The organism is Microbacterium sp. AG238 (genome assembly GCF_003610405.1).
In the GTDB taxonomy this organism is placed as follows: Bacteria; Actinomycetota; Actinomycetes; order Actinomycetales; family Microbacteriaceae; genus Microbacterium.
In genome coordinates this window covers 2325096-2437485 of the sequence record NZ_RAQC01000001.1, presented here as the reverse complement: position 1 = coordinate 2437485, position 112390 = coordinate 2325096, and the positions used below count along the sequence as shown (strand labels likewise).

The 112390-nt window shown below is 70.2% G+C and carries 117 protein-coding genes (2 of these 117 only partly in view); 28 read left to right on the top strand and 89 right to left on the bottom strand.

Annotated elements, in window-relative coordinates; genetic code table 11:
- A protein-coding gene (locus tag DEU36_RS11505; RefSeq protein ID WP_120264249.1) for an LPXTG cell wall anchor domain-containing protein crosses the window boundary here: on the top strand, positions 1 to 410 show its 3' portion. The gene continues 145 nt to the left of window position 1, outside the view; only the last 410 of its 555 coding nucleotides appear in the window; the start codon falls outside the window, past its left edge; the stop codon is at positions 408 to 410.
- 74 nt (positions 411 to 484) lie between these two features.
- On the opposite strand, the gene DEU36_RS11500 is transcribed toward DEU36_RS11505, so the two are convergent.
- The 3 genes from DEU36_RS11500 to DEU36_RS11490 are packed head-to-tail and all read right to left on the bottom strand — an operon-like array spanning position 485 to position 2908.
- Positions 485 to 1153 carry an endonuclease/exonuclease/phosphatase family protein gene (locus tag DEU36_RS11500; protein WP_120264248.1) on the bottom strand — a complete coding sequence of 223 codons (669 nt, stop codon included), beginning with the start codon at positions 1151 to 1153 and terminating at the stop codon, positions 485 to 487.
- Between the two features lie 32 nt (positions 1154 to 1185).
- A complete protein-coding gene (gene truA / locus DEU36_RS11495) occupies positions 1186 to 2019 on the bottom strand; it encodes a tRNA pseudouridine(38-40) synthase TruA (protein ID WP_120264247.1) in 834 nt (277 codons plus the stop codon).
- A 4-nt stretch (positions 2020 to 2023) separates the two neighbouring features.
- Entirely contained in the window at positions 2024 to 2908 is an 885-nt protein-coding gene (locus tag DEU36_RS11490; protein ID WP_120264246.1) for a PfkB family carbohydrate kinase, read from the bottom strand.
- Between the two features lie 135 nt (positions 2909 to 3043).
- Between DEU36_RS11490 and DEU36_RS11485 the strand changes: the two genes are divergently transcribed.
- On the top strand, positions 3044 to 4924 hold the full coding sequence (locus DEU36_RS11485) for an acyltransferase family protein (protein ID WP_120264245.1): 1881 nt from the start codon (positions 3044 to 3046) through the stop codon (positions 4922 to 4924).
- Here the strand turns inward: DEU36_RS11485 and DEU36_RS11480 are convergent.
- From DEU36_RS11480 to DEU36_RS11285, 41 genes are all read right to left on the bottom strand, one after another.
- Positions 4918 to 5919 (bottom strand): GNAT family N-acetyltransferase, encoded by a 1002-nt coding sequence (locus tag DEU36_RS11480; protein WP_259455319.1) that lies wholly within the window; start codon positions 5917 to 5919, stop codon positions 4918 to 4920. The genes DEU36_RS11485 and DEU36_RS11480 overlap by 7 nt on opposite strands.
- 103 nt (positions 5920 to 6022) lie before the next feature.
- Positions 6023 to 6592 (bottom strand): 50S ribosomal protein L17, encoded by a 570-nt coding sequence (rplQ, locus tag DEU36_RS11475; RefSeq protein ID WP_120264243.1) that lies wholly within the window; start codon positions 6590 to 6592, stop codon positions 6023 to 6025.
- Between the two features lie 29 nt (positions 6593 to 6621).
- Positions 6622 to 7611: a DNA-directed RNA polymerase subunit alpha gene (locus DEU36_RS11470; protein WP_023954080.1), complete on the bottom strand. Its 990-nt coding sequence runs from the start codon at positions 7609 to 7611 to the stop codon at positions 6622 to 6624.
- Positions 7612 to 7733: 122 nt separating this feature from the next.
- Positions 7734 to 8132, bottom strand: coding sequence for a 30S ribosomal protein S11 (gene rpsK, locus DEU36_RS11465; protein WP_023954078.1), 399 nt, complete (start codon positions 8130 to 8132; stop codon positions 7734 to 7736).
- Between the two features lie 34 nt (positions 8133 to 8166).
- Positions 8167 to 8541, bottom strand: a complete 375-nt coding sequence (gene rpsM, locus DEU36_RS11460; RefSeq protein WP_056371363.1) for a 30S ribosomal protein S13 — start codon at positions 8539 to 8541, stop codon at positions 8167 to 8169.
- Positions 8542 to 8697: 156 nt separating this feature from the next.
- Entirely contained in the window at positions 8698 to 8814 is a 117-nt protein-coding gene (rpmJ, locus tag DEU36_RS11455; protein ID WP_005050492.1) for a 50S ribosomal protein L36, read from the bottom strand.
- A 76-nt stretch (positions 8815 to 8890) separates the two neighbouring features.
- The gene (gene infA / locus DEU36_RS11450; protein WP_017201569.1) at positions 8891 to 9112 is read right to left on the bottom strand and encodes a translation initiation factor IF-1; all 222 of its coding nucleotides are present in this window, start codon (positions 9110 to 9112) and stop codon (positions 8891 to 8893) included.
- Between the two features lie 156 nt (positions 9113 to 9268).
- Positions 9269 to 9955: a thioredoxin domain-containing protein gene (locus DEU36_RS11445; RefSeq protein WP_120264242.1), complete on the bottom strand. Its 687-nt coding sequence runs from the start codon at positions 9953 to 9955 to the stop codon at positions 9269 to 9271.
- An 11-nt stretch (positions 9956 to 9966) separates the two neighbouring features.
- On the bottom strand, positions 9967 to 10800 hold the full coding sequence (map, locus tag DEU36_RS11440; protein ID WP_183045354.1) for a type I methionyl aminopeptidase: 834 nt from the start codon (positions 10798 to 10800) through the stop codon (positions 9967 to 9969).
- Complete coding sequence (locus DEU36_RS11435; protein ID WP_120264241.1) at positions 10797 to 11384, bottom strand: adenylate kinase; 588 nt, start codon at positions 11382 to 11384, stop codon at positions 10797 to 10799. The genes map and DEU36_RS11435 overlap by 4 nt, the downstream gene beginning before the upstream one ends.
- Positions 11381 to 12706 (bottom strand): preprotein translocase subunit SecY, encoded by a 1326-nt coding sequence (secY, locus tag DEU36_RS11430; RefSeq protein ID WP_120264240.1) that lies wholly within the window; start codon positions 12704 to 12706, stop codon positions 11381 to 11383. Before secY ends, DEU36_RS11435 begins: the two co-directional genes overlap by 4 nt.
- Before the next feature lie 131 nt (positions 12707 to 12837).
- A complete protein-coding gene (gene rplO, locus DEU36_RS11425; protein WP_183045353.1) occupies positions 12838 to 13329 on the bottom strand; it encodes a 50S ribosomal protein L15 in 492 nt (163 codons plus the stop codon).
- On the bottom strand, positions 13329 to 13514 hold the full coding sequence (gene rpmD, locus DEU36_RS16140) for a 50S ribosomal protein L30 (protein WP_023954062.1): 186 nt from the start codon (positions 13512 to 13514) through the stop codon (positions 13329 to 13331). Before rpmD ends, rplO begins: the two co-directional genes overlap by 1 nt.
- Positions 13514 to 14212: a 30S ribosomal protein S5 gene (gene rpsE, locus DEU36_RS11420; RefSeq protein ID WP_370877338.1), complete on the bottom strand. Its 699-nt coding sequence runs from the start codon at positions 14210 to 14212 to the stop codon at positions 13514 to 13516. Before rpsE ends, rpmD begins: the two co-directional genes overlap by 1 nt.
- Positions 14209 to 14568: a 50S ribosomal protein L18 gene (gene rplR, locus DEU36_RS11415; RefSeq protein ID WP_120264239.1), complete on the bottom strand. Its 360-nt coding sequence runs from the start codon at positions 14566 to 14568 to the stop codon at positions 14209 to 14211. Before rplR ends, rpsE begins: the two co-directional genes overlap by 4 nt.
- A 2-nt stretch (positions 14569 to 14570) precedes the next feature.
- On the bottom strand, positions 14571 to 15107 hold the full coding sequence (gene rplF / locus DEU36_RS11410; protein ID WP_064955469.1) for a 50S ribosomal protein L6: 537 nt from the start codon (positions 15105 to 15107) through the stop codon (positions 14571 to 14573).
- Between the two features lie 4 nt (positions 15108 to 15111).
- Positions 15112 to 15510, bottom strand: coding sequence for a 30S ribosomal protein S8 (gene rpsH, locus DEU36_RS11405; RefSeq protein WP_120264238.1), 399 nt, complete (start codon positions 15508 to 15510; stop codon positions 15112 to 15114).
- A 133-nt stretch (positions 15511 to 15643) separates the two neighbouring features.
- Positions 15644 to 16234 (bottom strand): 50S ribosomal protein L5, encoded by a 591-nt coding sequence (gene rplE / locus DEU36_RS11400; protein WP_120264237.1) that lies wholly within the window; start codon positions 16232 to 16234, stop codon positions 15644 to 15646.
- A 2-nt stretch (positions 16235 to 16236) separates the two neighbouring features.
- Positions 16237 to 16596 (bottom strand): 50S ribosomal protein L24, encoded by a 360-nt coding sequence (gene rplX, locus DEU36_RS11395; RefSeq protein ID WP_120264236.1) that lies wholly within the window; start codon positions 16594 to 16596, stop codon positions 16237 to 16239.
- A gap of 2 nt (positions 16597 to 16598) precedes the next feature.
- Positions 16599 to 16967, bottom strand: coding sequence for a 50S ribosomal protein L14 (gene rplN / locus DEU36_RS11390; RefSeq protein ID WP_091500775.1), 369 nt, complete (start codon positions 16965 to 16967; stop codon positions 16599 to 16601).
- 4 nt (positions 16968 to 16971) lie between these two features.
- Positions 16972 to 17304 carry a 30S ribosomal protein S17 gene (rpsQ, locus tag DEU36_RS11385; protein WP_120264235.1) on the bottom strand — a complete coding sequence of 111 codons (333 nt, stop codon included), beginning with the start codon at positions 17302 to 17304 and terminating at the stop codon, positions 16972 to 16974.
- A complete protein-coding gene (gene rpmC / locus DEU36_RS11380) occupies positions 17304 to 17612 on the bottom strand; it encodes a 50S ribosomal protein L29 (protein WP_023954048.1) in 309 nt (102 codons plus the stop codon). The genes rpsQ and rpmC overlap by 1 nt, the downstream gene beginning before the upstream one ends.
- Entirely contained in the window at positions 17612 to 18031 is a 420-nt protein-coding gene (gene rplP, locus DEU36_RS11375) for a 50S ribosomal protein L16 (RefSeq protein WP_023954047.1), read from the bottom strand. Before rplP ends, rpmC begins: the two co-directional genes overlap by 1 nt.
- Positions 18031 to 18789 carry a 30S ribosomal protein S3 gene (rpsC, locus tag DEU36_RS11370; protein ID WP_023954045.1) on the bottom strand — a complete coding sequence of 253 codons (759 nt, stop codon included), beginning with the start codon at positions 18787 to 18789 and terminating at the stop codon, positions 18031 to 18033. Before rpsC ends, rplP begins: the two co-directional genes overlap by 1 nt.
- The gene (gene rplV / locus DEU36_RS11365; RefSeq protein ID WP_036304774.1) at positions 18789 to 19187 is read right to left on the bottom strand and encodes a 50S ribosomal protein L22; all 399 of its coding nucleotides are present in this window, start codon (positions 19185 to 19187) and stop codon (positions 18789 to 18791) included. The genes rpsC and rplV overlap by 1 nt, the downstream gene beginning before the upstream one ends.
- Positions 19188 to 19225: 38 nt before the next feature.
- Complete coding sequence (gene rpsS, locus DEU36_RS11360; protein WP_023954043.1) at positions 19226 to 19507, bottom strand: 30S ribosomal protein S19; 282 nt, start codon at positions 19505 to 19507, stop codon at positions 19226 to 19228.
- A gap of 12 nt (positions 19508 to 19519) precedes the next feature.
- Positions 19520 to 20359: a 50S ribosomal protein L2 gene (gene rplB / locus DEU36_RS11355; protein ID WP_023954042.1), complete on the bottom strand. Its 840-nt coding sequence runs from the start codon at positions 20357 to 20359 to the stop codon at positions 19520 to 19522.
- Between the two features lie 24 nt (positions 20360 to 20383).
- A complete protein-coding gene (rplW, locus tag DEU36_RS11350; protein WP_023954040.1) occupies positions 20384 to 20683 on the bottom strand; it encodes a 50S ribosomal protein L23 in 300 nt (99 codons plus the stop codon).
- Positions 20680 to 21342 carry a 50S ribosomal protein L4 gene (rplD, locus tag DEU36_RS11345; RefSeq protein ID WP_120264234.1) on the bottom strand — a complete coding sequence of 221 codons (663 nt, stop codon included), beginning with the start codon at positions 21340 to 21342 and terminating at the stop codon, positions 20680 to 20682. The genes rplW and rplD overlap by 4 nt, the downstream gene beginning before the upstream one ends.
- Positions 21343 to 21344: 2 nt before the next feature.
- A complete protein-coding gene (gene rplC / locus DEU36_RS11340; protein WP_023954036.1) occupies positions 21345 to 22004 on the bottom strand; it encodes a 50S ribosomal protein L3 in 660 nt (219 codons plus the stop codon).
- A gap of 8 nt (positions 22005 to 22012) precedes the next feature.
- The gene (rpsJ, locus tag DEU36_RS11335) at positions 22013 to 22321 is read right to left on the bottom strand and encodes a 30S ribosomal protein S10 (protein ID WP_017201594.1); all 309 of its coding nucleotides are present in this window, start codon (positions 22319 to 22321) and stop codon (positions 22013 to 22015) included.
- 507 nt (positions 22322 to 22828) lie between these two features.
- A complete protein-coding gene (locus tag DEU36_RS11330; protein ID WP_120264233.1) occupies positions 22829 to 23785 on the bottom strand; it encodes a type IV toxin-antitoxin system AbiEi family antitoxin domain-containing protein in 957 nt (318 codons plus the stop codon).
- 179 nt (positions 23786 to 23964) lie between these two features.
- The gene (locus DEU36_RS11325; protein WP_120264232.1) at positions 23965 to 24180 is read right to left on the bottom strand and encodes an Rv0909 family putative TA system antitoxin; all 216 of its coding nucleotides are present in this window, start codon (positions 24178 to 24180) and stop codon (positions 23965 to 23967) included.
- 129 nt (positions 24181 to 24309) lie between these two features.
- Positions 24310 to 25503: an elongation factor Tu gene (gene tuf / locus DEU36_RS11320; protein ID WP_023954029.1), complete on the bottom strand. Its 1194-nt coding sequence runs from the start codon at positions 25501 to 25503 to the stop codon at positions 24310 to 24312.
- A gap of 144 nt (positions 25504 to 25647) precedes the next feature.
- Positions 25648 to 27762: an elongation factor G gene (fusA, locus tag DEU36_RS11315; RefSeq protein ID WP_120264231.1), complete on the bottom strand. Its 2115-nt coding sequence runs from the start codon at positions 27760 to 27762 to the stop codon at positions 25648 to 25650.
- A 69-nt stretch (positions 27763 to 27831) separates the two neighbouring features.
- On the bottom strand, positions 27832 to 28302 hold the full coding sequence (rpsG, locus tag DEU36_RS11310) for a 30S ribosomal protein S7 (protein WP_023954027.1): 471 nt from the start codon (positions 28300 to 28302) through the stop codon (positions 27832 to 27834).
- A gap of 5 nt (positions 28303 to 28307) precedes the next feature.
- A complete protein-coding gene (gene rpsL / locus DEU36_RS11305) occupies positions 28308 to 28676 on the bottom strand; it encodes a 30S ribosomal protein S12 (protein ID WP_018187369.1) in 369 nt (122 codons plus the stop codon).
- 261 nt (positions 28677 to 28937) lie between these two features.
- Entirely contained in the window at positions 28938 to 30584 is a 1647-nt protein-coding gene (locus DEU36_RS11300) for an FHA domain-containing protein (protein WP_120264230.1), read from the bottom strand.
- A gap of 40 nt (positions 30585 to 30624) precedes the next feature.
- A complete protein-coding gene (locus DEU36_RS11295) occupies positions 30625 to 31287 on the bottom strand; it encodes a spermidine/putrescine ABC transporter substrate-binding protein (RefSeq protein ID WP_120264229.1) in 663 nt (220 codons plus the stop codon).
- 45 nt (positions 31288 to 31332) lie between these two features.
- Positions 31333 to 31806: a hypothetical protein gene (locus DEU36_RS11290; RefSeq protein ID WP_120264228.1), complete on the bottom strand. Its 474-nt coding sequence runs from the start codon at positions 31804 to 31806 to the stop codon at positions 31333 to 31335.
- Positions 31806 to 32906, bottom strand: a complete 1101-nt coding sequence (locus DEU36_RS11285) for an ABC transporter (protein WP_120264227.1) — start codon at positions 32904 to 32906, stop codon at positions 31806 to 31808. Before DEU36_RS11285 ends, DEU36_RS11290 begins: the two co-directional genes overlap by 1 nt.
- A 129-nt stretch (positions 32907 to 33035) precedes the next feature.
- Here DEU36_RS11285 and DEU36_RS11280 point away from each other — a divergent pair, with 129 nt between their 5' ends.
- Positions 33036 to 33683: a hypothetical protein gene (locus DEU36_RS11280; protein ID WP_120264510.1), complete on the top strand. Its 648-nt coding sequence runs from the start codon at positions 33036 to 33038 to the stop codon at positions 33681 to 33683.
- On the opposite strand, the gene DEU36_RS11275 is transcribed toward DEU36_RS11280, so the two are convergent.
- The 7 genes from DEU36_RS11275 to DEU36_RS11245 all read right to left on the bottom strand — a co-directional run bounded on the left by DEU36_RS11275 (position 33684) and on the right by DEU36_RS11245 (position 45993).
- A complete protein-coding gene (locus DEU36_RS11275; RefSeq protein ID WP_120264226.1) occupies positions 33684 to 34268 on the bottom strand; it encodes a hypothetical protein in 585 nt (194 codons plus the stop codon).
- A gap of 96 nt (positions 34269 to 34364) precedes the next feature.
- Complete coding sequence (locus DEU36_RS11270) at positions 34365 to 38237, bottom strand: DNA-directed RNA polymerase subunit beta' (RefSeq protein WP_120264225.1); 3873 nt, start codon at positions 38235 to 38237, stop codon at positions 34365 to 34367.
- 41 nt (positions 38238 to 38278) lie between these two features.
- Complete coding sequence (locus DEU36_RS11265; protein ID WP_120264224.1) at positions 38279 to 41773, bottom strand: DNA-directed RNA polymerase subunit beta; 3495 nt, start codon at positions 41771 to 41773, stop codon at positions 38279 to 38281.
- Between the two features lie 248 nt (positions 41774 to 42021).
- On the bottom strand, positions 42022 to 42627 hold the full coding sequence (locus DEU36_RS11260) for a hypothetical protein (protein ID WP_147374398.1): 606 nt from the start codon (positions 42625 to 42627) through the stop codon (positions 42022 to 42024).
- A 100-nt stretch (positions 42628 to 42727) separates the two neighbouring features.
- A complete protein-coding gene (locus tag DEU36_RS11255; protein ID WP_120264222.1) occupies positions 42728 to 43369 on the bottom strand; it encodes a hypothetical protein in 642 nt (213 codons plus the stop codon).
- Between the two features lie 70 nt (positions 43370 to 43439).
- A complete protein-coding gene (locus DEU36_RS11250) occupies positions 43440 to 45173 on the bottom strand; it encodes a carboxyltransferase domain-containing protein (protein ID WP_120264221.1) in 1734 nt (577 codons plus the stop codon).
- 73 nt (positions 45174 to 45246) lie between these two features.
- The gene (locus DEU36_RS11245; protein WP_120264220.1) at positions 45247 to 45993 is read right to left on the bottom strand and encodes a 5-oxoprolinase subunit PxpA; all 747 of its coding nucleotides are present in this window, start codon (positions 45991 to 45993) and stop codon (positions 45247 to 45249) included.
- Positions 45994 to 46474: 481 nt separating this feature from the next.
- On the opposite strand from DEU36_RS11245, the gene DEU36_RS11240 reads away from it, so the two are divergent.
- On the top strand, positions 46475 to 48166 hold the full coding sequence (locus tag DEU36_RS11240) for an ABC transporter ATP-binding protein (protein ID WP_120264219.1): 1692 nt from the start codon (positions 46475 to 46477) through the stop codon (positions 48164 to 48166).
- 19 nt (positions 48167 to 48185) lie between these two features.
- On the opposite strand, the gene DEU36_RS11235 is transcribed toward DEU36_RS11240, so the two are convergent.
- The 3 genes from DEU36_RS11235 to DEU36_RS11225 form a co-directional block, all read right to left on the bottom strand.
- On the bottom strand, positions 48186 to 49139 hold the full coding sequence (locus DEU36_RS11235) for an ABC transporter permease (protein ID WP_120264218.1): 954 nt from the start codon (positions 49137 to 49139) through the stop codon (positions 48186 to 48188).
- On the bottom strand, positions 49136 to 50140 hold the full coding sequence (locus tag DEU36_RS11230) for an ABC transporter permease (protein ID WP_120264217.1): 1005 nt from the start codon (positions 50138 to 50140) through the stop codon (positions 49136 to 49138). Before DEU36_RS11230 ends, DEU36_RS11235 begins: the two co-directional genes overlap by 4 nt.
- Before the next feature lie 81 nt (positions 50141 to 50221).
- Entirely contained in the window at positions 50222 to 51895 is a 1674-nt protein-coding gene (locus DEU36_RS11225; RefSeq protein ID WP_120264216.1) for an ABC transporter substrate-binding protein, read from the bottom strand.
- A gap of 173 nt (positions 51896 to 52068) precedes the next feature.
- Here DEU36_RS11225 and DEU36_RS11220 point away from each other — a divergent pair, with 173 nt between their 5' ends.
- The 3 genes from DEU36_RS11220 (at position 52069) to DEU36_RS11210 (ending at position 54071) form a co-directional block, all read left to right on the top strand.
- A complete protein-coding gene (locus tag DEU36_RS11220) occupies positions 52069 to 52932 on the top strand; it encodes a spermidine synthase (RefSeq protein WP_120264215.1) in 864 nt (287 codons plus the stop codon).
- Between the two features lie 79 nt (positions 52933 to 53011).
- Entirely contained in the window at positions 53012 to 53539 is a 528-nt protein-coding gene (locus DEU36_RS11215) for a hypothetical protein (RefSeq protein ID WP_120264509.1), read from the top strand.
- Positions 53540 to 53582: 43 nt separating this feature from the next.
- Positions 53583 to 54071: a SprT-like domain-containing protein gene (locus tag DEU36_RS11210; protein WP_120264214.1), complete on the top strand. Its 489-nt coding sequence runs from the start codon at positions 53583 to 53585 to the stop codon at positions 54069 to 54071.
- 57 nt (positions 54072 to 54128) lie between these two features.
- Here the strand turns inward: DEU36_RS11210 and DEU36_RS11205 are convergent, their stop codons facing one another.
- Entirely contained in the window at positions 54129 to 54776 is a 648-nt protein-coding gene (locus DEU36_RS11205) for a 2-phosphosulfolactate phosphatase (RefSeq protein ID WP_120264213.1), read from the bottom strand.
- A gap of 32 nt (positions 54777 to 54808) precedes the next feature.
- Here DEU36_RS11205 and DEU36_RS11200 point away from each other — a divergent pair, with 32 nt between their 5' ends.
- Positions 54809 to 55339: a hypothetical protein gene (locus tag DEU36_RS11200; protein ID WP_120264508.1), complete on the top strand. Its 531-nt coding sequence runs from the start codon at positions 54809 to 54811 to the stop codon at positions 55337 to 55339.
- Positions 55336 to 55881, top strand: coding sequence for a GNAT family N-acetyltransferase (locus tag DEU36_RS11195; protein ID WP_120264212.1), 546 nt, complete (start codon positions 55336 to 55338; stop codon positions 55879 to 55881). Before DEU36_RS11200 ends, DEU36_RS11195 begins: the two co-directional genes overlap by 4 nt.
- Before the next feature lie 34 nt (positions 55882 to 55915).
- Here DEU36_RS11195 and DEU36_RS11190 read toward each other — a convergent pair whose 3' ends face one another.
- The 5 genes from DEU36_RS11190 to DEU36_RS11170 all read right to left on the bottom strand — a co-directional run bounded on the left by DEU36_RS11190 (position 55916) and on the right by DEU36_RS11170 (position 61182).
- Complete coding sequence (locus tag DEU36_RS11190; RefSeq protein ID WP_120264211.1) at positions 55916 to 57406, bottom strand: ABC transporter permease; 1491 nt, start codon at positions 57404 to 57406, stop codon at positions 55916 to 55918.
- Positions 57403 to 58164 carry an ABC transporter ATP-binding protein gene (locus DEU36_RS11185; RefSeq protein WP_120264210.1) on the bottom strand — a complete coding sequence of 254 codons (762 nt, stop codon included), beginning with the start codon at positions 58162 to 58164 and terminating at the stop codon, positions 57403 to 57405. Before DEU36_RS11185 ends, DEU36_RS11190 begins: the two co-directional genes overlap by 4 nt.
- A gap of 94 nt (positions 58165 to 58258) precedes the next feature.
- A complete protein-coding gene (locus DEU36_RS11180; RefSeq protein ID WP_120264209.1) occupies positions 58259 to 58915 on the bottom strand; it encodes a response regulator transcription factor in 657 nt (218 codons plus the stop codon).
- A complete protein-coding gene (locus DEU36_RS11175) occupies positions 58912 to 60108 on the bottom strand; it encodes a histidine kinase (protein ID WP_120264208.1) in 1197 nt (398 codons plus the stop codon). Before DEU36_RS11175 ends, DEU36_RS11180 begins: the two co-directional genes overlap by 4 nt.
- 72 nt (positions 60109 to 60180) lie before the next feature.
- Positions 60181 to 61182 carry a diacylglycerol kinase family protein gene (locus DEU36_RS11170; RefSeq protein ID WP_120264207.1) on the bottom strand — a complete coding sequence of 334 codons (1002 nt, stop codon included), beginning with the start codon at positions 61180 to 61182 and terminating at the stop codon, positions 60181 to 60183.
- 189 nt (positions 61183 to 61371) lie between these two features.
- Between DEU36_RS11170 and soxR the strand changes: the two genes are divergently transcribed.
- Entirely contained in the window at positions 61372 to 61854 is a 483-nt protein-coding gene (soxR, locus tag DEU36_RS11165) for a redox-sensitive transcriptional activator SoxR (protein WP_120264206.1), read from the top strand.
- Here the strand turns inward: soxR and DEU36_RS11160 are convergent.
- The gene (locus DEU36_RS11160) at positions 61849 to 62721 is read right to left on the bottom strand and encodes a transketolase family protein (protein WP_120264205.1); all 873 of its coding nucleotides are present in this window, start codon (positions 62719 to 62721) and stop codon (positions 61849 to 61851) included. The two genes, soxR and DEU36_RS11160, sit on opposite strands and share 6 nt — an antisense overlap.
- Positions 62721 to 63416, bottom strand: a complete 696-nt coding sequence (locus DEU36_RS11155; RefSeq protein ID WP_120264204.1) for a transketolase — start codon at positions 63414 to 63416, stop codon at positions 62721 to 62723. The genes DEU36_RS11160 and DEU36_RS11155 overlap by 1 nt, the downstream gene beginning before the upstream one ends.
- Positions 63417 to 63566: 150 nt before the next feature.
- Between DEU36_RS11155 and DEU36_RS11145 the strand changes: the two genes are divergently transcribed.
- Positions 63567 to 65054: a DUF6421 family protein gene (locus tag DEU36_RS11145; RefSeq protein ID WP_120264202.1), complete on the top strand. Its 1488-nt coding sequence runs from the start codon at positions 63567 to 63569 to the stop codon at positions 65052 to 65054.
- 81 nt (positions 65055 to 65135) lie between these two features.
- A complete protein-coding gene (locus tag DEU36_RS11140; protein WP_120264201.1) occupies positions 65136 to 66203 on the top strand; it encodes a low specificity L-threonine aldolase in 1068 nt (355 codons plus the stop codon).
- Positions 66204 to 66277: 74 nt separating this feature from the next.
- On the opposite strand, the gene DEU36_RS11135 is transcribed toward DEU36_RS11140, so the two are convergent.
- The gene (locus DEU36_RS11135; protein ID WP_120264200.1) at positions 66278 to 66733 is read right to left on the bottom strand and encodes a VOC family protein; all 456 of its coding nucleotides are present in this window, start codon (positions 66731 to 66733) and stop codon (positions 66278 to 66280) included.
- A gap of 99 nt (positions 66734 to 66832) precedes the next feature.
- Between DEU36_RS11135 and DEU36_RS11130 the strand changes: the two genes are divergently transcribed.
- Positions 66833 to 67807 (top strand): YafY family protein, encoded by a 975-nt coding sequence (locus DEU36_RS11130; RefSeq protein ID WP_120264199.1) that lies wholly within the window; start codon positions 66833 to 66835, stop codon positions 67805 to 67807.
- Between the two features lie 17 nt (positions 67808 to 67824).
- On the opposite strand, the gene DEU36_RS11125 is transcribed toward DEU36_RS11130, so the two are convergent.
- Both DEU36_RS11125 and DEU36_RS11120 read right to left on the bottom strand, forming a co-directional pair.
- Positions 67825 to 69744: a M3 family metallopeptidase gene (locus DEU36_RS11125; protein WP_120264198.1), complete on the bottom strand. Its 1920-nt coding sequence runs from the start codon at positions 69742 to 69744 to the stop codon at positions 67825 to 67827.
- 26 nt (positions 69745 to 69770) lie between these two features.
- Positions 69771 to 70382, bottom strand: a complete 612-nt coding sequence (locus DEU36_RS11120) for an NUDIX hydrolase family protein (protein ID WP_094260535.1) — start codon at positions 70380 to 70382, stop codon at positions 69771 to 69773.
- Between the two features lie 57 nt (positions 70383 to 70439).
- On the opposite strand from DEU36_RS11120, the gene DEU36_RS11115 reads away from it, so the two are divergent.
- The 4 genes from DEU36_RS11115 (at position 70440) to DEU36_RS11100 (ending at position 78803) form a co-directional block, all read left to right on the top strand.
- Positions 70440 to 71093, top strand: coding sequence for an alpha/beta hydrolase (locus DEU36_RS11115; protein ID WP_120264197.1), 654 nt, complete (start codon positions 70440 to 70442; stop codon positions 71091 to 71093).
- A 215-nt stretch (positions 71094 to 71308) separates the two neighbouring features.
- Entirely contained in the window at positions 71309 to 72976 is a 1668-nt protein-coding gene (locus tag DEU36_RS11110) for an ATP-binding cassette domain-containing protein (RefSeq protein ID WP_120264196.1), read from the top strand.
- Positions 72977 to 73219: 243 nt separating this feature from the next.
- Positions 73220 to 78037, top strand: a complete 4818-nt coding sequence (locus DEU36_RS11105; RefSeq protein WP_120264195.1) for a DEAD/DEAH box helicase — start codon at positions 73220 to 73222, stop codon at positions 78035 to 78037.
- Positions 78030 to 78803, top strand: coding sequence for a DNA-formamidopyrimidine glycosylase family protein (locus DEU36_RS11100; protein WP_120264194.1), 774 nt, complete (start codon positions 78030 to 78032; stop codon positions 78801 to 78803). Before DEU36_RS11105 ends, DEU36_RS11100 begins: the two co-directional genes overlap by 8 nt.
- Positions 78804 to 78847: 44 nt before the next feature.
- On the opposite strand, the gene DEU36_RS11095 is transcribed toward DEU36_RS11100, so the two are convergent.
- Positions 78848 to 79495 (bottom strand): YitT family protein, encoded by a 648-nt coding sequence (locus DEU36_RS11095; protein ID WP_120264193.1) that lies wholly within the window; start codon positions 79493 to 79495, stop codon positions 78848 to 78850.
- A 230-nt stretch (positions 79496 to 79725) separates the two neighbouring features.
- Between DEU36_RS11095 and DEU36_RS11090 the strand changes: the two genes are divergently transcribed.
- Positions 79726 to 80133: a transferase gene (locus tag DEU36_RS11090; RefSeq protein ID WP_120264192.1), complete on the top strand. Its 408-nt coding sequence runs from the start codon at positions 79726 to 79728 to the stop codon at positions 80131 to 80133.
- A 75-nt stretch (positions 80134 to 80208) separates the two neighbouring features.
- Entirely contained in the window at positions 80209 to 80973 is a 765-nt protein-coding gene (locus tag DEU36_RS11085) for a LysR substrate-binding domain-containing protein (RefSeq protein WP_120264191.1), read from the top strand.
- A 52-nt stretch (positions 80974 to 81025) separates the two neighbouring features.
- Here the strand turns inward: DEU36_RS11085 and DEU36_RS11080 are convergent, their stop codons facing one another.
- A complete protein-coding gene (locus DEU36_RS11080; RefSeq protein WP_120264190.1) occupies positions 81026 to 81325 on the bottom strand; it encodes a hypothetical protein in 300 nt (99 codons plus the stop codon).
- Positions 81326 to 81400: 75 nt separating this feature from the next.
- On the opposite strand from DEU36_RS11080, the gene DEU36_RS11075 reads away from it, so the two are divergent.
- Both DEU36_RS11075 and DEU36_RS11070 read left to right on the top strand, forming a co-directional pair.
- The gene (locus DEU36_RS11075) at positions 81401 to 82126 is read left to right on the top strand and encodes a glutamine amidotransferase-related protein (RefSeq protein ID WP_120264189.1); all 726 of its coding nucleotides are present in this window, start codon (positions 81401 to 81403) and stop codon (positions 82124 to 82126) included.
- Positions 82127 to 82306: 180 nt separating this feature from the next.
- Positions 82307 to 82918, top strand: a complete 612-nt coding sequence (locus tag DEU36_RS11070) for a hypothetical protein (protein ID WP_120264188.1) — start codon at positions 82307 to 82309, stop codon at positions 82916 to 82918.
- A gap of 21 nt (positions 82919 to 82939) precedes the next feature.
- Here DEU36_RS11070 and DEU36_RS11065 read toward each other — a convergent pair whose 3' ends face one another.
- From DEU36_RS11065 to DEU36_RS11010, 12 genes are all read right to left on the bottom strand, one after another.
- Positions 82940 to 83791: a tryptophan-rich sensory protein gene (locus DEU36_RS11065; RefSeq protein ID WP_120264187.1), complete on the bottom strand. Its 852-nt coding sequence runs from the start codon at positions 83789 to 83791 to the stop codon at positions 82940 to 82942.
- Positions 83792 to 83822: 31 nt separating this feature from the next.
- Positions 83823 to 85559 (bottom strand): malto-oligosyltrehalose trehalohydrolase, encoded by a 1737-nt coding sequence (gene treZ, locus DEU36_RS11060; RefSeq protein WP_120264186.1) that lies wholly within the window; start codon positions 85557 to 85559, stop codon positions 83823 to 83825.
- Positions 85556 to 87991, bottom strand: a complete 2436-nt coding sequence (treY, locus tag DEU36_RS11055) for a malto-oligosyltrehalose synthase (RefSeq protein ID WP_120264185.1) — start codon at positions 87989 to 87991, stop codon at positions 85556 to 85558. Before treY ends, treZ begins: the two co-directional genes overlap by 4 nt.
- Positions 87988 to 90201: a glycogen debranching protein GlgX gene (glgX, locus tag DEU36_RS11050; protein WP_120264184.1), complete on the bottom strand. Its 2214-nt coding sequence runs from the start codon at positions 90199 to 90201 to the stop codon at positions 87988 to 87990. The genes treY and glgX overlap by 4 nt, the downstream gene beginning before the upstream one ends.
- 157 nt (positions 90202 to 90358) lie before the next feature.
- Positions 90359 to 90925: a hypothetical protein gene (locus tag DEU36_RS11045; protein ID WP_147374395.1), complete on the bottom strand. Its 567-nt coding sequence runs from the start codon at positions 90923 to 90925 to the stop codon at positions 90359 to 90361.
- A 163-nt stretch (positions 90926 to 91088) separates the two neighbouring features.
- Positions 91089 to 91376, bottom strand: coding sequence for a WXG100 family type VII secretion target (locus DEU36_RS11040; protein ID WP_112617469.1), 288 nt, complete (start codon positions 91374 to 91376; stop codon positions 91089 to 91091).
- 177 nt (positions 91377 to 91553) lie between these two features.
- On the bottom strand, positions 91554 to 92318 hold the full coding sequence (locus DEU36_RS11035; RefSeq protein WP_147374394.1) for a hypothetical protein: 765 nt from the start codon (positions 92316 to 92318) through the stop codon (positions 91554 to 91556).
- Positions 92315 to 92944 (bottom strand): hypothetical protein, encoded by a 630-nt coding sequence (locus tag DEU36_RS11030; protein WP_147374393.1) that lies wholly within the window; start codon positions 92942 to 92944, stop codon positions 92315 to 92317. The genes DEU36_RS11035 and DEU36_RS11030 overlap by 4 nt, the downstream gene beginning before the upstream one ends.
- Entirely contained in the window at positions 92941 to 93558 is a 618-nt protein-coding gene (locus DEU36_RS11025) for a hypothetical protein (protein ID WP_120264180.1), read from the bottom strand. Before DEU36_RS11025 ends, DEU36_RS11030 begins: the two co-directional genes overlap by 4 nt.
- A gap of 43 nt (positions 93559 to 93601) precedes the next feature.
- Complete coding sequence (locus DEU36_RS11020; protein ID WP_120264179.1) at positions 93602 to 94846, bottom strand: hypothetical protein; 1245 nt, start codon at positions 94844 to 94846, stop codon at positions 93602 to 93604.
- 9 nt (positions 94847 to 94855) lie between these two features.
- On the bottom strand, positions 94856 to 95164 hold the full coding sequence (locus DEU36_RS11015) for a flagellar protein FlgN (protein ID WP_120264178.1): 309 nt from the start codon (positions 95162 to 95164) through the stop codon (positions 94856 to 94858).
- 7 nt (positions 95165 to 95171) lie between these two features.
- Entirely contained in the window at positions 95172 to 95459 is a 288-nt protein-coding gene (locus tag DEU36_RS11010; RefSeq protein WP_112617469.1) for a WXG100 family type VII secretion target, read from the bottom strand.
- 214 nt (positions 95460 to 95673) lie between these two features.
- On the opposite strand from DEU36_RS11010, the gene DEU36_RS11005 reads away from it, so the two are divergent.
- From DEU36_RS11005 to DEU36_RS10985, 5 genes are all read left to right on the top strand, one after another.
- On the top strand, positions 95674 to 97179 hold the full coding sequence (locus DEU36_RS11005) for an HNH endonuclease signature motif containing protein (RefSeq protein WP_120264177.1): 1506 nt from the start codon (positions 95674 to 95676) through the stop codon (positions 97177 to 97179).
- Positions 97180 to 97641: 462 nt separating this feature from the next.
- Positions 97642 to 98475, top strand: a complete 834-nt coding sequence (locus tag DEU36_RS11000; protein WP_120264176.1) for a hypothetical protein — start codon at positions 97642 to 97644, stop codon at positions 98473 to 98475.
- Positions 98465 to 98881 carry a phage holin family protein gene (locus DEU36_RS10995; RefSeq protein ID WP_120264175.1) on the top strand — a complete coding sequence of 139 codons (417 nt, stop codon included), beginning with the start codon at positions 98465 to 98467 and terminating at the stop codon, positions 98879 to 98881. Before DEU36_RS11000 ends, DEU36_RS10995 begins: the two co-directional genes overlap by 11 nt.
- Positions 98878 to 99453, top strand: a complete 576-nt coding sequence (locus DEU36_RS10990) for a DUF3618 domain-containing protein (protein ID WP_120264174.1) — start codon at positions 98878 to 98880, stop codon at positions 99451 to 99453. Before DEU36_RS10995 ends, DEU36_RS10990 begins: the two co-directional genes overlap by 4 nt.
- 138 nt (positions 99454 to 99591) lie before the next feature.
- Positions 99592 to 100635, top strand: a complete 1044-nt coding sequence (locus DEU36_RS10985) for a YihY/virulence factor BrkB family protein (protein WP_120264173.1) — start codon at positions 99592 to 99594, stop codon at positions 100633 to 100635.
- A 34-nt stretch (positions 100636 to 100669) separates the two neighbouring features.
- On the opposite strand, the gene DEU36_RS10980 is transcribed toward DEU36_RS10985, so the two are convergent.
- From DEU36_RS10980 to DEU36_RS16135, 3 genes are read right to left on the bottom strand one after another with little or no spacing between them, the layout of a single operon-like run.
- Positions 100670 to 101155, bottom strand: coding sequence for a glutaminase (locus tag DEU36_RS10980; protein WP_259455318.1), 486 nt, complete (start codon positions 101153 to 101155; stop codon positions 100670 to 100672).
- Positions 101156 to 101164: 9 nt separating this feature from the next.
- A complete protein-coding gene (locus DEU36_RS10975; protein ID WP_120264171.1) occupies positions 101165 to 102049 on the bottom strand; it encodes a transposase in 885 nt (294 codons plus the stop codon).
- A gap of 10 nt (positions 102050 to 102059) precedes the next feature.
- On the bottom strand, positions 102060 to 102200 hold the full coding sequence (locus tag DEU36_RS16135; protein ID WP_183045352.1) for a hypothetical protein: 141 nt from the start codon (positions 102198 to 102200) through the stop codon (positions 102060 to 102062).
- Positions 102201 to 102289: 89 nt separating this feature from the next.
- Between DEU36_RS16135 and DEU36_RS10970 the strand changes: the two genes are divergently transcribed.
- On the top strand, positions 102290 to 102634 hold the full coding sequence (locus tag DEU36_RS10970) for a hypothetical protein (RefSeq protein ID WP_120264507.1): 345 nt from the start codon (positions 102290 to 102292) through the stop codon (positions 102632 to 102634).
- A gap of 31 nt (positions 102635 to 102665) precedes the next feature.
- Here DEU36_RS10970 and DEU36_RS10965 read toward each other — a convergent pair whose 3' ends face one another.
- From DEU36_RS10965 to DEU36_RS10940, 6 genes are all read right to left on the bottom strand, one after another.
- Positions 102666 to 102983 (bottom strand): ATP-dependent DNA ligase, encoded by a 318-nt coding sequence (locus DEU36_RS10965; protein WP_120264170.1) that lies wholly within the window; start codon positions 102981 to 102983, stop codon positions 102666 to 102668.
- A gap of 61 nt (positions 102984 to 103044) precedes the next feature.
- The gene (locus DEU36_RS10960) at positions 103045 to 103296 is read right to left on the bottom strand and encodes a hypothetical protein (RefSeq protein WP_147374392.1); all 252 of its coding nucleotides are present in this window, start codon (positions 103294 to 103296) and stop codon (positions 103045 to 103047) included.
- 74 nt (positions 103297 to 103370) lie between these two features.
- Positions 103371 to 103913, bottom strand: a complete 543-nt coding sequence (locus DEU36_RS10955; protein ID WP_259455317.1) for a MarR family winged helix-turn-helix transcriptional regulator — start codon at positions 103911 to 103913, stop codon at positions 103371 to 103373.
- A gap of 113 nt (positions 103914 to 104026) precedes the next feature.
- Entirely contained in the window at positions 104027 to 105295 is a 1269-nt protein-coding gene (nhaA, locus tag DEU36_RS10950) for a Na+/H+ antiporter NhaA (RefSeq protein WP_120264168.1), read from the bottom strand.
- Positions 105296 to 105373: 78 nt separating this feature from the next.
- Complete coding sequence (locus DEU36_RS10945) at positions 105374 to 106684, bottom strand: hemolysin family protein (protein ID WP_120264167.1); 1311 nt, start codon at positions 106682 to 106684, stop codon at positions 105374 to 105376.
- A gap of 190 nt (positions 106685 to 106874) precedes the next feature.
- A complete protein-coding gene (locus tag DEU36_RS10940) occupies positions 106875 to 109391 on the bottom strand; it encodes a DUF11 domain-containing protein (protein ID WP_183045351.1) in 2517 nt (838 codons plus the stop codon).
- A gap of 245 nt (positions 109392 to 109636) precedes the next feature.
- Between DEU36_RS10940 and DEU36_RS10935 the strand changes: the two genes are divergently transcribed.
- Positions 109637 to 110821 (top strand): MFS transporter, encoded by a 1185-nt coding sequence (locus tag DEU36_RS10935; protein WP_183045350.1) that lies wholly within the window; start codon positions 109637 to 109639, stop codon positions 110819 to 110821.
- On the opposite strand, the gene DEU36_RS10930 is transcribed toward DEU36_RS10935, so the two are convergent.
- On the bottom strand, positions 110728 to 112390 hold the 3' portion of the coding sequence (locus DEU36_RS10930) for a helix-turn-helix transcriptional regulator (protein ID WP_120264164.1). The gene runs 680 nt beyond the window's last position; 1663 of the gene's 2343 nt are visible here — the last part of the coding sequence; its start codon lies off the right edge, out of view; it ends in the stop codon at positions 110728 to 110730. The genes DEU36_RS10935 and DEU36_RS10930 overlap by 94 nt on opposite strands.

Sequence of the window (112390 nt, the reverse complement as noted above, 5' to 3'; positions counted from 1 at the left end):
TCGCGTTCAACAACTTCGAGCCGAACGAGAGCGTCACCGGCACGCTGACGGGCGAGAACGCGGCCGCCGGCAGTGTCGCGTTCGTGAAGTTCGCGGTCACCTCGACCAGCACCACCAAGGTCGCCAACGCAGCCGGTGAGGTCGCCTTCCAGGTGACCCTGCCCGCCAACGCGACCGGCGAGTACACCCTCACCGCCACGGGTACCGCCTCGGGCTCGAGCACGGTCACCATCGCCGTTCCGGCCGCGGCCGGCGGCGCCGGTGGCTCGGGCACCCTGCCCGCAACCGGTGGCGACAACGCCGCTCTCCTCGGCCTGTGGATCGGCGGTGGCGCTCTCGCCCTCGCCGGCGGCAGCATCGCCGTGGCCAGCACGGTCCGCCGCCACCGCAACGCGGAGGCCGCTGCCTGATCAGGCGCGCAACACGAAACGGATGCCCCGGAGCTTCGGCTCCGGGGCATCCGTGTTTGTCGGACCGGCTGGTGTCAGACCGGCTCGGCAGTGACGAGGATCGGCAGGTGGTCGCTCGCGCCCTGCGGCAGCGTCTGCACCCGAGCGATGTCGAACCCGACGCTCGTGGCGAAGTCGTAGTGTCCGCGGAAGAACTTGTAGCGAGTGTAGGTCCGGGCGTCGCTGAGCGTCAGCTCGTACCCCTGCTTGCGGACGACCTGTCCGAGGTTCTCCTTGAAGACCGGATAGTTGTAGTCGCCGACCATGAGGATCGGCAGTCCCGTCCCCAGCTCTGTCAGGGCGCCCAGGGCCGCCTGGATCTGGTTGCGCCGCAGTGAGTTGAGCGCCGTCAGCGGAGCGGCGTGGAAGCTCGCGACGATCAGGTCGCGACCGTCGTCGATGTCACGCAGCCGCACACCGAGCATGCGCTCCTCGGCCGGCTTGAGCACACGATCGTGGAGCGACTTCTTCAGCGCGAGTGAACGCACCTCGACCGCCCGGTAGGTGTTCTCCCTGTAGTACACGGCGAGCCCTAGCCGGTTGCGTGCGGTCGCGTCGGCCAGCCGCAGCCCGCTGATCTCGTCGGGGATGCCGCTCGTGTCGGCCTCCTGCAGGCACAGCACGTCCGCTCCGTGCTGCTGGACGAGGTCGGAGAGCTCGGATGCGGCGCGATGCTTGCGCAAGTTGTACGAGATGACCTTCATGGTGCCGCCAGGCTACGCCCGCTTCCTTTCGGTCAGGTGTCTGTTGCGCGGCGAGCGCGGGTCTGCTCCGCCCGTGCCGCCAGCAGGTCGTCGGCGGGGTATCCCACCTCGGTGAGGATGAGCCCGCGCGCCGCCAGCACCGCGAAGGCGCTCGTACGTCGCCCGGCGTCGCGGAGTTCCGCGACATCCTCGACACCGAGCCTTCCCTCCCCGACCGCGACGCAGGCACCGACGAGGGCGCGCACCATGCTGTGGCAGAACGCGTCCGCCTTCACGTTGGCGACGAGCACGCCGGCGTCGTCCCGGCGCCAGTCGAACTCGAGCAGCGTGCGGATCGTCGTCGCCTCGGGTCGCGGCTTGCAGTACGCGGCGAAGTCGTGGAGCCCGGTGAGGCTGCGGGCCGCGGCATCCATCAGCGCCTCGTCGAGCGCGGCGGGCACGAAGGTCGTGCGGAAGCGCTCGAGCGGGTCGTAGCCCGTCGTGCGGTCGGCGACGCGGTAGGCGTATCGCCGCCACACCGCGGAGAATCGGGCGTCGAAACCCTCGGGGGCCTCGGATGTCGCCCGGATGTGCACATCGGTATAGCGGCCGAGCACACCGTTCAGGCGTGCGGCGAGGGCGGTCGGCTCCGGTGAGCGTCCCCGCCGCAGCCTCGCCTCCTGCGCCTCGGTCAGGTCGAGGTGGGCCACCTGCCCCGAGGCGTGTACGCCCGCGTCGGTGCGTCCTGCGACCACGAGCTGCGCATCGCCGCCGAGGACGCGGCTGACGGCGGCCTCGATCGAGCCCTGCACGGTGCGCAGGCCGGGCTGGCGCGCCCAGCCCGAGAATCCCGATCCGTCGTAGGCGATGTCGAGTCTCAGGCGCACCCGATCAGTCTTCCAGCTCGGCGCGCGTGGGCGGGTTCGCGCCGGGGCGCGACACCGTGATCGCCGCGGCGCGCGCCGCGATCCGCAATGCGCGCACGAGTGCCTCGGCGTCGGTCGGCACACCCCGGTCGACGAGGGTGGCGATCAGGCTGGCCATGAACGAGTCGCCCGCGCCGATCGTGTCGGCCACCACCACGGCCACACCGGCAACCTCCACGACCGTGCCGTCGGGCGCCCGGCCGATCGCGCCGTCGCCGCCTCGGGTCATGACGACCACCGCGGCACCCAGGCGAGCGATCGTCTCGAGCACCGTGGGCGCGTCGTCTCCGGGCCACAGCCATTCGGCGTCCTCATCGCTGAGCTTGACGAGGTCGGCGGCCGCGGCGGCACGAGCGAACCGCGCGAGCGCGGTCTCGCGAGCGCCCACGAGCGCCGGACGGATGTTGGGGTCGACCGTGACGATCGCGTCGCCGCGGGCCGCCTCCAGCGCCGCGAGGCACGTCTCTCCGCCCGGGTCGAGGAACAGGGCGATCGATCCGGTGTGGACGAGCGCCGCACCGTCCAGCGCGACGGGAGGGACGACGCCCGCCACGTCGAACTCGTACTCCGCCGACCCGTCGGGACGGATACGGGCGCGCGCCGTGTCGGTCGAGGCATCGGTCCACGATGCCTCGGCGACCTCGACTCCCGCGTCGCGCACGTGCCGGGCGATCCGCTCCCCGCGCTCGTCACGCCCCAGCCTGGTCACCAGCCGCACGGGCACACCGAGACGGGCGACGCCGACGGCGACGTTCGCGGGGCTGCCGCCGACGTGCTCGGTCACACCATCGGCGGTCTCGACGATGTCGACCAACGCCTCACCCAGCACCAGCACCTCGGGAGCGCCCATGTTCCACCTATTCTCGAAACTCGATTCACGCGGGATCCGCGCATCTCCTCCGGTCTACCACATCACCTCAGGCACCCCCTCTACACTGGGAGGCTGCCGCCGCACGTCCCCCCCGACGACCCCGGACATCGCCGTATGACACCTCCCCCTCTCCCGCGCGCCCGCATCGCGGGTCTCGACGGCCTGCGCGCAGTCGCCGTCATCCTCGTCGTCGTCTACCACCTGTTCCCGGCCGGCCTCCTGCGCAGCGGATACGTGGGCGTCGACGTGTTCTTCGTCATCTCCGGGTTCCTCATCACGACGCTCCTGCTGCGCGAGCGATCCCGAGAGGGCCGCATCCGTCTGCGGAGGTTCTGGGTGCGGCGCGCGCGGCGGCTCCTGCCGGCGCTCGCCACCGTCGTCACCGTGAGCGCCTCCATCGCGTGGCTCGTCGGCGGCGACGTGCTGGTCGACATGGGACTGCAGGTCCTGGGCGCCGCGACCTTCTCCTACAACTGGGTGTCGATGGCCGACGGCGGCACGTACTTCTCCGCCGCCGATCCGGAGATCTTCCGGAATCTGTGGTCGCTCGCCGTCGAGGAGCAGTTCTATCTGCTCTGGCCGTTGCTGCTCCCCCTCTTCCTCCTGCTTCCGGGCCGCCGCTCGCGCGCCGCGGTCGCCCTCGCACTCGCGGCGCTGTCTGGCGCGTGGGCGTTCACGAGCGTCGCCGCGGGCGCAGACCTCACCCGGGTGTACTTCGGCACCGACACGCACGCTTTCGGACTCCTCATCGGTGTCGCGGTCGCGTTCGCGCTGCACGGCCTCGTCGTGCGCCGCCCGTCGGTCGCCGGCGTCGGCCCCGTGTGGGGCGTCATCGTCGGGGCGCTCGCGACCGCGGGCATCGTCGGTGCGGCCGCCGTGGGCGGCGGTGAGGCGATCACGTTCCCGGCCTCCAGCCTCGCCGCGTCGCTCCTCACCGCCGTCGTGCTGGTGATCGCGGCGTGGCCGGGATCGTGGTTCGGCCGCGTGCTCGATGTCACGCCCCTGCGCTGGCTCGGTGAGCGGTCGTACGCGGTGTACCTCTGGCACTGGCCCCTCCTCGTCCTGCTGTCGTTCCAGCTCAGCGGCGCAGGCCCCGAGGCGGGCGTCCCGGTCATGGCGAGCGCCGGCGTCGCCGCGGCCTCGGTGGTGGCGGCGGCGCTGTCGTACCGCTGGATCGAGCAGCCCGTGCGGCGTCACGGATTCCGCGGCGCGTTCGCACTCGCGCGCCACGGGCTCCGCTCGCGCCCGTCGCGGCGCGCGGCGACCCTCGCAGCGGCGGTCGCGGCCGCACTCGCCCTCGGCGGGACGACGGCCGCGGTCGCGGCCGCCCCGCGTGAGACGACGAGCCAGAACGCCGTCGATGCCGGGCGTGACGCGCTCGCGCAGGCGCAGGCGCAGCACCATCCCACCCCCGAGCCCGCGCCCGGCGCTCAAACGGTCGACGGCACCCGGGTGAGCGCCGTCGGCGACTCCGTCATGCTGGCCTCCGCACCGGGACTACTGCAGGCGATGCCGGGTATCGCGGTCGACGCGGAGGTCTCACGGTCGCTCTGGGCGGGAGCCCACATCGTCGAGGACCTCGCCGCGTCGGGCGAGCTGCGCGAGTACGTCGTGGTCGGGCTCGGCACGAACGGTCCGGTCTCGACCGAGGCGCTGCAGCGCATCGTCGATGCCGCGGGCCCCGAGAGATACGTCATCCTCGTCAACGCGTCCGCGCCGCGCGATTGGATCCCGGGAGTCAATCGCGACCTCACCGCGTTCGCCGCCACGCACCCCCGGGTGGCCGTGGCCGACTGGGCCGGGGCGATCGCCGGCCGCACCGACCTGCTCGCCGGCGATCAGATCCACCCCGAGTCGGCAGGAGGCGAGCTCTACGCGAGCATGGTGAAGCGGGCGGTCGATGGCGCCGCGACCCAGCTCGCCACGGCTCAGTGGGCCGCGGAGCAGACCCGCACGACGCTTCTCGAGATGCTCGGGGCCGACGAGGATCAGTAGCGGCGGACCAGCACCCGGTCGCGTTCGTAGGCGGCGAAGCCCAACCCGCCGTATAGCGCATTAGCCCCCGTCGGGCTCTCGGTGTCGACATCGAGCACGGCCATTCCGAGCCCCGCATCACGAATCGCCGCGAGCGATCGCGCGATGACGGCCGGAGCGAGGCCGCGGCGGCGGTGCGAGCGCACCACGCCGACGAGGTCGATGTAGGCGTTCGGACCGAGCACCTCGAAATCGCCCTCATTCACGGAGACGAGACAGAACGCGACGATGTTCCCCTCCTCGACCGCGAGCGTGCAGAGGTCGGCGCGGAGGAACGGACCGCCGATGAACTGCTGCCACCGCTCCGGCGGCGTCGGCAGGCTTCCCCAGTGATCGCGGAACGCATCGTTGCGCGCCAGCCGCGCATCCTCCGCCCGGTCGGGCGAGAACGGTACCAGCTCGACGCCGTCCGGAGCGGTGACGTCGGCGATCGGCTGAGTCAGGTCACGGTGCATCGTGGAGAACCATCGCTCCGTGCGGTATCCGAGCGATTCGGCGATGCGCTCGAGGGCGGTGTTCTTCTCCGACGCGTACACCTGGATCTCGGAGGGAAGGGCAGCCGCGGCGACATCCGCTTCCGCCGCCTCGCGCAGCTGTTGCTCCGCCCGTTCGTGCTGCCACCGGAACAGGGCCGTGCCGATGCCCCGTCCGCGCTGTTCGGGACGGACCGCGCCGGTGAGGTAGATGTGCAGGTGCTCGTCGCGCGAGGGGTGCAGCATCACGCTGCCGACAGCGAGGGCCCGGCCATCGGCGTCGAAGGCGATCATCGTGTCGCGCGCATGATCCACGTGCGACACCTCGAACGTCTCGGCCACATCCTCGCGCGGCGTCGTCCACGTCGGGTGATCGACGCGGTCGGCGGCGACCAGGACCCCGTGGATGACGTCGATGTCGTCGGGGGTAGCGGTGCGCCAGCGCGCGACGGCGGGGCAGGACGGTGCGTTCGGCTCGCTCACCCTTCCACCCTCCCACATGGGAACCACCGGCCTCCCACGCGCACGACGACGGGCCCGCACCCTCCGGAGAGAGCACGGGCCCGTCGTGAGCGCGTGGCGCTGGTTACTTCTTGTCGTCCTCGGCCGGAGCCTCAGCGGCGTCCTCGGCCGCAGCCTCAGCGGCTGCGCCCTCTTCCGGCGACTCGGCGCCGGCGTCGGCGGCCGTGTCGTCGGCGGGAGCCTCGGTGGTCTCCTCGACGGGAGCCTCCTCGGCCGGGGCCTCGGCGGCAGGAGCGGCCGCAGCCGACTTCTTCGCCGACTTCGGCTTCGGGTTCACCGGCTCGAGCACGAGCTCGATGACGGCCATGGGGGCGTTGTCGCCCTTGCGGTTGCCGATCTTCGTGATGCGGGTGTAGCCGCCTTCACGGTCGGCGACCAGCGGGGCGATCTCGGCGAAGAGCTCGTGCACGACGCTCTTGTCACCGATGACCGTCGCGACGCGGCGGCGGGCGTGCAGGTCGCCGCGCTTGGCGAACGTGACGAGACGCTCGGCGTACGGACGCAGGCGCTTGGCCTTCGTCTCGGTCGTGGTGATCGACTTGTGCGTGAACAGCGCCGCGGCGAGGTTCGCGAGAAGCAGGCGCTCGTGTGCGGGGCCGCCTCCGAGGCGGGGACCCTTGGTGGGCTTAGGCATTTTTGATTACTCCAGGAAGAAGAGGGGGCTCAGAGGTTCTCGTCGTCGTATCCGCCGTAGAAGTGCGCACCGTCGAACCCGGGAACCGAGTCCTTCAGCGACAGGCCGAGGGAGACGAGCTTGTCGCGCACCTCGTCGACCGACTTCTGACCGAAGTTGCGGATGTTCATGAGCTGTGTCTCCGAGAGGGCGACCAGCTCGGACACCGTGTTGATGCCCTCGCGCTTGAGGCAGTTGTACGAGCGGACCGACAGGTCGAGGTCTTCGATCGGCATCGACAGCTCGTTGGTGAGGACCTCGGCGACCGGCGCGGGGCCGATCTCGATGCCCTCGGCCTCGACGTTCAGCTCGCGGGCGAGTCCGAACAGCTCGACGAGCGTGCGGCCGGCCGAGGCCACCGCGTCGCGCGGCGAGATGGACGCCTTCGACTCGACGTCGAGGACGAGCTTGTCGAAGTCGGTGCGCTCACCGGCACGAGTCGCCTCGACGCGGTAGCTGACCTTGAGCACGGGCGAGTAGATCGAGTCGATCGGGATCTGACCGGCCTCGGCGTACTCGTTGCGGTTCTGCGTCGCCGAGACGTAGCCGCGACCGCGCTCGATGACGAGCTCGAGCTCGAACTTCGCGCTGTCGTTGAGCGTCGCGATGACCAGGTCGGGGTTGTGGACCTCGACACCGGCCGGAGCCGAGATGTCCGCGGCCGTGACCTCACCGGCACCGGTCTTGCGCAGGTACGCCGTGATGGGCTCGTCGCGCTCGGACGAGACCACGAGCTGCTTGATGTTGAGGATGATCTCGGTGACATCCTCCTTCACGCCCGGAATCGTGCTGAACTCGTGCAGCACACCGTCGAAACGGATGCTGGTGACGGCGGCACCCGGGATGGACGACAGCAGGCTGCGGCGCAGCGCGTTGCCGATGGTGTAGCCGAAGCCGGGCTCGAGCGGCTCGACGACGAACCGGCTGCGGAACTCGCCGATCTTCTCCTCGGTCAGAGTGGGACGCTGTGCGATGAGCACTATGTGTTCCTTTCGATCACGTGACCGCTATATGACACGTGCAATTCAGTGAGGTGTTGAGTTTTCAAGGAAACGACGGAAGTCCGGATGCCGCGCGATGCGGCATCCGGATCCGTGTCAGCTCAGACGCGGCGGCGCTTGGGGGGACGGCAGCCGTTGTGGGCCTGCGGGGTGACGTCCTGGATGGACCCCACCTCGAGGCCGGCGGCCGTCAGCGAGCGGATCGCGGTCTCACGGCCCGAACCGGGGCCCTTCACGAAGACGTCGACCTTCTTGACGCCGTGCTCCTGCGCCTGACGCGCAGCGGACTCGGCGGCCATGCCGGCGGCGTAGGGGGTCGACTTGCGCGAGCCCTTGAAGCCGACGCCACCCGAGGAGGCCCAGCTGATGACGGCGCCCGACGGGTCGGTGATCGAGACGATCGTGTTGTTGAACGTCGACTTGATGTGGGCGTGGCCCAGCGCGATGTTCTTCTTCTCCTTGCGGCGCGGCTTGCGCGCTGCGGACTTGGCCTGTGCCATGTGCGTGTTCTCCTAAACCTGTGGGGGCCGCGCCTTAGCGCGCCTTCTTCTTGCCGGCGACGGTGCGCTTGGGACCCTTGCGCGTACGCGCGTTGGTCTTGGTGCGCTGACCGCGCACGGGCAGGCCACGGCGGTGGCGCAGACCCTCGTAGGAACCGATCTCGACCTTGCGGCGGATGTCGGCGGCGACCTCGCGGCGCAGGTCACCCTCCACCTTGTAGTTGCCCTCGATGTAGTCGCGGAGCGCGACGAGCTGGTCGTCGCTGAGGTCCTTGACGCGGATGTTCTCGTCGATCTCCGTCGCTGCGAGGATCTCGTTCGAGCGGGTACGGCCCACGCCGTAGATGTACGTGAGGGCGATCACCACGCGCTTGTCGCGCGGGATGTCAACGCCGGCAAGACGTGCCATGCGGTTCTCCTAGGAGTAGTCGAAGGTATGGAGCAGGATCTGTGCTCGGGCCTTCGTCCCGAGGTGTCCCCCGCCGGCGTCGCCGGGCGGGTTCTGATCTGCCTGAGGTGTATTGAGTTGTCGTCGGACCGAGCGCCGCGTGCACGCGGCATCCGATCAGCCCTGGCGCTGCTTGTGACGCGGGTTCGACTTGCAGATGACCATGACGCGACCGTGGCGACGGATGACCTTGCAGTGGTCGCAGATGGGCTTGACGGAGGGGTTGACCTTCATGATGTTCCTGATTCGCTGTCTTCGCCGACGGAGCAGGAGCCCCGGGGCGTTACTTCTCGGCCGGTGTGCGCTGGGCTCAGCGGTAGCGGTAGACGATGCGACCGCGCGTCAGGTCGTAGGGGCTGAGCTCCACGACCACGCGGTCTTCGGGGATGATGCGGATGTAGTTCTGCCGCATCTTGCCCGAGATCGTTGCGAGGACCTTGTGTCCGTTGCTCAGCTCGACGCGGAACATCGCGTTCGGCAGAGCCTCGGAGATCACGCCCTCGATCTCGATGACACCGTCTTTCTTGGCCATACGCTCGCTTACAGTTGTGCAGGCCGGTCGGTCTGCGTTGGATGGGATTTTCGGTGACACGCCGAGAGAGGCGCAACGCACCAAAGAGCAAGCATACGCGCTACCGCACGCTCCGGCAACTCGCCGTATCTTCTCCGGCGCGTCGCTCCGCGACGGTCAGTTGAAGAGCGTCGCGAACGAGCCGCGTGCGGGGATCGTGCTGTTCGAGATCGTCTCGCCGTTGACCGCGATCGTCGGCGTGCCGATACCGTTCGAGCCGGGCTGGATCGGCGTCTCCTTCGTCTTCGCGGTCACGAACGACTCGTAGGTGCGATCGGTGACGCAGGAGTCGATGCCGGTGACGCCGGCGTCGGAGGCGATCTGCAGGATCTGCTCGTCGGTGAGACCCGTCGACTGCTCGGCGGGCTGCTGCTCGAACATCGCCTGCATGAAGGGGACGGCCGCGTCGGGGTCGGCCTCGGCCACGCAGTACATCGCGTTGGCCGAGCGCGTGGAGTACTCGGCGCCCTGCGAGTAGCGATCGAGGATGGAGATGGGGTGGATGTTGAGAGTGATCGTGCCGTCGTTGACGAGGTCGAGGATCTCGGGCCCGTACGTGGTCTCGAACTGACCGCAGATCGGGCACATGAAGTCGATGTACGTGTCGAGCGTCTGCGACCCCTCGCCGACGACGACCGCACCGGTCTCCTGGTTGATGCCCGAGCCCGTGGGCGGGGTGCCCGGGTCGGTCGCGCTGTTGTTCATCCACACCACGAGCGCCACGATCAGCGCCACGACGACCACGACGGCCGTCGACACCCAGATCGCGAACCAGTTGGTCTTGCCCGTAGCCGCAGTAGCCATCACTTCTCTCCTCAGCCGATTTCCGTCGGCACGATTCCATACGGAGCGAGTCCCGCGGCGCCACCGTCCGGTGCCGTGAGAACCCAGATTCCCCCATCATGCACCGCGACGCTATGTTCCCAATGGGAGCCGTCCGAGCCGTCGATCGTCGAGACGGTCCAGTCGTCGTCCTCCGTGAAGGTCTCTTCCGAGCCGGCCACGACCATCGGCTCGATCGCGAGGACGAGACCGGGCTTGACCTCGGGGCCGAGGTCGGGAACGCGGTAGTTGAACACCGACGGCGCCTCGTGCATCTTGCGGCCGATACCGTGCCCGACGTAGTCGCGCAGGATGCCGTAGCCCTCGCCCGAAGACTCGATCGACGTCTGGATCGCGTCGCCGATCTCGCCGATGCGCTTCGCGTTCGCCAGGGCGGCGATGCCCGCCCACAGCGACTCCTCGGTCACCTCGGACAGGCGCTCACGGGCCGCGACGAGCTCCGGGCGGTCGGGATCGGGGATGACGATCGTGATCGCCGAGTCGCCGTTCCAGCCGCGGAACTGCGCACCGGCGTCGATCGAGAGGATGTCGCCGGGCTCGAGCGGACGAGAGTTCGGGATGCCGTGCACGACCTGCTCGTTGACCGACGCGCACACCGTGTGGCGGTAGCCGCGGACGAGCTGGAAGTTCGACTCGGCGCCGCGCGAGCGGATGACGTCCGCGGCGATCGCGTCGAGCTCGAGCGTCGTCACGCCGGGCGCCACGTGGTCGCGCACCGCCTGGAGCGCTGCCGCCGTGATGAGTCCGGGCTCGACCATCGCCCGCAGCTGGGCGGGCGACTTGTAGATGGAGCGGCGGCCGATCACGCCGTGATGCCGCGGGCGGTCAGGGCCGCGGTGATGCGCTCGGTGATCTCGTCGAGCGAGCCGACACCGTCGATCTGGTCGACGATGCCGCGCTCGCGGAAGACATCGAGGATCGGCGCCGTCTCGTTCTCGTAGATCGACAGCCGCTTGGCGATCGACTCCGCGTTGTCGTCGCCGCGCCCCTGTTCGGCGGCACGCTTGGACAGACGCGCGATCGACTCCTCGCGCGGGACGACGAGCTCGATGACGCCGGTCAGCTCCTCGCCGCGACTGCTGAGGAAGGCGTCGAGGTCGGCGACCTGGGCGAGGTTGCGGGGGTATCCGTCGAGCAGGAACCCGCCGGCCGCGTCGTCCTGGGCGAGACGGTCGCGCACGATCGCGCTCGTCAGCTCGTCGGGAACCAGGTCGCCGCCGTCGATGATCGCCTTGACCTGCTGGCCGAGCGGAGTGCCTTCTTTGACGTTCGCCCGGAAGACATCGCCGGTCGACACGGCAGGAACGCCGAGGGCCTCGGCGATGCGGACACCCTGAGTGCCCTTGCCCGAGCCCTGGGGCCCGACGATCAGCAGGCGTGCAGCCGTCATCGCAGCAACCCTTCGTAGTGGCGCTGCTGGAGCTGCGCGTCGATCTGCTTCACCGTCTCGAGTCCGACACCCACGATGATGAGGATCGATGCGCCGCCGAACGGGAAGTTCTGGTTCGCACCGACCGTCGCGAGCGCGATCAGCGGGAGCAGGGCGATGAGCCCCAGGTAGATCGAGCCGGGAGCGGTGATGCGGGTGAGCACGTAGTCGAGGTACTCCGCGGTGGGGCGACCGGCACGGATGCCGGGGATGAACCCGCCGTACTTCTTCATGTTGTCGGCGACGTCGACCGGGTTGAACGTGATCGCGACGTAGAAGTAGGTGAAGCCGATGATCAGCAGGAAGTACACCGCCATGTACAGCGGGCTGTCGCCGGTCGTGAAGTACTGCTGGATCCACGCCACCCAGCCGGGCACGTTGCCGTCGGCATCCGGGTTCTGATTGAACTGCGCGATCAGCGCGGGGATGTAGAGCAGCGACGAGGCGAAGATGACGGGCACCACGCCGGCCATGTTGACCTTGATCGGAATGTACGTGTTCGTCCCGCCGTAGGTGCGTCGGCCGACCATCCGCTTGGCGTATTGGACGGGGATGCGCCGCTGCGACTGCTCGACGAAGACGACGAGGGCGACGACGGCGATACCGACAGCGAGCACGAGGAGGAAGATCTCGAAGCCGCGCGCGACGGCGATCGACCACAGCGCGGCCGGGAAGGTCGCCGCGATCGACGTGAAGATGAGGATCGACATGCCGTTGCCGACGCCGCGCTCGGTGACGAGCTCGGCGAACCACATGATCAGGCCCGTGCCGGCGGTCATCGTGATGATCATCAGGAGCTGTGCGTACCAGGCCTCCGAGGTCAGGAGCTGCGCGCACTCGGGAACACCGGTCACGGGGATCAGCTGACCCGAGCGTGCGACCGTCACGAGAGTGGTCGACTGCAGCAGCGCCAGCGCGATGGTGAGGTAGCGCGTGTACTGCGTGAGCTTCGCCTGACCCGACTGGCCCTCCTTGTAGAGGGTCTCGAAGTGCGGGATGACCACACGCAGCAGCTGCACGATGATCGTCGCGGTGATGTACGGCATGACGCCGAGCGCGAAGATCGACAGCTGCAGCAGCGCGCCGCCCGAGAACAGGTTCACGAGCGAGAGCAGGCCCTGCGCGGTTCCGCTCTGGTCGAGACAGCTCTGCACGTTCGGGAAATTGACGAACGGCGTCGGGACGTGGGCGCCCAGGCGGTAGATGGCGATGATCGCCAGGGTGAAGCCGATCTTCCGCCGGAGATCCGGGGTGCGGAAGACCCGCGCAATGGCGCTGAACAAGTGGATTCCTCCCAAGGGATGGGCGGCGTCTCGGGAAGACACCGTCAACCAGGGTATCCCAGGCCGTTCGCTGGCGCGCCTCGGATACGACGAAGCGAGGGCCGGAGCGAACTCCGGCCCTCGCTGGCGAATTACTTGATGGACCCGCCGGCCGCGACGATCTTCTGCTCGGCAGAGCCCGAGACCTTGTCGACCGACACGTTCAGCGCCACCGAGATGTCGCCGGTGCCGAGCACCTTGACCTTCTCGTTCTTGCGGACGGCACCCTTGGCGACCAGGTCGCCGATGGTGACGTCGCCGCCCTGCGGGTACAGCTCCGCGAGCTTGTCCAGGTTCACGACCTGGTACTCGACGCGGAACGGGTTCTTGAACCCGCGCAGCTTGGGGGTGCGCATGTGGAGCGGCATCTGGCCACCCTCGAAGCCCACCTTGACCTGGTAGCGAGCCTTCGTACCCTTGGTACCGCGGCCCGCCGTCTTGCCCTTCGAGCCCTCACCGCGACCGACACGGGTCTTCGCGGTGTTGGATCCGGGGACCGGACGCAGGTGGTGCACCTTCAGCACACCGGGACGAGCGGCCGTGGTCTCGGCCTTCGCCTTCTTGTCGTCCTTCTTCTCAGCCATCAGTCGATCTCCTCAACCTTCACGAGGTGCGCGACGGTCTTGACGTAGCCGCGCGTCTGCGCGTCGTCGGGACGGACGACCGAGTCGCCGATCCGCTTGAGACCCAGCGAACGCAGCGTGTCGCGCTGGTTCTGCTTCTCGCTCACCTTGGACTTGACCTGGGTGACCTTCAGTCGAGCGGCCATCAGGCACCTACCTTCTGTGCGGCGTTCGCCTCGGCCTCAGCGCGCACGAGACGAGCCGGCGCGACCTGGTCGAAGTCCAGGCCACGGCGTGCGGCGACCGCACGGGGCTCCTCGAGCTGCTTCAGTGCCTCGACGGTCGCGTGCACGATGTTGATCGTGTTCGACGAGCCGAGCGACTTCGACAGGACGTCGTGGATACCGGCGCACTCGAGCACGGCGCGGACGGGACCACCGGCGATAACACCGGTACCGGCCGCGGCCGGACGCAGGAGCACCACGCCGGCGGCTGCCTCACCCTGCACGGGGTGCGGGATGGTCGAGCCGGTGCGGGGAACGCGGAAGAAGTTGCGCTTGGCCTCTTCGACACCCTTCGAGATGGCGAGGGGGACCTCACGCGCCTTGCCGTAGCCGACGCCCACCAGACCGTTGCCGTCGCCGACGACGACGAGAGCGGTGAAGCTGAAGCGACGACCACCCTTGACGACCTTCGACACGCGGTTGATCGTGACGACGCGCTCCAGGAACTGGCTCTTGTCGGCGTCGCGCGAACCGCGGTCGCGGTTGTTGTTGCGCTCGCGGCTGCCGCGGCGGGGCTCGCGGGCCTCGCGCTCGACGGGAGCGGTGCCTGCGGCCTGCTCGGTCGTAGCCTGTTCGGTCACAGGGTTCTCTCCGTTGTTGTTGGTCACTGCATCGCTCACAGGTTCAGACCTCCCTCGCGAGCGCCGTCGGCGATCGCTGCGACACGGCCCGCGTAGCGGTTGCCACCGCGGTCGAACACGACGTCTGCGACGCCGGCGGCCTTGGCGCGCTCGGCGACGAGCTCGCCGACCTTGCGGGCCTTGGCGGTCTTGTCACCGTCGAACGTGCGCAGGTCGGCCTCGAGGGTCGACGCGGATGCCACGGTGTGGCCCTTCGCGTCGTCGACGAGCTGCACGAAGACGTGGCGGGCCGAGCGGGTCACGACCAGGCGCGGCCGGACCTCGGTGCCCACGATCTTCTTGCGAAGGCGGGCGTGACGACGCGCGCGCGCGTCGGACTTGCTCTTCACAGCCATGCTTACTTACCAGCCTTTCCGGCCTTGCGGCGGACGACCTCGCCCGCGTACCGCACACCCTTGCCCTTGTACGGCTCGGGCTTGCGGATCTTGCGGATGTTGGCCGCGGTCTCGCCGACCGCCTGCTTGTCGATGCCGCTGACCGTGAGCTTGTTGTTGCCCTCGACGGTCAGGGTGATGCCGGCGGGTGCCTCGACGGTGACGGGGTGCGAGAAGCCGAGAGCGAACTCGACGGACGAGCCCTTCTGAGCGACGCGGTAACCGGTGCCGACGACCTCGAGACCCTTGGTGTAGCCCTGGGTCACGCCGATGATGTTGTTGTTGATCAGGGTGCGGGTCAGGCCGTGCAGGGCACGCGACTCGCGCTCGTCATCCGGGCGGGTGACGAGAACCTGGTTCTCCTCGACCTTGGCCTCGATGGGCTTGGCGACGGTCAGTCGCAGCTCGCCCTTGGGGCCCTTGACGAGGACGTCCTGTCCGGCGACCTCGACGGTCACACCGGCAGGGATGTCAATGGGAAGACGTCCAATACGCGACATCAGATCACCACACGTAGGCGAGGACTTCCCCGCCGACGCCCTTCGACTCGGCCTGGCGGTCCGTGAGGAGGCCAGAGGAGGTGGACAGAATCGCGACGCCCAGGCCACCGAGGACCGTGGGCAGCTCGGTCGACTTCGCGTAAACGCGGAGACCGGGCTTGGAGACGCGCTTGATGCCGGCGATCGACCGCTCGCGGTTGGGGCCGTACTTCAGCGTCATGGTGAGGGTCTGGCCGACACGAGCATCGGAGACCTCCCAGCTGGAGATGTAGCCCTCCTGCTTGAGGATCTCGGCGATGTTGGTCTTGAGCTTCGAGCTCGGCAGCGACACGGAGTCGTGGTGCGCCGAGTTCGCGTTGCGCAGACGGGTCAGCATATCTGCGACCGGGTCTGTCATCGTCATAGGTATTTTCCTTTGATCATGAGGTTTCGACTGCCGTTACACGACAGGCGACCTTCGATGAATGTCCATATTCAGTTGTGCAGTCGTTCGGCCCCGGAGCATGCCCCGAGGCCGAACGATCGATTGTACCGGATTACGCCTGAGCGTTGTCCGCCGTGAAGGGGAAGCCCAGCTGGCGAAGCAGCGAGCGTCCCTCGTCATCCGTCTTCGCCGTCGTGACGATCGTGATGTCGAAACCGCGGACGCGGTCGATGCGGTCCTGGTTGATCTCGTGGAAGACCGCCTGCTCCTGCAGACCGAAGGTGTAGTTGCCGTGACCGTCGAACTGCTTGGGCGACAGACCGCGGAAGTCGCGGATGCGGGGCAGCGCGAGGTTCACGAGGCGGTCGATGAACTCCCACGCACGGTCGCCACGGAGGGTGACGTGCGCGCCGATGGCCTGGCCCTCGCGCAGCTTGAACTGCGCGATGGACTTACGGGCCTTCGTGACGATCGGCTTCTGACCCGTGATCTTCGTCAGGTCGTCCACAGCGCCGTCGATCACCTTGCTGTCGCGAGCTGCCTCGCCGACACCGGTGTTCACGACGACCTTCACGAGACCGGGGATCTGCATGACGTTGGCGTAGCCGAACTCGTCCTGCAGAGCCTTCTTGATCTCGCTCTGGTACTTCTGCTTCAGGCGGGGCTGGATCTTGCCAGCCGCCGCGGCAGTGGTGCTGCTCATATTCAGAGGTCCTTGCCGCTCTTCTTCGCGTAACGCACGCGGACGGTGCGCTTCACGCCGTCCTTCGTCTTCTCCTCGACGCGGTGGCCGACGCGGGTCGGCTTCTTCGTCTCGGGGTCGACGATCTGGACGTTCGAGATGTGGATGGGGGCCTCGAAGGTCTCGATGCCGCCCGTCTTGGTGCCACGCTGCGTCTGACCGACGCGGCTGTGCTTGGTGACGTAGTTCACGCCCTCGACGATGACGCGGTTCTGCTCGACGAGGACCTCGAGGACCTTGCCCTGCTTGCCGCGGTCGCCGCCGCGCTCGGGCTTGGCGCCCGTGATGACCTGAACCAGGTCACCCTTCTTGATGTTCGCCATGATCAGATGACCTCCGGGGCGAGCGAGACGATCTTCATGAACTTCTTGTCGCGAAGCTCACGACCGACCGGTCCGAAGATGCGGGTGCCGCGGGGCTCCCCGTCGTTCTTCAGGATGACGGCGGCGTTCTCGTCGAACTTGATGTACGAGCCGTCGGAACGGCGCGTCTGCTTGACGGTGCGGACGATGACGGCCTTGACGACATCACCCTTCTTGACGTTGCCACCGGGGATCGCGTCCTTGACGGTGGCGACGATGATGTCGCCCAGTCCGGCGTACCGGCGGGCGGAGCCGCCGAGCACACGGATGGTGAGCAGCTCCTTGGCGCCGGTGTTGTCGGCGACCTTGAGGCGGGATTCGGTCTGAATCATGAGATCACTTCGCCTTCTCGAGGACCTCGACCAGACGCCAGCGCTTGGTGGCGCTCAGCGGGCGAGTCTCGTTGATGAGGACGAGGTCGCCGATGCCGGCGGTGTTGGCCTCGTCGTGGGCCTTGACCTTCGACGTGCGGCGGATGACCTTGCCGTAGAGCGGGTGCTTCACGCGGTCCTCGACCTCGACGACGATCGTCTTGTCCATCTTGTCGCTCACGACGTAGCCACGACGAGCCTTGCGGTAACCGCGGGCGTTCTCGTCGCGGACGTCGTGCGCGGCCGACTCGTGGCCGGCGGCCGCGGGTGCCGTTGCGGCATCCTTCTTCTCAGCCATCACTCGGTCTCTTCCTTCGCGGCCTCGGTGGCGTCATCCGCCTTCTTGGCCTTGGTCTTCTTCGCCTTCGGCGCCTCCGCGACGGGCGTGGCACGGATGCCGAGCTCGCGCTCGCGGATCACCGTGTAGAGCCGCGCGATGTCGCGCTTGACCGCACGGATGCGGCCGTGGCTCTCGAGCTGGCCGGTGGCCGACTGGAAGCGCAGGTTGAACAGCTCTTCCTTGGCCTTGCGCAGCTCCTCGACGAGGCGCTGGTCTTCGAACGTGTCGAGCTCGCTCGGGGCGAGCGTCTTGGTGCCGACAGCCATTACGCGTCGCCCTCCTCGCGCTTGATGATGCGTGCCTTAAGCGGCAGCTTGTGAATGGCACGGGTCAGGGCCTCGCGAGCGAGCTCCTCGTTGACTCCGGCGACCTCGAAGAGGACGCGACCCGGCTTGACGTTGGCGACCCACCACTCCGGCGAGCCCTTACCCGAACCCATGCGGGTCTCGGCGGGCTTCTTGGTGAGCGGACGGTCGGGGTAGACGTTGATCCACACCTTGCCGCCACGCTTGATGTGACGCGTCATGGCGATACGAGCGGACTCGATCTGACGGTTGGTCACATAAGCGGGCGTGAGTGCCTGGATGCCGAACTCGCCGAAGGAGACCTTCGTGCCGCCGGTGGCCTGGCCATCGCGCTTGGGGTGGTGCTGCTTGCGGTACTTGACCTTACGGGGGATAAGCATCAGGCCGACGCTCCTTCTGCCACGGGGGCCTCGTTGCGGGGACCACGACGGCGGTCACCGCGGTCGTCGCGACCGCGCGAGGTCTTCGGCGCGTTGGCCTGCTCGCGAGCGAGCTCCTTGGCCGTCAGGTCGCCCTTGTAGATCCAGACCTTCACGCCGATGCGGCCGAAGGTGGTCTTGGCCTCGTAGAAGCCGTAGTCGATGTTCGCGCGGAGCGTGTGCAGGGGCACGCGGCCCTCGCGGTAGAACTCCGAGCGGCTCATCTCCGCGCCGCCGAGGCGGCCCGAGACCTGGATCCGGATGCCCTTGGCGCCGGCGCGCTGAGCGCCCTGCAGACCCTTGCGCATCGCGCGGCGGAACGCCACACGAGCCGAGAGCTGCTCGGCGATGCCCTGCGCGACGAGCTGGGCGTCGGCCTCGGGGTTCTTGACCTCGAGGATGTTGAGCTGGATCTGCTTGCCGGTGAGCTTCTCGAGGTCGGCGCGGATGCGCTCGGCCTCGGCGCCACGGCGACCGATCACGATGCCCGGGCGGGCGGTGTGGATGTCGACGCGGACGCGGTCACGGGTGCGCTCGATCTCGATGTTGCTGACGCCGGCGCGGTCGAGCGACGTGGTCAGCAGACGACGGATCTTGATGTCCTCGGCGACGTAGTCGGCGTAACGCTGGCCCGGCTTGGTCGAGTCCGAGAACCAACGCGACACGTGGTCCGTGGTGATGCCGAGGCGGAAGCCGTACGGGTTGACTTTCTGTCCCATTACTTGCTCGCCTTCTTGCTCGTACCGGCGGCCGCGGCATCCGCGTTCTCCGGCGTCGACAGCACGACCGTGATGTGGCTCGTGCGCTTCTTGATCTGGAAGGCACGACCCTGGGCGCGGGGCTGGAAACGCTTGAGCGTCGTGCCCTCGTCGACGTACGCGTTCTTCACGTACAGGTCTGCATCGTCCAGGAACTCGTTGTCCTTGTCGGCCTTGACGCGAGCGTTCGCGACCGCCGAGGCGACGAGCTTGTAAATCGGCTCGCTGGCGCTCTGGGGGGCGAACTTCAGGATGGCGAGTGCCTCCTGAGCCTGCTTGCCCTTGATGAGCGCGACGACACGACGAGCCTTCTGAGGGGTCACGCGGATGTGCTTCACGCGCGCGGTGGATTCCACCATGTCTCTCCTCCTCTGTCCTCTCTGGAACTGCCCCCGCGTCAGCGGCGGCGGCCCTTCTTGTCGTCCTTCACGTGGCCGCGGAAGGTGCGGGTGGGCGCGAATTCGCCCAGCTTGTGGCCGACCATGGTCTCGGACACGAACACAGGGATGTGCTTGCGTCCGTCGTGCACGGCGATCGTGTGGCCGAGCATGGCCGGGATGATCATCGAACGGCGCGACCAGGTCTTGATGACGTTCTTGGAGCCGGCTTCGTTCTGCGCGACCACCTTGCGAAGCAGGTGCTCGTCGACGAAGGGGCCCTTCTTCAGGCTGCGAGGCATCTTCCTCTACTCCTACTTGCGCTTCTTGCCGGCGTTGCGACGGCGGACGATGTACTTGTCGCTCTCCTTGTTGGGGTGGCGGGTGCGACCCTCAGCCTGGCCCCAGGGAGTGACGGGGTGACGTCCACCGGACGTCTTGCCCTCACCACCACCGTGCGGGTGGTCGACCGGGTTCATGGCGACACCACGAACCGTCGGGCGAACGCCCTTCCAGCGCTTGCGGCCGGCCTTGCCCCAGTTGATGTTCGACTGCTCGGCGTTGCCGACCTCGCCGATGGTCGCGCGGCAGCGCGCATCGACGTTGCGGATCTCGCCGGAGGGCAGACGCAGCTGGGCGTAGGGGCCGTCCTTCGCGACCAGACGCACGCTGGCGCCGGCCGAGCGAGCCATCTTCGCGCCGCCGCCGGGGCGGAGCTCGATGGCGTGGATGACCGTACCGGTCGGGATGTTGCGCAGCGGCAGGTTGTTGCCGGGCTTGATGTCAGCGCCGGCACCCGACTCGACGATGTCGCCCTGCTGGAGCTTGTTCGGGGCGATGATGTAGCGCTTCTCGCCGTCGAAGTAGTGCAGCAGCGCGATGCGTGCGGTGCGGTTGGGGTCGTACTCGATGTGAGCGACCTTGGCGTTGACGCCGTCCTTGTCGTTGCGACGGAAGTCGATCACGCGGTACTGGCGCTTGTGGCCACCACCGATGTGACGGGTCGTGATGCGGCCCTGGTTGTTACGGCCACCGGTCTTGGCGATCGGGCGGAGGAGCGACTTCTCGGGCGTCGATCGGGTGATCTCGGCGAAGTCGGCCACCGACGAACCGCGGCGACCCGGGGTCGTGGGCTTGTACTTGCGAATAGCCATGTTCGTTGTCCTCTATCCCGACCGTCAGCCGACTGCCGTGAAGATGTCGATGGTGCCCGACTTCAGGGTGACGATGGCGCGCTTGGTGTCCTTGCGCTTGCCGGTGCCGAAGCGGGTGCGACGGGACTTGCCCGCGCGGTTGAGCGTGTTGACCGCGGCGACCTTGACACCGAAGATCTTCTCGATCGCGAGCTTGATCTCGGTCTTCGAAGCGCGGGGGTCCACGAGGAACGTGTACTTGCCCTCGTCGATGAGCCCGTAGCTCTTCTCGGAGACGACCGGCTTCAGGATGATGTCGCGCGGGTCCTTGTTGACGGCGGTCATGCCGAGACCTCCTCGGTGGCGCCGGCCTTGGACGCGACGAACGCGTCGTAGGCGGCCTTGGTGAAGACGAGGTCGTCCGAGACGAGCACGTCGTAGGCGTTGAGCTGGTCGAACGTCAGCACGTGGACGTACGCGAGGTTGCGCACGCTCTTGACGGTGATCTCGTCACCGCGCTCGATGACCACGAGGACGTTCTTCGTGGCGCCGAGACCGGTCAGCACGGCGGCTGCGGCCTTGGTCGAGGGCGCGCCCTCGACACCGAACGAGTCGATGATGTGCAGACGCTGGCCGCGAGCACGGTCGCTGAGCGCTCCGAGGAGTGCGGCGGCGACCATCTTCTTGGGGGTGCGCTGCGAGTAGTTGCGCGGCTTGGGGCCGTGCACGATGCCACCACCGGTCATGTGCGGCGCGCGGATCGAGCCCTGACGGGCGTTACCCGTGCCCTTCTGCTTGAAGGGCTTGCGGCCGGCGCCCGAGACCTCACCGCGACGCTTGGTCGAGTGGGTGCCCTGGCGAGCCGCCGCGAGCTGCGCGACGACGACCTGGTGGATGAGGGGAACGTTGGTCTTGACGTCGAAGAGCGCGGCGGGCAGCTCCACGGAGCCGGCCTTCTTGCCGGAAGCGCTCCGGACGTCGAGCGCGAGAGTCGAGTCAGCCATGATCAGGCACCCTTCACAGCGTTGCGGACGTAGACGATGCGGCCGCGTGCACCGGGGACGGCGCCCTTGACGAGCAGCAGACCCTTCTCGGCGTCGACGGCGTGCACCGTGAGGTTGAGGACGGTCACGCGCTCGCCACCCATGCGGCCGGCCATGCGCATGCCCTTGAAGACGCGGCTGGGCGTCGACGAGGCACCGATGGAACCGGGCTTGCGGTGGTTGCGGTGCGCACCGTGCGAGGCCGAGACGCCCTTGAAGTTGTGGCGCTTCATGACACCCGCGGTGCCTTTGCCCTTGCTGGTGCCGACGACGTCGACCAGCTGGCCGGCCTCGAACGTGTCACCGGCGGTGAGCTCCTGACCGAGTGAGTAGTCAGCGGCATCCGCCGTGCGCACCTCGGTGAGGTGGCGACGGGGGGTCACGCCGGCGGCCTCGAAGTGGGCCGTGAGGGGCTTGTTGACCTTGCGGGGGTCGATCTGGCCGGCAGCGATCTGAACGGCCGAGTAGCCGTCCTTCTCGGGCGTACGGACCTGGGTGACCACGTTCGGCGCGATCTCGATGACCGTGACGGGGACGAGCTTGCCCTGCTCGTTCCAGACCTGGGTCATGCCGAGCTTGGTGCCGAGGAGGCCCTTGGAAACCTTGGAGTTGATGTCAGCCATGTCGAACCTCAGAGCTTGATCTCGATGTTGACGTCGGCCGGGAGGTCGAGTCGCATGAGCGAGTCGACAGCCTTCGGCGTCGGGTCGACGATGTCGATCAGACGCTTGTGGGTGCGCATCTCGAAGTGCTCGCGGCTGTCCTTGTACTTGTGGGGCGACCGGATGACGCACACGACGTTCTTCTCGGTCGGCAGCGGCACGGGTCCGACGACAGTCGCGCCCGCACGGGTCACGGTGTCGACGATCTTGCGTGCCGAGGTGTCGATGACCTCGTGGTCGTACGACTTCAGGCGAATGCGGATCTTCTGTCCCGCCATTTGTCTGCTCACTCTCTTTATCGCGTCTTACGTCTCGCTGGTCGCGAGCGCATTGGACGCCCGGTGGCGCGGTCTGCGCCGGGCACTTCTCACCGCCGGGGCGGTGATGCTGCACCACTGTTCTGATGTCAAACCCGCGAGTCTCCCCGCGGTTCCGCACCGTGCGCGCAGGCGCGCATCCTGTCTCCAGGTCGGTGTGGGGTTCGATGTTCATCTGCCCGTGGCCTAGGACTCTGCGCTTCGCGCCGCCTATGCACTGTCGTGACAGTGATCCGGGATGCTGGGCACCCGTCGGAATGTGGAACCTGGATAGTCTACGTGCCGCCCGGGCGTGTCGCAAACCCGGGCGTGTCGCGAGATCCGTGTGACGCCGGGCGCGGCCGCCGCGGGCCGCCGAACACGTACCGCCGCCGCGACCGCGCACCTTCTATGGTGCACCCTCGCGGCGATGGTGCGCGTTCGGCGGGATGGGTTGGGGGTGGGTTGGGGGGTGGGTGGGTGGGTGGGTCAGCGCAGGAGGGCGTGGGCGCGGAGGAATGCGGCGAACGTCGGGCGTGAGGCGAGTCGCTCCCACCCCCACCGGATCGGAGTCCAGCCGGTCGCCGCGACGATGCGACTCTCGCGATCGCGCTGCTCGCGCAGCACGTCACGAGGCGACCGGCCCGCCGTGAACGCGGGATCGACGTACTTGCCGTCGCCGTCGAACTCGCCGAACCTCCGCAGCCGGGGCCACGCGAAATCGAGGAACGCCCACCGCCCGCCGCCGAGAGCCACCGGATGCTGGAGCGTCGGCTCCGTGGCGCCGAGCTGCTGCATCCACAGCCGACTGATGCTCTCACCCGGCAGCTGCGCGCGGCCGTCGGCGATCGAGACCACGAAGCGCGCGCGACGGATGCCGCGGGCACCGGGAGCCCGCTCGATGCGACCGGCCACGTCGGCGACCAGCGCCGCGGCGGCAGCCCGGTCGTAGACGCCCCGGCCCTGCCACGCCACCGCTCGCAGCGCCGCATCCATCGCCGCTGTCGCGGTCTCGGCCCTCTCGGCGCAGAGCACATCGAACAACGTGCGGGCGATGTTCGTCGCCTGCAGCGCATCGACGGACGTGATGTCGGAAGCGATGACCTCGTGCCGATGCCGCACGACGTCGCTGCGACTCGGAGCCGGCGCCGGGCCGAGCTCGAGAGTGTGCACGCGAGCGTCGTCGCCGCGGTGGACCGGCAGCCCATGCAGCGCGGCGGCTGTCGCGTGCGAGAAGACCGGCTCGCGAGTGGCGACCGCGGCGAGAGCGTGCGCTCGCAGCAGCATCCGCTCCTCCGGCCGTGCAGCCGCCCACCGGGATGCCGCAACGTAGACCCCCCGCCGCACGCGCACGAGCTCTCCGTCGGCGACGGCACGATCGAGGGTGGACGCCTCGCCCCGACGTCGCGCATCGCGCCGGAGGATCAGGTCGTCGTGCTCGGTCATTCCCCCACGGTGCCCGCCCCCGCAGCCCCGCTCCTCCCCCGCCTCATCCCCCGTGCACAGCCCCGCGCCCTGCACCACTGGGGAGGAATCCCCGCAGGAACGCGAAAACGCACCGTCGACGCGACCACGCACCATCTACGGTGCGCCCTCGCGGCGGCGGTGCGTTCTCGGCGCTTGGCCTACTGGTTGCCGATGTTCTTGTCGACGTTCTCGCGCACCTCGTCGATCTTCGCGTGCTGCTGCTCCGGGACGACCTTCTTCACAGCATCCGCCGCGCCCTGGAGGAACTTGTCGCTGACCTCTTCGGCCTTCTCGCTCTTGAGGGCCTCCTCGATCTTGTCGCGGTTCTGCTCGAACATCTGCTTGCCCTTGTTGATGATGTCATCCACGCCCATGGCACGGTCCTTTCGTCGAACGGTTGAAGCCATGACAGCGCGCCGCCGGGCCGGCGTCAACAGCTTGCGAAACGACGGAACCCCCCGGACCCGAAGGTCCGAGGGGTTCCGCGAAGGAAGTCGAGAGACTTACTTGATGATCTTGGTCACCGTGCCGGCGCCGACGGTGCGGCCACCCTCACGGATCGCGAAGCCGAGGCCCTCTTCCATGGCGATCGGCTGGATGAGCTCGACCGACATGTCGGTGGTGTCACCGGGCATGACCATCTCGGTGCCCTCGGGCAGCGAGATGACGCCGGTGACGTCCGTGGTGCGGAAGTAGAACTGCGGGCGGTAGTTCGTGTAGAAGGGGTTGTGACGGCCACCCTCCTCCTTCGAGAGGATGTAGGCAGTGCCCTCGAAGTTGGTGTGCGGGGTAACCGAACCCGGCTTCACGACGACCTGGCCACGCTCGACGTCGTCACGCTTGGTGCCGCGAAGGAGCAGACCACAGTTCTCGCCGGCCCAGGCCTCGTCGAGCTGCTTGTGGAACATCTCGATACCCGTGACCGTGGTCTTCTGCGTCGGGCGGATGCCGACGATCTCGACCTCGGAGTTGATGGCGAGGGTGCCACGCTCGGCGCGACCGGTGACGACGGTTCCACGACCGGTGATCGTGAAGACGTCCTCGACGGGCATGAGGAACGGCTTGTCCTTGTCACGCACCGGGTCGGGGATCGACTCGTCGACGGCGTCCATGAGCTCGACGATGGCGTTGACCCACTTCTCGTCGCCCTCGAGAGCCTTCAGGCCCGAGACGCGGACGACGGGAGCGTTGTCACCGTCGAAGTCCTGCGACGACAGCAGCTCGCGAACCTCGAGCTCGACGAGCTCCAGGATCTCCTCGTCGTCGACCATGTCGGACTTGTTGAGCGCGACCAGCAGGTACGGCACGCCGACCTGCTTGGCGAGCAGGACGTGCTCGCGGGTCTGAGCCATCGGGCCGTCGGTGGCGGCGACCACGAGGATCGCGCCATCCATCTGAGCGGCACCGGTGATCATGTTCTTGATGTAGTCAGCGTGACCCGGGGCGTCGACGTGAGCGTAGTGACGCTTGGGGGTCTCGTACTCGACGTGCGAGATGTTGATCGTGATACCACGCTGACGCTCTTCGGGCGCCGAGTCGATGGACGCGAAGTCACGCTGCACGTTGGTGGCCGACGGGTACTTGTCAGCGAGCACCTTCGAGATCGCCGCGGTGAGCGTCGTCTTGCCGTGGTCGACGTGACCGATGGTTCCGATGTTGACGTGCGGCTTGGTCCGCTCGAACTTGGCCTTAGCCACTGGGTCCTCCTCAGGACTGTCGTTGTAGATCTCCGGGCGCTGGATTGCGACCGGTTCTCTACGGGGATGTTTTCACTCTAGTAGAGAGGTCGATATTCAGTTTGAGTGGATGCCGGGAGCGTGGGCCCCCGGCATCCCGAGGGCTTACTCGCCCTTGTTCTTCTGGACGATCTCGTCGGCCACCGCGCGGGGGACCTCGGAGTAGCTGTCGAACTCCATCGAGTAGACCGCGCGGCCCGAGGTCTTCGAGCGCAGGTCACCGATGTAGCCGAACATCTCCGACAGGGGGACGAGAGCGCGGACGATCTTGATGCCCGAGCCGTCCTCCATCGACTGGATCTGGCCACGACGGGAGTTCAGGTCGCCGATGACGTCGCCCATGTACTCCTCGGGCGTACGCACCTCGACGGCCATCAGAGGCTCGAGGATGACCGGGTTGGCCTTCCGCAGCGCCTCCTTGAAGCCCATCGAACCGGCGATCTTGAACGCCATCTCGGACGAGTCGACGTCGTGCGACGCGCCGTCGAGCAGGATCGCCTTGACACCCACGATGGGGTAGCCGGCGAGCACGCCGACGTTCATCGCGTCCTGGAAGCCCTGGTTGGTCGGCTCGATGTACTCGCGCGGGATACGGCCACCGGTGACCTTGTTCTCGAACTCGTACGTCTTGTCGGCCGTGACCTCGAGCGGCTCGATCGCGAACTGGATCTTCGCGAACTGACCCGAACCACCGGTCTGCTTCTTGTGGGTGTAGTCGTGACGCTCGACGGCCTTCTTGATCGTCTCGCGGTACGCGACCTGCGGCTTGCCGACGTTCGCCTCGACGCGGAACTCGCGCTTCATGCGGTCGACGAGGATGTCGAGGTGCAGCTCGCCCATGCCCTTGATGACGGTCTGACCCGTCTCGGGGTTGAGCTCGGTGCGGAACGTCGGGTCCTCTTCGGCGAGCTTCTGGATGGCGACACCCAGCTTCTCCTGGTCGGCCTTGGTCTTCGGCTCGATCGCGACCTCGATGACGGGCTCGGGGAACGTCATCGACTCGAGGACGACGGGCTCCGCCGGGTCGGCCAGGGTGTCACCGGTGGTGGTGTCCTTCAGGCCGATGACGGCGTAGATGTTGCCCGCGGTGAGCGAGTCGACCGGGTTCTCCTTGTTGGCGTGCATCTGGAAGATCTTCCCGATGCGCTCCTTCTTGCCCTTGGTCGAGTTGATGACCTGCGCGCCCGAGTCGAGGTGACCCGAGTACACGCGGACGTAGGTGAGGCGACCGAAGAACGGGTGCACGGCGACCTTGAACGCCAGCGCCGCGAACGGGTCGTTGGCGTCGGGGTGACGCTCGATGATCTTCTCTTCGTCCTTCGGGTCGTGCGCCTCGATGGCGGGCACGTCGAGGGGCGAGGGGAGGAAGTCGACGACCGCGTCGAGCATGGGCTGCACACCGCGGTTCTTGAACGCCGAGCCGCAGAGCACGGGGTACAGGTCGCCCGCGACGGTGAGCTTGCGGATCGCGCCCTTGATCTCGGCGACGGTCAGCTCTTCACCGCCGAAGAACTTCTCGAGCAGCGCGTCGTCGGACTCGGCGACGGTCTCGAGGAGCCGCTGGCGGTACTCGGCGGCCTTGTCGGCGAGGTCGGCCGGGATCTCCTGGATCTCGTACTTCGCGCCCATGGTCACGTCACCCTTGGCGTCGCCGGGCCAGACCAGCGCGCGCATCTCGACGAGGTCGATGACGCCCACGAAGTCGTTCTCGGCGCCGATCGGGAGCTGCAGCACGAGCGGCTTGGCACCCAGGCGGCTGACGATGGTGTCGACGGTGAAGTAGAAGTCGGCGCCCAGCTTGTCCATCTTGTTGACGAAGCAGATGCGGGGGACGTCGTACTTGTCGGCCTGACGCCAGACGGTCTCGGACTGGGGCTCGACGCCCTCCTTGCCGTCGAAGACCGCCACCGCGCCGTCGAGGACGCGCAGCGAACGCTCGACCTCGACCGTGAAGTCGACGTGGCCGGGGGTGTCGATGATGTTGATCTGGTTCTTGTTCCAGAAGCAGGTCACGGCGGCAGACGTGATCGTGATGCCGCGCTCCTTCTCCTGCTCCATCCAGTCGGTGGTCGAGGCGCCGTCGTGCGTCTCGCCGAGCTTGTGGTTGACGCCCGTGTAGAACAGGATGCGCTCGGTCGTCGTCGTCTTGCCGGCATCGATGTGCGCCATGATGCCGATATTGCGGACCTTGTTGAGGTCGGTGAGCACTTCTTGTGCCACGGGCTGTTCCTTACGTTTGGTCGGGAGCGCCGGCCGGGGAGGTTCCCCCGGCCGGCACCGAGAAGCTGTTTACCAGCGGTAGTGCGCGAAGGCGCGGTTCGACTCGGCCATCTTGTGGGTGTCTTCGCGGCGCTTGACCGCGGCACCGAGGCCGTTCGAGGCGTCGAGGATCTCGTTCTGCAGGCGCTCGGTCATCGTCTTCTCACGACGGCCCTTGGCGTACGAGACGAGCCAGCGCAGCGCGAGCGTGTTCGCGCGGTGCGGCTTGACCTCGACGGGCACCTGGTAGGTCGAGCCACCGACGCGGCGGCTCTTGACCTCGAGGGTCGGACGGACGTTGTCGAGCGCCTTCTTCAGCGTCGCGACGGCGTCCTGGCCGTTCTTGGCCTCGACACCCTTGAGCGCGGTGTAGACGATCGACTCGGCGATGGACTTCTTGCCGTCGACGAGGATCTTGTTGACGAGCTGCGTGACGATCGGAGCGCCGTAGACCGGGTCGTTGACGACGACGCGGCGGGGCGCGGGTCCCTTACGAGGCATCTAACTCAACCCTTCTTCGCGCCGTAGCGGCTGCGAGCCTGCTTACGGTTCTTGACGGCCTGGGTGTCGAGCGCACCGCGGACGATCTTGTAACGGACACCGGGGAGGTCCTTCACACGACCACCGCGGACGAGCACGAGCGAGTGCTCCTGCAGGTTGTGGCCCTCGCCGGGGATGTAGGCGGTGACCTCGGTGCCGTTGCGGAGCTTGACACGTGCGACCTTGCGCATGGCCGAGTTCGGCTTCTTGGGCGTGGTCGTGTACACGCGGGTGCAGACACCCGCCTGCTGGGGGTTCGCCTTCAGAGCGGGCGCCTTGGTCTTGGTGACCTTCGGCGAGCGACCCTTGCGAACCAACTGCTGAATGGTTGGCACGTTCTCTCCTTGTAGTGCTGCACGGTGACAGCGTCGTGGTTTCACCACAGATCCACCGGCGCGTCACGAATGCTGCGTTTTCGAAGGGTGGATATGCCGTGGGGGCGTCCTGTTCGCAGGACGATCCCGATTCGCGTGCTCCGCCTCGACCTGACCATCGGACCGAGGCACGACGCAGGGCGCGCACGAGCGCACACCCGATCAATGATACGCCTCTGCGGCGAGGCGGGCAAACGCCGACGGATGCCGGTGGTATCGGTCTCAGGCTCCGGGCCGCTCGATACGCAGTTCCGCGTCGCCCAGAAGGAAACGCTCGCCCGCCGGAGCGTCGGATCCGGGCTCGAGCTCGATCTCGGTTCCGAGGAAGTTGGTGAGGACGACGCCGTTCGTCGAATGGAGGTCGGTGATGTGCCACAGCCCCGACCGCAGCTCCAGTCGCGCGTGCGTCTTGGACACCGTGCGCGTGCTGTCCTCGATGGCGACGAGCTGGGCACGGGGATATTCCGGGTCGGGCGCGGGCTGACGGCCGACGATGGCGACGTCGCCGGTCAGCGGCGCGATCTCTCCGTCGGGCAGCACCAGCTGCCAGTAGACCCGGCGGCGCGCCACGACCACGGTGTGGTCGATGTCGCCGTCGTCGGGTCCCTCTGCCCGGCGGAGCTGTGCGGGCACCGCCGCCTCCGCCGTCCGCGGTGCGCCGGCCGCGGGAGCGCTCGCGACAGCGGAGACCTCGTCGGACAGCTCGGGGAACTCATCGGGGGTCCGCGCGAATGCGCGGCGGGCGATCGGCGTGGCGGGAACGGCATCCCACGTCCGGCGTCCCGCGCCGAGACCGGAGGCGGCGTCGGGATCGGCGAACGAGGGCACCACCCCGGGGCGGTCGGATGCCGCGCGCGACGGGAACGGCGACGGCGAGATCGCCGAGACGTCGTCGATCTCCGACGGCCAGCGGGCGTCGTCCGAGCCGTCGTCGTCAGCGTCTGAGCTTTCCGACGCGACGTCGGCGGGCTCCGGGCGAGTCTCAGCCGCCGGCGCCGGCTCGCGGAGGATCGGCTCGCGCGCCTCCCGCGGTGCCGGCTCGGAGAACGCGGGCCTGCGGTCGGGCTGCGGCTCGTCGACTGGGGCGCCCTCGGTGGACGCGACCGGCGAATCGCGCTCGGGCTCGGGCTCGGGCTCGGGCTCGACAGCAGCAGCATCGCCCGCGAACGGTACGACCGCGGCAGCCGGTGCGGTCGTAGGCGTCGAGAGGTCGGCGGCGGGCTCCGGAACGGCGGCGGGGGCGAAGGGCGACGGCGGTGCCCACGGCGACGGCTGCAGGCCGGTCGGCGTCTCCTCGCGTTCGGCGACCGCTTCGCCGCTGGCGGCGAGCGGCTCGGGGCTGAAGTGCCGTGCGGACAGCGTCGGGGTGGCGAGAGTGGGCGGCGCCGCGGGCTCCGGAGCGCGAGGCGACCGTGCCTGCGCGTCGTCCGGGTCCGTCTCGGACAGCGGCGGGGTGAAGACCCAGGGCGGCGGCGCGACGTCGGCCGTACGCTCCTGGCGCCAACGGGCGGGCCCGAGTCCCAGGATGCTCGCCCACACGACGAAGAGCAGAGCGGCGAGCACCGTCATGCCCGGCCCGACGCCGAAGCCCCGTCCGATGCGGTTCGCAGAGATCACCAGCAGCACGTAGACCACGAGGGGACCGGCCACGGGGAAGAGGCCGATGAGCACGAGCCACGGGCTGAACCCGGCGATGCGCAGCACCACGGCGATGTTCAGCACGGGCACCCACCCCTGCCACGGCTCCTCGTCGGTCTTGCGGAACAGGCCGGCCAGCGCGAGCGCTGTCCAGACGTACAAGACCGCACCCAGCACCGTCGAGAGCACGACGAGGAGGATGAGGAGCGATTCGTTGGCGGAGGTGGTCATCGCATCCCACGATAGGGCCAGCGGCGCTCGACCACCGTCGTCACACCGCGCCGCCGCGATCGGGGCCCGGTTCGAAGGGAGCGTCGAGTGACCGGGTGAGCTCGGCGAGCATCGCCTCGATCTGCGGTTCCACATGCTGCGCCACGGCCGCCTGAACGCGCAGTCGGTGGCGCAGGAGCACCGCGCACACCTCGCGCCCGATCATGTTCGCGTAGTCGTCGGCGAGACCCACCTCTTGACGCAGGGCCGCCTTGGCCTCGCTGCTGAGCGGCGGGAGATCGGGCACCGCCTGGTCGGATTCCTGAGCCAGCCCCGAGATCGTGAAGAGGAACGGCGCTCCGGCCACCGGATCGGGGTCGAGCGGCAGACCTTCGAACTCGGGCTCGAGGCCCTCTGCCGGACGATAGCTGCGTGCCCGGTTGCGCGCGGCCTGCTGATCGAGCTCGGCCTGCAGCATCGGCAGGTTGCGCGAGGTGTACTCCGCGACGGCGGCATCCACGATGGACTTCATGCGCGTGGACAGTCCGTGCTGCACCCCGTGGGGAACGTCGGCCCCGAGACCGACCGCCGACAGGACGGGCGAGCCGATGCACCGCCGACAGGGAGCGACCCGACCGCGGTGCGTTGCCGGCTGCCAGCGCGGCAGCCAACGCAGCCAGGCATCCACCGCCTGGCTGACCTGGGTCTCGAGCGACCGCTCCACGGGCCTATTGTCGCCGATCCTGGCCGGTGGCGCGGGGATTTCGCATCATTCGTCCTCGTCGCGTTCCCAGGCCCACCTCGGCGGCGTCGCCCGCGTGCGCACCAGGGCGACCGCCGACCACCCCGCTATCGCCGCGGCGACGACGAGGAGCACGCCGAACCACGACACCGCGAAGCCGCCGGCCGCCGCGAGGGCGCGGGCCGCGTCGACCCCCACGAACAGGGCCGATCCGACGAGCCCGACGAGGTATCCCAACAGCGACACGACCCCCGTCAGGGCCGCGATCGCATACGACGGCCGTGCCGCGCGCAGCGTGCTGGCGAGGACCGCTGCGACCGCGACGACCGCACCGGCGAACCCGACAGCGCCGGGGACCGGTCCGAGGCCACGGACGGCGACGACATCCTGCCCCGTCGCGAGGCTCAGGATGCCGAGGCCGCAGATGGCGAGCGCCCCGAAGCCCACGACCGCGAAAGCGGTGGCGAGCCCGGGGCGCATTCCGCCGGAGGGGGTGGACATCAGTAGCGGTGCAGTTGCGGCCCCGCCTCGAGGGTGCGCTCGTACTCGCGCTGCGCCTCGGCGTTGATCTCGGTGACGCGGCGACCGCGGGCGGCGACCCAGGCGCCGAACCAGATCGTCAGCTCGCGACCGGCGACCAGAGCCACCAGCGCTAGGGGCGCGAATGCCTGCTCGCCGACGATCGTGAGCGCCTGGCTGGGCGCGATCGTCCAGAACGGGGCCTGGAAGAGCTGTCCGGCGATGTGACCCGCGTAGGACGCGAGACCCACCAGCAGGCCGAGGAGGACCCAGAGACCCCACCGTCCGCGATTGATGAACGCGCCCAGGATCCAGAACGCCAGGAAGAACACCGCGACGGGTACCCAGAACCACCACGAGGTGGCGGCTGCCAGAGCCTGGTCGGCGATGTTGGCGGTCGTGACCTCACCGCGCACGGCATCGATCCCCAGCGCCGCACCCAGGTAGATCAGCGCGAAGGCGATGGCGGCCAGGAGACCGATGGCGCCGGCCGCACCGCGGTTGCCACGCGGGGTGGGCGCCTCGGGCGCCTGCACGAAGATGGGCTGCGGGCTCGGCGCGGCGGTCGCCGGGGTCTCGGCGACGGGCTCGCTCGCGCTCACCGTGCTCGCCCGATCGGCCTCGTCGGCACGGTAGGCGCGCGTCGCGGTATCGCTCGTGGCGGCTGCGCCGGCGGCGGCAGCGGTGCCGGAGGCAGCAGCGGTGTTTGATGCCGCGGCATCCGGGTCTCCGGTGGTCGCGGTGTCCGCGTCGCGCGGGGAGTCCCACTCGCTGGGCGAGTTCCAGCTGTCGGAGGTCGCGGACGAGCCGACGGTGTCGGTGCGCTCGTCGTGCGAAGCGGCATCGATCCGGGCGGCATCCGCCGCAGCGGTCGTGCCGTCGGACGCGGGGCGCTCCGTGTCGTCAGCGGTCGCGGACCGCTCCGGGAGGTTGCCGGAGCCAGAGTATGCGGCGTCCCAGTCGTCGACCGAGACCGCACCGCGCGACGCCTCGGCGTCGGCGAGCCCTGCCCGGGCACTGCCCACGACGTCGTCCACCGGCTGCGGCTCGTCGACCGGCTCGCCGTACTTGGGGTCGCTCATGCGATGTGCTCCTCACGCGGTGGCCGGTGCCGCCGCAGAGGCGAGGATATCCCGGCGACGGGGGCGCGCCGCGCAGGCGTGCCGACGTGTCTGCGCACCCGTCCGCAGGTGCGGACGTATCGTCGTCCCATGACCTCGCGCGCCCTCCCCCGCCTCGCGCCCGCCGCGGTAGTCCTCGCGGTCGCGCTGCTCGCGGGCTGCGCGCCCGAACCCGGCACCGGCGCGGCCGCGACCCCGGGTGCGACCACGCCGGTCGACGCCGTCACCCCGACGCCCGCGATGACGGTATCGGCCGAGGCGGGCGGGCCGCCGCCGGCGGCATCCGGTTCGGTGGTGTCGACCACCGTGCTCCCCCGCGACTGCGCCGGCATCCTCGGCGCACCCGCCCGGACCGCGCTCGCATCCGTGCCGCTGAACGACCCGGCCTTCGGCGAGAGCGGACTCCGGGCCGACGGGTCGCTGCGCTGCGTCTGGGCCGACCCCGCCGCCGACACCGCCAAGATCGAGACGACCATCGGCTACGCCGAGCGCAATCCCGTGATCGACTTCTTCAACGAGCTCACCGGCATCGGCTTCACCTGCTACGAACCGGCCGGAGGCGTGCGCTGCGAGAAGACCTGGCAGAACGCGCGCTACCCCGTCACAGACGGACGGACGCTGTTCTTCCGCGACGGCGTGCTGATCGACACCCAGTTCTCGCACCTCGCGCCCGAGGGCTACACGACGGGCATCATCGCGTCGCTCTGGCCCGCCGGCGCCGCGACGCCCGCGCCCTGATCAGCGGGACGGGGCGAAGACCGCGTTGCCGACGCGGCTGGCGTACTGCTCGGGATGCCACACCGACTGAGACGTCGAGACCCAGTGCCCCTCTCCCGCCTCGATCGTCTCGACGAGGTCGCCGTCAGTGCGCGAGCAGAGCGTGCGCACGCCGCTCTCATCGCACGTGAAGCCCTGAGCGGGCAGCGCGGATGCCGCGATCGAACCGGCATCCGTTCCCACCGATCCGACCGTCGTCGAGATCGACCCGGCATCCGAGGTCCACGCGCACGTGAAACGGACCTCGGGAGCAAGAGCCTCGACGAGGGCTGTCGCGGTCGAGACGGGGGCGTCCTGCGTCTGCTCGAGCTGGGCGCCGGGCGAGTACTGCAGCGTCACCCACAGCGCCTCCGGGTACAGCTCGCGGCACTGCTGCGGGCCATCGGCGGCCGCGGCGGCGGCACCCTCGTCGGCGCCTGCGCCGAGCATCCCCATGCCCGTCGTGACGAGCGGGACGGTCAGGAACGCGAGCACCCCGATCACGCCGGCGCAGAAGACGCCGACGATCCAGGCGAAGACGACGTTCCGACCCCCGATGCGTGCCACCTCTCCACGCTAATCCGCAGGAGTGCGCTCACGCCGACCGACACGACGAAGGGGCCCCGGGACATGCCCGGGGCCCTTCGCAGGATCAGCGATCGATCAGTTGTAGCTGGTGAAGTCGCCGTCGGTGGAGAAGCTGTCGAAGTCGACGTAGCTCAGGTCGGCGTCGCTGTACGCGCCGTCCGACGCGAAGATGCGGTTGGGGTACCGCTCGCTCTTCGCCTCCTCCGTCGCCTCGACGGCCACGTTGCGGTACTTCGCAAGGCCCGTTCCGGCGGGGATGAGCTTTCCGATGATGACGTTCTCCTTGAGGCCGACGAGCGGGTCGCTCTTGCCCTCCATAGCCGCCTGCGTCAGAACGCGGGTGGTCTCCTGGAACGACGCGGCCGACAGCCACGACTCCGTCGCGAGCGACGCCTTCGTGATACCCATCAGCTCGGGGCGACCCGACGCGGGGCGCTTGCCCTCGCCGACCGTCTCACGGTTGATCTGCTGGTACTTCTTGAAGTCGACCAGCTCACCCGGCAGCAGCGTGGTGTCGCCGTGGTCGACCACGGTGACCTTCCGCAGCATCTGACGGACGATGACCTCGATGTGCTTGTCGTGGATCGGCACACCCTGCGAGCGGTACACGCCCTGCACGCCGCCGACGAGGTACTTCTGCACCTCGCGGGCACCCTGCACGCGCATGATGTCCTTCGGGTCGAGCGTGCCGACCTGCAGCGGGTCGCCGACCTCGACGTGCTGGCCGTCCTCGACGAGGAGGGTCGCACGCTTCAGCACCGGGTAGACGAAGGGCTCGTCGCCGTTGTCGGGCGTGATGATGACCTTCTTGGCCTTCTCGGTCTCGTCGATCGTGATGCGGCCGCTGGCCTCGGCGATCGGCGACGCACCCTTGGGGGTACGGGCCTCGAAGAGCTCCTGCACGCGGGGAAGACCCTGCGTGATGTCATCGGCCGATGCAGAACCACCGGTGTGGAAGGTACGCATCGTCAGCTGAGTACCGGGCTCACCGATCGACTGGGCGGCGATGATGCCGACCGCCTCGCCGATGTCGACGATCTTGCCGGTGGCCAGCGAACGGCCGTAGCACTTGGCGCAGACACCCACGGCCGAGTCACAGGTCAGGACCGAGCGGACCTTGATGGAGGTCACCCCGCCCTCGACGAGCTTGTTGATCAGCACGTCGCCCACGTCGTCGCCGGCCGCGGCCAGCACCTCGCCCGAGGGCGAGACGGCGTCGGCGGCCAGGGTACGGGCGAACACCGAGTTCTCGACGTTGGCATCCTTGATGAGGGCGCCGTCGGCACCGGCTGCGGCGATCGGCAGCTCGAGACCCTTCGACGTGCCGCAGTCCTCCTCGCGGATGATGACGTCCTGCGAGACGTCGACCAGACGACGGGTCAGGTAACCCGAGTCGGCGGTACGCAGAGCGGTGTCGGCCAGACCCTTACGAGCACCGTGCGTCGCGGTGAAGTACTCCGCCACCGACAGCCCCTCGCGGTACGAGGAGATGATCGGACGCGGCATGATCTCGCCCTTGGTGTTGTTGACCAGGCCTCGGATACCGGCGATGTTACGGATCTGCAGCCAGTTACCACGGGCGCCCGACGAGACCATGCGGTTGATGGTGTTCTCGGCGGGGAAGTTCGCCTTCATGGCGGCCTGGACCTCGTCGGTCGCCTCGGTCCAGATCTTGATCTGCTCCTGGCGACGCTCGGCGTCGGTCACGAGACCCTTCTCGAACTGGCCCTGGACCTTCGAGGCGAGCTTCTCGTACTTCGAGATGATCTCGGCCTTGTTCGGCGGCGTCAGGACGTCGCTGAGCGCCACGGTGACGCCCGAACGGGTCGCCCAGTGGAAGCCGGCGTCCTTGATCCGGTCGAGGGATGCCGCGACCTCGGTCTTGGGGTACTCCTCCGCCAGCTTGTTGACGATCTGCGACAGCTTGCCCTTGTCCGCCTGCTCGCGCACGAACGGGTAGCCCTTGGGCAGGGTGTCGTTGAAGATCGCCTGTCCGAGCGAAGCGTCGACCAGACCGTGACGCTCGTAGCCCTCGGGGGCGTCGCCCTCGAGGAACGCGAGGCCGGGGATGCGGATGCGGACCTTGGCCTGCAGGTCGAGGGTGCCCTCGTCCTTGGCCAGGATCGCCTCGCCGACCGAGCCGAACACGCGGCCCTCACCCTTGGCACCTTCGATGACCGTGGTCAGGTGGTGCAGACCGATGATCATGTCCTGCGAGGGCAGGGTGACCGGACGGCCGTCCGAGGGCTTGAGGATGTTGTTCGACGCGAGCATCAGGATGCGGGCCTCGGCCTGAGCCTCGACCGACAGCGGCAGGTGGACGGCCATCTGGTCGCCGTCGAAGTCCGCGTTGAAGGCGGCGCAGACGAGCGGGTGCAGCTGGATGGCCTTACCCTCGACGAGCTGGGGCTCGAAGGCCTGGATGCCCAGGCGGTGCAGGGTGGGTGCACGGTTGAGCAGCACGGGACGCTCGCGGATGATCTCCTCGAGCACGTCCCAGACCTCGGGACGCGTGCGCTCGACGGCGCGCTTGGCCGCCTTGATGTTCTGCGAGTGACCGAGGTCGATCAGGCGCTTGATGACGAACGGCTTGAAGAGCTCGAGGGCCATCTGCTTGGGCAGACCGCACTGGTGCAGCTTCAGCTGGGGTCCGACGATGATGACCGAACGGCCCGAGTAGTCGACGCGCTTTCCGAGCAGGTTCTGACGGAAACGTCCCTGCTTGCCCTTGAGCATGTCGGACAGCGACTTCAGCGCACGGTTGCCGGTTCCGGTGACGGGGCGACCGCGGCGACCGTTGTCGAACAGGGCGTCGACGGCCTCCTGCAGCATCCGCTTCTCGTTGTTCACGATGATCTCGGGAGCCCCGAGGTCGATCAGACGACGCAGACGGTTGTTGCGGTTGATGACACGGCGGTACAGGTCGTTGAGGTCGGAGGTCGCGAAGCGGCCACCGTCGAGCTGGACCATCGGACGCAGCTCCGGCGGGATGACCGGGACGACGTCGAGCACCATCGAGGCCGGCGACATGCCGGTCTGCAGGAACGAGTTGACGACCTTCAGGCGCTTGATCGCACGGATCTTGCGCTGGCCCTTGCCCTCGGAGATCTGCAGGTGCAGCGACTCGGCCTCGGCGGCCAGGTCGAACGCCGCGAGGCGACGCTGGATGCCCTCGGCACCCATGTAGGCCTCGAAGTACTGGCCGAAGCGGTCCTGCAGCTCGTGGAAGACGTCGTCCTCCTGCTTGAGCTGGCCGACCTCGAGGGAGCGGAACTCCTCCCACACCCGCTCGAGGCGCGAGATCTGCTCGTCGAAGTTCTTGCGGACGGTCGCCATGTCCTTCTCGGCGGAGTCCTTGGCCTTCTTCTTCTGGTCGGCCTTGGCACCGTCGGCCTCGAGGGTCGCGAGCTCCTCCTCCAGCTTCGCCAGACGCGTCGCCACGCGGGCGTCGCGGCGGTCGCCGAGGTTCTTGATCTCGAGGCGCAGGTTGTTCTCGTGCGTGGGGAGGTCGCGGTGACGCGCATCCTCATCGACCGAGATGACCATGTACGCGGCGAAGTAGATGACCTTCTCGAGGTCCTTCGGCGCCATGTCGAGCAGGTACCCGAGGCGCGAGGGCACGCCCTTGAAGTACCAGATGTGGGTCACGGGAGCGGCGAGCTCGATGTGGCCCATGCGCTCACGGCGGACCGAGGACTTGGTGACCTCGACGCCGCAGCGCTCGCAGACGATGCCCTTGAAGCGGACGCGCTTGTACTTTCCGCAGGCGCACTCCCAGTCGCGGGAGGGGCCGAAGATCTGCTCGCCGAAGAGGCCGTCCTTCTCGGGCTTGAGCGTGCGGTAGTTGATGGTTTCGGGCTTCTTGACCTCGCCGAAGGACCAACGACGGATGTCGTCAGCAGTGGCCAGGCCGATGCGAAGCTGATCGAAGGTGTGTGACTCGAGCACTGATTCTCCTGTGTCGGAATTCTGTTCGTTGCCTGGCCGGATCAGATCTCGTCGATCGACGAGGACTCGAAGCGGCTGGAGATGTTGATGCCGAGCTCTTCCGCTGCGCGGAAGGCTTCGTCATCGGTGTCGCGGAGGTTGACCTCGGTGCCGTCGGCCGAGAGGACCTCGACGTTCAGGCAGAGCGACTGCATCTCCTTCATGAGCACCTTGAACGACTCGGGGATGCCGGGCTCCTGGATGTTCTCGCCCTTGACGATGGCCTCGTAGACCTTCACGCGGCCGACGATGTCGTCGGACTTGATCGTCAGGAGCTCCTGGAGGGCGTACGCGGCGCCGTAGGCCTCGAGGGCCCACACCTCCATCTCACCGAAGCGCTGGCCACCGAACTGCGCCTTACCACCGAGCGGCTGCTGGGTGATCATCGAGTACGGGCCCGTCGAACGCGCGTGGATCTTGTCGTCGACGAGGTGGTGGAGCTTCAGGATGTACATGTAGCCGACCGAGATCGGAGCCGGGAACGGCTCGCCGGAGCGACCGTCGAACAGCTTCGTCTTGCCCGACGAGTCGATGAGACGCTCACCGTCGCGCGTGAGGTTCGTCGAGTCGAGCAGACCCGCGATCTCCGACTCGAACGCACCGTCGAACACGGGCGTCGCGACCTTGGTGCCGGGAGCGGCCTCGCGTGCGACCTCGGGCAGGCGCTCGGCCCACTCGGGGTTGCCCTCGACCTTCCAGCCCTGCGCGGCGATCCAGCCGAGGTGCAGCTCGAGGACCTGGCCGAAGTTCATTCGACCCGGGATGCCGAGCGGGTTCAGGACGACGTCGACGGGCGTGCCGTCGGCGAGGAAGGGCATGTCCTCGACGGGGAGGATCTTCGCGATGACACCCTTGTTGCCGTGGCGGCCGGCGAGCTTGTCACCCTCGGTGATCTTGCGCTTCTGGGCGATGTAGACCACGACGCGGCGGTTGACGCCCGAGCCGAGCTCGTCGTCGCCGTCCTCGGCGTTGAACTCCTTGACCGCGATGATGGTTCCCTGCTCACCGTGGGGCACCTTCAGCGACGTGTCGCGGACCTCGCGGCTCTTCTCGTTGAAGATCGCGCGGAGCAGACGCTCCTCGGCCGACAGCTCGGTCTCACCCTTGGGCGTGACCTTGCCGACGAGGATGTCGCCGGGACGCACCTCGGCGCCGATGCGGATGATGCCGCGCTCGTCGAGGTCCTTCAGCAGGTCGGGCGCGACGTTCGGGAGGTCACGGGTGATCTCCTCCTTGCCGAGCTTGGTGTCGCGCGCGTCGACCTCGTACTCCTCGATGTGGATCGAGGAGAGCGTGTCGTTCTTCACGAGCTCCTGGCTGAGGATGATCGCGTCCTCGAAGTTGTGGCCCTCCCACGTCATGAAGGCGACGAGGAGGTTCTTGCCGAGCGCGAGCTCGCCGTTCTCGGTGGCGGGACCGTCGGCGATGACCTCGCCGACCTCGACGCGCTCACCGGCCGAGACCACGACGCGCTGGTTGTACGACGTGCCCTGGTTCGAACGGTCGAACTTGCGGAGGAAGTAGTCCTGCGTGCCGCCCTCGTCGAGCTGCACCGTGACGACGTCGGCCGAGACCTCGGAGACGACACCGGCCTTCTGCGCGGTGATGACGTCACCGGCGTCGATCGCGGCGTAGCCCTCCATACCCGTTCCGACCAGCGGCGAGTCGCTGCGCAGCAGCGGCACGGCCTGACGCTGCATGTTCGCACCCATGAGGGCGCGGTTCGCGTCGTCGTGCTCGAGGAAGGGGATGAGCGAGGTCGCCACCGACACCATCTGGCGCGGCGAGACGTCCATGTAGCCGATCTCCTCGTTCGGGAAGAGGTCGACCTCGCCGCCCTTGCCGCGGCGGGCGAGGACGCGGTCGGCCACGAACGAGCCGTCCTTGTTCAGCTCGACACCGGCCTGCGCCACGACGTAGTCGTTCTCTTCGCTGGCGGTGAGGTAGTCGATCTCGTCGGTGACCTTGCCGTCGACGACGCGACGGTACGGGGTCTCGATGAAGCCGAACGCGTTGATGCGCGCGAACGAGGCGAGCGAACCGATCAGACCGATGTTCGGGCCTTCGGGCGTCTCGATCGGGCACATGCGGCCGTAGTGCGACGGGTGGACGTCGCGAACCTCGACGCCGGCGCGCTCACGCGACAGACCGCCGGGGCCCAGCGCCGAGAGGCGACGCTTGTGGGTCAGACCCGCGAGCGGGTTGTTCTGGTCCATGAACTGCGACAGCTGCGAGGTTCCGAAGAACTCCTTGATCGCGGCGACGACGGGGCGCACGTTGATCAGGGTCTGCGGCGTGATCGCCTCGATGTCCTGCGTGGTCATGCGCTCGCGAACGACGCGCTCCATGCGCGACAGACCGGTGCGGACCTGGTTCTGGATGAGCTCGCCGACGGCGCGGATACGACGGTTGCCGAAGTTGTCGATGTCGTCGGTGTCGAGGCGGATCTCGGCGGGCTTGCCGTCGCGGATGCCGTCGAACGTGGTGTCGCCGCGGTGGAGACGGACCAGGTACTTGATGGTCGCGACGATGTCGGCGACGGTGAGCACCGACTCCTCGATCGGGGTGTCGAGACCCAGCTTCTGGTTGATCTTGTAGCGACCGACCTTGGCGAGGTCGTAGCGCTTGGCGTTGAAGTAGAAGTTGTCGAGGAGCGCGCGCGCTGCCTCGGCGGCGACCTGCTCGCCCGGACGGAGCTTGCGGTAGATGTCGCGGAGCGCGTCCTCCTTGGTGAGGATCGTGTCCTTCGCGAGGGTCTCCTCGATCGAGTCGTACCCGGCGAACTCGGCCATGATGTCTTCGCTGGTCAGGCCGAGGGCCTTGAGGAAGACGGTGACCGACTGCTTGCGCTTGCGGTCGATGCGGACGCCGACCTGGTCGCGCTTGTCGATCTCGAACTCGAGCCATGCGCCGCGCGAGGGGATGACGCGTGCCGAGACGATGTCCTTGTCGGAGGTCTTGTCGGGCGTCTTGTCGAAGTAGACACCGGGCGAACGGACGAGCTGCGACACGACGACGCGCTCGGTGCCGTTGATGATGAAGGTGCCCTTGCCGGTCTGGAGCGGGAAGTCGCCCATGAAGACCGTCTGGGTCTTGATCTCACCGGTGAGGTGGTTCATGAACTCGGCCTCGACGTAGAGGGGCGCCGCGTAGGTCTTGCCGCGCTCCTTGCACTCCTCGATGGAGTACTTCTCGGGCTCGAGGTAGGGGTTGGTGAACGACAGCTGCATCGTCTCGCCGAGGTCCTCGATGGGCGAGATCTCCTCGAAGATCTCCTCGAGGCCACTCTGGAGGGCGACGTCGGTGCGACCGGCGGCCTGCGCCTCGGCGAGGCGGGCCTTCCAGGCGTCGTTGCCGACGAGCCAGTCGAAAGACTCCGTCTGCAGCGCCAGCAGGTCGGGGACCGTCAGCTTGTCGGAGATCTTCGCGAACGAGAGGCGGGAAGCGCCGCGACCGTTCTTGGGGGTGGTGGTGGATGCGTTGCTCGCAGCAGCCAAGGGGATTACCTCCGTGGCCCGGGTGGGGCCGGTTCCTTGTCGTCAGGTGGAGTGCTCCCGGTCCGAGCTCGCGCGTCTCACGCCGTCGGACGGGCGGAATCGCGCAGAGCACAAGCCGACCACCATATGAGGGCAAGGGGGACGGGAGCGCAACTACCAACTATAGGCGGCGCGACGCGCCATGTCCAGCACAATCCTTGACGACCCCCGGATGCTGCGGTATAAATGCGCGCCACCCGGGACGATGGTCACTCCCAGGCCCAGCTGGACAGCACGATCTCGGCCAGTCGACGGCGGTCTTCCTCGGCGGTGTCGGCGGGCGAGGCGATGGTGATGACGAACGTCTGCTCGTCGCGCGTGGCGTAGTACTGATCGATGAGGGTCGGGGCGCCGTCCTGCTCGAGGGTCGCGACCAGATGCGCCGATTCGCTGCCGGCGATGTCGACGCGGTCCTCCAGCGACACGTCGGTGGCACCCACCGCCTCGAGGCTCGCGGCGCCGTCGGCTTCGACGTCACCGGGGGTGATGACGCCAGGTGAGACGACGACCGTGATGTATCGGCCCTCGGCGTCGGCGGACTCCGAGACGAAGACGTCGACCTGCCCTCCCGTCGGGTCCTGGTCGGGCACGGCCCACCCGCGGGGCACGGTGAAGCTGTACCCGCTCCCCCGCACCGTCTCGCCGGGCTCGTCTTCGACCGATGAGGTCGCGGTGGGTGCCGGTGTCGCGGGCGCCGAGCTGACCGGCGACGAACCGTCGGGTCGGTCAGCCCCCGGCTGCGCATCGCACGCCGCGAGCAGCAGCGTCGCCGACACGAGGGCGACGGCCATCGGGGCGATCCGGGAGCGCGTCATGCCTCACACGCTAGGCGAATCGGCAGCGCGAACACTCCCCTTGACACGAGAGCACGCCGCCCGCTGCAGAAGCGGGCGGCGTGCTGCCGAGGTGCGAGGATCAGGCCCACGCCCACGAAGCGAGGACCGAGTCGTAGACGGCCGCACGGTCGGCTTCCGAGACCTCGGGGCTGAACGAGAAGGTCACGACGTAGGTGCGGTCGCCGTCGGACGCGTAGAACTGGTCGACGTTGTACGTCGCGCCCTGCTGCGTGACCGACGCGGTGATGTGCGCGGACTCGCCGCCGGCGATCACCGTGCGGGGCGCGACGGCGACGTCGGTCGCGCCGGCCTGGGTCTCCAGCTGCTCGACGCCGTCCTTCTCGATCTGCTCCGGCGTCACGGTCTGACCCTCCGGCGAGAGGACGACGTTGACGTTGTCGGCGAAGGCGGCCGTGGGGTCGGACAGATCGGCGACGAAGACGTCGAGCCTCTCGGTGCCCGGCACCGCCTGCTCGGGGACTGCCCAGCCCTCCGGCACGGCGAAGCTGTAGCCCGTTCCGGTGATGGTCTCGCCCGACGCGGGCGCGACATCCGGGGCGCTCGCGGCGGGAGCGGACGACGAAGTCGAGGACGAGGGTGCGGGCGACGCGCCGGCGTCCCCCGACGCGGCGGTGTCGTCCGCCTGCCCGCCGCAACCGGCGAGGAGGAGCGCCGCGGAGACGAGCAGCGCGGCCGATGTGGTGGTCTTGGTGCGGATCATGGTCTCGACGCTAGGCGAACCGGCCCGAGTCCACCGGCTCTTGACAGGGGGAGTTCTCCCCCTTGACGGATCAGCGATCGTCGGCGGGGCCCTCGCCCCGCATCGTCGGGCGCAGTCGCACACGATCTCCCGGACGGGCCTGTGCGAGACGAGCCAGACCGGCCGGTGTCACGACGCCCACGACGGGGTATCCGCCGGTCACCGGGGCATCCACACCGAACACGACCGGATGCCCCGCGGGCGGGACCTGGATCGCCCCCGGCACCATCCCCTCGCTGGGCAGCTCGTCGTCGCGCCGCCGGTCGAGACGCGGGCCCTCGAGGCGGATGCCCACCCGGTCCGCCGCCGCGGACACGATCCAGGTCTCGCCTGCGAGGCGGCGCCGAGACTCCGACGTGAGCCAGTCCGACCGCGGACCGGGCATGACGGGGATGTCGAGCGGAACCGCGCCCGTTCCGGTGGGCGGCGGCCCCCACGGATGCAACGGCAGAACAGGAACCGGCCCGGCGACGTCGTCGCCGACGGCAACGACATCCCCCTCTCGCAGCGGCGCCGGCCCGAGCCCGGCCAGCGTGTCGGTCGATCGCGAGCCCGCGACCGGCGCGACGTCCCACCCTCCGCGAACGGCGAGGTAGGCGCGGGAACCGGCGAGGAAACCGTCGAGCCTCAGCTCCGCTCCCGTCGGCCATCGGTGCACGACGAACGGGTCGCCCACGCGTCCGTCGATCACGACCGGCGCCCACGCTCCCGTCACGACCACGGTCAGATCGCGCTCCGCCACCGCTCGCAGCCCGCCGACGGCGACCTCGATGGCGGCGGCCCCCTCGCGGTTGCCCAGCAGCCGGTTCGCGAGCGCCCATGCGGCGGGGTCGGCGGCGCCTGCCGCGCCGATGCCGTCCGCAGCCCGTCCCGGACGGCCGCCATCCTGGAACGTGCTCTGCAGGCCCGGCGCGATGACGCGGACGCCGCGCGGAGCCGCCGGTGCTGTGCGTCCCGGCGGTTCTGGCACCGTCGCCGTTGCTGGTCCCTTCGCCGGCTCCGTCGCCGGAGGCCGGGCGGGGGCCGGCGGGGCCGCGGGGGCCGGGAACAGCCGCGTCACCACGTCGAGAGTCGGCCGCGTCGCGGCATCCGGAGTCGGCGAATCGGACTGCGCCGCATCCGAACCCGCGGCATCCGAACTCGCGACGCGGCTGCGCATCGGGTCGAAGCGCACGGCCGTGCCCGGGACGAGGAGTGCGGGGCGATCGGCATCCGCGTTGAACAGCGGCGCGTCCGTCGTGCCGATGAGCTGCCATCCGCCCGGCGTCTCGCGCGGATACGCTCCTGAGAACACACCGGCCAGACCGACCGAGCCGGCGGCGACGCGCGTGCGCGGCGACGGCCGACGCGGGATGTCGAGATCCCAGCCCGCGCCGACCAGATAGCCGAACCCGGGGGCGAAGCCCGTGAATGCGACCGTCCAGTCGGTCCCGGCATGGCGGGCGGCGAGCGCCTCGGTGCTGGATCCGAGCAGCGCGGCGAGATCGGCGAGGTCGGCCCCGTCGTAGCGGATCGGCAACGTCACGGACGCGGAGGCGGATGCCGGCGGCGCCGCCGACGTCACAGCCGACGAGACCCAGGCCCGGACCGCCGCCGGGCGCATTACGGCCGGATCGACACGGACGAGAACCGTCGCGGCCGCGGGCACGATGTCGACCACCCCCGGCGGCGGCGCGGCCGTCAGCCTCGCGTGCAGCGCCATCGCCGCCGCCAGATCCGACACCTCGACGAGCACCGCGTCGTGGCCCATCGGCAGCATCCTCATCGCGGCATCCTCGATCCGGCGCCGTGTCGGGGACCTCGCCCCGGCAGGCAGGATGGCGGCTCGGACACGACCGTCACCACGGCGAGCGCACCACGATCCCGGCGGCGTCGAGCGCTGACCTCACCGCGCGAGCCATCGCAACGGCACCGGGGGAATCGCCGTGCACGCACAGTGACGCCGCCTCGCTGCGCACGACCTCTCCCGAGACCGCGACGACTTCCCCCTGCGTCGCCAAGCGGAGCGCACGCTCGGCGACGACGTCCGGATCGTCGAGCAGCGCGCCGGGAGCTCCGCGCGGCACGAGCGAGCCGTCGGCGAGATAGCCGCGGTCGAGGAAGGCCTCGAGATGGAACGGCAGCCCCGCATCCGACGCCGCCGACACGATCGCACCCCCGAGCCCCAGCAGCGGAACCGCGCGGCCGAGCTGTACCGACAGATCCGCGACCGCCGCGGCGACGGCTCGCGCGGTCGCCGCATCCTCGCTCGCCGCGTGATAGAGCGCCCCGTGCGGCTTGACGTACCGCACGTCGGCACCGGCAGCGGCGAGGGCGTGCAACTGACCGAGCACCTGCGCGCGCAGCAGATCGGGCTCGACCGCGACCCGGACCCGCCCGAAACCCGCCCGGTCGAGATAGGAGGGGTGGGCACCGACCGCGACCCGGGCGGCGGTGGCCCCGGCCACGGCGGTGCGCATCGACGAGGCGTCGCCCGCGTGACCGCCGCAGGCGATCGACGCGCTCGACACGAGGGCGAACATCGCGGTGTCGTCGGCCGTCGGGACGCCGTCGACCGTCTCGCCCAGGTCCGCGTTGAGGTCCATGGGTCAACGCTAGCCCGCGGCCCGGGCGGGCACCGCGGCTCGCCGTGCCGTGCCGTGCCCGTGCCCGTGCCGTGCCCGTGCCGTGCCGTGCCCGTGCCGCGCCCGTGCCGCGCCCGTGCCCGTGCCCGTGCCGCGCACAGGCTGACCGACGCCCGAACCCGGCTCGAGGCCCGCCCCGGTACACCCAACCTGATCGCGGCACGCCCGCCGCAGGCCCGCCGGGCCTGCACCCGTCACGACGGCTGTGCCGTTAACAGGCTGAACAGCCGCACCGCCCCCGCGAACGGCGTCCCCGCGGCAGCCAGCCTGTCCGCGGCACGAGCGCGCGGTCCGCGGCACGAGCGCCCGGTCCGCGGCACGAGAGCGCGCGGTCCGCGGCACGAGCGCGCCCGGTCCGCGAGACGACGGGCCAGCGTTACGTCGATGTAACGGGTGGGCCCGACACGGTGCGCTCGGGGCCGCGGGCGGGCAGGATGGGCCAATGGCAGACTCCTCCACTCCCCTGCTGCGGGTGAGCGACATGGCCGTCGACTTCCGCACGCTCGAGGGCCCGGTGCACGCGGTCGAGGGCGTCGACCTCGAGATCTCGGCGGGTGAGACCGTCGCGATCGTGGGCGAGTCCGGCTCGGGAAAGTCGACGACGGCGATGGCCGTGATCGGACTCCTCCCGGGCAACGGGCGCGTCGTGCGCGGCAGCATCCGCCTCGACGGCGAGGAGCTCGTGGGCGCGCCCGAGAGCACGCTTCGCCGCATCCGCGGCGGGTCGATCGGACTCGTGCCGCAGGACCCGATGTCGAACCTCAATCCGGTCTCGAAGATCGGCACCCAGGTCGCCGAGACGCTGCTCGCTCACGGCCTCGCCACGTCGAAGGACGTCGACGCCAAGGTCATCGAGACCCTCGCCGCGGCCGGGCTGCCGGATGCCGCCGAACGCGCCAAGCAGTACCCGCACGAGTTCTCGGGCGGGATGCGGCAGCGCGCGCTCATCGCGATCGGGCTGGCCTGCAACCCGCGGCTGCTCATCGCCGACGAGCCCACGAGCGCCCTCGACGTCACGGTGCAGAAGACGATCCTCGATCAGCTCGGGCGGATGACGGGTGAGCTGGGCACCTCCGTCCTGCTCATCACCCACGACCTCGGCCTCGCCGCGGAGCGCGCCGCGCGCGTCGTCGTGATGCATCGCGGCCGGATCGTCGAGCAGGGTCCGGCCCGCCAGATCCTCGAGGATCCGCAGCAGCCCTACACGCAGGCCCTGGTGAAGGCGGCGCCCTCGGTCGCGGCGGTGCGCCTGCGGCCGGAGGCCTACCGCGCGACGCCCCCACCGGCTGCCGTCACCGACCCCGCGGCATCCGGAGCATCGGCCCCGGCGGACACAGCAGCACGCCGCGATCACATCGTCGAGATCGAGAACCTCACGAAGCTCTACAAGATCCGCGGTCGCAAGGATGACTTCGCCGCGGTCAGCGACGTCTCACTCGCCATCCCGCGCGGTGAGACGGTTGCCATCGTCGGCGAATCCGGGTCGGGCAAGACGACGACGGCGCGGATGCTGCTGAAGGTGATCGAGCCGACATCGGGAACGATCCGTTTCGAGGGGCAGGATGTCGCGGGCCTGAAGGGCCCGCAGCTGCGCGAGTTCCGGCAGAAGGTGCAGCCGATCTTCCAGGACCCGTACTCGTCGCTGAACCCCATGTTCACGATCGAGCGGATCGTCGCCGAACCATTGGAGTTCTACAAGCGCGGGACCCCGAGAGACCGCGCCGCGCATGTGAGGAAACTGCTCGACGACGTCGCCCTGCCGCAGACGATGCTGCGGAGGTACCCCTCCGAGCTCTCGGGCGGGCAGCGTCAGCGCGTCGCGATCGCACGCGCCCTCGCCCTGAACCCCGAGCTGATCGTGTGCGACGAGCCGGTGTCGGCCCTCGACGTCCTCGTGCAGGACCAGATCCTCACGCTGCTGCGCGACCTGCAGGGCGAGTACGGGTTGAGCTACCTCTTCATCTCGCACGACCTCGCCGTCGTGCGTCTGATCTCGGACTACGTCTGCGTCATGAAGGACGGCGCCCTCGTCGAGGCCGCCTCGAGCGAAGAGATCTTCACCAATCCGCGCGACCCCTACACGCGGCGGCTGCTGTCGTCGATCCCGGGCAACGAGCTCGACATCGCCTCCTGAGGGGCCACCGGCGAGCAGGTCAGCGGGCGCGGGTGCGCGGGTCCATGGCCTCGCGCAGCGATTCGCCGAGCAGCGTGAAGCCGAGCGCGGTGATCATGATGCACAGGCCCGGGAGGAATGCGAGCCACGGCGCGATCGCGAGCTCGTTCTGCGCGTAAGTGAGCATGCGGCCCCACTCGGCGGTGGCCGCTCCCCCGCCGCCGAGGCCGAGGAACGACAGCGCCGCGGCGTCGATGACGGCGGTTGCGAGGGTGAGCGTCCCCTGGACGATGACGGGCCCGAGGCTGTTGGGCAGCACGTGGCTCATCGTGATCTTGCCCCGGCCGAGGCCGAGGGTCTGCGCCGAGAGGATGTAGTCGGCGCTGCGCTGCTGCAGCATCGAGGCCCGCAGCAGGCGCGCGAAGATCGGCACCTGCGAGGCTCCGATCGCGATCATGATCGCGAGCTGCGACTGACCGAGGATCGCCGCGATCGAGACGGCCAGCAGCAGGTTGGGAACCGACAGGAGGATGTCGACGAAGCGCATGACGACGGTGTCGACCCAGCCCCCGAACATGCCGGCGATCAAGCCCAGGAGCATGCCGCCGGCGAGACCGAACGCGGTCGAGATCACTCCGATGAGCAGTGAGGCCCGCGCTCCCCAGATGAGCTTCGACAGCACGTCGCCGCCGAAGCGGTCGAGGCCGAGCGGGAAGCCCGCGATCTCGCCGGGACCGGGGATGCGGGTGGGGGTGACCTCCCGCGCGCCGGGGAGGGCCGTCTCGGGGTAGGGGGCGAGCCACGGCGCGAGGATCGCCACGAGGAGGAAGACCAGCACGATGGCGGCGCCGATCCAGGCCACGGGGTTTCGCCGGAGGCGGGCGAAGACGTCGCGCCAGAACCCGCCGCCGGCGCGGGCCTCGAGCACCTCGTGCTCGGCGACGGCCGTGGCGGGTCCGTCGCCGGGGGCGGGCGGGAGCGCGTTGGTGCTCATGAGACCCTCACTCTCGGATCGATCAGGCTGTACGAGACATCGACGATGAGGTTGATGAGCGCGTAGATGACGGCGATGAACAGGATGAACCCCTGCAGCACCGGGAAGTCGCGGGCGCTGATCGCCCGGGCGAGGAACGAGCCGATCCCGGGGAAGGCGAACACCGTCTCGGTGAGGATCGCTCCGGCCAGCAGCAGTCCGACCTGCAGGCCGACGGTGGTGGCGACCGGCAGCATGGCGTTGCGCAGGATGAAGCGGCCGCGGAGCGTCCGGCGGGCGATGCCCTTGGCCCGGCCGGTGCGCACGTAGTCGGAGTTCTGCACGTCGAGCACCGAGGCGCGGGTGATGCGGACGATGATCGCGAGCGGGATCGTCCCCAGCGCCAGCGCCGGGAGGATGAGGTGGAGGACGGCGTCCCATGCGGCGTCGAACTCTCCCGTGAGGAGGCCGTCGAGCACATAGAAGTTCGTGTAGTGGGTCGCATCGATGCGCGGGTCCTGGCGGCCGTCGGACGGCAGCCAGCCGAGTTGAACGGCGAAGACGTACTTGAGGATGAAGGCCAGGAAGAACACCGGGATCGTGACGCCCACGAGACTCAGGACGACAGCGAGGTGGTCGCTGATCCTGCCGTGGTGTCGGGCCGCGAGATACCCGAGGGGGATGCCGATGCCGACGGCGAAGATGAGCGCCGCGATCGAGAGCTCGACGGTCGCCGGGAACCGCCGGAGGAACTCCTCGACGACGGGGCGCCCGGTCTCGATCGACGACCCGAAGTCGCCGGTGAGCAGCCGTCCCATATAGGTGGCGTACTGCTCGAGGATCGGCCGGTTGAAGCCGTACAGCTCGTTGATGCGGGCGATCGCGTCGGGGGTCGCCTTCTCGCCGAGGAGGGCGACGGCGGGGCCGCCGGGCAGGGCGCGCACCCAGAGGAAGAGGAGGATGCTGAGCCCGAGGAGCGTGGGGATCAGCAGAAGCAGCCGTTGGCCGATGGTTCGCAGCAACGCGGAATCTTTCGGTCGAGGAGTGCGGGGCGGGCTCGCGCCCGAGGCGGTCGCCCGCCCCGCGGGGTCAGCGGTTCGTCGTCACTCGGTCAGGACGATGTCCGTGAACACCTCGTCGTTGACCGGGCTGGCCGGGTAGCTCTCGACGCGCGGGTCGAATGCGAGCGTCGGGGCCGGGTGAGCCAGGGGCACGCCGGGGATGAACTCGGCGACCTGCTCGTTGATCTGCTCGTAGAGCGCGGTCTGCTCCTCGAGGTTCGGCACGCCGCGTGCGGCGTTCAGGGCCGCGAACAGCTCCGGGTTGTCGAAGCCCCACTCGGCCGAGGGCGCACCGAAGAACACGCCGACGAAGTTGTCGGTGTCGTTGTAGTCGCCCGTCCAGCCCAGGAGGTGGATGCCGTGGTCGGCGGTGCCCGTGATCTTGTCGAGGTAGTCGGGGCTCCAGGCATCCGTCTGCGGCGTCAGCTGCACACCGACGTCGGTCAGCTGCGTCGAGATGACGGTGGCGATCTGCTCGGGGTCGGGCATGTAGGGGCGCGAGACGTTGACCGGGTAGTTGAAGGTCAGCGTCAGCGGGTTGGCCTCGGTGTAGCCGGCCTCCGCGAGCAGGGCCTTGGCCTTCTCGGGGTCGTAGTCGTACGTCGTGACGTCGGGGTTGTAGCCGTTGACGGTGTCGGGCATGAACTGCGTCGCGACCTCGGTGCCCTCGGGGAGCACCTGCGAGATGAGCGCCTCCTTGTCGATCGCGTGAGAGAGCGCCTCGCGGACGCGCACATCCTGCAGCTCGGGCTGCGCCTGGTTGAAGGCGAGGTAGAGGATCGTGAACGGGGGACGCGAGACCATCGTGAAGCCGGCCTCTTCGAGCGCGGCGGTGTCGGCGGGGCCGACGAGGTCGTAGCCGTCGATCGATCCGGCTTCGAGGGCCTGACGGCGCGCGGTGGGGTCGTCGATGACGCGGAAGATGATCTTGTTCACCTGTCCCGAGTCGCCCCAGTAGTCGTCGTAGGCCGAGAGCGTGAGCTCCTCGCCCGGCGACCACTCGTCGAACTTGTAGGGGCCGGTGCCCGTCGGGTGTCCGGCGCCGTACTCCGAGAGCGAGGGGGCCTCTTCGGTGCCGCCGATCTCGTCGGCGCCGTACTCCTCGAGCGCGGTCGGGCTCTGCATCGCGAAGGCGGGGAGCGAGAGGGCGGGGATGAAGCCGGCGAAGGGCTGCTTCAGCTGCACCGTCGCCTCGAGGTCGGAGTCGGCGGTGCAGGAGTCGAACACCGCGGTGTCGGGGGTCTCGACGTAGCCGCGGAAGAGCTTGCCGTAGTAGTACGACAGGGCCTCGCTGGCTGCCAGGCCGGTCCAGTTGTACCAGCGGTCGAAGTTCGCGCACACCGCTTCTGCGTTGAACGGCGTGCCGTCGTGGAAGGTCACGCCCTCCTTCAGCTGGAAGGTGTGGGTCAGTCCGTCGTCGGACGACTCCCAGCTCTCGGCGAGCAGGGGCGCGGGGTCGGCGGTTCCGGGCTCGGTGCCGACGAGGCCCTCGAAGATCTGGCGTGAGACGCGGAAGGTCTCACCGTCCTGCGCGAAGGCGGGGTCGAGGCTGGCCGGGTCTGCGGAGGCGGCGAAGACGAAGGTGCCGTCGACGTCGGTCGCGGCATCCGTCTCACCGTCCCCTCCGCGCTGGCTGGTGCACGCCGAGAGGGCGACGGCGCCGATGGCGACCGCTGCCAGTCCCGCGAGCGCGCGCTTGCGAGGAGTCGAGAGCATGGGGGCGTCCCTTTCTGAGGTCCGGAGCGGGCCCACCGCGGCGCGCTCCGAGGTAATTGGGTCCGAACCTATACGGGCAGGAGGGTCGAAGTCATTACATCGATGTCTCGATCGTGTTTCGACTGCGCAGACCGGCTCGCACCGGTGGCGACGCGTGCCGCTAGCGTTGAGGAATGGCACGAGCGCGCGTCGAGGAACCCGGTCCGCAGGCACGCCTGTCAGACGGCACGATCGCTCGTATCGTGCCGTCTTCGTTCACGTCCGGCTTCGAGCTCGACGTCGATGGAACGCCCCAGTCGCACGTCGACCTCGACGATCCGACACATCTGCACTTCGAGTACATCGCCCGGATGGCGGCTGTCATCGATCGTCTGCGGATGCCGGGACAGCCGCTCACCGCGGTCCATCTGGGCGCCGGCGCGCTGACGCTCCCCCGGTACATCGCCCACACCCGGCCGGGATCGCGCCAGCAGGTGATCGAGCTCGAACAGCCGCTGGTCGACCTCGTCCGCGAGGCTCTGCCCCTCCCCCGGGGCGCGCAGGTGCGCGTGCGCATCGGAGATGCCCGCACCGTCGCCGAGAAGCTCCCCCCGGGCCTGACCGGCGCGGCCGACCTCGTCGTCTCCGACGTGTTCGCGGGAGCGCAGACTCCCGCCCACCTGACGACGGTGGAGTACTACCGCTCGCTCGCGCGACTGCTCGCACCGGACGGTGTGCTGCTGGTCAACGTCGCGGACGGCGCGGGACTGGCGTTCGCCCGGCGCCAGGTGGCGACGGTGCGCGAGGTCCTCCCCGAGGTGCTGCTGCTCGCCGAGGTGCAGCTGCTGAAGGGGCGACGTTTCGGCAACATCGTGATCGCGGCGTCGGCTGCCCCGCTGCCCTCGGAGTGGTTGCCGCGCCTGATGGCGGCCGGGCCGTTCCCCGCGAAGGTCGCGCAGGGCGCGGAGATCGACGAGTTCGCCCGAGGCGCCCGGGTGGCGACGGACGCTGACGCGACCCCGTCGCCGAAGCCGTCGGCATCCGTGTTCGAACGCTGACCGGCGCGGCGGGCGGGCGCTTCGGCCCCTTTCGACGAGACTGGGATCCACCGTTCTCGAGTCGCGGAGGTGGATGACGGTGGGCTACATCCTCGGGTACGACCCGGACACGCTGCGGGAGATCGTCGACCCGGAGCAGTGCGCACAGCGCCTGGCTGAGATCGGCGAGCAGCGCAGCCTGCCCGCGCTCCTCGAGCGCGTCTGGCTGCTGAAGGTGCTCGATCGGCTCGACGAGGCTCTCGTCCTCGCCGAGCAGGCGGTGCGAGTGGCGCGCATGGCGGGGACCCGCAAAGACCTGCTGCGCGCCCGTGTGCTGCACGCGACGATCCTGCAGAATCGCGGGGCGTTCGCCGCGGCGATCCAGGAGCTGACGACGTGCGCGGAGGAAGCGGAGGGCCAGAACTGGCCCCTGCTCGCCGCCTTCGCCTACCAGCACCGCGGCAAGGTGTCGTACGACGCGGAGGAGTACTCCGACGCTCGCACCGACTTCAAGCGTGCCCTGTTCCTCCGCCAGGAGGGCGGCGCCCCCGAGGAGCAGCTCGAGTCGACCCTGCTCGCCGTCGACGCCGCTGAGCGGCGCCGTTCGCGCTCGATCGTCGCCAGCTGAGCGCCGCCGTCCGCTGTCTCACCCCGCGCGTAACGTCCACCGCATGAGTGATCTCGATCGGGTCCGGGTCTGGGCCGAGGCGCTGATCGCGGCGCACCTCGACGACTCCTGGACGTTCCGGTTCGACAACGCCAAGCGTCGCGCGGGCCAGTGCGACTACACGCGCCGGCGCATCAGCGTCTCGCGCTACCTCGCAGCCCGGTTCGACGACGACGAGAACCACCAGACACTGCTGCACGAGGTCGCCCACGCGATCGCCGGCCCGGCCGCCGGCCACGGTCGCGACTGGCTCCGTACGGCGCGCGAGCTCGGCTATGTCGGCGGCACGACCCATCGCGGTGAGACGGCCGTCGAGCTGGCGCCATGGGTGGGCCAGTGCCCCGCCGGCCATGTGGCCTACCGCCACCGCCGTCCCACGCGGGCGGCGTCATGCCGGATGTGCGCATCGTCATACGACGAGCGCCATCTGTTCCGGTGGGTTCGCCGCGAGATCTCCCCGGCGGACCGACGCGCAGCCGCGACCCCGCGCTGACGGCTGCACGAACTCCTCGATTCGGGCTCGTTTCGCGACGTTCTCGAGGAGTCGGCGTCAGGCGGCCGTGAAGACACCGCCGCGGAGCACCGGCGCCACCGCATCGGCCCCGATCTGCGCCGCCGCGAGCACGTCGGCGCGCAACCCGCGCTCGAGGAGCTCCTGCCCCGAGCCGCTCGCCGTGAGCAGGTGCCGCACCGCGCCGCCGAGGCCGCGGAACGACTCGCACGCCGCGGCCGCTTCCGGCGAGGTGTGGTCGATGCCGAGGCGCGAGAGGGCGTCGACGACCGCTCCCGCACCGAGCAGGTCTTCGACGGCGAAACGCAGCTCGGGCTCCTCGCCCGGCCCGGCGAGCTCGCCCGCGGCGATCACGGCGATACTCGTGCGGGCTCCGCGGCGCTGCTGCTCCGCGAGCACGGCGGCCGCGACCGCGCCGGCGTTGCGCAGGCAGCCGAGCAGCACGAGCGCATCGGATGCCGCCCCGGCGATCATCGCGCCGTTGCGCGAGACGGCGCTCGCGGCGTCGTCGAGCACGACGCGCTCCCCCGCGGCGACGCGGGCCGAGACGGTCGACGAGAAGCGCAGCACATCGACGACGACCACGACATCCGCGGGGGCCACGCGGCGAAGGCCCGCGATGCCCCAGTCGAGACGCACCTGGTAGCGGGACTGGTCGAACGGCGAGGATGCTGCGGGCGACGGCATCCGATCAGCCTACGACGGGGCAGACTGGGCTCATGCGCATCCTCCAGAAGCTCGTGCTCGACTGCGACGCCGACGCCGCCTGGCGTGCCCTCCACTCGCCGCGCGCGCTCGCCGAGCTGTACGCACCGCTCATGGGGCTCGAGCCCCTCGCCGCCGAGGGGATGCCGACCTCGCTCGAACCGGGGGCGGACGTGCCGGTCCAGCTGTCGGCGCTGGGCATGCCGGTCGGGCGTCAGCTGATCCACGTGTCGGACCGTGCGGTCGAGGAGCGCCGCCCCGGAGAGACGGATGCCTCGACCGTGCGGATCCTGCGTGACAGCGGCATCCCCCTCACCGGCCCGCTCTCGGTGCTCGACGTCTGGGACCACCAGATGGCGGTCTCGCCGGCACCCGGCGACCCCACCCGCACGCTGTGGCGCGAGCGCCTCGTGATCGGGGGCCTCGCCGCGCCGGCGCTGTGGCCGATGCTCTGGGCGACCTGGCAGTGGCGATCGACGCGCCTGCGGCAGGTCGCGCCGACCTGGGCCTACGACCCCGAGCCCGAGCCCGATCCCGCGTCGTGACCGCCGTCGCCGTGCGGCGGGCCGTTCCCGCCGATGCTGCGGCGATCGCGCGCGTGCACGTCGTCGGCTGGCACGAGGCCTACACCGGCCGGATGCCGCAGAGCATCCTCGACCGCCTCGATCTCGATCGTCTGACGCGCGTACGGGGTGAACTGCTCGGCCACGAGCAGCGGCTCGACGAGCGACAGTCGGCGGTGCCGGCCGGCACGGAACGCACGCACGACCTCGGCCGCACATGGGTCGCCGTGATCTCCGGCACGATCGTCGGTTTCGCCGTCAGCGGCTCGTCCCGCGACGACCCTCCCGCTGCACCGCTCGAGCTGTATGCGATCTACGTCCTCGCCGCCCACTACGGCACCGGCGCGGGGCAGGCGCTGCTGGATGCCGCTCTGGGCGACGAGCCCGCGTCGCTCTGGGTGCTCGCCGACAACCCGCGTGCCCGCGCGTTCTACGCCCGCAACGGATTCCGCCCCGACGGCGCTGTGAAGGACGACACCAGCTGGGGCGAGACCATCAGCGAGGTCCGGCTCGTCCGCCGATGAGGGACGAGCCGGACCTGCCGGAGCGTGAGCCGCGTCACTCGGCGAGTGCCTCCACGGGCGAGACGCGGGTCGCGAGGCGGGTGGGAACGACCGCGGCTACGATCGTGAGCACGGCGGTGGCCACGACGATCCCGGCGACGGTGAGCCACGGGATGCCCGGAAGCACGAAGGTGGGGGCGAGCCACAGCGGCGGCACCCGCACCGACCCGAGCAGCGACTGCGCTGCCGCCCAGCCGTAGGCGATGCCGAGCAGCAGGCCGAACACGACCGAGGTGATCGTGATGTGCGCCGCCTCGAACAGCACCATCGAGCGGATCTGACGTCCGGTCAGGCCGAGGGCGCGCAGCAGCCCGAGCTCGCGGGTGCGCTGCACGACGCCGATCGTGAGCAGGTTGACGAGACCGACCGCCGCGATCACCGCCGACACCCCGACGAGAGCCATCATGACCGCGCTGAACGTGTCGAGCAGACGGGCCATCTCGCCCGACACCTCGCCACCGCCCGAGGCGGCCATGACGCCCTTGACCGACTCCGAGGCGACGGCGAACATCGTCACGAGCGTGACGCCCATGACGACGCCGATCGCCATGCGGCTCGATCGCTCGGGGTAGCGCAGCGCGTTCTCGGCCGCCAGCCGCGCCGACGCCGAACGGCCGAAGAGTCGCCCGGTCAGGCGCAGCAGCGGCGGCATGACGAGTGCGGCACCCAGGCTCAGTCCGGTGAACGAGGCGAGACCTCCGAAGAACGCGACGACCACGCCGAGGGGTGTGGTGAAGCCGGCGAGGATGCCGAGAGCGAGCAGCACCGCGCCGACGCCGAACAACGACACCGCGGCGACGCGGCGGCGCGTACGGCCCGCGGCCTCTTCCGCCGTGCGCGGCGCCGACCCCGCGAGGGCAGCGAGGGGCGTGACCTCGAGCACGCGACGCGATCCGGACCACGCGGCGATCCAGGTCGTCAGCGCTACGACGAATGCCGGCGCCAGCAGCACGGGCTGCACGACGTTGTAGTCGACGTCGAGCCCCCACGCCCGTGCGGCGATCTGCTGGAGACCGAGCGCTCCGGCGGTTCCGCCGACCAGCCCGAGCACGGCGCCGATCGCGCCGACGACGAGGCCCTGCCGCGCGATCCGCGACCGCTGCGACCGCGCCGACGCGCCGATGAGGCGCATCAGGGCGATCTGACGGGTGCGACCCGCCACGATCGTGGCGAACGTGTTGGCCGTGACGATCGCGGCGACGTACATCGCCACCGCGACCAGCAGCACGCTGAGGATCGCCACGACGATGACGATGGTCTCTCCGCCCGAGAGGAACGGGTCGGCCATGAGCCACGCGCCGATCAGCCCGGTGACGGCGACCAGCAGCACGCCGAATCCGCCCGAGATCGCGGCGACGAGCACCGAGGCGCCCATCCCCCGCTCGCGCAGCCACGCCCAACGTCCGGAGGCCGGGGCCGCCGAACCCGACCCGGGCCGCATCCGCGCCGACGAGGATGCCGCGCGCGCCGCGGTCACGGCGGTCATGCCGACACCTCGGCGGCGAGCATGTGGGCCGAGATCTGCTCGGCGCTCTGGCTGGGCTTGTCGGCCACGATGCGGCCGTCGCCGAGGAAGATCACCCGATCGGCGTGCGAAGCGGCGACGGGGTCGTGCGTCACCATCGCGATGGACTGACCGTGCTCGCGGCTCGCCGTCGCGAGCAGGGCGAGCACCTCACGACCCGACCGCGAGTCGAGGTTGCCGGTCGGCTCGTCGGCGAAGACGAGGTCGGGCGCCGTCGCGAGGGCCCGGGCGATCGCGACGCGCTGCTGCTGGCCGCCCGACAGCTCATGCGGACGGTGCCGCAGCCGCGCGCCGAGCCCGAGGGAATCGACCAGCCCGTCGATGCGCGAACGTTCGAGGGCCGACGGCGACCGCCCGTCGAGCTCGAACGGCAGCGTGATGTTGCCGATGACGTCGAGGGTGGGCACGAGATTGAACGACTGGAACACGAAGCCGACGCGGCGCCGTCGCAGGATCGTCAGATCGAGGTCGGAGAGGCCCGAGATCTCGGTGTCGCCGATCCACGCGCGACCCGTTGTCGGGGCGTCGAGCCCGGCCATGATGTGCATCAGGGTCGATTTGCCCGAGCCGGATGGGCCCATGATGGCGGTGAACTCGCCACGGCGGATGCCCACCGAGACGCCGTCGAGCGCACGGACGCCCGATTCGCCGGCGCCGTAGGTCTTGGAGAGGTTCTGGACCCGGGCGGCGAGGCCGAGGTCGGTGGTCGAGATCTGCATGTCTCCGACGCTACGAAGCGCCGCGTCCGCCGACATCGGCCCGCCGTCGCGGACGCGTACATCTTGCGGATGATCCCTCATCCGCCCGCGGGGGTCAGGCGAGCCCGTGCTCGAACGCGAAGACGACCAGCTGCACGCGGTCGCGCAGGGAGAGCTTCGCCAGGATCCGGCTGATGTGGGTCTTCACGGTGGCCTCGGAGAGGAACTCGCGCTGTGCGATCTCGGCGTTGGAGAGCCCTCGGGCCGCTAGAGCGAAGATCTCCCGCTCACGGTCGGTCAGCTCGGCGAACGCGGCCGGCACGGCCTTCTGCGCGGGGGCCGAGAACGTCGCGAACAGTTCCCGCGTCGCCGCGGCCGCGATGACCGACGACCCCGAATGCACCGTGCGGATCGCGGCGAGGAGGAACTCGGGGTCGGCGTCCTTGAGCAAGAACCCGCTCGCGCCCTGACGGATCGCCCGCGCCGCCGCCTCGTCGAGGTCGAAGGTGGTCAGCATCACGATGCGCGGCGGAGCGCCATCGAAGACCGGATCGTCGAGCAGCTGAGCGGTCGCGGTCAGGCCGTCCATCACCGGCATCCGGATATCCATGAGAACGACGTCGGGACGTGTTTCGCGGATGATGCCGATCGCCTCTGCACCGTCCGACGCCTCGCCGACGACCTCGAGATCGGGCTGTGAGGCGACCACCATGCGGATGCCGGCGCGGAAGAGCGCCTGGTCGTCGACGAGGACGACCCGGATCGCACTCACGCGGTGCCGCCGATGGGCAGGGTCGCCGCCACGACGAATGCGCCGTCGCGGGGGCCCACTTCGATGGTGCCGCCGATGAGCTGAGCGCGTTCGCGCATGCCGATGAGGCCGTGACCGCCCGTGCGCACCGGGCCCGTGACCTCGCTCACCGGCGAGAGCGGGTTGCTCACACGGACCTCCACGCGGTCGGACAGCCAGGACAGGGACACCTCCACGGTACCGCCCGCGCCGTGCCGCATCGCGTTCGTCAAGGCTTCCTGCAGAATCCGGTACACCGCGATCTGCACCGCCGCGGGCGGCTCGCCCGGCGGTGCGGGGTCGACGTCGACGCGCAGGTCGAGACCGGCAGCGCGCACCTGCGCGTAGAGCACCTCCAGCTCCGCGACGGTCGGCTGGGGACCCTCGCCCTCACTGTGGCGCAGCTGGGTCAGCAGCATCCGCACGTCCGAGAGGGCGGAACGGGCCGTCGACGAGATCGTCTGAAGCGAGGTGGCAGCGGCATCCGGATCCGCCGCCGCGGCATAGCGAGCCCCGTCGGCCTGGGCGATGACGACCGCGAGCGAATGGGCGACGACGTCGTGCATGTCGCGCGCGATGCGGTTGCGCTCGAACTCCGCCGTCGCGCGTTCCTCGGCCTTCCGCTGGGCCTCGGCATTGCCGCGGGCACGCAGCCCGACGCGGACGAGTGCGCCCACGGTCCACGCCAGGAGCAGGCCGAAGACGGCCGCGACGAAGAGCATCGTGCCGGTGACGAGGAAGTACACCAGCTCATCACCCGCTGTCGTGACCGAGTACGCCGCAGTCGGGATGAGCAGGTAGATGGTGATGGCCAGCGCGCCCCCGATGGAGGACGCGAATCCGAGCCAGAAGATCCGGTTCGTGCCGTACGCCGCGCAGGTGTAGAGCACCGCGAAGATGGCGATGTCGACCGGCAGGGGAGGCAGCTGCGCCAGCATCTGCAGGATCGCACCGACCCACGCCAGCGTCAGCGCGAGCGGCGGCGAGAGGCGACGCAGCGCGACCGCAGCGCCGAACGGGACGACCAGAAGCATCGCGACGACCGCTGACACCCGGTCGTTGGGGATGCCGACACCCACGACGCCCACCCACGTGAACAGCAGCATGAGCGCCGCGAAGGCGACAGCCACCGAGATGTCGACGGAGAGCTGATAGCGGCGGAGCGGACGGAACACGCTACGACGGTACGCGAGCGCCGCGGGCGCGGCATCCCTCTGACGATGTATCCGCGGGCAACGCCATCCGCCTCAGCGCGCGTACACGCGCAGGCCGTCCGGGATCGCGCGCAGCCGGAGCCGGTAGTCGCCGGCGGGAGTCTCGGTGAGCTCGCCGTCGTGCGCGAACACCGGCGTCGCGCCGCCGGGCCGGACCGTCACCTCGATCTCCGCCACGACGGCTCGCTCGAGATCGGATGCCGGCGGCATGAGACGCAGCGCGCGCATCACCGCGAGGGTACGACGACCGAACGCCAGCGAGGTCACCGCCCGCAGCCGCGTGCCTCGGGCATGGTGGAGCCGGACATCGAGCACCGCCTCGTCGAGGCTCGCGCGCCGCATCATCGCGATGCGACGCGGGTCGTTGCGGCCGAGCCCCGCGAAGACCGACCAGACGACCGCCCGGCGGCCGTCGCGCACGATCGTGATGCGGTGGGCGCCGTGGATCTCGCGCCACGCCGCGACCGCGCCGCCCCACCATTTGCCGAGACTCGTGCGCTTCTCGCGTTCGGCGAGGAGCTCGGGGTAGGAGCCGAGCGACACCGCGTTGAGGACCGTCACGGGATCGCCGTCGTCGATGACCGCCTCGGCGACCACGACGCGGCGGACCGTCCCGGCCGCATAGGCGTCGAGGGCGGCATCGACCGTGTCGAGGCCCGCCGCGCGCGCGAAGTGATTGAAGGTGCCGCCGGGCAGCACGAGCAGCGTCAGGTCATGACGGCGCGCGAGGTGAGCGGCGCGCGAGACGGATCCGTCGCCGCCGAGGACGGCGAGCACCGTGGGCGCATCGGCGGCTGACACGGCCGATGCGACGATGTCGTCCATCGACGAGTCGCCCAGGCTCTCGATCCGCGCCTGCGGCAGTCGCCGCCGGATCTCGGGCAGGGGGTCGGGGCGGACCACCGAGGTTCCCGCTCGCGCGTTCGTGATCAGCAGCACGCCGCGCCCGTCGGAAGCGTCGGCGGTGGAGCCGGACGCGGCGGGTGACGGCGCGGCGGGGGCGACGGGGTGGTCGGCGGGGTGGTCGGCGGGCATGGTGCGACGCTAACGCCGCGGGCGCACACCCGCGACAGCTTGACAGTCCCGGCCCGACCCGGCGGTGACGGCAGACGCCGATACAACCGTCGGGCGCTCGGTGCTGATGTGGCGCGGACGGCCGCCCGCGATGACACCAGCCCCACCGGTCCGACCGATGTATCGGCGCGTCGTAGAGTCGCAGGCGTGATGCGGTCCAATGATCTCCTGAGCATCGGCGAGGTGAGTGCTCGAACCGGTGTGTCCGTGTCGGCGCTGCACTTCTACGAGCGGCACGGGCTCATCACCTCGACCCGCTCGGCAGGCAATCAGCGCCGGTTCAGTCGCCACATGCTGCGGCGCATCTCCCTCATCCTCGTCGCGAAGCGCCTCGGCATCCCGCTCGCCGAGGTCGCCGACGCCTTCGCATCCCTCCCCGCCGAGGCCGAGCCCAGCAGTGATGACTGGAAACGGGTGTCGCGGGCGTGGAAGATCCGCCTCGAAGAACGGCGCGCGGCCATCGAGTCGCTCGAACGCGAGCTCGTGGGATGCATCGGATGCGGCTGTCTCTCGATGCGGTCGTGCGATCTGCTGAACCCCGGTGACGCGCTGAGCGCGGAGGGCAGCGGACCGCGTCGTGTCGCGCCCGCGCTCCGGCACGTGCTCGACGACGACGCGGCCGCTCCGTCATGAGAGCCGGTCGAGGCGCCGCCTGATCCCCGACGCATCGAGGCCGTGCAGCCGCGCATGGTCGGCCGCAGTGCCGTATCGGCGCTGCTCTCCCACCCCGACACCGATGTGCTCGATGCGGATGCCGCTGCCGCCGAGGGCCGCGCCGACCGCGGCGGCGGTCGTTCCCTCGAGGAAGGGCTCGAGCACCACGACCCGGTCGAACCCGGCGCTCAGCTCGCGCAGACCGTCACGGTCGAGCGGCACCGGCGTCGCGGTGTAGGCGACCGCGTGCCCCGTGCCGGCCGTCGCTTCGAGCGCGGCGTCGAGCAGCGGGCCGATGGCCAGCACGAGGACACCCGATCCCCCGCGCACGGGGTGGATCCGCCCGTCGGTCGGGAAGGCCGTCCGGTTCTCCTGCGTCGAGAGCCGGATGTACTGACGGTCGTCGGAGGTGGCCGCCGCCCGGGTCAGCGCCTCGACCTCGTCGGGATGCCCCGGCGTGTGCAGCCGCCACCCCGGCAGAGTGCCGAGCAGGGCGATGTCGCCGGGGCACTGGTGCGTGCGCCCTTCGGCTGCGGCGTCGTAGCTCGCACCGATCGATACGAGCACCGCCCCGAGATCCTGGTGCGACAGATCGAGCTTGATCTGCTCGAAGGGCCGCTCGACGAGGAACGGGGCGTAGGTGTGCACGAACGGGCGGAGCCCGGCGAGCGAGAGCCCGGCCGCGACGCCGATCATCGCCTGCTCGCGGATCCCGACGTTGACGACGCGGTCGGCGGCGGCGGTGCCCGCGGCGAGATCGATCGGCCCGATGTCGGCGAGGACGAGAGCCGCACGTTCGTCGGTCGCCAGCAGATCGGACATCGTGGTGGAGAAGCGCGCGCGCATCAGGATCCCTTCGCAGCGGTACGGACGACGGTGACGCGCGGCATCGCGCCGCCCGCCTCGAGGGCCGCGGCGAGCGCGGCGTGATCGCGTGAGTCGACCTCGGCGGCATCCCACCCCTCCACCGCGAACCGCCGCGCGACCCCGCCGGGCCATCCAAGGGATGCCGAGGCGTTGTCGATGATGATGCAGTGCAGCCGCGCGAGAGCGAGGCGTCCGGCGACGGCGATCGCCTCGTGGTTGCTGCCCTCGTCGAGCTCGGCGTCGCCGATCAGGACGAACACGCGTCCGCCCGCACCCGCGATGTCGAGGCCGCGGGCGAGGCCGACCGCGATCGGCAGACCGTGCCCGAGCGAGCCGGACGAGATCTCCACGGCGGGAATGAGCACGCGGTCGGGATGGTGACCGAGGGGCGAGTCGACGCCCGCCAGGTCATCGAGCCATGCCTCGGGCATCAGGCCCCGGGCAGCGAGCACGGCGTAGTACGAGGCGGGACCGTGGCCTTTCGACAGCAGGAAGCGGTCGCCGGCCTCGGGGCGCAGCACTCGATCGTGCAGCACCCAGAGGGCGTCGAGGGTCGAGTGCGCCGCGGCGCTGTGCTTCTCGTCGCCGGTCACTCGTGCGAGGCGGTCGAGCACGGCGGCGGGCAGCCGCTCGGTGAAGGAGTCGACGTGGGGGTCGGGGTCGGTTCGGATCATGTCTCGAACGCTAAAACCTCAAGCTCGATTGAGGTCAAGCGGCCGCTGCCCGATACATCCGTCGCCGAAAGCCCGGCGGCCGGTTAGGCTGACGCCACCTGTCCACCGCTCCCGCGCGGGAGCCGTACCTCGTAGATCGGAGGTTCCCCCATGTCCATCGCACAGACGCACCCCACCCCCGGTGCCGCCAAGACGATCATCGGCGAGCCCGAGGTCGTCGAGGACGGCGGCGCGGTCGACGCCCTGAGCATCGCGCTCGCCGACGGCGTCGAGCACGACCCGGCGTGGATCGCGCTGCGCGACGCCGCGACGGCCCTGCACGAGCTGCAGGCCGCCGACGGCTCCGTGCCCGACGCGGACGACCACGAGACGGCACGCCGCCACGTCGCGGCGATCACCGACGCGATCGGCCGACTCGCCCCGAGGTTCCCTCACGATGCCGACTACCTGGCGGCGTCGATCCGGGACTTCGACAGATGGGCGGGGTCCGATCATCCGGACGGCGCGGCTTCGACGGAGGGGGCATTCGGCGTGCCCGATTTCCTCGACTCGCTCGTGGCCTTCCAGCCGCAGCTCCACCGCGTCGACGGCATCCGCCACCTCGTCGTCTTCCCGATGTACACGCAGAACGGATCGCGGAACCGTCACGTCGAGGCGCTCCTGGTCGAGACGATCTGGCCCGAGGCGATCGCGCGACTCGAGACGATGTACCCCAACCGGCTCTTCGTCTCGTTGCGACTGCTCGACTTCACGCCCGGATACGACACCGACTCGGCCGTGCTGTTCCCCGAGACCGTCGCCATGCGCGAGATCCCGCCGTTCACGTGGGGGGCGATCTTCCAGGACCGCGAGGCGGCCCGCTATCGCCGCGTCGTGCGTGCCGCGTCCGACATCACGAAGCTCGACCTGCCCGCCGAGGCGGCGGAGATGCTCGACGACCAGGCGCTCACCGAACGGGCGTTCGTGATGTGGGACCTCATCCACGACCGCACCCACATGCGCGGCGATCTGCCCTTCGACCCGTTCATGATCAAACAGCGGATGCCGTTCTTCCTGTACTCCCTCGAAGAGCTGCGGTGCGACCTGACGGCGTTCCGCGAATGCGTCTCGCTCGACCGGCGACTGAGCTCCGAGACGGATCTCGACCCGGTCGACGCCGAGCTGCTGCGCCTGTCGCGACTCGTGCAGTACGCCGTGATCTTCGACCGGATCTTCCGGTTCGCGATCACCGGCACGCGCGTGCGCAACTACGACGGGCTCGGCGGTCAGCTGCTGTTCGCCTGGTTGCACCGTCGCGGCGTGCTGCACTGGACCGACACCGCACTCGCCTTCGAATGGGGCGAGGTGCCGGATGCCGTCGTCGCCCTGGGCGATGCGATCGACCGGCTCTACTGGGAGTCGATCGACCGACCGAAGACCGCGCACTGGCTGGCGGCGTACGACCTCGTGCGCTCGGTGCTCGAACCGCATCCCGCGTCGGTGTGGGCGCGCGGCCTGCCCGACGACGTCCTCGCGGGCCCGCCGAAGGGCTACACCGATGCCGTACTGGACGACGAGTTCCCGCTGTCGATGTTCTACGAGGCGCTCGAGAAGAAGATGCGTGACGTGATCGCCTCCACCCGCGGCATCCGCGGCTGACCAGCACCTGCTCCGCGGCTCGCGGATCCACCGGACATCGGCGGATTCGCGGGCCGCGGACTCGTGAGAAAGGATGAGGTCATGACCTCCCTGCACGACGCGTCGGTGCGCGGTTTCGCGTCCGACAACTACTCCGGCATCCACCCGGAGGTCCTCGCGGCCATCACCGCCGCCAACGACGGCCACCAGACCGCCTACGGGTCGGACGTGTACACCGCCCGCCTGCAGGAACTCGTCGGCGAGCACTTCGGCGACGGTGCAGAGGCCTTTCCGGTCTTCAACGGCACAGGCGCGAACGTCACGGCCCTGCAGTCGATGCTGCCGCGCTGGGGCGCTGTGATCGCCGCGTCGACCGCGCACATCAACGTCGACGAGGGCGGGGCGCCCGAGCGCGTCGGCGGGATCAAGATCCTGAACGTCCCCACCGACGACGGAAAGCTCACCCCCGAGCTCATCGACCGCGAGGCGTGGGGCTGGGGAGACGAGCACCGCGCGCAGCCGCTCGTGGTCTCGATCACCCAGTCGACCGAGCTCGGCACGCTGTACACGCCCGACGAGCTGCGGACGATCGCCGACCACGTGCACGAACGCGGGATGCGGCTGCATATGGATGGCGCGCGCATCGCCAACGCCGCCGCAGCCCTGGGCCTGCCGCTGCGCGCCATCACGCGCGATGTCGGCGTCGATGTGCTCAGCTTCGGCGGCACGAAGAACGGCGCGATGCTCGGTGAGGCGATCGTCGTGCTCGACTCCGCGGCATCCGAGGGGCTGACCTACCTGCGCAAGCTCAACATGCAGCTGTCGTCGAAGATGCGCTTCGTCTCGGCACAGCTCGTCGCGCTGCTCGAGAACGACCTCTGGCGTCGCAACGCCGAGCACGCGAACGGGATGGCGCAGCGCCTGCGCTCTGCCGTCGAGGCAGGGCTCGCCGATGGTTCAGTGCGGGGTGTGGAGTTCACGCAGCCGACGCAGGCCAACGGCGTGTTCGCGGTGCTGCCCGAGGGCGTCGCCGACCGGCTGCGCGAGTCGTTCCGCTTCTACGATTGGGACGAGGCCCGCCGGGAGGTGCGCTGGATGTGCTCGTTCGACACGTCGGCATCCGACGTCGACGCGTTCGTCGCCGAGCTGGCGCGCCTCACGACCGAGTGACCACCGACTGACACGCGGCGCGACGCGCGACAGAGAGCCGCGGCGGAATCGATCCGACCGCGGCTCTCGTGCGTTCACGCGGCGGTGACGCTGAAGCTCCACGTGACGCCGAACCGGTCGGTGAGCATGCCGAAGCCGGCGCTCCACGCGGATGCCGCGAGCGGCTCGACGATGACGGCATCCGCGGCGAGCGCGTCCCACGGGCCGCGGAGTTCGTCGAGGCTTTCGGAACCGACCGAGACGAAGAACGCCTGATCGGTGAGGGTGGCGTTGTCGCGGCGGTGCGTCGAGCCGCCGCCGGCGATGGACCCCTCAGCGCTGCCCGGGATGTCGTACGCCATGACGCGGAAGCCGTTGCTGCCGGCGACGAGCCCGAAGACGACGGCATCCGCGCCGGGCATACCTGCGGGCATACCGACCTCGGCATAGGTGGTGATGGCGACGTGGCCGTCGAACGCGGCGCCGTAGAACTCGAGCGCCTGGCGGGCGTCGCCGCGGAAGTTGAGGTGGGGGGTGGTCTGAATGGTCATCGCTGCTCCTGGGAAAGGGCCGGCCCGATCGGCTCGACGACCTCACCCTGACAGCCCTTCCGGTCGGTTTCTGTCCGCAATGACGGATACGGTGAGGCGATGACGACGACCTCGCGACTGCTGACCCTGCTGTCGCTCCTGCAGGCCCGCCGCGACTGGCCGGGCGCGGTGCTGGCCTCGCGGCTGGGAGTGAGCGACCGCACGGTGCGCCGCGACGTCGAGCGTCTGCGCGAGATGGGATACCGCATCCAGGCGACGACGGGCCTCGACGGCGGGTACCGGCTGGAGTCCGGCAGCGAGCTGCCGCCACTCCTGTTCGACGAGGACCAGACCATCGCCGTAGCCCTCGCCCTGCGGACGGCACCCGTGCTGGGCGCAGGGATCGGCGAGGCCGCCGCGCGGGCGCTCACGACGATCCGGCAGGTCATGCCCTCGAGACTCCGGCACCGCCTCGACGCCCTGACCCCGACCGTCGTGGCCCGCCCGGGGGATGCCGCCGTCGCAGACGTCTCGCTCGAGGTTCTGTCGACTCTCGCGAACGCCATCCGCGACGGACTGACCCTGCGGTTCGACTACGGCGAGGCGCGCGATGCGGATGCCGTCGGATCCACGCCGGCCCGACGCGCGGAGCCGCATCATCTCGTGGCGTCGGGCGGCCGCTGGCACCTGGTCGCGTGGGACCTCGACCGCGACGACTGGCGCCTGTACCGGGTGGAGCGCATCCGGCCGCGCACACCGCTCGGCGCCGGCTTCGCGCGACGCACCGTACCCGGCGGCGACGTCGACGCGTTCGTGTCGGCACGCTTCCGCGGGTCGGACTCGGGCACGTGGCCCTGTCGCGGCTCCGTCATGCTGCACCTGCCGGCATCCGCTGTCATGCCCTTCGCCGGTGACGGCACCGTCACGCCGCTCGACGACGGGCACTGTCGGCTCGAGGCCGGGTCGTGGTCGTGGACCGCGCTCGCGGCCTCGTTCGGGCGGTTCGACGCCGAGCTCGAGGTCGTGGGTCCCCCCGAGCTCGCCGACGCGTTCGCCCTCCTCGCCGCCCGCTACGCCCGCGCGTCCCCCGCCTGACCGCCGGGGCGCGGGGGTCAGGCGCCGGCGAGCCAGGCCCGGTAAGCGTCGAACGAGTACGGGCGACCGAGGAAGTCGGCGACGAGGTCGGCCGCGTCACGGCTGCCGCCCGGCTCGAGGATGCGCTCGCGATAGCGGGTCGCGACGGCCGGATCCATCAGGTCGTCGCCGAACGCCGAGAGCAGGTCGCGGGCGATGACGAGGCTCCACTGGTACGTGTAGTAGCAGGCGCCGTATCCGGTGAGATGCCCGAAGCCGGCGTACGTGTGTCCGTTCGGCAGTGGGTGCACGGGCGACGACGCGCGGTACCAACCCTCGACCGCGGCCTGCAGGTCGCTCGGCCGTTCGACGTGCAGCCCGTACGAGACGTTGGCGTGGCCGAGCTGACGGGTCACCTCGAGGGCGCGGCCGAAGGCGTCGGCCACCCGCATCCGCTCGACCAGGTCGGCCGGGATCGCCTCGCCGTCGGCGTTGCGCGCGAACGTCGCCAGCACGCCGGCGTCCCAGGCCCACTCCTCGAGCAGCTGGCTGGGTGCCTCGACGAAGTCCCACTCCGTCTCGATGCCGCTGAAGTCGGCCCAGACCGCATCGGCGCCGCCGAGGATGCCGTGGACGAGGTGGCCGAACTCGTGGAAGAACGTCACGACCTGGTCGTGCTCGAGCAGTCCGCGCGAGAAGTTGCACAGCAGCACGCCCTCCGGGAGCGAACGTCCCGCGATGCCGGGCGCGAGGTTGAAGCACGCCGCGTGGTTGTACTTGCCTTCGCGCGGGTGGAGGTCGAGGTGGATCCGGCCGAGCCGGCGATCGCCGCGGACGACGTCGTAGCTGCGGACGTCCGCGTGCCAGGCTCCCGCATCGACGGGGACGTAGGTGACGTCGAGCAGTCGCGCGGTGACGTCGAGCACACCCGCCAGCACGTTGTCGAAGGCGAAGTACGCGCGCACGGCTTGGGCGTCGACGGCGTACTCCTCACGCTTGAGCGCGCTGAGGAGGTACCAGAGGTCGGCCGAGGTGACCGCATCGGCGCCGGGCTCGTCGACGCGCAGCCGCGCGAGCAGGCGGTCGTACTCGGCCGCGGCCACCTCGCGGGTGGCGGCGTCGATGTCGTCGAGGAACGAGCGGATGGCGGCGCTCGAGCCGATCATGCGCGTCTCGGTCTCGTAGTCGGCCCAGTCGCCGTAGCCCAGCAGCTCGGCGCGCTCGGCGCGCACCGCGAGCAGCTCCGCGAGCACGGGATCGTTGTCGGGCCAGGCCAGGTCGTTGTACACCGACAGCAGCGCCGTGCGCGTCGAGCGGCGCACCGCGAACTCGCGCACGGGCATGAGGTCGGTGTACTCGGTCGTGAGGGTGACGAGGCCCTCGTCGTCGACCGGGTGAGCGTCGATGAAGTCCTGCGGCAGCCCCTCGAGCGCCTCGGCGGGGAGCTTCAGCTCGCGCCGGCCGTCGCGGATGTTGCGCGAGAACTGGAGCGACAGCTCGGTGTCACGCTCGGCGAGCGCCCGCAGCCGGTCGCGCGTCGCCTCGTCGCGGTCGACGCCACCCCGGCGGAAGTCACGCTGGATGTGTGCCAGCAGACGGCGGGCCGTGGCGTCGAGCCCGTCGGTGGCCAGCCCGTCGAACACGGCGAACAGCGCGGGGTCGAGCGCCCGCTGCGAGAGGAGCGCGTCGATCGCCTGCACGCGCGCCTCGGCCGCGGCCCGCACATCGGCGTCGGGGTGCGACTCGCTCAGCAGCGACGCCTCGGATGCCGCCTCGGCGACGGCGATCGACGCCTCGTTCCACAGCTGCAGACGGGCCAGCGGCGACAGCTCGTGCCCCGCGATCAGCTGGGCATCGATCTCGCGGACGCGGGCGATGCGGGCATCCGGGCGCTCGGCGGCGAACGCGAGCCATCCGGCGTGGTCGGCGGGGAAGGCGAGGGGCTGCGGATCGGTCATGCCCCGAGCCTACGCAGGCTCGGTCCTCAGCGGAGCGCGCCCACCGAGGCGAGCGCGAGTCGGATGAGGGTGCCCCGACCGCCTTCCATCTCGGCGGCGAGGGCATCGGATGCCGCTTCGGCGGGGTCGAGCCAGGTGACCTCGAGCGCGTCCTGACGGGGCTCGCAGGTACCCGTGACCGGCACGACGAAGGCGAGCGACACGGCGTGCTGGCGGTCATCGTGGAACGGACTGACGCCGGGGATCGGGAAGTACTCGGCGACGGTGAAGGGCGTGGGCGATGCCGGCAGGAGCGGGAAGGCCATGGGCCCGAGGTCGTTCTCGACGTGACGGAACAGCGCGTCGCGGATCGTCTCGCCGTAGCGCACGCGACCCGAGACGATCGTGCGCGTCATCTCGCCGACCGGGGTGGCCCGCAGCAGGATGCCGACCTGGGTCACGGCGCCGAGACCGTCGGTGCGCACCGGCACCGCCTCAACGTAGAGCATCGGCAGACGGCGGCGCGCCTCGGTGAGCTCGACATCGCTGAGCCAGGCCGGGTTCGTGGCTCCGCCGCCCGGGGCTCCGCGCAGCGGGTCGGCCGGGAGCGACGACTCGCCGCGCTCGTCGGGATCGGGATCGGGGGTGCGCACGGCCATGCCTCATGTATACCAATGACCCCCGGCGGTGTCGGAGGAGGCTGGCAGGATGGTCGCATGTCGTCCGTTCCGGCTCTCGATTCCGCGGCCGTGCGCTGGTCGGCCGCTCCCGCCGAGCGTGCCGGGCGGCCCCTGCTGGTGATGATGCACGGCTATGGCTCAGACGAGAACGACCTGTTCGCCCTCGCACCCCATCTCCCCGCCGAGTACGTCGTGGCCGCGGTGCGCGCTCCGCTCACCCCGCCCTTCCCGACGCCGGGGTGGTCGTGGTATCCGATCGAGGGCCTGAACGGTCGCGATCCGCAGGCGGCGACGGCATCCGCCCGCGCACTGACCGAGTGGATCGACGCGGAGCGGGGCGACGCGGCATCCGTCGGACTGCTCGGGTTCTCGCAGGGCGGGCTCATGGCGCTCGAGGCGCTCCGGCTCCGTCCGCACGATTACGCCTTCGCGGTGAATCTGTCGGGCTACGCCAACCCCGGCGACCTCGACACCGACGCCGAGCTCGCCCAACGGCGCCCACCCGTGTTCTGGGGCCGCGGCGCCCTCGACGACGTCATCCCGCCTGCGCTCGTCGCCATCACCGCGCAGTGGCTGCCCGGCCGGGTCGACCTGAGCGGGCGCGTCTACCCCGACCTCGGGCATGCCGTCTCGGCCGAAGAGCTGCGAGATGTCGCGACCTTCCTGCACAAGCAGCTCCCGTCGGCGTAGACTTCCCGGGCCCCTGTCCCGAGTGTGAGGAACGACCGTTGATCGGTTTCGACGCGACCGCGCTGTGATCCCGCGCTGATCCGTCGACCCTTCGGGCGTCCGACCAGGCCAGCGCATTCTTCGATTTCCGCGCTGGCCGCCGGACCCTCCCGCCCCGGTCGGGGTGTCTTCGGTGTCGGTCGCGCCCGCGCCCGACGACATCCGAGGAGGCAGTCATGCCCCATCCCGCTCCCGCGGTCGTCCTCGACCGCATCACCCTCATCCACCCCGACGGCACCCCTGCCGTGCGCGACGTATCGGGAACCTTCGGCGCCGCACGCACCGGCCTCGTCGGCCGCAACGGCTCGGGCAAGACCACGCTGCTGCGGCTGATCGCGGGCGAGCTCACACCGACATCGGGCTCGGTCACCACGTCGGGGCGGGTCGAGCTGCTGCCGCAGCGCCTGACACTCGACGTCGAGCGGCGGGTCGCCGATCTGCTCGGCGTCGCCGCCGTCGTCGATGCCGTCCGCGCCGTCGAGTCGGGAGACGTCGACCCTCGCCATTTCGACACGATCGGCGATGACTGGGACGCCGAGGCTCGAGCCGTCGCCGCGCTGACGGCGGCCGGCCTGCCGCCCGGGGCTCTGGACCGCCGCATCGGCGAGCTCTCTGGCGGTGAGGCCGTGCTCGCCGCGCTCGTCGGAGTGCGACTGCGCGGCGCCGAGATCGCGCTGCTCGACGAACCCACGAACAACCTCGATCGCGACGCGCGCGAGCGGGTCGGTGAGCTCGTGCGTGGGTGGCGGGGTGCGCTCGTCGTCGTCAGCCACGACACGACCCTGCTCGAGCTGATGGACGACACCGCCGAGCTCTACGGCTCCGAGCTCGACGTGTTCGGGGGTCCGTACTCGCAGTGGCGGACGTGGCGCGACACCGAGCAGGCGGCTGCGCGGGCGGCCGAGACCACGGCGGCCGCGGCTCTCCGACGCGAGCGCCGGGACCGGGTCGAGACCGAGACGAAGCTCGCCCGGCGGGCTGCGATGGGAGCCAAGGCACAGCGGGAGAAGCGCGTGCCCGGGATCATCTCCGGCAACCGCGCATCGGCCGCGCAGGTGTCGGCGGGTCGCGCGCGCGGCGAGGCGTCCGATCGCGAGGCGGCGGCCCGGTCGGCCCTGGATGCGGCGGGCCGGCGGGTCCGCGACGACGACACCGTGCGGATCGACCTGCCCGACCCGGGTGTCGCGGCGGGCCGGCGCCTCGCGACGATCGGCGACGGTGAGCGCTCGTGGATCGTGCAGGGGCCCGAACGGGTGGCGCTCGTCGGCCCCAATGGCGCGGGGAAGACGACCCTGCTCGAGGCGCTGGTGCGGTCGGCGAGCGCTAACTCCTCAGAATCGGGGGATGCGGCATCCGATCGCCGCCTCAGCCCGCCGAACAGGCCGGACCTGAGGAGTTGCGGCACGGCCGCCGCGCACACCGATCGCGTCGGATACCTCTCGCAGCGGATCGACGGCCTGCGGGATGAGGCGACGGTGCTCGACAGCGTGCGGGAGGCTGCGCCCGCGGCCACCGACGTCGAGCTGCGCAATCGCCTGGCGCGGTTCCTGCTGCGCGGCGACACCGTGCTGCGGCCCGTTGCGGCGCTGTCGGGCGGTGAGCGGTTCCGGCTGGCGCTGGCGTGCGCGCTCCTGGCGGATCCCCCGCCGCAGCTGCTCGTCCTCGACGAGCCGACGAACAACCTCGACCTCGACACGGTCGATCAGCTGGTGCAGGCGCTGTCCGCGTACCGCGGGGCGGTGCTCGTCGTCAGCCACGACGACGACTTCCTCTCGCGCTTCGCGCCGGGCCTGACGCTCGAGCTGCGTGACGGCCGGCTCAGCGAGGTCTCGCCCTCGTCGTGAGCCGAGGTCCCCGGTGCCCGTGGGGGTCGAGGTGCCCGTTGGGCCGGGCCGACAACACCGAGGTCCCCGTTGGGCCGGGAATGCCCGTCCTGTTCCCGGCCCATGTGGGACCTCGCGGGGCGGGGCGGGGCGGGGCGGGGGCGGGGCGGGGCGGGGCGGGGGCGGGGGCGGGGCGGGCTGGCATGGCGGATGCCGCGGGCGCAAGACCGCGCCGATGTCGGAGGTCCGCGCGAAGATGAAGGCATGGCCGATGTGCTCGCCCGATTCTCCGCGCCCACCGCGGACTGGTTCCGTGGCGCGTTCTCGAAGCCGACCTCGGCACAGGCCGGCGCGTGGGATGCCATCTCCGCCGGCAAGCACGCCCTCGTGGTCGCCCCGACCGGCTCGGGCAAGACCCTGTCGGCGTTCCTCTGGGCGATCGACCGGATCTTCCGCGACAAGGCGGCGGCCGGCCCCGTCGACGACAAGCCGGCGAAACGCCGCAGAACGGATGCCGCGCCGGCCGACACCCGCGTGCTCTACATCTCGCCGTTGAAGGCGCTCGGCGTCGACGTCGAGCGCAACCTGCGCTCCCCTCTCGTCGGCATCGGCCAGTCGGCGCGTCGGCTCGGGCAGACGGTGCCGGAGGTGACCGTCGGAGTGCGTTCCGGCGACACCTCCTCGTCCGATCGGCGCGCGCTCGTCGCCCGGCCGCCCGACATCCTCATCACGACCCCCGAGTCGCTCTATCTGATGCTCACGTCGCAGGCCTCCGAGACACTGCGCGGCGTGCACACCGTCATCGTCGACGAAGTGCATGCGGTGGCGGCGACGAAGCGCGGCGCGCATCTGGCCGTGAGCCTCGAACGCCTCGACGCGCTCCTCGACAAGCCGGCTCAACGCATCGGCCTCTCGGCCACCGTGCGCCCGATCGACGAGGTGGCACGCTTCCTCGGCGGCGCGGCTCCCGTCGAGATCGTCGCTCCGCGGGCCACCAAGGCGTTCGACCTCAACGTCGTCGTGCCCATCCCCGACATGCTGCATCCGCCGGCTCCTCCGGGCGCCGAAGAGGCGGGCGCCCCACGCGGTCGCGATGACGATGACGATGACGACGATGACGACGGTGACGACGGTGACGGCGCCTGGTACCGCGCGCCGCAGGCGACGGAGGTCACCGGATCGGTGTGGCCCCACGTCGAGGAGGCGATCGTCGACCGCATCCTGCAGCACCGCTCGACGATCGTGTTCTCGAACTCGCGGCGCCTCGCCGAACGCCTCACCGGACGCCTCAACGAGATCTACACCGAGCGTCTCGGAGGTGAGCTCCCCGAGCCCACCGTTCCCGCGGGCATGATGGCGCAGGCCGGCGCCTCCGCCGGCGCTGAGCCCGTGCTGGCGAAGGCCCACCACGGCTCGGTCTCGAAAGAGCAGCGCGCCCAGGTCGAGGACGAGCTGAAGTCGGGTGTGCTCCGCTGCGTCGTCGCGACCTCGAGCCTCGAGCTCGGCATCGACATGGGCGCCGTCGATCTCGTCATCCAGGTCGAGGCGCCGCCGTCCGCGGCATCCGGCCTGCAGCGCGTCGGTCGGGCCGGTCACCAGGTCGGCGAGGTCAGCCGGGCGGCCCTCTTCCCGAAGCACCGGGGCGACGTCCTGCACACGGCGGTCGTCACCGAGCGGATGCTGGCGGGCAAGATCGAGGCGATCGCGGTGCCGCAGAACCCCCTCGACATCCTCGCCCAGCAGACGATCGCCGCATGCGCGACCGGCACGATCGAGGTCGAGGCCTGGTTCGAGACGGTTCGGCGCAGCGCCCCGTTCCGCACCCTCCCCCGCTCGGCCTACGAGGCGACGCTCGATCTGCTGGCCGGCCGCTTCCCGTCCGACGAGTTCGCCGAGTTGCGGCCGCGACTGGTGTGGGATCGCGACCAGGGCACGCTCACCGGCCGCCCCGGCGCACAGCGCATCGCGGTCACGAGCGGCGGCACGATCCCCGATCGTGGCCTGTTCGGGGTCTTCGTCGCCGGCGAGAGCCGCAACGCCCGCGTCGGCGAGCTCGACGAGGAGATGGTCTACGAGTCACGGGTCAACGACGTCTTCACCCTCGGCACGACGAGCTGGCGCATCGTGGAGATCACCCACGACCGGGTCAACGTCGTGCCCGCGTTCGGCCAACCGGGCAAGCTCCCCTTCTGGCACGGCGACGGCCTGGGGCGTCCGGCCGAGCTCGGCGAGGCACTGGGGAAGTTCAGCCGAGAGGTGTCGGCTGCCGGCCCCGAGAAGGCAACCGAACGGCTGCGCGAATCGGGGCTCGACGACTACGCGATCGAGAACCTCCTCGCCCACCTCGCCGAGCAGCGCGAGGCGACCGGCAGCCTGCCGACCGACCGCACCCTCACGGTCGAGCGCTCGCGCGACGAGGTCGGCGACTGGCGCGTCATCCTCCATTCCCCGTACGGCATGCACGTCCATGCGCCCTGGGCGCTGGCGGTCAACGCGCGCATCCGCGAGCGTCTGGGCGTCGAGGGTGCGGCCGTCGCGAGCGACGACGGCATCATCGCGCGGGTGCCGGATGCCGCGGCCGAGCCGCCCGGTGCCGACCTCTTCGTGTTCGACGCCGACGAGCTCGAGCAGATCGTCACCGACGAGGTCGGCGGTTCGGCTCTGTTCGCTTCGCGCTTCCGCGAATGCGCGGCGCGCGCCCTGCTGCTGCCGAGACTCAACCCGAACAAGCGCGCGCCGCTGTGGCAGCAGCGGCAGCGCTCGGCTCAGCTGCTCGAGGTGGCCCGCCGGCATCCGTCGTTCCCGATCATCCTCGAGACCCTTCGCGAGGTGCTGCAGGACGTGTACGACCTGCCGGCCCTGCTGCGCATCACCCGCAGCATCGCCGACCGCCGCATCCGCCTCGTCGAGACGACGACGTCGCAGCCCTCGCCCTACGCCCGCGATCTGCTCTTCGGCTACGTCGGCGCGTTCATGTACGAGGGCGATTCTCCGCTCGCCGAACGCCGCGCCGCTGCCCTCTCGGTCGACCCGGCGCTGCTGTCAGAACTGCTCGGCAAGGTCGAGATGCGCGAGCTGCTCGATCCCGACGTCATCGCCCAGTTCGAGCGTGAGGCGCAGCGCCTCGCCCCGGATCGTCGAGCGCGGGGGGTCGAGGGGGTCGCCGACCTGCTCCGCCTGCTGGGGCCACTCGACGCCGAAGAGATCGCAGCCCGGCTCGAAGAGTCCACCGGCGCAGCGGAGGGGATCGGGACAGCAGAGGACACGAAGGCCGCGCCCGCTCCTCCGGTCGGCGATGCTCCTCCCCCACGGCGGGTCGCCGAGGCGGCCGAGCTGCTCCAGCAGCTCGTGACCGCCCGTCGGGCGATACCCGTCACGATCGCGGGCGTGCAGCGCACCGCGGCGATCGAGGATGCCGGGCGCCTGCGCGACGCGCTGGGCGCCGCCCTCCCCGTGGGTATCCCCACCGCGTTCCTCGAGCCGGTCGTCGATCCCCTCGCCGACCTCGTCGCGCGCCACGCCCGCACTCACGGGCCGTTCCGCACCGCCGACGTCGCGATGCGGCTCGGCATCGGCAGCGCCGTCGCGCGTCAGACGCTGCAGCGCCTCGAGTCGCAGGGACGCATCGCGAGCGGCTACTTCCTGCCCGAGTCGACCGGCTCCGAGGCCGACGACCTCGAATGGTGCGACTCGGAGGTGCTGCGGCGACTCCGGATGCGGTCGCTGGCCGCGATCCGCGGCAGCGTCGAGCCGGTCTCTCCCGAGGCGTTCGCTCGATTCCTGCCCGTCTGGCAGCACGTCACCCGGCCTCTCGAGGGCGTCGACGGCGTCGCCGCCGTGATCGAGCAGCTCGCGGGCGTCCCGATCCCCGCGAGCGCCTGGGAGTCGCTCGTCCTCCCCTCTCGCGTGCGTGACTACGCCCCCGGGATGCTCGACGAGCTGACGGCGACGGGCGAGGTGGTGTGGTCGGGGCACGGCACCCTGCCGGGGCGAGACGGCTGGATCGCGCTCCACCCCGCCGACATGGCTCCGCTCACCCTCGCGCTGGCCGACGCAGATTCCGAGATCGACGAGTCGGCGACCTCGGGCGACCTCGACGTGCGCATCCTCGAGGCTCTCGCCGTCGGCGGCGGCTGGTTCGCGGGACAGCTCGTCGCCGCCGTCGGCGCCCCCAACGAGCAGAGCGTGCTCGACGCGCTGTGGCGCCTCGCGTGGGCCGGTCGCCTGACCAACGACACGTTCACACCGGTCCGCTCGCTCCTGTCGGGCGGCTCGCAAGCGCATCGGAGCGCCCGTCGCACGCCCCGGTCCCGCCTGTACCGGGGCACGCCGCTGGCACGCCCCACGACGACGCCTGCGGCGCCGCGCCCGTCGACCCTCGGCGGCCGATGGTCGCTGCTCCCCGCGGTCGAGCCCGATCCGTCGCTCCGCGTCACGGCCTCCGCCGGACTGCTGCTCGACCGCTACGGCGTCGTCACACGGGGCAGCGTGCAGTCCGAGGGCGTGCCCGGCGGTTTCGCACAGGTGTACCGTGTGCTCGCCGGCTTCGAAGAGGCGGGCCATTGCCGCCGCGGCTACGTCATCGAGACGCTCGGCGCCGCGCAGTTCGCGGCATCCGTGACCGTCGACCGGCTGCGCGAGTTCGCAGCCCTGCCCGACCCGCCGCCGCGCCGCGCCGTGACGCTCGCCGCCACCGACCCGGCGAATCCGTACGGGGCAGCCCTCGGCTGGCCGGCGCTCGAGGGCGTCTCGCACCGCCCCGGGCGGAAGGCGGGTGGCGTGGTCGTCCTCGTCGACGGTGCGCTCGTGCTCTACCTCGAACGCGGCGGGCGCTCTGCGCTCGCGTTCACCGACGACGAAGAGGTGCTCACCGCGGCTGCGGCAGATCTCGTGAGAACCGCTCAGGCGCGGCGACTCGACACCCTGACCGTCGAGCAGGTCAACGGCGAGTTCGTCTACAACACCCCGACGGGCCGGGCACTGCGCGCGGGAGGTTTCGTCGAGTCGTCTCGAGGGCTGACCCTGCGGCGGCTGACCGCGGGCTCGCGGACGGCGATGTCGGGGAGCACCGAGCGTGCCTGAGGGCGACACCGTCTTCCGCGCCGCGCGCAAGCTGGGCGAGGCCCTCGTCGGGCAGGAGGTCACCCGTTTCGACATCCGTGTTCCCGGCAGCGCGACGGCCGATCTGCGCGGTGAGACCGTCTCGTCGTCGATCGCGCGCGGCAAGCATCTGCTGCTGCGCCTGGGATCGTACAGCCTGCACTCGCATCTGAAGATGGAGGGACGCTGGCACGTCTACCGTCACGGTGAGCGCTGGCGGGCACCCGCGTTCCAGGCGCGTGCGATCGTCGGGACGCGCGACCGAGACGCCGTCGGCTTCGAGCTCGCGATGGTCGAAGTGCTGCCGACCGCCGACGAAGACCGTCTCGTCGGCCACCTCGGGCCCGACCTGCTCGGTCCCGACTGGGATCTCGACGAGGCCGTGCGGCGCGTGAGCTCGGACTCGCGAGCGGCTCACGTCGCCCTGCTCGATCAGCGCAACGTCGCCGGCTTCGGCAACGTCTACGCGAACGAGCTGCTGTTCGTGCGCGGCATCCTCCCCACGACCCCCGCCACCGAGATCGACGCCGCCAGCGTGCTCGAGACCGGCTACCGGATGATCCACGCGAACCGCGACCGCGCGGCACGCACCTTCACCGGCAACGACCGCCCCGGGCAGCGGATGTGGGTCTACGGGCGCGAGAACAAGCCGTGCCGGCGATGCGGGACACTCATCCGGGCCGACGAGATCGGGGCTCTGCCCACGAGCGAGCGCAACGTCTTCTGGTGCCCGCGCTGCCAGAGCTGAGCCCACCGGAGCCCACCGGAGCCCGCCCCCGGCGGGACCAGCGCTCAGCGGCCGATGTAGCGGCCGGGCCGGTGGTTCAGCACGAGGACGACACTCAGCACGACCGCGCCGGCGGCGCTGAGCAGCACGGCCGGCCAGGCGAGCACCAGCAGCGCGGAGGCGATGATCACGACGTCGAAGATCATCTGCGTCCATCCCGCGCTGAAGCCGGCGCGCTCCTGCAGGACGAGGGCGATGATGTTGACCCCGCCGAGGCTCGATCGGTGCCGGAACAGGATCAGCAGACCGACGCCGGCGAGCAGGTTGCCACCCAGGGTGCCGTAGATCGGTTCGATGCTCGCGAACTGCAGCAGGTGCTGGTGGACGAAGGTGAACGCCGACACGAGACCGATCGACACGAAGGTGCGGATCGTGAACGACACCCCCTTCTTCCACAGCGCCAGCGCCGCGAACGGCGCGTTCACGACCGCGAACAGCACCGGGAACGACCATCCCGTCGCGTAACCGAGGAGGAGCGCGAGGCCGGCTGTGCCCCCGGTCACCGAGCCTGACGACTGCAGCAGGTACAGACCGAGGGATGCCACGAAAGTGCCCGTCACGATGCCGAGCAGGTCCTCCGCGCGGGTGTGACGTGTCAGCGCGGCCTCGAAGACGAGGGAGGGTCCGGTCGAGGGTGCGCGAGTAGGCTCCACCCGCCCATCCTCGCAAACGACAGGGGCGCGGTCATCATCCGGCGCGAGCCGGGCATGTTATCGCGCCGACGTCACCTCGCACACCCCTTCGACCTCGGCGGCGGAACGTCGCACGCTTGTTCCAGCAAACCGGTCGGGCCGCCGCTCCGAATGATTCTTGGGAATGAAAACGCGGATCGTGGGGTTGTTTCCAGTACTCAGTACCGGAACCGGAACTGTCGGAGGGGATCGTGGGCAAGAACTACATCGACATCGAGAACGACCGTGGAGAGACGCTGCGTTACCGCAAGCACGCGAACGGTCGAGGCTTGATCGCGAACGGGGCCAAGGTGCACCCGACAGCGCTCGTCGAAGCAGGCGCCTACGTCGAACCCGGTGTGCAGGTCGCGGCGGGCGCTCACATCGGCCGCGGCGTATGGATCGAGCGCGAAGCGGTCATCGGCCCCAACGCCGAGATCGCGCCGCACGCGCACGTCGGATCCGGCGCGGCCATCGGCCCGCGGGCGAAGATCGGCATCCGCGCCTTCATCGGGGCGCACGCGCACGTCGCGGGCGGGTCTCTCATCGGTGACGACGAGAACATCGCCGACGGCGAGCACGTGGCGACGGACCAGCGCGGGCTCCGCCTGGCGGCGTGATCTGACGACGTTCGCCTCCGCCGGCGCCGGACGCTCGACCGTTCGGCTGCCGCGAACCCGGGATACGCTTCACGCATGACACCCGGACGCCCCTCGGGCCGCCCCGCGCGCAGCGGCGGCCGCGGCACCGGCGCACCCGGACGCCGTGGCGCTCCCTCCCCCGGCCGGCGCGCCGGAAGCGGCAGCACGGGGGACCGGACGGTGCCGCCGCGCCGTGAACCGGGAACCGCACGCCCCGACACCGCTGCTCTCGGGTCGTTCCGCCTCGGGGCTGCTCCGGGCGCCACGCCGGGCAAGTGGATCGACGTGTGGAAACAGCGGATGCCGGGCAACCCGATCGACCTCGTCACGGTCGGATTCGACGACCAGGCCGCCGCTCTCGCGGACGGCGACGTCGACGTTGCCCTCGTCCGGCTTCCGATCGACCGCTCCGGGTTGAGCGTCATTCCGCTCTACGACGAGACGACGGTCGTCGTGTGCGGCGCCGACTCGTCGCTCACTGCCGCCGACGAACTGACCCTCGCCGATCTCGTCGGCGAGGTCGTGATCGTGCCCGCTGACGATCCCCTGGGACTCGAGGTGCCTGGCGCCGTCGCCCCCGCCTTCCCCGCCCTCGCGACGACGGAAGATGCGGTCGCCACGGCCGCCACGGGCGTCGGCATCGTGCTCGTGCCGATGTCACTCGCGCGGCTGCACCATCGCAAAGACACGGCCTACCGCCCCGTCGTCGATGCGCCGACCTCGACGATTGCGCTCGCGTGGCAGACGGAAGCGACCACGCCTCTCGTCGAGACCTTCATCGGGATCGTCCGCGGCCGCACCGCGAACTCGTCGCGTTGAATCCGTCGCCCTGACGGACGCCGACGCGGTCCGGGTCGATCCACGCCGGGAGTCACGCTCCGTGCAGCCGCCGCTCGCCGTCGGGGATCGCCCCCGGCACCGGAGTGCGTGTCAGCAGAGTGACGGCGTCGATCGGATCGTCGGCCGCGACGGCATCCGGATCCGCCTCGAGCTCGACGACGACTGGGACCGGCAGCCGCATCGACGCCCGCGCCTCGCGTGCCCGCGCCTCGATGCCGGATGCGTCGGCGGGGCGGCGCACCCGCCAGCCCCGAGACGCCGCGGCCGCATCGAGCCGATCGAGCACCCCGCTGATCCCGGTCGGGTCGGTGACGATCACACGCGCTGTCATCGGGCCATTGTGCACCTCTCGTCACGGAAGGTCATCCCCGCCGGGCGGCGTCGACGCGGCCCCTAGACTTTCGGCATGGCCCCGCTCGTGTACGTCTGCGTGCGCCCGCAGCAGACGGCCGCCGAGGCCGAGTACGCCTCGTTCAGGACCGCCATGGGTCTCGACGAGTCCGCGCTCGAGCGCATCGACCTGACCCGCGACGCCCTGCCCGCTGACGCGTTCACGCGCTGGCGCGGCTTCGTCGTCGGCGGCAGCCCGTTCAACGCCACCGACGATCCCGGTGCGAAGCCGGAGGGACAGTTGCGGCTGGAGGCCGACCTCGCCCGGATCGCCGAGGCCGCGGCATCCGCTCAGACGGCTGCGCTGTTCACCTGCTTCGGCATCGGCGTGGCGACCACGCACCTCGGCGGCACGATCTCGCGCGACTTCCCCGAAGACACCGGGCCGACCGAGGTGACGCTGACGGATGCCGGACGGGCCGACCCGCTGCTCGGCTCGCTCTCCCCCACCTTCACGGCGCTCACGGCGCACAAGGAGGGCACCGAGACGCTTCCGGCCGGAGCAGTGCTGCTCGCGACGAACGACGAGTGCCCGGTGCAGGCCTACCGGGTGGGCGATCGCCTGTACGCGACGCAGTTCCACCCCGAGCCGACCCCGCGGGACTTCACGGAGCGAATGACGGTCTACCGCAACGACGGCTACTTCGATGCCGACGATTACGATCGCGTCGCGGCTCGGGTGCTCGCGGCCCCCGTGACCGAGCCGAGCCGCCTCCTCGCCGCCTTCGCCGCCACGTTCTGACGCCGAGCGCGATACATCCGTCGGATCGACGGTGCGTGTGTGGCCTTGCGACGCCGACGGCGTGTATCACCATCGCGCAAACATCACGTTTCGGTAACGCTCTGAGCATCTCTCGTCAGATCGGACCGTCCACGAGGTCTCGCCATCGGGCGCGCATCCGGCCCGGACGAAGGAGACGTCGTGACCACGATCACCGCCGCGGTTCGCGGACCAGACATGACCGCTGTTCGATGCGACGGCGGGACGCTGTTCGTGTTCTCGGATGACGCGGCGTTCTGGCTCCTCGCACACCTGACCCCCGCGCTCGCCGACCTGGAGGACCGCTCGTCCCACCCGCCCGTCGCGACGGCCGCCGACCGGCTGGCGGATTTCGCGGTCGCGGTCCGGCAGCGCCTCGACAGCACGCCGCTGGGAGCACCCACCGCCGCGCGACTACAGGCAGCTCGCCGGTCGGTTCAGACGCAGACGGATCACCTGGGCGCGGAGCTCGCCCGCCGCAAGCAGCGCGGTCCACGTGGACCATTCGTCGAGCAGCACGGGTCGGTGAAGGAGTTCCTCGATGCGCAGTACCCCACCCTCGTCGACATCGCAGCGCTGGCGCGCTCGCAATCGCGATGGAACGAGGCAGGCGTCGTCGACGAGGCCTACCGCCTGTGCGCGGCGATCATCTGCCGTTCGCACCTTCTCGCGCAGCTCAGCGTCCACCCACCGGCGCAGCTGAACCGGGCCTACGCACGAGCGCTGCGATCGTTGGGGCTGTGGGCGATACATTCGTCGCATCCGCGGGGCTGAAGCCGCCTGGCGCGCCGGCTGTCAGGCCGTGCGCGGTCGGCGCAGGATGCCGCGGTGCTCGCGGCCGTTCGAGCGCCAGGCCGTGACGGCTGCCGCAGCCACCACCACGACGATGACCGCGACGGCGGCGACGGCGACCGGGGTCGAGTGGGGCTGATCGGTCGTCCGGGCGATCGCGACCCATGCCAGACCCCACGACAGCGCGATGATGGGCGACGGCCGGCCACGTGAGAAGGCGGCGATGCCGACGCCGACCGCGGCGACGACCACGAGCACGGCCACACCCCACACGTCCGCCTGCGCTCCCCACGACTCGGGCACCGTCCGGCTGAGCCACGCGGTCACGTTGGCGACCGTGGCCAGCGACACCCACCCGAGGTGGAGGCCCACGGTGGCGTCCATCAGCAGCCGGTCGCCGGCCGACCGGGGCCGCGACAGCACGAGCAGCCGGAACGTCCATCCGAGAGCGGCGAGCAGCGCGACGATCGCGACGACCGTGAGCGGCAGCGTCGTGAACTGCGCCGCGAGCAGCCATCCCCCGTTGAGGACGGCCGTCAACGCGATCCACCACCCCACGAGCCGCTGCCGGTCGCGCGAGCGCTGCGCGGGCAACGCCTGCCAGACCGTGTAGCCGATCATGAAGAGGTAGATGACGGACCAGATGCTGAAGGCCTGCGTCCCCGGGGCGAGCACCGTCGAGTCGGCGTCGAGCGCACCGCCCTGCAGGTCGCGCACGTTCGTCCCGCCGAACAGGCCCGTGCCGACCATCGCCGCGATGATCATGAAGACGACGGCCGAGATGACCGCGATCTGCCGAACGAGGTCGGACGGCTGCCGCGGAGACCGTGCGGCGTGGTGGGCTGTGGTGCTCATCACCCCACGGTAGATCCGGCGCCGCCCTCGGTCATCCGCTTGACAGATCCGGCCCCACGATGGCGGCGGAGTTCGGCTCCACGACGAGCATCTCGTCGACGACCCGGCCCGGCCGCGTCTCGAGCCAGACCGTATCGCCGCGCAGCTCGACCCGCCACGGCTCGCGCGAGAGGTTCGCCAGCACGCGTGCGCGGCCGCGCTGCAGGTCGTAGAGCCGGCCGCCCTCACCCTCCGACGCCCCGGCACCGCGCGCGGTGAAGCGGGGATCGGTCAGGTCGGGGACCGAACGACGCAGCCGGCCCAGCTCGCGGTACAGAGACAGCAGGCGCGCGTGATCGCCCTCGTGCGCCTCGGTCCAGTCGAGTTTCGACCGCAGGAAGGTGGCCGGGTCGTTGGGATCGGGCACGAGGTCTTCGTCCCAGCCCATCTCGGCGAATTCCTGCTTGCGGCCGGCCGCGGTCGCTTCGGCGAGTTCGGGCTCGGGGTGCGATGTGAAGAACTGCCACGGCGTGGACGCTCCCCACTCCTCGCCCATGAACAGCATCGGAGTGCCTGGCGCCGTGAGCGTGAGGACGGCGGCGACCGCGAGCCGATCGGCATCCAGCGTCGCCGACAGCCGGTCGCCCGCGGCGCGGTTGCCGATCTGGTCGTGATCCTGCGCGAACGTCACGAGCCGCCACGACGGCGATTCCGGCGGCAGCGGACGACCGTGATCGCGGCCCCGGAACGAAGAGTAGGTGCCGTCGTGGAAGAAGCCCGCGTTCCAGGTCTTCGGCAGGGCGTCGAGCGCGTCGAAGTCGGCGTAGTAGCCGACCGTCTCGCCCGTGAGCGCGACGTGCACGGAGTGGTGCCAGTCATCCGACCACTGCGCCGTCATCCCGTGGCCGCCCGCCTCGCGCGGCAGGATCATGACGGGATCGTTCATGTCGCTCTCTGCGATGAGCGTCAGGGGGCGCCCGAGGTGAGTGCTGAGCGCGTCGACCCGGTCGGAGATCTCGCCGAGGATGTGCAGCGGGCTGTCGTCGTCGTGCAGGGCGTGCACGGCGTCGAGCCGCAGTCCGTCGACGTGGAAGTCGCGCAGCCACATCTCGGCGTTGCCGATGATGTACTCGCGAACGGCATCCTCATCGAGGTTGACGCTGTCGCCCCACGTGTTGCGACGGCCGTCGCGCAGGTACGGGCCGTACTCGGGCAGGTAGTTGCCGGAGGGACCGAGGTGGTTGTAGACGACATCCTGGATGACGGCGAGCCCGGCCGCGTGCGCGGCGTCGACGAACCGGCGGTAGGCCTCCGGCCCGCCGTAGCTCTCCTGCACCGCGTACCAGAGCACCCCGTCGTAGCCCCAGTTGTGGGTGCCGTTGAACGCGTTGACCGGCAGCAGCTCGACGTGGGTCACACCGAGCTCGACGAGATGGTCGAGCCGGCCGATGGCGGCGTCGAGCGTGCCGGAGCTGGTGAAGGTGCCGATGTGCAGCTCGTAGATGATGCCGCCGGCGAGCGGCCGACCGGTCCAGCCGTGGTCCGTCCACGCGAACGACGACGGATCGTCGACCGCGGAGAGGCCGTGAACGCCGTCGGGCTGCCGCCGCGAGCGCGGGTCGGGGCGCGCGTCGTCACCGTCGCCGAGCACGAAGCCGTAGCGGTCGCCCGGCGCGAGCTCGACGTCGGCCGACCACCAGCCGTCGGCCGAGCGCGAGAGCTCGACGTCCGCGGCATCCGGTCGTCGGAGCCTCACCCGGTCGGGGCGCGGGGCCCACACCTCGATCATGCGTTCTCCCCTTCGGCGGAATGACGGTCGGCGGTCGGATGCTGGGCGGTCGGATGCTCCGCGGCGAGGAGCGCGACGGGATAGGTGTCGAGAAGATCGGCCAGCCGCACGGCGCCGCCGTCCCATGCACGGCCGGTCAGCTGGTCGACGTGACGCCCGGGCGGAACCATCACGACCGTGTCGCCCCACCCTCCGCGCGCGGCGAGGCCCACGGGCAGGCGTGTGGCGACGCTGACGGCGCCGCCGCGGTCGAACGCGACGGCGTGATCGGCGGCGGGGCCGACGACGGGCAGCGGCGCGTAGCGCGTGAACAGCTCGGGGCGATCGCGGCGCAGACGCAGCGCGCGCGAGACGACGAGCAGCTTCACCGCTCCCGAGTCGTCGATCTCGGGATGCCATCCACCGTCGAGCTTCGCCAGCAGCGCGCGGCGCTCGGTGAAGTCGACGTCGCGACGGTTGTCGGGGTCGACCAGAGACAGGTCCCACAGCTCGGTGCCCTGATAGACGTCCGGCACCCCCGGCGCGGTCAGCTGCAGCAGCTTGGCGGCGAGCGAGTTCGATCGGCCGGGCATGGTCAGCTCGCCGACGACTTCTTCGACGACCGCGCGGGCCTCGCCCGAGGTCGCGGCGTCGACGAGCGAGGCGATGCGCGCCTCGGCATCCTCGTCGGGGTCGGTCCAGGTCGTGACGATGCCGCCCTCGCGCGACGCCTTCTCGGCGTAGTCGCGCAGCCGGTCGGGCGATGCGGGCCAGGCGCCCACGATCGCCTGCCAGAGCAGGTCGTCCAGGCGCCCGTCGCCGGTGGACGCGATCGCCCGCAGACGTCCGAGCGCGTCGCGCCAGCGGTCGGGCACCTCGGCGATGACCGACAGCCGGGCCCGGACGTCCTCGCTGCGCTTGGTGTCGTGTGTGCTCAGCGCCGTCAGGGCCTGCGGCCACATCGCCTGCCGCTGCGCCTGTGCGCGGTGGAAGCCGGCGACGTCGAGCGCGAAGACGCCCGGATCGCCACCCACCTCGGTGAGCGTGCCGAGACGGGGGTAGCGGTAGAACGCGCTGTCTTCGACGCCCTTGGCCATGACCGGGCCGGTGGTCTGCCCGAACCGGCGGCTCAGCTCGGTGTCGCCGGCGGTCACCAGCGGGGCGAGGACCGCGATGGCGTCGGCGAGATCGGGACGGGATGCGGATGCCGCGGCCACCGCCTCCGCGACGAGCTCGTCGCCGACCGGCGGGTACACGCGATACACCGAGAAGCTCGTCAGGAGCTCGGCGAACGCGTCGCGGGCGACATCCGCTCCGAGCTCGTTCCGCAGGTCGTCGGGCAGGCAGCGGACGAGCCGGCCCACCTCGGCGGCCTGCAACGTGTCGGCGACCGCACGCTTGGCCTCGCGAACGATCTCGTCGTACGACGCCGGAGCATCCGCCGAGCGCAGTGACGCGTCGAGATCGTCGAGCCGGCTCTCCCCGGCGGGGTCGATGAGCACGCGGTCGATCTCGGCCATCGCGTCGTAGCCGGTCGTGCCGGCTGTCGCCCACCACGCCGGAAGCTGCTCAGGATGATCGGTCGCAGCGTGCTCGAGGATCTTCTCGACGACGACGTACGCGCCGCCGGTGGCCTCGGCGAGCTGCTCGAGATATCCGCCCGGGTCGGCGAGACCGTCGGGGTGGTCGATGCGCAGGCCGTCGGCCAGACCCTCGCGCAGCCAGCGGAGGATCTCGGCGTGGCTCGCCTCGAAGACCTCAGGCAATTCGACCCGCACACCCGCGAGCGTGTTCACGGCGAAGAAGCGCCGGTAGTTCAGCTCGCTCGCGTCATCGCGCCAGAACGCGGCGCGCCAGTGCTGGGCCGCCAGGACGGCATCCACCGTCGCGGGGTCGGTCGTCGCCGCCGCGGGGGCGGTGCCGTCTGCCAGCGGCAGCACGTGGTCGTAGTAGCGGGCGACGCCCTGGGCGCCGTGCGCCTCATCGGCCGTGACCGGCGCGACCTCGATCTCGCCCGCGGCGACGGCCTCGCGGAGCGTGGAGCCGAGGATCGGCAGACCGACCTTGCCCCCGCCGTGCTCCCAGTCGATGTCGAACGCGTCGGCGTGCGCCGACCCCCGGCCGTGCCGGAGGACGTCCCACCACCACGGGTTCTCGGCGGGCACCGCGACACCCTGATGGTTCGGCACGATGTCGACGAGCACGCCGAGTCCGGCATCCCGAGCAGCCGCCGAGAAGCGCGCCAGCCCCTCGGGGCCGCCGCGGCGCGGATCGACCGTCGTCGGGTCGACGACGTCGTACCCGTGGTCCGACCCCTCTGCCGCTGCGAGCAACGGCGAGAGGTAGGCCCAGTCGACGCCGAGGTCGCGAAGGTAGTCGGTGATGCCCGCCGCGGCTCCGAGGTCGAACGCCGGTCGGATCTGCAGCCGGTATGTCGAGATCGGGGCAGTCATCGGCCGGGCAGCTCCGGGGTCGGCGCCTCGGCGGGGATGATGTCGATCGGCGTCGTGTAGGCCGCGAGTGACGCGGCGACCGAGTGATCGGCCTCGGCCTCGGGCTCGACGTACTCGCCGAGCACGACGAGCGACTTGGCACGCACCTGCAGCGCGTTGCCGCCCGCGAGCGGGTCGGTCCCCACGAGTTCGCCGCTCGTGTCGATCAGCACTTCCCACCGGTCGGCGTACTGGTCGGAGGGGACGGTGAACTCCACTTCGTCGTCGCCGGCGTTGAACAGCACGAAGAAGTGGTCGTCGGAGATGTCCTCGCCACGACGATCGCGCTCGCGGATGCCGTCGCCGTTGAGGAAGACGCCGACCGCGCGCCCGAACCCGGAGTCCCAGTCCTCGGGCTGCATCGCGGTGCCGTCGGGTCGCAGCCACATGATGTCGGGCACCGGAGCGCCCTCTTCGCGCCGCACCGGACGCCCGTCGAAGAACCGGCTGCGCCGGAACGTCGGGTGCAGCCGGCGCAGACGCGCGAGGGCTGCGGTGAACTCGATGAGCGGCTGGTCGACCTGATCCCAATGGATCCACGTCAGCTCGTTGTCCTGCGCGTAACCGTTGTTGTTGCCCTGCTGCGTGCGACCGAGCTCATCACCGTGGCAGATCATCGGCACGCCCTGGCTGAGGAGCAGCGTCGCGAGGAAGTTGCGCTGCTGGCGGGCACGCATCGTCAGGACGTGCGGGTCGTCGGTGGGTCCTTCGACGCCCATGTTGTAGGAGCGGTTGTGCGACTCGCCGTCGTTGCCGTCCTCGCCGTTGGCGTCGTTGTGCTTCTCGTTGTACGACACGAGGTCGCGCAGGGTGAAGCCGTCGTGTGCCGTGACGAAGTTGATGGAGGCCACGGGCCAGCGGCCGTCGTGCTCGTAGAGGTCGGCCGAGCCGGTGAGACGCGAGGCGAACTCGCCGAGCGTCGAGGCCTCGCCCCGCCAGAAGTCGCGGACCGTGTCGCGGTACTTGCCGTTCCACTCCGTCCACTGCGGCGGGAAGTTGCCGACCTGGTAGCCGCCGGGACCGATGTCCCACGGCTCGGCGATGAGCTTGACCTGCGACACGATCGGATCCTGCTGCACGAGCTCGAAGAAGGCCGACAGCCGGTCGACGTCATAGAACTCTCGCGCGAGGGTCGCGGCGAGGTCGAAGCGGAAGCCGTCGACATGCATCTCGGTCACCCAGTAGCGCAGCGAGTCCATGATCAGCTGCAGCGCGTGCGGGTTGCCGACGTTCAGGCTGTTGCCGGTGCCGGTGTAGTCGGTGTAGTAACGCTTGTCGTCGTCTTCCAGGCGGTAGTAGGCCTCGTTGTCGATGCCGCGCATCGACAGGGTCGGCCCCATGTGGTTGCCCTCGGCGGTGTGGTTGTAGACGACGTCGAGGATGACCTCGATACCGGCCGCATGCAGCGCCTTGACCATCGCCTTGAACTCCTGCACCTGCTGACCATGGTCACCCGTGGCCGAGTAGGTGTTCTGGGGCGCGAAGAACGCGATGGTGTTGTAGCCCCAGTAGTTCGACAGCCCCTTCTCCTGCAGCGTGGAGTCGTTGACGAACTGGTGCACCGGCATCAGCTCGATCGCCGTGATTCCGATCTTCTTGAGGTGCTCGATGACGGCAGGGTGCGCGAGCCCGGCGTACGTTCCGCGGATGTCCTCGGGGATGTCGGGATGCAGCTGGGTCAGGCCCTTGACGTGCGCCTCGTAGATCACGCTCTCGGCGTACGGGATCTTCGGCTGACGGTCGCCCGCCCAGTCGAAGAAGGGGTTGACGACGACACCCTTCATCATGTGCGCGGCCGAGTCCTCGTCGTTGAACGAGTCGGGCTCGCCGAAGTTGTAGCCGAAGACCGGCTGCCCCCAATCGATCTGACCCTCGACGGCCTTGGCGTACGGGTCGAGCAGCAGCTTGCTCGGGTTGAACCGCTTGCCGTCGGCCGGGTCGTTCGGACCATGCACGCGATATCCGTAGCGCTGACCCGGCTGCACGTTGGGCAGATAGGCGTGCCAGACGAAGGCGTCGACGTCACGCAGCTCGACGCACGTCTCGGTGCCGTCCTCATCGAAGAGGCACAGCTCCACCTTGTCGGCTCCTTCGCTGAAGAGAGCGAAGTTCGTTCCGTTACCGTCGTACGTCGCTCCGAGCGGATACGCGGAACCCGGCCATGCCTGCATGTGTTCTCCCCTGTTCGTGAGGCTCACACTACTCAGCCGGAATCACACGACCCGGTGCCCTTGACAAGTGCGCTCATCCGGTCGACTCGCCCACAAGATGCGGGTGCACGGGGCTTCGGATCCGCAGACCCTGGCGAGTGGAACGTCCCGCTGGGGGTCAGCGCTCGCCGCGGTCGGTGCCGAAGAACAAGGGGTCGGAGGGAGATTCCCGGTCGGGGAGATACCCCTCAGACAGGGGGCCCGTGCCGAACAGCATCCGGCTGAGCTCGAACTTGTCGCCGGGCTTGCATGGCGACGTGGCGGTGACCACGACGTTCCCGTTGTCGACCAGCGTGACCGTCAGCAGAGAGTAGACGCCCTGCTCGCGGACGATCACGTCCGTGGACGCGACCTCGCCCGACTCGAGATCCATGCCGTCGACCTCGAAGCCTTCGGACACCAGGTGCTGCGCGACGGCCTCGCGCTTGCCGGCAACCCCTGCCGGGTCGATCGTGGTCGTGCGCGTCAGGTCGAACTTCCAGCCGTCGCCGCACCCGACACCGGATGGCGTCATCCCGTACGTCCGCACCTCCCACGGCCCGTCATTGATGACGGCCAGCACGCCGTTGGTCGTCTCGCGGAAATCGAAGTAGAGGCTCTCCGCCTCCTGGTACAGCTCGTCGCCCGTCGGTTGCGCCACCGTTGCTCCACATCCCGTCAGGACGATGGCCGCCGCGGCAACCATCGTCGCTCCGAACAGTCTTTTCCGCCAGATCACCGCAGCACCTCGCCATTGGCCACGATGCTCGCAATGTGTCGGCTGTGCTCGGATCCTCCCCTATCGCCGATCACTCAGCGGTGCGGATCCGGGCACGTCCGCACCCGCACCGCTGAAGGTCGAACCGGGGTCAGCTGCCGGCCAGCTGCTGGTCGAGGTCCTGGATCGCGCGCATCATGCCCAGCAGCGACTCGGACATGTCGTTGATGCCATCGACCGCGTTCTTCAGACCCGTCGTCAGCTCCGAGTAGCCCTCACCGAACTTGCCCGACGCGTGCTGCGTCTTGAAGTCGTCACCCAGCAGCGTGTCCACCTGCGACTTCAGGGTGTCCAGCTGACCCTGAATGTCATCACGAGCCTGCGCCAGCGAACTCGCAACCTGCTCCATCTCGCCATAAGACGCACCGAAATCAGCCATGACGGCCCTCCTGAAAGTAGATGTCCCGACCCCCCTCCGGAGCCGACACCCAAAACCTACCGGGAGTGATCACGCCAGGTCGATGGGGAGAACTCCCCACCCGGTTGAACCGACCGGACATCGGAGCACCGACTCGCAGACACCGTTCGGGTCTCGCGCAGGATGCCGCGCTGGCGATCAGGCTTCGCGCGGGGCGAAGCGCGCGCCGAGCATACCGGGCGGTGTCTGCCGGGCCTCGGCGGCCACGGACTCCGGGATGCGGCCGGCGGTCTCGAGCTCATCGATGGCGTCGCCGATGTCGGCCAGGATGCGGGCGCGGGTGTCGTCGTCGAGCGCCGACACCGCGGCTGCCAGCTGATCCACCGTTCGCTTCCAGCGCTCCGATCCGTCGGTCGGCTTCCGCCGGAAGACCGCGAAGTACAGCGCACCCACGACGAGATCGAGCATGATGAACCCCAACCCCCAGGCACCTGTCGCCTGGCTCTGGAGCACGGCAAGTATCGACACGACCGACGCGGCACCGGCAGCCAGCACATGAACCCATCCGATCGCGTGCGCGGACCCGGCGTCGACACGACCGGCATCACGACCGCTTGTCACGAGGCCGGCGCCGGCGACGACTGCGCCGGCCGCGAAGGCGATCCCCGCGGCGCCGACAGCCGCTGCATCCGCTCGTCCGAACACCCAGCCGAGCAACATCGCGGCGCCGACGACGGGTGCGCCGAGCCCGACGAGGTTCCAGACCAGCAGAAGCACCGTCACCACCGGGTTCCGCCCGGACTGGGCGGCGAGCTCGCGAAAGACCGTCGTCGGCGCGAACAGAGCGATGACCCGTCGCACCGCGGGCGCTTCCTGCCACGCACGCGCCTCGAGACGCCACCAGTCGATCGGCTCCCACGTGCGCCGCGTGGCCGCGTACCGCGCCGCCGGACCCGTCGTCACGATGCCCACTCCGGCCAGCTTCGCCCCTCGAGATCGGGGGGCGAAGCGAGTCTTTCCGGCTCGAACGCCGCAGACCGTGCGCCGTCGACACCCTCGATGCGCACAGTCGAGAGGAACACCTCGGTCAACGCGGCCGTCGCCGTCACCGCGGGAGCCGTGACCGGGGTGATGTCGACACGAATCCCGCGACCGGGCGGCACGAAGAGCCAGCGCACCGCCCCGAGTGCGGGGTCCGCGCTCACCAGAACGGTCGACGATGCTCCCCGCCCGATGGGAAGCTCGGGGGTCACGCGAACCTGGGGAGGCAGAAGCGCGGCGGGACGGACGAAGGCCTCGACCTCCTGCGGTGTCGGCTCGAGGTCGCTGACGGCAACGCGCACCGCGGTCCAGACCCGCCACGACGGTACGTACAGCAGCACGCCGGCCGCCCCCTCGCCCGAGATCTTCGCCTGTGCGCGCGCCGCGAACTCGACGGCGAGATCTGATCGCACGGCGTCGGCGCCGTGTCTGCTCGCGGTGTCGGCAACGGCCCCGCGAGCCCAGTCCCAGCGTGCGGCGTCATCCATCTCGTCGCTGGGCAACGCGACGACGAATTCCGGATCGTCGACGTGGCGGATGGCGATCATGAGCGAACCCACGCGAACGTGGCGACCGATGCGTCGATCATGTCGACCCAGTCTGCGATGCGTGCATCGGTCTCCGAGTCGCGTTCGACCGGCTGCACGATCGTGGCCGTCAGTTGAAGCGCACTCGATCTTCCGGTGCCCGGGATCGGCGTGATGTAGACGAGCGTCCGCGTATCGGCCTCATCGCCATCGATCCGTGCCCGCTTGCGGTGCTCCCACCGAAGAAAATGGCGGCTCCCGCCGAGAGGTCGCGCGCCGTGGTGCTCGATCGCCTCGGCCACGCGCGCATCGAGCGGAGCCGATGGTGAAGAGCGCTGCAACGAGCCGAGGATCGTGACAGGTGCCAGCAGACCGGTGGGAGTGTCGGATCCCGGCATGATCATGAACCGCGCCCCCTGCGCGCGGGCCGAGGAGAACGCCTCGGTGACGAGGGGGCCCAACCGAGCGAACAGAACGGGCTGGTGGGCGGCCATGAGTCGCTCGCGCGCGCGGGCGACGAGCTGCTGCTCGACCTCCGGCGCCATTTCATGCAACTCCCACCCCGGCGGCCCCATCATGCGGAACGCGGGGATAGACGCCACGCGGCCGAGCATCTCGTCGCGCAACGACATCATGAGATCACCCTGCCACAGCCGAGCGGCATCGTTCCGGCTGGACTCACCACCGAAGATCCGCGAGGTTCAGGAACGAGCCGGCGCCGACGTCGATGATGTTCTCGCCGTAGCTGAAGATGTTGGCGACGCTGCCGACGAAGGTCCCCGCCGCATCCGTCGCGTAGGCGGCCTGCTGCGGCATCGTGCCGAGCTCGCCGACGACCCGCCACATATCGTTGTCGAAACCGGTCACGAGGTCCGACATGAACTCGAAGCTGTTGCCGCCGAGCGACAGGAAGCCCGCACCGCTGCCCCCCAGTCCGCGCATGTTCGACACGAAGTCGGGGAGACCGCTGCTCAGACTCAGACTCCACCGCGCGGCGTCGTCGGCGACCGACAGGCCGCCACGTGACAGCCCCGTCCACGCGCGCATGCCCGACCCGATGCCACCGGATGCGAACTCGCCCAGGGCACCGAACGGGAAGACACCGAGGATCGCGAGGCCGACCTCGACCGGACCGGCGTCGCCACGGGTCGCCTGGTAGATGGTCAGCACGAGCGAGAGCACCCCGACAGCGAGGGCGAGCATGGCGACGATCGGTCCGCCCACGACGAGCGCCAGCACCGCGAGGACCATGCCTGCGATCGCGAGAACGTCGAGGACAAACGACACGAGACCGTCGAGGTTGTCCCAGAACGAGTCCTGCACGCCATCTTGCGTGGCACTGCGGATTCCCGACACGGCGGTCTCGAAGGCCGATTCCCACGCGTCGTAGTCGGAATCGAACGCCTCGCCCGCCGCCTCCCAGAGGTCGTATGCGGCGTTGCGGGCCGCAAGCGCGTCGGCGGCGTCTTCGTCGGCCCGCTGCTGCGCGGCGTCCGACTCGCCCGGGTCGAGGGAAGGCGTGGAGTTCGTCTGATTCACCCGCGCGTTCTCCGCCTCGACGGCTTGCTCGCGCCGCAATTGCAGGGTGGCCCACGCCTGGTCCGCCGCGGGCACGCTCGACTGCATCCGCCCCTGGACATCGCCCAGCGCTGTACCGTATTCGCGGATGTAGGGGCCCACCGCCACATACAGGTCGGCAGCACGTCCCAACTCGCGATAGACCTCTTCGCCGGCCTCGCGCAGCTTGTCGATCGCCGAGCCCTCCATGTCGGCACCGTCGGCCACGAGGCGATCGAGCAGCGCCGCCGCGTCCGCCATCGCGTTGCCCAGGTTCACGACCTGAGTGCCGCGGGAGCTGATCAACCCGGCGTTGCCGACGACGACCTCGACCGGTCGACCGCGTGGTGACTCATGCGTAGCCATCTGTCTGCCCTACCCGGTTTCCTGCATCTGCGCGGCCAACTGAGCGGCCGACTCGAGGTCGAAGTCCCCGAACCCTTCGAGGACCGTCTTCGCACGGTTGATCACCGACTCCAGCCCTTCGTTGAGCTTGCCGCGGCGATCGTCCCACTGGCTCTCGAACGTGTTCGCTTCGTCGCGGAGCTCTCCACGATCGTACGGACGACCGATATCGTCGGCGAGATCGCTCGCCCGCGCCGAAGCGTTGTCGAACTCCGTCTGAGTCGCCAGCAGGTTGGTGTAGAGCGCTCCGATCTCGTCGTACGACAGCCGAACGGACATCGTCGGGTCAGCTGCCGGCGAGCTGCTGGTCGAGGTCCTGGATCGCGCGCATCATGCCCAGCAGCGACTCGGACATGTCGTTGATGCCATCGACCGCGTTCTTCAGACCCGTCGTCAGCTCCGAGTAACCCTCACCGAACTTGCCCGACGCGTGCTGCGTCTTGAAGTCGTCACCCAGCAGCGTGTCCACCTGCGACTTCAGGGTGTCCAGCTGACCCTGAATGTCATCACGAGCCTGCGCCAGCGAACTCGCAACCTGCTCCATCTCGCCATAAGACGCACCGAAATCAGCCATGACGGCCCTCCTGAAAGTAGATGTCCCGACCCCCCTCCGGAGCCGACACCCAAAACCTATCGGCACCGATCACGCCAGGTCGATGGGGAGAACTCCCCACCCTGTCGCACCCGTCAGACCGGCGACCCGACTCTCACACGCCGTCCGGGTCTTTGGATCGGGCGCGGTGGATGGTCGGGGGCGCAATGTCGGAGGCCTGTGGCAACATTAGAACATGTATTCGAATGGCGGGCTCGGTCGGCGGGCGAGCAGCGGGATGGGCAGCGACGGCGATGTCGATGCGCTCGCGATGCTCGTCGCGGATGCCGAGGGCGCGGCGGATGATGCGCGGCTGGCGCAGATTCGTGAGGTTCGGGTGCTCGCCGCCGCCGGTGTGCTGGCCGAGCGGCAGGCTTTCGGCGCGTCGGAGCGAGTGAAGGCGCGGGAGATGGCGTTGCGAGGAATCGCCGCCGAGCTGGCCGGGGTGTTCGTTGCGACCGACCGCACCCTGCAACGCCGGATCGACGAGGCCCGCGACTTGGTGGACAACTACCCGCTGACGATGGCCGCGTGGGAGGCGGGCCGCATCGTCCGCGGGCATGTCCGGGTGATCCAGGAGGTGGGTTGCATCGTCCCGGCGGCAGATCGCGCGGAGTTCGAACGCGTCGCGATCGAGAAGTGCGAGGGCGAGACACCGAATCGGGTGCGGGATGCACTGCGGATGCTGGCGGAGCGCCTGCACCCGCGGAGCTTCACCGAACGGCACGAGGAAGCCGTCGCGGGGCGGTGCGTGCGAGTCCAGCCGGGGCCGGACGGGATGTCGGACCTGATCGCGACCCTGCCGACCGTCATCGCGGACGGGATCGTGGATCGGCTCACTCGGCAGGCGCGAGAGATCATCACCGCTCGGTCGGATCACGACGCTCCCAGCATCCCGGCCAATCGAGCCGGCGCAAATGACGCCGCTTGCAACACCCCCTCCCCAGCTACCCCCGCCGCGCGAGCCGACGCAAACGGCGCTGCTCCCGACATCCCCGCCGCCCGAGCCGACGCAAACGGCACCGAAACCGATGCTGACACAGCCATCCGCGTCGGGTCGTCGTTCGTCGACGACGCCCGCACCATCGACCAGGTCCGCGCAGACGTCTTCAGCGACCTCCTCCTCGCCGGGACACCCTCCCTCGACCCCACCAACGCAGGAGACGGCGACGGGACCCTCGGCGCGATCCGCGCACACGTCCAGGTCGCCGTCTCCGCCCTCACCCTGATGGGCCACGACGAAGGGCCAGCCGATCTCGCGGGACGCTCCCCCATCGACGCGGCCACCGCACGCGAACTCGCCGGCAACACCCCCTCCTGGGACCGACTACTCACCCACCCCGTCACCGGAACCGTGCTCGAATGCGACACCTACCGGCCCACGAACGCGATGATCCGCCTCCTGCGGGCCCGGGACCGGCACTGCCGGTTCCCCGGATGCCGACAACCCGCCATCCGCTGCGAACTCGACCACACCATCGCCGCCTCCCACGGCGGGCCGACGCACGTGCGCAACCTCGCGAACCTCTGCAAACGACACCACGACGTCAAACACCACACCCGATGGCACGTACGACAACTCACCGGCGGGAGACTCGTCTGGACCTCACCCACCGGACGGGTCTACCGCGAAGACGCACCCCCACCACTCGTCACCTTCACGACCACAGACCCACCCGACCCGGGTCCGCCACCGTTCTGATCCAGGGTCGCGGGGCGGAATGAGCGTGGGACGCGACGGCGTGCGGCGCAGCCCTCGATGCCGCCCGAGCCTCGGAGCGCGCTCCCGCCTGCCAGAGAGCGCTCCCGCCTGCTAGAGAGCGCTCCCGCGTGCCGGAGCGCACTCCCGCGTGCCGGAGCCCACTGTCGGGTGCCAGGGCGCGCTGCCGGATGCCAGAGCACGCTGCCGGATGCCAGAGCGCACTGCCGGGCGCCGGAGCGCACTGCCGAGGGCGTCGGGGCCCGGCCGGTGTCCGAACTCGCATCCGTTCGCGCTGAGTTCAGGCTGAGTTCGCGCCGAGACAGTGCCGAGACAGCGCCGAGCCGGCGCAGCGGACCCAGTCATCCACAGCACGTCGCCGACGTCAAGCCCCGGGGCAAGACGCGGGACTCAGGCGTTACATCGGCACCCCACGAACGCAAAGCGGTACCGAGAGGAGAACCGATGTCGCAGAACTACGGTGAGCCGGCGTCCGGCTCACAGGCAGGATCAGGGTCGGGAACGGCGGAGACGGCGAAGCACGAGGCCGGCGAGGTCGCCGGCACCGCGAAAGCCGAGGCCGGCCACGTCGTCGAGACGGCGAAGCACGAGGTGGCGGGTGTCGCGTCCGAGGCGAAGTCGCAAGCGAAGCAGGTCTATGCGCAGACGAAGCAGCAGCTCACCGAGCAGGCCGCGTCGCAGCAGCAGCGCGTCGCCGACGGGTTGCGCTCGATCGGTGACGAGCTGGACTCCCTGGCGCAGAACTCCGAGAACCCCGGCATCGCCACCGACCTGGTGCGTCAGGTGTCGAGCCGCGTGAGCGGCGCATCCGACTGGCTCTCGCAACGCGACCCGGGTTCGCTGGTCAGCGAGGTCAAGAGCTTCGCCCGGCGCAAGCCGGGGGTCTTCATCGCGGGCGCGTTGATCGCCGGGGTCGTCGCCGGTCGCCTCACCCGCGCGCTCACCGAGAGCGCGAGGGAGGAGCATGACTCTGCCCCTGCCTCCGCTCCCAGCTCCGGCACGACTGCCGACGGTGTGCCGTCGGCCCCCTCGGCTCCGTCCCCGGCGCCGGTGAACGCTCCACTCCACGACCCCATCGGCACGCCGGGCTCGGCGCCCACCGGCATCCCCGCCGCGCCGTCGGCGCCGTCGCACGCTCCCGTCGGCGCGCCGCTCGACGAGCCGATCGACGCAAGGGCGGATGCCGCAGAGCCCACCCCGCTCTACGACAGCTCGCTCGGCCGAACAGCCGACGAGCCGTACACCGAGGGCATCGGGGAGACCCGAGATGACCGATAACCCCACGCCTTCCGAGCAGCAGGCGGCGACCACGTCGCTCGGCGATCTGCTGGGCGAGGTGACACGCGACCTGTCGGAGCTGATGCGCCAGGAGATCAACCTGGCCAAGGCCGAGCTGAAGGAGTCGGGAACGCGGGCGGGCAAGGGAGCCGGGATGCTGGGCGGCGCGGGCTACGCAGCGCTCATGGCGATCTTCTTCCTGTCGATCGCGCTCTGGTGGGCCCTCGGGCACCTCGTCGGGCTCGGCTGGTCCGCCGTCATCGTCGCCGTCATCTGGGGCGTCATCGCGGCCGTGCTGTACGCCCTCGGACGCAAGCAGCTCGCGAAGGTCCAGGGCGCCCCGCAGACCGCCGAGACCCTGGGCAAAATCCCCGACGCACTGAAGAGAAATGAGGAGAACCGATGACCGATTCACCGGAAGCGATCCGCGCCGACATCGAGCGCAAGCGTCGCGAGCTGAGCCAAGACACCGACGCCCTCGTCGACAAGGTGACGCCCTCGAAGATCGCCCACCGTCAGACCGACAAGATCAAGGGCGCTTTCGGGTCCCTCCGCGACCGCGTGATGGGCGCGGCAGACGACGCCGGCTCATCGGTCCACGACGCGGGTTCCTCGGTCGCCGGTGGCGTATCCGACGCGGCGCACAGAGTGGGCGCGAAGGCGGAGGGCAACCCCCTCGCCGTCGGCCTGATGGCGTTCGCCGGCGGCCTGCTCGTCGCCTCGCTCATCCCGGCATCCACCAAGGAGAAGGGGATCGCGGCCGACGTGAAGGAACAGGCGCAGCCCCTCGTCGACGAGGCGAAGAGCGTCGCCCAGCAGGTCGGCTCCGACCTGAAGGAGCCGGTGCAGGATGCCGCCGCGGCCGTCAAGGACACCGCGACCGAGGCGGTCTCCCACGTCAAGAGCGATGCGCAGGACGGAGTCGACACCGTCACCGACCGCGCCCAGGAGGCCCGGGGCAACGTCAGCGGCACCTGACATCCGTCGCAGCACGAGCACTGCACGAACCGTGCACCGGGACGGCATCCGCCGCCGGCCCGGTGCACGGTCACGTTTCCCGCGTCGCCGACCGACCCCGCCGCTGACACCCGCGGCGCGCACGATCCCAGGAGAGACATGAGCAACCAGAGAACCGCCGGACTCGACCCCGAGCACCCCGCGAAGCCCGACTCCATCACCGACGTCGAAAAGCCCTCGTGGGAGCACGTGCTGAAACGAACCGTCCGCGAGTTCAGCCGCGATCAGTGCCCCGACCTCGCCGCCGGGCTCACCTACTACGCCGTGCTGTCGGCGTTCCCCGGCCTTCTCGCGGTGTTCTCGCTCCTCGGCGTCATCGGGCAGGGGCAGCAGGCAGCCGACGCCGTGCTCGACATCGTCGGCCAGGTCGCCCCCGGCGGCGCCGCCGACACCTTGCGCGGACCGATCGAGGAGATCGCCACCTCCCCCGGGGCGGGCTTCGCCCTCGTCTCCGGCATCGTCCTCGCGCTGTGGTCGGCCTCCGGCTACGTCGGCGCGTTCAGCCGCGCCATGAACCGGATCTGGGAGATCGACGAGGGGCGCCCCTTCGTCAAGCTGAAGCCCCAGCAACTCGGCGTCACGCTGCTCGCGGTCGCGCTCGTCGTCGTCGCGCTGGTCCTTCTCGTCGTCTCCGGCCCCGTGGCGGAAGCCATCGGCGACGCGATCGGCCTCGGCAGCACCGCCGTGCTCATCTGGCAGATCGCCAAGTGGCCCGTGCTCGCGCTCATCGTCATCCTTCTCGTCGCCGTGCTCTACTACTTCGGCCCCAACGCGAAGCAGCCGCGTTTCCGCTGGATCAGCGCGGGAGCCGTCATCGCGATCGTCGTCCTCGCCCTTGCGACCGCGGGCTTCGGCATCTACGTCGCGAACTTCTCGAACTACGAGCGCACCTACGGGTCGTTCGCCGGCGTGATCGTCTTCCTGTTGTGGCTGTGGATCACGAACCTCGCCCTCTTGTTCGGCGCGGAGTTCGACGCCGAGCTCGAGCGCGGACGCGAACTGCAGGCCGGGATGCCCGCGGAGGAGACCATCCAGCTGCCGCCCCGCGACACCGCCCGCATCGAGAAGACCGCGAAGCAGGAGGCCGAGGAGCGCGCCGAGGCCCGGCGGCTGCGGGCGACGGGCGGCACATCGGACGACTGACGTCGTCACCGCGCTGCTGTCCGGGCCGGTCGCGTCAGGGCAGCAGCGCGATCCGATCGTCGAGGTAGGCGGCAAGCGGCATCCGAGCCCCCGCCGCGAACGCGACCGTCACCACACCGTCATCGGCGCGCGCGAGCGGCCCCGAGGCACCGCCCGCGTCGACGACGTCGAGATCGATCGGCGACCAGTCCAGGTGCACGGGCTCACCCTCGGCGAAGCCGCCGCGGAACGCCGCCGCAGCACGCTCCGACCGGGCACGCTGTGCCTCGGCGGTGTAGCCGCGGATCGCCTCGGCGCGGGCTCGCAGCAGCTCACCTGTCGCGAAGACCTCCTCGTCGGCGATGAGAAGAACGCCGAGATGCCACGCATCCCCGACCGGCAGGATGCGGGTGGCGCGGCCGAAACCGAGAAGACGGCGTCCTTCGCTGCGGACACCGAGCCGCTCGCGGGCGACGCCGGTCAGCCGACGGCGCGCATCGGCGATGAGTTCGGTCGCAGCATCCGCCATCCCATCCGCCATCCCTCGATGCTATTGACCCTCGCCGCCGACCGACCGCACCTTGCGCTCCGCCGCCGCCAGCGTCTGCCGCGCCGATGCCACCGCGTCGTCGAGTTCGTCGACGGCGGCGTCGGCCCGCTCGGCATCCTCCGACACCCGTGCGAGGTCGCGTCGGAGCTCCTCCGCTCGCTCGTGCAGCCTGTCGGCGCGTTCCCGCACGCTCGCCCGGCGCTCCTCCACGCGCGCCAGCGCACGGCCGGCCTCACTCGCCTCGCGCTGCGCCTCGCGCCGTCGCTTCTCGGCTTCACGCCGCGACCGACGTTCGGCGAGATCGTCTCGTGACCCGCCGGGCGCGCCGGCCGAGTCGGGGGCGCCGGGAATCGAGCCGGCAACGCGATCCTGCAGGTTCTCGGGTTCGAGCGAGCCGGGCTCGAGGGTGCGGACGAGCCGCCCCGCTGCCACCACCGCTCCGGCCACGGCATCGACGATGGCCCCATTGACCGTGCGCTGCACCTCGTCGCGGGCCGCCGCCGATAGGGGAACGCCCGCATCCGCCGCCAGGTCCGCCGACCGACGCGCGAGCGCGGCGACCAGCGCACGCCGCTGTCGGCCGAGCCGGGCGAGCTCCGCGGCGTCGAGGTCGTCCTGCGCTTCCCGCAACGCCGAAGACAGCTCGAGCGCCTCGCGGAACGACGCGTCGCGGCTGAGCAGATTGACCGCCCACGCCGCAACCGTCGGCTTACGCAGGCCCCGGATGCTCGCGGCCAGGTCCGCATCCGCATCCGCATCCGCGTCCGCGGCACGCGCATTGCGGGCCGAGACGAAGTCCGCGGGCGGCACCGCCAGCAGCTCGGCGGCGATCGCGTCGAAACCGGCGTCCCCGCCGTCGCCGTTGGGTGCGTCCTTCGCCGTCATCCCGCCATTGTCACCGACCGCGCTTCGGAGCGCGCGGCATCAGTTCGCCGTCGACGACATCGAAGGCCGGGAGATCCGCGAACACATCGTCGTCGAGCGAGCCGGCGGTCTTGGGCTCGAACTCGTCGTCGGGGCGTGAATCGATCGTCATCGACCTCCACTTTTCTCCGCGATCCACGGAGCGTCGAGGCCTTGACAATGAGATTGGGCTTCGTCCCGCAGCGGTTTAATGTGGTGCTCGTGGGCACCATCTATTACGGAGACGGCGCATCGCCGATCCACATCGACGACCGCACGCTGGCGCACCTCAAGGTCGTCATCGCCACCAAGCTGCGGCGCGGAGAGAGCTTCACGCTCTCATGGCGTCACCCCGACGGCGAACCGACGGGACGCAGCACGATCTGGCTGCACCCCTCGATCCCGCTGAGGTTCGCCTTCGACGACCCCGAGCCGACCACTCTCAGCCGCGAATGGGTCGAGGAGATGGCGAACTCCGCGAACTCGTCCGGCGGCATCATGGTGGTCACCGAGCACATCGACGACCCCGACGCGGTAGCGAAGTCAGGCAACGACGCCACCGCCTGACCGACGCGGGTCCGAGCGGGCGCGTGCCCGTTCAGCCGAGTTCGGGCGCGCCGTCCTCGGCCGGCTCGGGGACGATCGTGAGACCGGCCGGACCGCTCGCGACCTGCATCAGCTCTTCGACCCAGTGCCGGTTGATCCGCGGCTGGCGGCTGCCCGAGAAATGGAACTGCAGCGGCACGGACGGGTGGATCCAGTAGCTGCGACGCTCACCTCCGCGGGGCAGATCGATGTCGAACATGAACGGCTCCGAACGGCGCAGCTTGTTCATGATGACGATGCGCAGGTGCGCCAGAGTCCGGTCGTCGATCTCGACGGAGTTCCCCAGCGTGTCGTAGATGAATCGGCCCACGCGATGAGCCTAACGCGCAACAGACGGTCCGATAAACGACGGACCGTACGAGGGCGACCGGCTAACCGTCGATCTGAGCCGAGGCCTCGACGGCCAGCATCTCAGCCGCCCCCTCTTCGACGCCGATCGGGACGACGACCGGTCTTCCGGCGCTGAACGCCTCCCACTCGCGCAGGACGACGCGCTCGACGTCGACGACGGCGAGGGAGGGATGCGCGGCGGACAGGCGCGCCACGACCCCCGAGAACGACGTCACCACCTGACCTTCGATGGCGAAGCGCTCCTCGGTCGGGGTCACCGGGTGGGAACACATGTTCCCATCGTGTCACCCGTCGCACCGCTTGACGAATGTCAATTCGCGGGCTTTCTCCGGAGACTAGCTACTTGTCAGACGGGGTCGCTGCGCGTCGGATCCGGGGCATGCGCGTCGACCTCGTCGACGGCCTGCTGAAGGCGGCCGAGACACTCGATGACGATGCGTGCTTCCTCGGCCGTCATCCCGTCGACAGCCGCGATCATGCGCTCATGCATGCGACCGAGGGTGTCGCGCACCTCGACGTCGGACTTCTCGGTGGCGACCACGTGCACGCTGCGCCGGTCGCTGGGATGCGCCTGACGCGTGACGTGACCGGACTTCTGCAGACGGTCGATCAGCGCCGTCGTCGACGCCGTCGAGATGCCGAGGTACCGGGAGAGCTCGGTCGGCCCGACGAGGCGGCCCTCGCCGTGCGCCTTGATGAGGTAGCGGAGCACGAGCAGCTCGTTCTCACCCATCGACATCGAGTCGCGCGTGCGGCGGCGCATCGCGGCCTCGGCGGCCCGATAGAGCCGGAACGCCTGGAGCACGGCGATGCCGCGCTCGCGCGGGGTCCCGGGGTCTTCCGAGTCCGACGGATACCAGTAATGGGTCGGTGTCGGAACATCGGGCACTTCGGCATCTTAAGACGCAGCGAGGCTGCGCGCACGTGGCGCGCGCGGGGATTGACTCTCCCGCCCATCCGTGCCGCGCCACGATCCGGAACGCGCACCGTGCCGGGAGCGCCTCACTCGTCGCGGTCGAACCCGAGCGCGGGCCCCTCGCCGTCGATGGTGCGGGCTGGCGGAGCGCCCACCGCCGCGGCAGCACGCGCACGTCGCGCGCTCCGGCTGAGGAGCAGTGCCGCGCCGGCAGCCGAGATCAGCGTCCCCAGGAGCACTCCCAGGCGCGCGCCGTCGGTGTGGACGCCGTCGGCGAAGGACAGGCCCGTGATCAGCAGCGACACGGTGAACCCGATCCCGCAGAGCAGCCCGATCGGCAGCAGGTCGCGCACCTGCACCCCCTCCGGCAGCCGCAGAGGCGTCGTGCGGGTGACGATCGCGGTGGTGCCGAGCACGCCGATCGCTTTTCCGACGACGAGGCCGACCACGATGGCCAGCACGACCGGCTGCGCGATGACCCCGAGCGGGTCGCTCGTTCCGACGACACTGACCCCGGCGGCGAAGAACGCGAACACCGGCAGCGCGATACCCGATGAGACGGGACGCACGAGGTCGTCGTACGTATCGGTGCGCGCCACGCTCTCGCCGTGCACCGGCCGCGCGGGAACGGCGAACCCGAGCAGGACGCCGGCGATCGTGGCGTGCACGCCGGACGCATGGAGGAAGCCCCACACCACGAGTCCGAGGGGCAACAGCACCCACCACCGCGCCCACCGCTGCCGGACGACGACCGCGAACACGGCCGCTGCCGCGAGCGCCACCACGAGCGCCACGATGTGGATCGTCGCGGTGTAGAAGATCGCGATGATCAGGATCGCGAGCAGGTCGTCGACGACGGCGAGCGTGAGCAGGAACGTGCGCAGCCCCGGCGGGAGGCCACGACCGAAGATCGCCAGGACGGCCAGCGCGAAGGCGATGTCGGTCGCGGTCGGGATCGCCCAGCCGCGCAGGGCCTCGGTGTCGCCCGTCGCGACGATCACGACGGTGAAGAGGACCGCGGGCAGCAGCATCCCGCCGACCGCTGCGAGCACCGGAACGGCGGCCTCGCGCGGCCGGCGGAGGCTGCCTGCGACGAACTCGTGCTTGAGCTCGACGCCCACGACGAAGAAGAACAGCGCGAGCAGTCCGTCCGCGGCCCACGTCGACAGCGAGAGGTCCAGGTGCAGGGCAGCGGGCCCGATCGTGAACTCGGACAATGCCGTGTAGGAGCCGGCCAGGGGCGAGTTCGCCCAGATCAGCGCGAGGGCCGCAGCCGCGAGGAGCAGCGCCCCGCCCGTCGTCTCACGCGACAGCCAGCGGCGCAACCGGGCCCGGCGGGGAAGAGCGTCGTACATGCGAGGAGCCTTTCGATCCTCCGCCGGCAGTCGCCGACGGACATGTCGACCAGACTTCCCGACGCACCGACCGACAGTTTACCCTTCGGCGGGCACCGCCGTCGGCCCGTCCTTCGACGCGCGCGCCACGTGGAGTTCCGCGATACGACGGCGGTCCAGCCGCGTGACCTCGATCGTCGCCCCGTCGACCTCGATGCGGTCGCCGACCCGGGCGAGACGTCCGAGCTGCTCGATCACGAAACCGGCCACGGTGTCGGACGTCCCGCGCGGGATCGAGATGCCGGTGGCCTCCTCGAAGTCCTGCAGGTTCAGCCGCCCGTCGACCGGTCCGCCGTCGCCCGCGAGTGGATGCGGCATCGCCTCGGTGTCGTACTCGTCGACGATCTCGCCCACGACCTCCTCGACGAGATCCTCGAGGGTGACGATTCCGTCGGTGCCGCCGTACTCGTCGACGACGACAGCGATCTGGCTGCCTTCCGCCCGCATCGACGTGAGGGTCGGCAGGAGCCGCGCAGTCGAGGGGAAGTACCGGATCGGCCGCACGATCGATTGGAGCGGCTGCGCGTCGTCCGTGCCCGCGGCATCCAGCACGTCGCGCACGTGCACGAACCCGGCGACGTCGTCGATCGTCTGATCGATGATCGGGTAGCGCGAGTAGGGCAGGTCGCGCACGAGCGCGGCGGCCGCCCCGACGGTCTCCCCGCCGGGCAACGACACCACCTCGGGACGCGGACGCATCACCTCGCTCAGCTGACGGTCGCGCAGCGACAGAACGTCGTCGAGGATGCGCCGCTCGTCCTCGGGAAGCCCCTCGTGACTCGACACGATGTCGCGGAGCTCTTCGTCGCTCAGCTCTTCGCCGGTCTTGTTCGGGTCTCCGCCCAGCATCCGCACGAGCAGGTTCGTCGAGATCGACAGCAGCCAGATCACCGGCCTCATGAGCTTCGCGAAACCGTTGAGCACCGGCGCGACGCCGTACGCGAAGGCGGCGTTGCGCTGAATGGCGAGGCGCTTGGGCACCAGCTCGCCGAGCACGAGCGAGAGGTAGGCGATGATCAGCGTCAGGACGATCGTCGCGACGGTCATCGCGGCGGCATCGGACAGCCCCCACGAGACCAGCACGGGTGCGAGCGAGGGGGCGATCGACGAGGCGCCGTACGCCGCCGAGGCGAAGCCCGCGACCGTGACGCCGATCTGAACGGCCGACAGGAACGTGTTGGGGTTCCGCGCGAGTTCCGCGACCTTCTCGCCGCGCTTGCCGCGGAGCGCGAGGGCGTTGACCTGGCTGTCACGAAGGGTGACGAGCGCCATCTCCGTGGCGGCGAAGACGCCACCGATGAGCACGAAGACGACGACGAGGACGATGTTGAGGAGCAGATCGCCGTTCACCGGCGGAACTCGCTCGCAAGACGGGGCGCACCCGGGGTCACCCGGGCGCCGGGACTATCGGAGTCGGAGGCCTGAGAGGCTCGATGCGTCATCGCACAAAACTAGCGGCACCCGCTCGGGATCCGCTGAATGCTTGACAAACACCGAGGCCCCCACGACGTCGGGTACGTCGCGGGGGCCTCAGTCGTGGTCAGGCGCGCGTCCGGCGGCGCAGCACCACGGCCGCCGCGCCGAGCGCGATCGTCAGTCCACCGAACAGCGCGAGCCGCATCAGCTGCTCGCTGCCCGCTCCGGTCGCGGCGAGCGCACCCACCGCGGTGCGGACGGTGTCGTCATCCGTCACCGGGTCTCCGGTCGGCGGCGTCGCCGTGACGGTCGCGGTGTTGGTCACGCCACCGGCGGCGCGATCGCTTGCGGTCACCGTGTACACGGCGGTCGCGGTCACCGACTCACCGGGCGCGAGCACGTGCTGCACCCCCGGCCAGGCGCCGTACACGATCTCCGACAGTCCGCTCAGCCCGTCTCGCACAGCCACGTCACGGAGCGTGACGTCGCCGGTGTTCGTCACCGTGAAGGTGTAGCGGATGCGGTCGCCGTCGAGCTCACCGCTCTTCGTCAGCGCGATCGCGGGCCCCTGCGGCAGCGGCTGGTCGAACTCGTCCTCGTCGCTCACCGGGTCTCCGGTCGGCGGGGTGCCGGTGACGGATGCCGTATTCTCGACGACTCCCGCGTCGCGGTCGGCCTGCGTCGGCGTGTAGGTCGCGGTGGCCGTCACCGACTCACCCGGGGCGAGCACGCCCGCCTCAGCGGGCCAGGCACCGTAGGAGAGGTCGGAGAGACCCGGCAGCTCGTCGGCGATCGCGACGTCCGTCAAGGTCACGTCACCGATGTTGGTCGCCGTGAAGGTGTAGGTCAGCTCGCCGCCCTCGAGGACGCCGGTCTTGACCAGCGCGATGCCGGGAGTCTGCGCGACCGGCAGCTCGACCTCGTCGTCGTGGGTGACCGGGTCGCCGACGGGCGGGGTGCCTGTCGCGGTCGCGGTGTTCTCGACGACACCCGCGTCGCGGTCGGCCTGCGTCAGCGTGTACGTCGCCGTCGCGGTGACCGACTGGCCCGGGGCCAGCACGCCCTCGGCCTCCGGCCACGCCCCGTAGACGACCGCCGACAGCCCCGGGAGGGCATCGGTGACGGACACGTCGCGAAGCGTGACGTCTCCGGCGTTGCGGACGACGAAGGTGTACGTCGCGACGTCTCCCTCGAGCGCGCCGGTCTTCTCGAGCAGGATGCCGGGTGCCTGCGGCACGGGAACGTCGACGTCGTCCTCGTCGGTCACGGGGTCACCGGTCGGCGGGGTGCCGACCACGGTGGCGGTGTTCTCGACGACACCCGCGTCGCGATCGGCCTGCGTCAGGGCGTAGGTCGCCGTCGCGGTGACCGACTGGCCGGGGGCCAGCACGCCCGAAGCACCGGGCCACGCACCGTACGAGATCTCGGACAGACCCGGCAGGGCATCGGCGATCGACACCTTCGTCAGAGTCACGTCGCCGATGTTGGTCGCGGTGAACGTGTACGCGATCTCATCGCCGTCGAGGGCGCCGCTCTTCTCGAGCGAGATCGCGGGAACCGGGTCGGGGAGTGCGACCAGTGCGGGCGCGTCATCCGACACGGGGTCACCGGCCGGCGGGGTCCCGGTCACGGTCGCGACGTTCTCGATGCTGCCCGCCGCGACATCGGCATCCGTCACCGTGTACGTCGCGGTCGCCGTCACCGACTGGCCGGGGTCGAGCACACCGGGGGCACCGGGCCATGCGCCGAAACGGATCGACGAGAGGCCGGGCTTGGGGTCGGCGAGCGTCACATCGGTGAGCGTCACGCCGCCGTCGTTCGTGATGGTGAAGGCGTAGTCGACGGTGTCTCCCGCGACGCCGCGGTCGCCGGTCGCCAGCACGCCGGTCTTCTCGAGAGAGATCGAGACGCAGTTGGCGTTGACGATGTCGATCAGCGTGCGCTGCAGGGCGGAGAACCCGGCGATGTAGTAGTCGGAGCCCTCCGTCGGCCCGGAGACCTGCCGGATGTGCTCACGGAAATCGGCCAGCGCCTGGCCCGAGAGGTTGTCGCTCACGCCGATCGGGACGATGCGGGTGCCGGTCGCCTTGAGCTCGTTCGCGCTGCGGACCGAAGCGTCCATGACGGCGCGGTCGGTGCTGTTTCCGGGTCCCCGTGCCGGGCTGCCGTACTGGGTCGGGTTGCCGTCGGTGAGGAAGATCAACGCGTCGTAGGCCTCTGGCGACGCGGCGACGGCGGCGACGCCGCGATCCCAGTTCGTGCCGCCCTGAGCGCTCGCCGGACGCTGGATGCCGTTGACGTAGGCGCCGACGGCGTCGACTCCGGCCTCGTCGGCGAGCGACGTCAGGGGCAGCGGGCTGTTCGAGGGGCCGCTGGTGGCGGGAGCGTTGGAAGCGAAGTTGTGTACGGCGAGCTGGAGCGGATAGCCCTCGAGCGCTTGCGCCAGTCCGGCCAGCTCGGAGCGGGTCTGCGCGAGCTGCGTGTCGGTCACCGAATTGGACAAGTCGACGCTGATGGCGATGTTCATCTGGCAGTGCTCGCTCAGCGCGGGGTTCGTCGACGGCGGCACGTCGGACTCGACGGCCTGCGCGCCGACCGCGCCGCCGAGAGCGAGGGCCGACGAGAGGGCTGCCGCGAGCACGCCTCTCGCAACGGTACGGGCGCGACGTCGTCGCGGCGGCGGCGGTGAATCTGGGCGCAGGTGTTTCACGGTCATCCTTCGGGTAAAGGGCACAGCGCTCGGGCAGCGACTGTGAGAGCGCAGCGAATGCGCATCCGCTCGACCCTGGCGGCAACCACCCGTCGCTGACGCGTGAAAACCGGGAACTTCACCTCGCATTTCATCCCGGCTTCGCGCGACCGGTCCTCGCGCACCAGAATGCTCTGGTGCACACCCGGCTCCTCTGGTCGCTGCTGATCGCTGCTCTGGCGTTGAACGCCGTCTACGGCGGCGTCGCGGGAGTACTCGTCCCCGCCCAGATCGCCCGCGCCGACCCCGCCCATAAGGACGCCGTCCTCGCTGTCGTGCTCACCGCGTCGTCATTGCTGACCCTCGTCGTCCATCCGCTGGCGGGTGCAGCGTCGGACCGGACGCGCTCGCGCTGGGGACGGCGGGCACCCTGGATCCTCGCGGGCGCTGCCGGCAGCGCCGCCGTGATGGTGGTGCTGGGCCACGCCGAGTCGGTCTGGGCCGTCGCCGTGGGGTGGCTGGTGCTGCAGCCGCTCCTGAACGTGTTAGAGGCTCCGCTCGACGCGGTGCTGGCCGACCGCGTCGAACCGTCGCGGCGACCCCGGGCGGCGGCCTTCTTCGGCATGGGCGCCGCGGGCGGACTCGCCGCCGGCGCAGCGGGCGCCGGTCTCGGCGTCGCCCATGCGCCGCTGGTGTACATCGCGCTGGCGGCCGGGCTGATGATCGCCGCGGTCTTCTTCGTGGCCGCGAACCCCGACCGCTCCAACGCCCCGAGGGCCGCTCGACTGCCCGTCCGAGAGGCGTGGGCGTCGCGCGACCTCCGGCTCGTCTTCACCGCACGGTTCTTCCTCGTGCTGGGGCATCAGCTGGTGATGGGGTACCTGCTGTACATCGTGATGGACCTCACGGGCGCCTCCGTCGAGGAGGCCGGCCGCACCGCGAGCCTCGTCATCGGCCTGCACATCGTCAGCCTCGTCGGCGGGTCCGTGGCCGGCGCACTCTGGATCCGGCGCCGCGTGCCCTGGGTGGTCGCGGCGAGCGCGGTCCTGGCGGCATCCCTCCTGATCCCTCTCGCCGCGCCCAGCGTCGCCGGTCTCGTGGCGTTCGCCGTCATCGGCGGGGCCGCCCGTGGGGTGTACCTGGCGGCGGATCTGGCCCTCATGATCGACGTCCTGCCGTCGGCCGGCGATTCCGGGCGAGATCTCGGATTGCTGGGGCTCGCGACGATCGTGCCGCAGACGCTCGCGCCGGCGATCGCAGGGCTCGTGCTGTTCGTCGGCTCCGGGTCCTACGGCGTCCTGTTCGTCTTGGCCGCGTCGGCGGCGCTGGCATCGACCGCGGTGATCGCCCGCGTGGGGTCGACACCGGTGAGGAGACCGTAGGCGAGGGCGGCCGCGATCGCCTCCTCGCGCGACGATGCGCCGAGCTTGCGGTACAGCGAGCGACGCTGCGACTTCACGGTGTTGACCGAGACGTGTAAGCGCGCGGCGATCTCCTCGACGCTCGCGGTGTCGACGAGGTGACGGGCGACGACAGCCTCCCGCGCCGTGAGCTGCGGGGCGACCCCCGCGACCGTGATCGGCGCCGGCACGTCGTCGACCTCGCCCGCGAAGAGATCGTGCTCGTCGGCGGGGATGACGAGGAACGGGGTGCGCAGACCGTAGGTGCGAGCGAGCGTGCCCGCACGCTGGGCGAGGGTGCGGGCGTCGACGGCCCGGCCCACCCGGTGGAGCAGGATCGCCTCGAGCGCCGCGGACTCGGTCCGCTGTCGTGGAGTGCGCGCCGCGACGGCGTTGAGGAGCTTCAGCGCACGTTCGTGCTGACGGTCGAAGACCGCGACGCGGGCGGCGGCGAGCATCACCTCGGGGACGTCGGACGGACGCGAGGTGAGCCGGCGCGCCGACACCAGGTCGCCCGCGGCGAGCGCCAGGGCGCTCTCGGTGGCGTCGAGCACGCGCGCGGCCGGCGAACCGGACGCGATCCGTCGTCCACGACGACTGCGCAGCGCGCGCAGCCGCTCGAGACCCTCGTGGGGGCGACCGGCGGAGACGTCGGTCCATGCGCGCACCATGGCGATCGCCGACCAATGCTCGATGGTGTCGATGATCGGCCAGATCGGGGCGATCGCAGCCTCCGCGGCGCCGACGTCGCCGCGTTCGAGCGCGAGTTGACTCTCGGCGATCCACAGCATGCTGCCCTGATACTCGTTGAGGATGTCGTCCGGCCAGGGACGTCCGGTGGCCTGCGCCGCCCAGGTCTGCGCCGCCGGAAGATCGCCTATCTTGGCGTGGACGAGGGCCAGGCCGCCGTACGCGACGAGTTCGACGCTCGGTCGCACGGCCGTCGCGAGCGCCTGTTCGAACTGTTCGACCGCCGCCTCGTCGTCACCCCCGTACAGCAGGCTGATCGCCGCGTGGGCGTGCAGATCGCCGCGAAGCCCCCGCAACTGCTCGAGCTCGGCTGCGGGCAGCTCGTCGAGGACGCGCGCGGCCGCGCGGGCAGCGCGCAGACCGCGGTCGCCGACGCCGGTGAGCCGGCGCGCGACCGACTCGACGACGCGCAGCAGGGCACGGTCGGCCGGTTCGCTCTGGCCCGTCTGGACTCCGAGCAGCGCGACGCCCAGCAGCTCGGCCGCGCGGACCTTGTGTTCCCGGCGGGCATTGAGGATGAGGGCCTGCGCCAGGGCGATAACAGGCCAGCGCCGCAGCTGCAGCAGCGGGATCGGACGCAGCGCCGCGGCGATGCGGGGGCCGTTGCCCCAGAGCAGCTTGAGCCCGTCGCGGCGCAGGGCCGCGTCGACGATGTCGAGGGCGTCCGCAGCGGCGCCCTCCACGAGCGCGCCGAGCCCCGAGCCTTCCTGGAGCAGCGCACGGGCGGCGCGGTGGCGGATCGCGCGCTGCTCGCCCTCGGGAATGGGCGTCGCCGCAAGCGTCGCGGCACGGATCGGCGCC

Bases quoted from the DNA above. Each gene is read 5' to 3' on its own strand.
- DEU36_RS11330 (WP_120264233.1), bottom strand. From the start codon at position 23,785: ATGACCGAGCACGACGACCTGATCCTCCGGCGCGATGCGCGACGTCGG.
- DEU36_RS11285 (WP_120264227.1), bottom strand. From the start codon at position 32,906: ATGAGCGACCCCAAGTACGGCGAGCCGGTCGACGAGCCGCAGCCGGTG.
- DEU36_RS16135 (WP_183045352.1), bottom strand. From the start codon at position 102,200: ATGACGATCGATTCACGCCCCGACGACGAGTTCGAGCCCAAGACCGCC.
- DEU36_RS11115 (WP_120264197.1), top strand. From the start codon at position 70,440: ATGTCGTCCGTTCCGGCTCTCGATTCCGCGGCCGTGCGCTGGTCGGCC.
- rpsJ (WP_017201594.1), bottom strand. From the start codon at position 22,321: ATGGCGGGACAGAAGATCCGCATTCGCCTGAAGTCGTACGACCACGAG.
- rpsC (WP_023954045.1), bottom strand. From the start codon at position 18,789: ATGGGACAGAAAGTCAACCCGTACGGCTTCCGCCTCGGCATCACCACG.
- treZ (WP_120264186.1), bottom strand. From the start codon at position 85,559: ATGATCGAGGTGTGGGCCCCGCGCCCCGACCGGGTGAGGCTCCGACGA.
- DEU36_RS11065 (WP_120264187.1), bottom strand. From the start codon at position 83,791: ATGAGCACCACAGCCCACCACGCCGCACGGTCTCCGCGGCAGCCGTCC.
- rpsS (WP_023954043.1), bottom strand. From the start codon at position 19,507: ATGCCTCGCAGCCTGAAGAAGGGCCCCTTCGTCGACGAGCACCTGCTT.
- DEU36_RS11015 (WP_120264178.1), bottom strand. From the start codon at position 95,164: ATGTCCGTTCGGCTGTCGTACGACGAGATCGGAGCGCTCTACACCAAC.
- rplQ (WP_120264243.1), bottom strand. From the start codon at position 6,592: ATGCCTAAGCCCACCAAGGGTCCCCGCCTCGGAGGCGGCCCCGCACAC.
- DEU36_RS11500 (WP_120264248.1), bottom strand. From the start codon at position 1,153: ATGAAGGTCATCTCGTACAACTTGCGCAAGCATCGCGCCGCATCCGAG.
- infA (WP_017201569.1), bottom strand. From the start codon at position 9,112: ATGGCCAAGAAAGACGGTGTCATCGAGATCGAGGGCGTGATCTCCGAG.
- DEU36_RS11280 (WP_120264510.1), top strand. From the start codon at position 33,036: ATGACCTCGCGCGCCCTCCCCCGCCTCGCGCCCGCCGCGGTAGTCCTC.
- DEU36_RS11235 (WP_120264218.1), bottom strand. From the start codon at position 49,139: ATGAGCACCAACGCGCTCCCGCCCGCCCCCGGCGACGGACCCGCCACG.
- soxR (WP_120264206.1), top strand. From the start codon at position 61,372: ATGCGGTCCAATGATCTCCTGAGCATCGGCGAGGTGAGTGCTCGAACC.
- rpsM (WP_056371363.1), bottom strand. From the start codon at position 8,541: ATGGCACGTCTTGCCGGCGTTGACATCCCGCGCGACAAGCGCGTGGTG.
- DEU36_RS11490 (WP_120264246.1), bottom strand. From the start codon at position 2,908: ATGGGCGCTCCCGAGGTGCTGGTGCTGGGTGAGGCGTTGGTCGACATC.
- DEU36_RS10995 (WP_120264175.1), top strand. From the start codon at position 98,465: ATGACCGATAACCCCACGCCTTCCGAGCAGCAGGCGGCGACCACGTCG.
- DEU36_RS11190 (WP_120264211.1), bottom strand. From the start codon at position 57,406: ATGACCGCCGTGACCGCGGCGCGCGCGGCATCCTCGTCGGCGCGGATG.
- DEU36_RS10975 (WP_120264171.1), bottom strand. From the start codon at position 102,049: ATGACGGCGAAGGACGCACCCAACGGCGACGGCGGGGACGCCGGTTTC.
- DEU36_RS11290 (WP_120264228.1), bottom strand. From the start codon at position 31,806: ATGTCCACCCCCTCCGGCGGAATGCGCCCCGGGCTCGCCACCGCTTTC.
- DEU36_RS10985 (WP_120264173.1), top strand. From the start codon at position 99,592: ATGAGCAACCAGAGAACCGCCGGACTCGACCCCGAGCACCCCGCGAAG.
- DEU36_RS11485 (WP_120264245.1), top strand. From the start codon at position 3,044: ATGACACCTCCCCCTCTCCCGCGCGCCCGCATCGCGGGTCTCGACGGC.
- rpmD (WP_023954062.1), bottom strand. From the start codon at position 13,514: ATGGCCGCTCGACTGAAGGTCACCCAGGTCAAGTCCAAGGTGAGCGAG.
- DEU36_RS11030 (WP_147374393.1), bottom strand. From the start codon at position 92,944: ATGATCGCCATCCGCCACGTCGACGATCCGGAATTCGTCGTCGCGTTG.
- rplX (WP_120264236.1), bottom strand. From the start codon at position 16,596: ATGGCGAACATCAAGAAGGGTGACCTGGTTCAGGTCATCACGGGCGCC.
- rplD (WP_120264234.1), bottom strand. From the start codon at position 21,342: ATGGCTGACTCGACTCTCGCGCTCGACGTCCGGAGCGCTTCCGGCAAG.
- DEU36_RS11135 (WP_120264200.1), bottom strand. From the start codon at position 66,733: ATGACCATTCAGACCACCCCCCACCTCAACTTCCGCGGCGACGCCCGC.
- rpmJ (WP_005050492.1), bottom strand. From the start codon at position 8,814: ATGAAGGTCAACCCCTCCGTCAAGCCCATCTGCGACCACTGCAAGGTC.
- DEU36_RS11325 (WP_120264232.1), bottom strand. From the start codon at position 24,180: ATGGGCGTGGATGACATCATCAACAAGGGCAAGCAGATGTTCGAGCAG.
- DEU36_RS11245 (WP_120264220.1), bottom strand. From the start codon at position 45,993: ATGGACCTCAACGCGGACCTGGGCGAGACGGTCGACGGCGTCCCGACG.
- DEU36_RS11045 (WP_147374395.1), bottom strand. From the start codon at position 90,925: ATGGTTGCCGCGGCGGCCATCGTCCTGACGGGATGTGGAGCAACGGTG.
- DEU36_RS11260 (WP_147374398.1), bottom strand. From the start codon at position 42,627: ATGACGCGCTCCCGGATCGCCCCGATGGCCGTCGCCCTCGTGTCGGCG.
- DEU36_RS11160 (WP_120264205.1), bottom strand. From the start codon at position 62,721: ATGCGCGCGCGCTTCTCCACCACGATGTCCGATCTGCTGGCGACCGAC.
- DEU36_RS10980 (WP_259455318.1), bottom strand. From the start codon at position 101,155: ATGGCGGATGGGATGGCGGATGCTGCGACCGAACTCATCGCCGATGCG.
- treY (WP_120264185.1), bottom strand. From the start codon at position 87,991: ATGACTGCCCCGATCTCGACATACCGGCTGCAGATCCGACCGGCGTTC.
- rplV (WP_036304774.1), bottom strand. From the start codon at position 19,187: ATGGTGGAATCCACCGCGCGCGTGAAGCACATCCGCGTGACCCCTCAG.
- DEU36_RS11140 (WP_120264201.1), top strand. From the start codon at position 65,136: ATGACCTCCCTGCACGACGCGTCGGTGCGCGGTTTCGCGTCCGACAAC.
- DEU36_RS11300 (WP_120264230.1), bottom strand. From the start codon at position 30,584: ATGACCACCTCCGCCAACGAATCGCTCCTCATCCTCCTCGTCGTGCTC.
- DEU36_RS11125 (WP_120264198.1), bottom strand. From the start codon at position 69,744: ATGACCGATCCGCAGCCCCTCGCCTTCCCCGCCGACCACGCCGGATGG.
- DEU36_RS11075 (WP_120264189.1), top strand. From the start codon at position 81,401: ATGGCCCCGCTCGTGTACGTCTGCGTGCGCCCGCAGCAGACGGCCGCC.
- rpsG (WP_023954027.1), bottom strand. From the start codon at position 28,302: ATGCCTCGTAAGGGACCCGCGCCCCGCCGCGTCGTCGTCAACGACCCG.
- DEU36_RS11005 (WP_120264177.1), top strand. From the start codon at position 95,674: ATGTATTCGAATGGCGGGCTCGGTCGGCGGGCGAGCAGCGGGATGGGC.
- DEU36_RS11085 (WP_120264191.1), top strand. From the start codon at position 80,209: ATGACACCCGGACGCCCCTCGGGCCGCCCCGCGCGCAGCGGCGGCCGC.
- rpsQ (WP_120264235.1), bottom strand. From the start codon at position 17,304: ATGGCTGAGAAGAAGGATGCCGCAACGGCACCCGCGGCCGCCGGCCAC.
- rplW (WP_023954040.1), bottom strand. From the start codon at position 20,683: ATGACCGCCGTCAACAAGGACCCGCGCGACATCATCCTGAAGCCGGTC.
- rplE (WP_120264237.1), bottom strand. From the start codon at position 16,234: ATGAGCAGCACCACTGCCGCGGCGGCTGGCAAGATCCAGCCCCGCCTG.
- rplP (WP_023954047.1), bottom strand. From the start codon at position 18,031: ATGCTTATCCCCCGTAAGGTCAAGTACCGCAAGCAGCACCACCCCAAG.
- DEU36_RS11250 (WP_120264221.1), bottom strand. From the start codon at position 45,173: ATGAGGATGCTGCCGATGGGCCACGACGCGGTGCTCGTCGAGGTGTCG.
- rpmC (WP_023954048.1), bottom strand. From the start codon at position 17,612: ATGGCTGTCGGCACCAAGACGCTCGCCCCGAGCGAGCTCGACACGTTC.
- nhaA (WP_120264168.1), bottom strand. From the start codon at position 105,295: ATGTACGACGCTCTTCCCCGCCGGGCCCGGTTGCGCCGCTGGCTGTCG.
- DEU36_RS11435 (WP_120264241.1), bottom strand. From the start codon at position 11,384: ATGACGGCTGCACGCCTGCTGATCGTCGGGCCCCAGGGCTCGGGCAAG.
- DEU36_RS11120 (WP_094260535.1), bottom strand. From the start codon at position 70,382: ATGGCCGTGCGCACCCCCGATCCCGATCCCGACGAGCGCGGCGAGTCG.
- DEU36_RS11080 (WP_120264190.1), bottom strand. From the start codon at position 81,325: ATGACAGCGCGTGTGATCGTCACCGACCCGACCGGGATCAGCGGGGTG.
- DEU36_RS11445 (WP_120264242.1), bottom strand. From the start codon at position 9,955: ATGGCTACTGCGGCTACGGGCAAGACCAACTGGTTCGCGATCTGGGTG.
- DEU36_RS11210 (WP_120264214.1), top strand. From the start codon at position 53,583: ATGAGTGATCTCGATCGGGTCCGGGTCTGGGCCGAGGCGCTGATCGCG.
- DEU36_RS11240 (WP_120264219.1), top strand. From the start codon at position 46,475: ATGGCAGACTCCTCCACTCCCCTGCTGCGGGTGAGCGACATGGCCGTC.
- rplB (WP_023954042.1), bottom strand. From the start codon at position 20,359: ATGGCTATTCGCAAGTACAAGCCCACGACCCCGGGTCGCCGCGGTTCG.
- DEU36_RS10960 (WP_147374392.1), bottom strand. From the start codon at position 103,296: ATGTGTTCCCACCCGGTGACCCCGACCGAGGAGCGCTTCGCCATCGAA.
- DEU36_RS11225 (WP_120264216.1), bottom strand. From the start codon at position 51,895: ATGCTCTCGACTCCTCGCAAGCGCGCGCTCGCGGGACTGGCAGCGGTC.
- glgX (WP_120264184.1), bottom strand. From the start codon at position 90,201: ATGCAGGCATGGCCGGGTTCCGCGTATCCGCTCGGAGCGACGTACGAC.
- rplN (WP_091500775.1), bottom strand. From the start codon at position 16,967: ATGATTCAGACCGAATCCCGCCTCAAGGTCGCCGACAACACCGGCGCC.
- DEU36_RS11025 (WP_120264180.1), bottom strand. From the start codon at position 93,558: ATGATGTCGTTGCGCGACGAGATGCTCGGCCGCGTGGCGTCTATCCCC.
- rplO (WP_183045353.1), bottom strand. From the start codon at position 13,329: ATGGCTGAGAAGAAGGACGACAAGAAGGCGAAGGCCGAGACCACGGCC.
- DEU36_RS11010 (WP_112617469.1), bottom strand. From the start codon at position 95,459: ATGGCTGATTTCGGTGCGTCTTATGGCGAGATGGAGCAGGTTGCGAGT.
- DEU36_RS11200 (WP_120264508.1), top strand. From the start codon at position 54,809: ATGCGCATCCTCCAGAAGCTCGTGCTCGACTGCGACGCCGACGCCGCC.
- DEU36_RS11185 (WP_120264210.1), bottom strand. From the start codon at position 58,164: ATGCAGATCTCGACCACCGACCTCGGCCTCGCCGCCCGGGTCCAGAAC.
- rpsK (WP_023954078.1), bottom strand. From the start codon at position 8,132: ATGGCACAGGCCAAGTCCGCAGCGCGCAAGCCGCGCCGCAAGGAGAAG.
- DEU36_RS11000 (WP_120264176.1), top strand. From the start codon at position 97,642: ATGTCGCAGAACTACGGTGAGCCGGCGTCCGGCTCACAGGCAGGATCA.
- DEU36_RS11110 (WP_120264196.1), top strand. From the start codon at position 71,309: ATGCCCCATCCCGCTCCCGCGGTCGTCCTCGACCGCATCACCCTCATC.
- DEU36_RS11020 (WP_120264179.1), bottom strand. From the start codon at position 94,846: ATGGCTACGCATGAGTCACCACGCGGTCGACCGGTCGAGGTCGTCGTC.
- DEU36_RS11205 (WP_120264213.1), bottom strand. From the start codon at position 54,776: ATGCCGTCGCCCGCAGCATCCTCGCCGTTCGACCAGTCCCGCTACCAG.
- rpsH (WP_120264238.1), bottom strand. From the start codon at position 15,510: ATGACGATGACAGACCCGGTCGCAGATATGCTGACCCGTCTGCGCAAC.
- rplR (WP_120264239.1), bottom strand. From the start codon at position 14,568: ATGGCTGTGAAGAGCAAGTCCGACGCGCGCGCGCGTCGTCACGCCCGC.
- DEU36_RS11155 (WP_120264204.1), bottom strand. From the start codon at position 63,416: ATGATCCGAACCGACCCCGACCCCCACGTCGACTCCTTCACCGAGCGG.
- rplC (WP_023954036.1), bottom strand. From the start codon at position 22,004: ATGGCTGACATCAACTCCAAGGTTTCCAAGGGCCTCCTCGGCACCAAG.
- DEU36_RS11130 (WP_120264199.1), top strand. From the start codon at position 66,833: ATGACGACGACCTCGCGACTGCTGACCCTGCTGTCGCTCCTGCAGGCC.
- DEU36_RS10990 (WP_120264174.1), top strand. From the start codon at position 98,878: ATGACCGATTCACCGGAAGCGATCCGCGCCGACATCGAGCGCAAGCGT.
- DEU36_RS11105 (WP_120264195.1), top strand. From the start codon at position 73,220: ATGGCCGATGTGCTCGCCCGATTCTCCGCGCCCACCGCGGACTGGTTC.
- rplF (WP_064955469.1), bottom strand. From the start codon at position 15,107: ATGTCGCGTATTGGACGTCTTCCCATTGACATCCCTGCCGGTGTGACC.
- DEU36_RS11040 (WP_112617469.1), bottom strand. From the start codon at position 91,376: ATGGCTGATTTCGGTGCGTCTTATGGCGAGATGGAGCAGGTTGCGAGT.
- DEU36_RS11145 (WP_120264202.1), top strand. From the start codon at position 63,567: ATGTCCATCGCACAGACGCACCCCACCCCCGGTGCCGCCAAGACGATC.
- DEU36_RS11220 (WP_120264215.1), top strand. From the start codon at position 52,069: ATGGCACGAGCGCGCGTCGAGGAACCCGGTCCGCAGGCACGCCTGTCA.
- DEU36_RS11255 (WP_120264222.1), bottom strand. From the start codon at position 43,369: ATGATCCGCACCAAGACCACCACATCGGCCGCGCTGCTCGTCTCCGCG.
- DEU36_RS11170 (WP_120264207.1), bottom strand. From the start codon at position 61,182: ATGCCCGCCGACCACCCCGCCGACCACCCCGTCGCCCCCGCCGCGCCG.